This is a genomic window from Thalassotalea marina, from assembly GCF_014656435.1.
GTDB lineage: Bacteria > Pseudomonadota > Gammaproteobacteria > Enterobacterales > Alteromonadaceae > Thalassotalea_C > Thalassotalea_C marina.
The window spans coordinates 173,015-288,357 of sequence record NZ_BNCK01000001.1 but is presented as its reverse complement, the minus strand read 5'-3'; the positions used below and the strand labels follow the sequence as shown (position 1 = coordinate 288,357).

Annotated in this window: 117 protein-coding genes and 1 riboswitch (2 of these 118 running past the window's edge); of the genes, 57 read left to right on the top strand and 60 right to left on the bottom strand. The window is 39.1% G+C overall.

What is annotated here, in order from left to right:
• Both IE199_RS01280 and IE199_RS01275 read left to right on the top strand, forming a co-directional pair.
• Nucleotides 1-363, top strand: the 3' portion of a protein-coding gene (locus tag IE199_RS01280) for a hypothetical protein (RefSeq protein WP_189766908.1). It extends 141 nt beyond the left edge of the window; the window shows 363 of its 504 coding nt (coding positions 142-504); its start codon lies beyond the left edge, outside the window; its stop codon occupies nt 361-363.
• Nucleotides 364-551: 188 nt separating this feature from the next.
• Nucleotides 552-1,247 carry an aspartate/glutamate racemase family protein gene (locus IE199_RS01275; protein WP_189766907.1) on the top strand — a complete coding sequence of 232 codons (696 nt, stop codon included), beginning with the start codon at nt 552-554 and terminating at the stop codon, nt 1,245-1,247.
• A gap of 104 nt (nt 1,248-1,351) precedes the next feature.
• Here IE199_RS01275 and IE199_RS01270 read toward each other — a convergent pair whose 3' ends face one another.
• The gene (locus tag IE199_RS01270) at nt 1,352-2,320 is read right to left on the bottom strand and encodes a dihydrodipicolinate synthase family protein (protein ID WP_189766906.1); all 969 of its coding nucleotides are present in this window, start codon (nt 2,318-2,320) and stop codon (nt 1,352-1,354) included.
• Nucleotides 2,321-2,608: 288 nt separating this feature from the next.
• On the opposite strand from IE199_RS01270, the gene IE199_RS01265 reads away from it, so the two are divergent.
• Nucleotides 2,609-2,827: a DUF6500 family protein gene (locus IE199_RS01265; RefSeq protein ID WP_189766905.1), complete on the top strand. Its 219-nt coding sequence runs from the start codon at nt 2,609-2,611 to the stop codon at nt 2,825-2,827.
• 431 nt (nt 2,828-3,258) lie between these two features.
• A complete protein-coding gene (gene fliB / locus IE199_RS01260) occupies nt 3,259-4,524 on the top strand; it encodes a flagellin lysine-N-methylase (RefSeq protein WP_189766904.1) in 1,266 nt (421 codons plus the stop codon).
• Nucleotides 4,525-4,636: 112 nt separating this feature from the next.
• On the opposite strand, the gene IE199_RS01255 is transcribed toward fliB, so the two are convergent.
• Genes IE199_RS01255 through IE199_RS01230 form a run of 6 tightly spaced genes read right to left on the bottom strand, consistent with a single transcriptional unit; the run spans nt 4,637 to nt 11,354 of the window.
• The gene (locus IE199_RS01255; RefSeq protein ID WP_189766903.1) at nt 4,637-5,491 is read right to left on the bottom strand and encodes a sugar phosphate isomerase/epimerase family protein; all 855 of its coding nucleotides are present in this window, start codon (nt 5,489-5,491) and stop codon (nt 4,637-4,639) included.
• A 29-nt stretch (nt 5,492-5,520) separates the two neighbouring features.
• On the bottom strand, nt 5,521-7,260 hold the full coding sequence (locus IE199_RS01250; protein WP_189766902.1) for a GMC oxidoreductase: 1,740 nt from the start codon (nt 7,258-7,260) through the stop codon (nt 5,521-5,523).
• Nucleotides 7,261-7,271: 11 nt separating this feature from the next.
• Nucleotides 7,272-7,889, bottom strand: a complete 618-nt coding sequence (locus IE199_RS01245; protein ID WP_189766901.1) for a gluconate 2-dehydrogenase subunit 3 family protein — start codon at nt 7,887-7,889, stop codon at nt 7,272-7,274.
• A gap of 21 nt (nt 7,890-7,910) precedes the next feature.
• The gene (locus tag IE199_RS01240; RefSeq protein ID WP_189766900.1) at nt 7,911-9,119 is read right to left on the bottom strand and encodes an MFS transporter; all 1,209 of its coding nucleotides are present in this window, start codon (nt 9,117-9,119) and stop codon (nt 7,911-7,913) included.
• A gap of 9 nt (nt 9,120-9,128) precedes the next feature.
• Nucleotides 9,129-10,181 carry a sugar phosphate isomerase/epimerase family protein gene (locus IE199_RS01235; protein WP_189766899.1) on the bottom strand — a complete coding sequence of 351 codons (1,053 nt, stop codon included), beginning with the start codon at nt 10,179-10,181 and terminating at the stop codon, nt 9,129-9,131.
• A 12-nt stretch (nt 10,182-10,193) separates the two neighbouring features.
• Nucleotides 10,194-11,354 (bottom strand): Gfo/Idh/MocA family protein, encoded by a 1,161-nt coding sequence (locus tag IE199_RS01230; RefSeq protein ID WP_229854459.1) that lies wholly within the window; start codon nt 11,352-11,354, stop codon nt 10,194-10,196.
• A gap of 125 nt (nt 11,355-11,479) precedes the next feature.
• Between IE199_RS01230 and IE199_RS01225 the strand changes: the two genes are divergently transcribed.
• From IE199_RS01225 to IE199_RS01200, 6 genes are all read left to right on the top strand, one after another.
• The gene (locus IE199_RS01225) at nt 11,480-12,205 is read left to right on the top strand and encodes an AraC family transcriptional regulator (RefSeq protein ID WP_189766898.1); all 726 of its coding nucleotides are present in this window, start codon (nt 11,480-11,482) and stop codon (nt 12,203-12,205) included.
• Between the two features lie 58 nt (nt 12,206-12,263).
• Nucleotides 12,264-12,695 carry a GNAT family N-acetyltransferase gene (locus tag IE199_RS01220; protein ID WP_189766897.1) on the top strand — a complete coding sequence of 144 codons (432 nt, stop codon included), beginning with the start codon at nt 12,264-12,266 and terminating at the stop codon, nt 12,693-12,695.
• Between the two features lie 296 nt (nt 12,696-12,991).
• On the top strand, nt 12,992-14,248 hold the full coding sequence (locus tag IE199_RS01215) for a beta-barrel domain-containing protein (protein ID WP_189766896.1): 1,257 nt from the start codon (nt 12,992-12,994) through the stop codon (nt 14,246-14,248).
• Nucleotides 14,249-14,439: 191 nt separating this feature from the next.
• Nucleotides 14,440-14,601 (top strand): hypothetical protein, encoded by a 162-nt coding sequence (locus IE199_RS01210; protein WP_189766895.1) that lies wholly within the window; start codon nt 14,440-14,442, stop codon nt 14,599-14,601.
• Nucleotides 14,602-14,724: 123 nt separating this feature from the next.
• Nucleotides 14,725-15,579, top strand: coding sequence for a CPBP family intramembrane glutamic endopeptidase (locus IE199_RS01205; protein ID WP_189766894.1), 855 nt, complete (start codon nt 14,725-14,727; stop codon nt 15,577-15,579).
• Between the two features lie 205 nt (nt 15,580-15,784).
• Complete coding sequence (locus tag IE199_RS01200) at nt 15,785-17,863, top strand: peptidase domain-containing ABC transporter (protein WP_229854508.1); 2,079 nt, start codon at nt 15,785-15,787, stop codon at nt 17,861-17,863.
• Nucleotides 17,864-18,024: 161 nt separating this feature from the next.
• Here IE199_RS01200 and IE199_RS01195 read toward each other — a convergent pair whose 3' ends face one another.
• Together IE199_RS01195 and IE199_RS01190 are read right to left on the bottom strand one after the other, a co-directional pair.
• Nucleotides 18,025-18,351, bottom strand: coding sequence for a hypothetical protein (locus IE199_RS01195; protein WP_229854457.1), 327 nt, complete (start codon nt 18,349-18,351; stop codon nt 18,025-18,027).
• A gap of 88 nt (nt 18,352-18,439) precedes the next feature.
• A complete protein-coding gene (locus IE199_RS01190; RefSeq protein ID WP_189766892.1) occupies nt 18,440-18,748 on the bottom strand; it encodes an EF-hand domain-containing protein in 309 nt (102 codons plus the stop codon).
• A gap of 366 nt (nt 18,749-19,114) precedes the next feature.
• On the opposite strand from IE199_RS01190, the gene IE199_RS01185 reads away from it, so the two are divergent.
• The 3 genes from IE199_RS01185 to IE199_RS01175 are packed head-to-tail and all read left to right on the top strand — an operon-like array spanning nt 19,115 to nt 22,459.
• The gene (locus IE199_RS01185; RefSeq protein ID WP_189766891.1) at nt 19,115-20,572 is read left to right on the top strand and encodes a HAMP domain-containing sensor histidine kinase; all 1,458 of its coding nucleotides are present in this window, start codon (nt 19,115-19,117) and stop codon (nt 20,570-20,572) included.
• Nucleotides 20,573-20,582: 10 nt separating this feature from the next.
• Nucleotides 20,583-21,086: a hypothetical protein gene (locus tag IE199_RS01180; RefSeq protein ID WP_189766890.1), complete on the top strand. Its 504-nt coding sequence runs from the start codon at nt 20,583-20,585 to the stop codon at nt 21,084-21,086.
• The gene (locus IE199_RS01175; protein WP_189766889.1) at nt 21,083-22,459 is read left to right on the top strand and encodes a sigma 54-interacting transcriptional regulator; all 1,377 of its coding nucleotides are present in this window, start codon (nt 21,083-21,085) and stop codon (nt 22,457-22,459) included. Before IE199_RS01180 ends, IE199_RS01175 begins: the two co-directional genes overlap by 4 nt.
• A gap of 77 nt (nt 22,460-22,536) precedes the next feature.
• On the opposite strand, the gene IE199_RS01170 is transcribed toward IE199_RS01175, so the two are convergent.
• The gene (locus IE199_RS01170) at nt 22,537-23,856 is read right to left on the bottom strand and encodes an amidohydrolase (RefSeq protein ID WP_189766888.1); all 1,320 of its coding nucleotides are present in this window, start codon (nt 23,854-23,856) and stop codon (nt 22,537-22,539) included.
• Between the two features lie 113 nt (nt 23,857-23,969).
• On the bottom strand, nt 23,970-25,085 hold the full coding sequence (gene zapE / locus IE199_RS01165; RefSeq protein WP_189766887.1) for a cell division protein ZapE: 1,116 nt from the start codon (nt 25,083-25,085) through the stop codon (nt 23,970-23,972).
• Between the two features lie 160 nt (nt 25,086-25,245).
• Here zapE and IE199_RS01160 point away from each other — a divergent pair, with 160 nt between their 5' ends.
• The 3 genes from IE199_RS01160 to IE199_RS01150 all read left to right on the top strand — a co-directional run bounded on the left by IE199_RS01160 (nt 25,246) and on the right by IE199_RS01150 (nt 28,326).
• On the top strand, nt 25,246-25,710 hold the full coding sequence (locus IE199_RS01160) for a Z-ring associated ZapG family protein (RefSeq protein WP_189766886.1): 465 nt from the start codon (nt 25,246-25,248) through the stop codon (nt 25,708-25,710).
• 41 nt (nt 25,711-25,751) lie between these two features.
• Complete coding sequence (locus IE199_RS01155; RefSeq protein WP_308436232.1) at nt 25,752-27,128, top strand: Do family serine endopeptidase; 1,377 nt, start codon at nt 25,752-25,754, stop codon at nt 27,126-27,128.
• 184 nt (nt 27,129-27,312) lie between these two features.
• The gene (locus IE199_RS01150) at nt 27,313-28,326 is read left to right on the top strand and encodes a trypsin-like peptidase domain-containing protein (protein ID WP_229854455.1); all 1,014 of its coding nucleotides are present in this window, start codon (nt 27,313-27,315) and stop codon (nt 28,324-28,326) included.
• A gap of 96 nt (nt 28,327-28,422) precedes the next feature.
• On the opposite strand, the gene murA is transcribed toward IE199_RS01150, so the two are convergent.
• Genes murA through mlaF form a run of 7 tightly spaced genes read right to left on the bottom strand, consistent with a single transcriptional unit; the run spans nt 28,423 to nt 33,137 of the window.
• Nucleotides 28,423-29,685 carry a UDP-N-acetylglucosamine 1-carboxyvinyltransferase gene (gene murA, locus IE199_RS01145; RefSeq protein WP_189766885.1) on the bottom strand — a complete coding sequence of 421 codons (1,263 nt, stop codon included), beginning with the start codon at nt 29,683-29,685 and terminating at the stop codon, nt 28,423-28,425.
• 23 nt (nt 29,686-29,708) lie between these two features.
• Nucleotides 29,709-29,966, bottom strand: coding sequence for a BolA family protein (locus tag IE199_RS01140; RefSeq protein WP_189766884.1), 258 nt, complete (start codon nt 29,964-29,966; stop codon nt 29,709-29,711).
• A 39-nt stretch (nt 29,967-30,005) separates the two neighbouring features.
• The gene (locus IE199_RS01135; RefSeq protein WP_189766883.1) at nt 30,006-30,302 is read right to left on the bottom strand and encodes an STAS domain-containing protein; all 297 of its coding nucleotides are present in this window, start codon (nt 30,300-30,302) and stop codon (nt 30,006-30,008) included.
• Between the two features lie 9 nt (nt 30,303-30,311).
• Nucleotides 30,312-31,001 carry an ABC transporter substrate-binding protein gene (locus tag IE199_RS01130; protein ID WP_189766882.1) on the bottom strand — a complete coding sequence of 230 codons (690 nt, stop codon included), beginning with the start codon at nt 30,999-31,001 and terminating at the stop codon, nt 30,312-30,314.
• 23 nt (nt 31,002-31,024) lie between these two features.
• A complete protein-coding gene (mlaD, locus tag IE199_RS01125; RefSeq protein ID WP_189766881.1) occupies nt 31,025-31,495 on the bottom strand; it encodes an outer membrane lipid asymmetry maintenance protein MlaD in 471 nt (156 codons plus the stop codon).
• Between the two features lie 59 nt (nt 31,496-31,554).
• Nucleotides 31,555-32,331 carry a lipid asymmetry maintenance ABC transporter permease subunit MlaE gene (mlaE, locus tag IE199_RS01120; protein ID WP_189766880.1) on the bottom strand — a complete coding sequence of 259 codons (777 nt, stop codon included), beginning with the start codon at nt 32,329-32,331 and terminating at the stop codon, nt 31,555-31,557.
• A complete protein-coding gene (mlaF, locus tag IE199_RS01115; RefSeq protein ID WP_189766879.1) occupies nt 32,328-33,137 on the bottom strand; it encodes a phospholipid ABC transporter ATP-binding protein MlaF in 810 nt (269 codons plus the stop codon). The genes mlaE and mlaF overlap by 4 nt, the downstream gene beginning before the upstream one ends.
• Before the next feature lie 420 nt (nt 33,138-33,557).
• Here mlaF and IE199_RS01110 point away from each other — a divergent pair, with 420 nt between their 5' ends.
• From IE199_RS01110 to mgtE, 12 genes are all read left to right on the top strand, one after another.
• Complete coding sequence (locus IE199_RS01110) at nt 33,558-34,541, top strand: calcium/sodium antiporter (RefSeq protein ID WP_189766878.1); 984 nt, start codon at nt 33,558-33,560, stop codon at nt 34,539-34,541.
• A gap of 7 nt (nt 34,542-34,548) precedes the next feature.
• Nucleotides 34,549-35,514 (top strand): KpsF/GutQ family sugar-phosphate isomerase, encoded by a 966-nt coding sequence (locus tag IE199_RS01105; protein WP_189766877.1) that lies wholly within the window; start codon nt 34,549-34,551, stop codon nt 35,512-35,514.
• Nucleotides 35,514-36,062 (top strand): 3-deoxy-manno-octulosonate-8-phosphatase KdsC, encoded by a 549-nt coding sequence (kdsC, locus tag IE199_RS01100; protein ID WP_189766876.1) that lies wholly within the window; start codon nt 35,514-35,516, stop codon nt 36,060-36,062. The genes IE199_RS01105 and kdsC overlap by 1 nt, the downstream gene beginning before the upstream one ends.
• A complete protein-coding gene (gene lptC / locus IE199_RS01095) occupies nt 36,059-36,634 on the top strand; it encodes an LPS export ABC transporter periplasmic protein LptC (RefSeq protein WP_189766875.1) in 576 nt (191 codons plus the stop codon). Before kdsC ends, lptC begins: the two co-directional genes overlap by 4 nt.
• Nucleotides 36,603-37,139, top strand: a complete 537-nt coding sequence (lptA, locus tag IE199_RS01090; protein WP_189766874.1) for a lipopolysaccharide transport periplasmic protein LptA — start codon at nt 36,603-36,605, stop codon at nt 37,137-37,139. Before lptC ends, lptA begins: the two co-directional genes overlap by 32 nt.
• Nucleotides 37,140-37,871 (top strand): LPS export ABC transporter ATP-binding protein, encoded by a 732-nt coding sequence (gene lptB / locus IE199_RS01085; protein ID WP_189766873.1) that lies wholly within the window; start codon nt 37,140-37,142, stop codon nt 37,869-37,871.
• A 58-nt stretch (nt 37,872-37,929) separates the two neighbouring features.
• The gene (locus IE199_RS01080; RefSeq protein WP_189766872.1) at nt 37,930-39,429 is read left to right on the top strand and encodes an RNA polymerase factor sigma-54; all 1,500 of its coding nucleotides are present in this window, start codon (nt 37,930-37,932) and stop codon (nt 39,427-39,429) included.
• A gap of 24 nt (nt 39,430-39,453) precedes the next feature.
• Nucleotides 39,454-39,741: a ribosome hibernation promoting factor gene (gene hpf / locus IE199_RS01075; RefSeq protein WP_189766871.1), complete on the top strand. Its 288-nt coding sequence runs from the start codon at nt 39,454-39,456 to the stop codon at nt 39,739-39,741.
• Nucleotides 39,742-39,765: 24 nt separating this feature from the next.
• Nucleotides 39,766-40,221: a PTS IIA-like nitrogen regulatory protein PtsN gene (gene ptsN, locus IE199_RS01070; protein WP_189766870.1), complete on the top strand. Its 456-nt coding sequence runs from the start codon at nt 39,766-39,768 to the stop codon at nt 40,219-40,221.
• A gap of 13 nt (nt 40,222-40,234) precedes the next feature.
• On the top strand, nt 40,235-41,089 hold the full coding sequence (gene rapZ, locus IE199_RS01065; protein ID WP_189766869.1) for an RNase adapter RapZ: 855 nt from the start codon (nt 40,235-40,237) through the stop codon (nt 41,087-41,089).
• Between the two features lies 1 nt (nt 41,090).
• Nucleotides 41,091-41,366 carry an HPr family phosphocarrier protein gene (locus IE199_RS01060; RefSeq protein ID WP_189766868.1) on the top strand — a complete coding sequence of 92 codons (276 nt, stop codon included), beginning with the start codon at nt 41,091-41,093 and terminating at the stop codon, nt 41,364-41,366.
• Nucleotides 41,367-41,589: 223 nt separating this feature from the next.
• Complete coding sequence (mgtE, locus tag IE199_RS01055) at nt 41,590-42,951, top strand: magnesium transporter (RefSeq protein WP_189766867.1); 1,362 nt, start codon at nt 41,590-41,592, stop codon at nt 42,949-42,951.
• Nucleotides 42,952-43,023: 72 nt separating this feature from the next.
• Here the strand turns inward: mgtE and pmbA are convergent, their stop codons facing one another.
• Nucleotides 43,024-44,367, bottom strand: coding sequence for a metalloprotease PmbA (gene pmbA, locus IE199_RS01050; RefSeq protein ID WP_189766866.1), 1,344 nt, complete (start codon nt 44,365-44,367; stop codon nt 43,024-43,026).
• A gap of 38 nt (nt 44,368-44,405) precedes the next feature.
• On the opposite strand from pmbA, the gene yjgA reads away from it, so the two are divergent.
• Complete coding sequence (gene yjgA / locus IE199_RS01045) at nt 44,406-44,987, top strand: ribosome biogenesis factor YjgA (RefSeq protein ID WP_229854453.1); 582 nt, start codon at nt 44,406-44,408, stop codon at nt 44,985-44,987.
• 44 nt (nt 44,988-45,031) lie between these two features.
• On the opposite strand, the gene IE199_RS01040 is transcribed toward yjgA, so the two are convergent.
• The 4 genes from IE199_RS01040 to IE199_RS01025 all read right to left on the bottom strand — a co-directional run bounded on the left by IE199_RS01040 (nt 45,032) and on the right by IE199_RS01025 (nt 49,881).
• Nucleotides 45,032-46,159: a succinylglutamate desuccinylase/aspartoacylase family protein gene (locus IE199_RS01040; RefSeq protein WP_189766865.1), complete on the bottom strand. Its 1,128-nt coding sequence runs from the start codon at nt 46,157-46,159 to the stop codon at nt 45,032-45,034.
• Between the two features lie 15 nt (nt 46,160-46,174).
• Nucleotides 46,175-47,419 (bottom strand): PLP-dependent decarboxylase, encoded by a 1,245-nt coding sequence (locus tag IE199_RS01035; protein ID WP_189766864.1) that lies wholly within the window; start codon nt 47,417-47,419, stop codon nt 46,175-46,177.
• A 12-nt stretch (nt 47,420-47,431) separates the two neighbouring features.
• Complete coding sequence (locus IE199_RS01030; RefSeq protein ID WP_189767287.1) at nt 47,432-48,181, bottom strand: 2,3,4,5-tetrahydropyridine-2,6-dicarboxylate N-succinyltransferase; 750 nt, start codon at nt 48,179-48,181, stop codon at nt 47,432-47,434.
• A gap of 151 nt (nt 48,182-48,332) precedes the next feature.
• Nucleotides 48,333-48,505: riboswitch (Lysine riboswitch) on the bottom strand.
• 128 nt (nt 48,506-48,633) lie between these two features.
• The gene (locus IE199_RS01025; RefSeq protein WP_189766863.1) at nt 48,634-49,881 is read right to left on the bottom strand and encodes a DsbA family protein; all 1,248 of its coding nucleotides are present in this window, start codon (nt 49,879-49,881) and stop codon (nt 48,634-48,636) included.
• 199 nt (nt 49,882-50,080) lie between these two features.
• Between IE199_RS01025 and IE199_RS01020 the strand changes: the two genes are divergently transcribed.
• The 3 genes from IE199_RS01020 to arcA all read left to right on the top strand — a co-directional run bounded on the left by IE199_RS01020 (nt 50,081) and on the right by arcA (nt 53,722).
• Complete coding sequence (locus IE199_RS01020) at nt 50,081-51,112, top strand: methyltransferase (protein ID WP_189766862.1); 1,032 nt, start codon at nt 50,081-50,083, stop codon at nt 51,110-51,112.
• Between the two features lie 76 nt (nt 51,113-51,188).
• Nucleotides 51,189-52,820: a sensor histidine kinase gene (locus tag IE199_RS01015; protein WP_189766861.1), complete on the top strand. Its 1,632-nt coding sequence runs from the start codon at nt 51,189-51,191 to the stop codon at nt 52,818-52,820.
• 197 nt (nt 52,821-53,017) lie between these two features.
• Nucleotides 53,018-53,722, top strand: coding sequence for a two-component system response regulator ArcA (arcA, locus tag IE199_RS01010; protein WP_189766860.1), 705 nt, complete (start codon nt 53,018-53,020; stop codon nt 53,720-53,722).
• A 101-nt stretch (nt 53,723-53,823) separates the two neighbouring features.
• On the opposite strand, the gene IE199_RS01005 is transcribed toward arcA, so the two are convergent.
• Entirely contained in the window at nt 53,824-54,165 is a 342-nt protein-coding gene (locus IE199_RS01005; RefSeq protein ID WP_189766859.1) for an Hpt domain-containing protein, read from the bottom strand.
• A 465-nt stretch (nt 54,166-54,630) separates the two neighbouring features.
• Between IE199_RS01005 and folE2 the strand changes: the two genes are divergently transcribed.
• From folE2 to IE199_RS00985, 4 genes are all read left to right on the top strand, one after another.
• The gene (gene folE2, locus IE199_RS01000; RefSeq protein WP_189766858.1) at nt 54,631-55,554 is read left to right on the top strand and encodes a GTP cyclohydrolase FolE2; all 924 of its coding nucleotides are present in this window, start codon (nt 54,631-54,633) and stop codon (nt 55,552-55,554) included.
• 475 nt (nt 55,555-56,029) lie between these two features.
• Nucleotides 56,030-60,490 (top strand): glutamate synthase large subunit, encoded by a 4,461-nt coding sequence (gene gltB / locus IE199_RS00995; protein WP_189766857.1) that lies wholly within the window; start codon nt 56,030-56,032, stop codon nt 60,488-60,490.
• 23 nt (nt 60,491-60,513) lie between these two features.
• The gene (locus IE199_RS00990) at nt 60,514-61,929 is read left to right on the top strand and encodes a glutamate synthase small subunit GltD family protein (protein ID WP_189766856.1); all 1,416 of its coding nucleotides are present in this window, start codon (nt 60,514-60,516) and stop codon (nt 61,927-61,929) included.
• Nucleotides 61,930-62,274: 345 nt separating this feature from the next.
• The gene (locus IE199_RS00985) at nt 62,275-63,057 is read left to right on the top strand and encodes a substrate-binding periplasmic protein (protein WP_189766855.1); all 783 of its coding nucleotides are present in this window, start codon (nt 62,275-62,277) and stop codon (nt 63,055-63,057) included.
• Nucleotides 63,058-63,062: 5 nt separating this feature from the next.
• Here the strand turns inward: IE199_RS00985 and IE199_RS00980 are convergent, their stop codons facing one another.
• The 3 genes from IE199_RS00980 to IE199_RS00970 all read right to left on the bottom strand — a co-directional run bounded on the left by IE199_RS00980 (nt 63,063) and on the right by IE199_RS00970 (nt 66,739).
• On the bottom strand, nt 63,063-63,590 hold the full coding sequence (locus IE199_RS00980) for an NADPH-dependent FMN reductase (protein WP_189766854.1): 528 nt from the start codon (nt 63,588-63,590) through the stop codon (nt 63,063-63,065).
• A 189-nt stretch (nt 63,591-63,779) separates the two neighbouring features.
• Entirely contained in the window at nt 63,780-66,359 is a 2,580-nt protein-coding gene (locus IE199_RS00975; protein ID WP_229854451.1) for a sensor domain-containing phosphodiesterase, read from the bottom strand.
• Nucleotides 66,360-66,436: 77 nt separating this feature from the next.
• The gene (locus tag IE199_RS00970; RefSeq protein ID WP_189766853.1) at nt 66,437-66,739 is read right to left on the bottom strand and encodes a hypothetical protein; all 303 of its coding nucleotides are present in this window, start codon (nt 66,737-66,739) and stop codon (nt 66,437-66,439) included.
• A gap of 176 nt (nt 66,740-66,915) precedes the next feature.
• On the opposite strand from IE199_RS00970, the gene IE199_RS00965 reads away from it, so the two are divergent.
• From IE199_RS00965 to IE199_RS00950, 4 genes are all read left to right on the top strand, one after another.
• Complete coding sequence (locus tag IE199_RS00965) at nt 66,916-67,755, top strand: isopenicillin N synthase family dioxygenase (RefSeq protein WP_189766852.1); 840 nt, start codon at nt 66,916-66,918, stop codon at nt 67,753-67,755.
• Between the two features lie 103 nt (nt 67,756-67,858).
• A complete protein-coding gene (gene rapA, locus IE199_RS00960; RefSeq protein WP_189766851.1) occupies nt 67,859-70,780 on the top strand; it encodes an RNA polymerase-associated protein RapA in 2,922 nt (973 codons plus the stop codon).
• Nucleotide 70,781: 1 nt separating this feature from the next.
• Complete coding sequence (gene rluA, locus IE199_RS00955) at nt 70,782-71,456, top strand: bifunctional tRNA pseudouridine(32) synthase/23S rRNA pseudouridine(746) synthase RluA (RefSeq protein ID WP_189766850.1); 675 nt, start codon at nt 70,782-70,784, stop codon at nt 71,454-71,456.
• Between the two features lie 85 nt (nt 71,457-71,541).
• Nucleotides 71,542-72,492 (top strand): DUF3530 family protein, encoded by a 951-nt coding sequence (locus IE199_RS00950; protein WP_189766849.1) that lies wholly within the window; start codon nt 71,542-71,544, stop codon nt 72,490-72,492.
• A gap of 17 nt (nt 72,493-72,509) precedes the next feature.
• On the opposite strand, the gene djlA is transcribed toward IE199_RS00950, so the two are convergent.
• Genes djlA through IE199_RS00935 form a run of 3 tightly spaced genes read right to left on the bottom strand, consistent with a single transcriptional unit; the run spans nt 72,510 to nt 74,982 of the window.
• The gene (gene djlA / locus IE199_RS00945; protein ID WP_189766848.1) at nt 72,510-73,301 is read right to left on the bottom strand and encodes a co-chaperone DjlA; all 792 of its coding nucleotides are present in this window, start codon (nt 73,299-73,301) and stop codon (nt 72,510-72,512) included.
• A complete protein-coding gene (gene murU / locus IE199_RS00940; RefSeq protein WP_189766847.1) occupies nt 73,298-73,987 on the bottom strand; it encodes an N-acetylmuramate alpha-1-phosphate uridylyltransferase MurU in 690 nt (229 codons plus the stop codon). Before murU ends, djlA begins: the two co-directional genes overlap by 4 nt.
• Nucleotides 73,984-74,982, bottom strand: coding sequence for an aminoglycoside phosphotransferase family protein (locus IE199_RS00935; protein WP_189766846.1), 999 nt, complete (start codon nt 74,980-74,982; stop codon nt 73,984-73,986). The genes murU and IE199_RS00935 overlap by 4 nt, the downstream gene beginning before the upstream one ends.
• Nucleotides 74,983-75,124: 142 nt before the next feature.
• Between IE199_RS00935 and lptD the strand changes: the two genes are divergently transcribed.
• The 7 genes from lptD (at nt 75,125) to IE199_RS00900 (ending at nt 83,886) form a co-directional block, all read left to right on the top strand.
• Complete coding sequence (lptD, locus tag IE199_RS00930) at nt 75,125-77,404, top strand: LPS assembly protein LptD (protein ID WP_189766845.1); 2,280 nt, start codon at nt 75,125-75,127, stop codon at nt 77,402-77,404.
• Between the two features lie 16 nt (nt 77,405-77,420).
• The gene (surA, locus tag IE199_RS00925; protein WP_189766844.1) at nt 77,421-78,701 is read left to right on the top strand and encodes a peptidylprolyl isomerase SurA; all 1,281 of its coding nucleotides are present in this window, start codon (nt 77,421-77,423) and stop codon (nt 78,699-78,701) included.
• A gap of 8 nt (nt 78,702-78,709) precedes the next feature.
• A complete protein-coding gene (gene pdxA, locus IE199_RS00920; RefSeq protein WP_189766843.1) occupies nt 78,710-79,702 on the top strand; it encodes a 4-hydroxythreonine-4-phosphate dehydrogenase PdxA in 993 nt (330 codons plus the stop codon).
• A gap of 14 nt (nt 79,703-79,716) precedes the next feature.
• On the top strand, nt 79,717-80,529 hold the full coding sequence (rsmA, locus tag IE199_RS00915; protein ID WP_189766842.1) for a 16S rRNA (adenine(1518)-N(6)/adenine(1519)-N(6))-dimethyltransferase RsmA: 813 nt from the start codon (nt 79,717-79,719) through the stop codon (nt 80,527-80,529).
• On the top strand, nt 80,522-80,902 hold the full coding sequence (apaG, locus tag IE199_RS00910) for a Co2+/Mg2+ efflux facilitator ApaG/CorD (protein WP_189766841.1): 381 nt from the start codon (nt 80,522-80,524) through the stop codon (nt 80,900-80,902). Before rsmA ends, apaG begins: the two co-directional genes overlap by 8 nt.
• A 7-nt stretch (nt 80,903-80,909) precedes the next feature.
• Nucleotides 80,910-81,731, top strand: a complete 822-nt coding sequence (locus IE199_RS00905) for a symmetrical bis(5'-nucleosyl)-tetraphosphatase (protein ID WP_189766840.1) — start codon at nt 80,910-80,912, stop codon at nt 81,729-81,731.
• A 136-nt stretch (nt 81,732-81,867) separates the two neighbouring features.
• Nucleotides 81,868-83,886: a methyl-accepting chemotaxis protein gene (locus IE199_RS00900; protein ID WP_189766839.1), complete on the top strand. Its 2,019-nt coding sequence runs from the start codon at nt 81,868-81,870 to the stop codon at nt 83,884-83,886.
• A gap of 329 nt (nt 83,887-84,215) precedes the next feature.
• Here the strand turns inward: IE199_RS00900 and ccoG are convergent, their stop codons facing one another.
• The 5 genes from ccoG to IE199_RS00875 form a co-directional block, all read right to left on the bottom strand.
• A complete protein-coding gene (ccoG, locus tag IE199_RS00895; RefSeq protein ID WP_189766838.1) occupies nt 84,216-85,595 on the bottom strand; it encodes a cytochrome c oxidase accessory protein CcoG in 1,380 nt (459 codons plus the stop codon).
• Between the two features lie 170 nt (nt 85,596-85,765).
• Nucleotides 85,766-87,184: a sigma-54 interaction domain-containing protein gene (locus IE199_RS00890; protein WP_189766837.1), complete on the bottom strand. Its 1,419-nt coding sequence runs from the start codon at nt 87,182-87,184 to the stop codon at nt 85,766-85,768.
• 66 nt (nt 87,185-87,250) lie between these two features.
• Entirely contained in the window at nt 87,251-88,141 is an 891-nt protein-coding gene (locus IE199_RS00885; protein WP_189766836.1) for a radical SAM protein, read from the bottom strand.
• Nucleotides 88,142-88,148: 7 nt separating this feature from the next.
• The gene (folA, locus tag IE199_RS00880) at nt 88,149-88,637 is read right to left on the bottom strand and encodes a type 3 dihydrofolate reductase (RefSeq protein WP_189766835.1); all 489 of its coding nucleotides are present in this window, start codon (nt 88,635-88,637) and stop codon (nt 88,149-88,151) included.
• Between the two features lie 246 nt (nt 88,638-88,883).
• Nucleotides 88,884-89,345, bottom strand: coding sequence for a hypothetical protein (locus tag IE199_RS00875; RefSeq protein WP_189766834.1), 462 nt, complete (start codon nt 89,343-89,345; stop codon nt 88,884-88,886).
• Nucleotides 89,346-89,790: 445 nt separating this feature from the next.
• Between IE199_RS00875 and IE199_RS00870 the strand changes: the two genes are divergently transcribed.
• Nucleotides 89,791-90,894, top strand: a complete 1,104-nt coding sequence (locus IE199_RS00870; protein ID WP_189766833.1) for a hypothetical protein — start codon at nt 89,791-89,793, stop codon at nt 90,892-90,894.
• Between the two features lie 195 nt (nt 90,895-91,089).
• The gene (locus IE199_RS22135) at nt 91,090-91,599 is read left to right on the top strand and encodes a type II secretion system protein (RefSeq protein WP_189766832.1); all 510 of its coding nucleotides are present in this window, start codon (nt 91,090-91,092) and stop codon (nt 91,597-91,599) included.
• 51 nt (nt 91,600-91,650) lie between these two features.
• Here the strand turns inward: IE199_RS22135 and cgtA are convergent, their stop codons facing one another.
• The 3 genes from cgtA to rplU all read right to left on the bottom strand — a co-directional run bounded on the left by cgtA (nt 91,651) and on the right by rplU (nt 93,524).
• Nucleotides 91,651-92,808, bottom strand: coding sequence for an Obg family GTPase CgtA (gene cgtA / locus IE199_RS00860; RefSeq protein ID WP_189766831.1), 1,158 nt, complete (start codon nt 92,806-92,808; stop codon nt 91,651-91,653).
• Nucleotides 92,809-92,936: 128 nt separating this feature from the next.
• Entirely contained in the window at nt 92,937-93,194 is a 258-nt protein-coding gene (gene rpmA, locus IE199_RS00855) for a 50S ribosomal protein L27 (RefSeq protein WP_189766830.1), read from the bottom strand.
• 18 nt (nt 93,195-93,212) lie between these two features.
• Complete coding sequence (gene rplU / locus IE199_RS00850) at nt 93,213-93,524, bottom strand: 50S ribosomal protein L21 (RefSeq protein WP_189766829.1); 312 nt, start codon at nt 93,522-93,524, stop codon at nt 93,213-93,215.
• A 233-nt stretch (nt 93,525-93,757) separates the two neighbouring features.
• On the opposite strand from rplU, the gene ispB reads away from it, so the two are divergent.
• A complete protein-coding gene (ispB, locus tag IE199_RS00845; RefSeq protein WP_189766828.1) occupies nt 93,758-94,729 on the top strand; it encodes an octaprenyl diphosphate synthase in 972 nt (323 codons plus the stop codon).
• Between the two features lie 6 nt (nt 94,730-94,735).
• On the opposite strand, the gene IE199_RS00840 is transcribed toward ispB, so the two are convergent.
• Together IE199_RS00840 and mdh are read right to left on the bottom strand one after the other, a co-directional pair.
• The gene (locus IE199_RS00840; RefSeq protein ID WP_189766827.1) at nt 94,736-95,431 is read right to left on the bottom strand and encodes a transporter substrate-binding domain-containing protein; all 696 of its coding nucleotides are present in this window, start codon (nt 95,429-95,431) and stop codon (nt 94,736-94,738) included.
• 94 nt (nt 95,432-95,525) lie between these two features.
• A complete protein-coding gene (mdh, locus tag IE199_RS00835) occupies nt 95,526-96,461 on the bottom strand; it encodes a malate dehydrogenase (RefSeq protein ID WP_189766826.1) in 936 nt (311 codons plus the stop codon).
• Between the two features lie 354 nt (nt 96,462-96,815).
• On the opposite strand from mdh, the gene argR reads away from it, so the two are divergent.
• Together argR and IE199_RS00825 are read left to right on the top strand one after the other, a co-directional pair.
• Complete coding sequence (gene argR / locus IE199_RS00830) at nt 96,816-97,292, top strand: transcriptional regulator ArgR (RefSeq protein ID WP_189766825.1); 477 nt, start codon at nt 96,816-96,818, stop codon at nt 97,290-97,292.
• A 385-nt stretch (nt 97,293-97,677) separates the two neighbouring features.
• Nucleotides 97,678-97,902 carry a hypothetical protein gene (locus IE199_RS00825; RefSeq protein WP_189766824.1) on the top strand — a complete coding sequence of 75 codons (225 nt, stop codon included), beginning with the start codon at nt 97,678-97,680 and terminating at the stop codon, nt 97,900-97,902.
• Nucleotides 97,903-97,951: 49 nt separating this feature from the next.
• On the opposite strand, the gene IE199_RS00820 is transcribed toward IE199_RS00825, so the two are convergent.
• From IE199_RS00820 to glnK, 3 genes are all read right to left on the bottom strand, one after another.
• Nucleotides 97,952-98,887, bottom strand: a complete 936-nt coding sequence (locus IE199_RS00820) for a Dyp-type peroxidase (RefSeq protein WP_189766823.1) — start codon at nt 98,885-98,887, stop codon at nt 97,952-97,954.
• A gap of 164 nt (nt 98,888-99,051) precedes the next feature.
• A complete protein-coding gene (amtB, locus tag IE199_RS00815) occupies nt 99,052-100,317 on the bottom strand; it encodes an ammonium transporter AmtB (RefSeq protein ID WP_189766822.1) in 1,266 nt (421 codons plus the stop codon).
• A gap of 10 nt (nt 100,318-100,327) precedes the next feature.
• The gene (gene glnK / locus IE199_RS00810) at nt 100,328-100,666 is read right to left on the bottom strand and encodes a P-II family nitrogen regulator (RefSeq protein ID WP_189766821.1); all 339 of its coding nucleotides are present in this window, start codon (nt 100,664-100,666) and stop codon (nt 100,328-100,330) included.
• Between the two features lie 210 nt (nt 100,667-100,876).
• On the opposite strand from glnK, the gene IE199_RS00805 reads away from it, so the two are divergent.
• Nucleotides 100,877-101,578: a potassium channel family protein gene (locus tag IE199_RS00805; protein ID WP_189766820.1), complete on the top strand. Its 702-nt coding sequence runs from the start codon at nt 100,877-100,879 to the stop codon at nt 101,576-101,578.
• 68 nt (nt 101,579-101,646) lie between these two features.
• On the opposite strand, the gene IE199_RS00800 is transcribed toward IE199_RS00805, so the two are convergent.
• Together IE199_RS00800 and IE199_RS00795 are read right to left on the bottom strand one after the other, a co-directional pair.
• The gene (locus tag IE199_RS00800) at nt 101,647-102,489 is read right to left on the bottom strand and encodes an HDOD domain-containing protein (protein ID WP_189766819.1); all 843 of its coding nucleotides are present in this window, start codon (nt 102,487-102,489) and stop codon (nt 101,647-101,649) included.
• Nucleotides 102,490-102,638: 149 nt separating this feature from the next.
• Nucleotides 102,639-103,466 carry a DUF2797 domain-containing protein gene (locus IE199_RS00795; protein ID WP_189766818.1) on the bottom strand — a complete coding sequence of 276 codons (828 nt, stop codon included), beginning with the start codon at nt 103,464-103,466 and terminating at the stop codon, nt 102,639-102,641.
• A 168-nt stretch (nt 103,467-103,634) separates the two neighbouring features.
• On the opposite strand from IE199_RS00795, the gene IE199_RS00790 reads away from it, so the two are divergent.
• Nucleotides 103,635-103,913 carry a GIY-YIG nuclease family protein gene (locus tag IE199_RS00790; protein ID WP_189766817.1) on the top strand — a complete coding sequence of 93 codons (279 nt, stop codon included), beginning with the start codon at nt 103,635-103,637 and terminating at the stop codon, nt 103,911-103,913.
• 118 nt (nt 103,914-104,031) lie between these two features.
• Nucleotides 104,032-104,742, top strand: coding sequence for a DUF3581 family protein (locus tag IE199_RS00785; RefSeq protein ID WP_189766816.1), 711 nt, complete (start codon nt 104,032-104,034; stop codon nt 104,740-104,742).
• 52 nt (nt 104,743-104,794) lie between these two features.
• On the opposite strand, the gene IE199_RS00780 is transcribed toward IE199_RS00785, so the two are convergent.
• Nucleotides 104,795-105,019 (bottom strand): PGPGW domain-containing protein, encoded by a 225-nt coding sequence (locus IE199_RS00780; RefSeq protein ID WP_229854449.1) that lies wholly within the window; start codon nt 105,017-105,019, stop codon nt 104,795-104,797.
• Between the two features lie 143 nt (nt 105,020-105,162).
• The gene (locus IE199_RS00775) at nt 105,163-105,648 is read right to left on the bottom strand and encodes a hypothetical protein (protein ID WP_189766814.1); all 486 of its coding nucleotides are present in this window, start codon (nt 105,646-105,648) and stop codon (nt 105,163-105,165) included.
• 206 nt (nt 105,649-105,854) lie between these two features.
• Between IE199_RS00775 and IE199_RS00770 the strand changes: the two genes are divergently transcribed.
• The gene (locus IE199_RS00770) at nt 105,855-106,691 is read left to right on the top strand and encodes a DNA ligase (protein ID WP_189766813.1); all 837 of its coding nucleotides are present in this window, start codon (nt 105,855-105,857) and stop codon (nt 106,689-106,691) included.
• A 6-nt stretch (nt 106,692-106,697) separates the two neighbouring features.
• Nucleotides 106,698-107,321, top strand: coding sequence for a LysE family translocator (locus IE199_RS00765; protein WP_189766812.1), 624 nt, complete (start codon nt 106,698-106,700; stop codon nt 107,319-107,321).
• Here the strand turns inward: IE199_RS00765 and IE199_RS00760 are convergent.
• The 13 genes from IE199_RS00760 to IE199_RS00700 all read right to left on the bottom strand — a co-directional run.
• Nucleotides 107,318-108,220: a class I SAM-dependent methyltransferase gene (locus IE199_RS00760; protein WP_189766811.1), complete on the bottom strand. Its 903-nt coding sequence runs from the start codon at nt 108,218-108,220 to the stop codon at nt 107,318-107,320. The genes IE199_RS00765 and IE199_RS00760 overlap by 4 nt on opposite strands.
• 71 nt (nt 108,221-108,291) lie before the next feature.
• Entirely contained in the window at nt 108,292-109,716 is a 1,425-nt protein-coding gene (locus IE199_RS00755; RefSeq protein WP_189766810.1) for a sodium-dependent transporter, read from the bottom strand.
• A gap of 329 nt (nt 109,717-110,045) precedes the next feature.
• Nucleotides 110,046-110,441: a hypothetical protein gene (locus IE199_RS00750; RefSeq protein WP_189766809.1), complete on the bottom strand. Its 396-nt coding sequence runs from the start codon at nt 110,439-110,441 to the stop codon at nt 110,046-110,048.
• A 24-nt stretch (nt 110,442-110,465) separates the two neighbouring features.
• The gene (locus IE199_RS00745) at nt 110,466-110,735 is read right to left on the bottom strand and encodes a hypothetical protein (protein WP_189766808.1); all 270 of its coding nucleotides are present in this window, start codon (nt 110,733-110,735) and stop codon (nt 110,466-110,468) included.
• A gap of 183 nt (nt 110,736-110,918) precedes the next feature.
• The gene (locus tag IE199_RS00740) at nt 110,919-111,332 is read right to left on the bottom strand and encodes a hypothetical protein (RefSeq protein WP_189766807.1); all 414 of its coding nucleotides are present in this window, start codon (nt 111,330-111,332) and stop codon (nt 110,919-110,921) included.
• 67 nt (nt 111,333-111,399) lie between these two features.
• Nucleotides 111,400-112,116, bottom strand: coding sequence for a hypothetical protein (locus IE199_RS00735; RefSeq protein ID WP_189766806.1), 717 nt, complete (start codon nt 112,114-112,116; stop codon nt 111,400-111,402).
• A gap of 93 nt (nt 112,117-112,209) precedes the next feature.
• On the bottom strand, nt 112,210-112,665 hold the full coding sequence (locus IE199_RS00730; RefSeq protein ID WP_189766805.1) for a hypothetical protein: 456 nt from the start codon (nt 112,663-112,665) through the stop codon (nt 112,210-112,212).
• A gap of 33 nt (nt 112,666-112,698) precedes the next feature.
• Complete coding sequence (locus IE199_RS00725) at nt 112,699-112,911, bottom strand: hypothetical protein (protein ID WP_189766804.1); 213 nt, start codon at nt 112,909-112,911, stop codon at nt 112,699-112,701.
• 84 nt (nt 112,912-112,995) lie between these two features.
• A complete protein-coding gene (locus tag IE199_RS00720; protein WP_189766803.1) occupies nt 112,996-113,205 on the bottom strand; it encodes a helix-turn-helix domain-containing protein in 210 nt (69 codons plus the stop codon).
• Nucleotides 113,206-113,242: 37 nt separating this feature from the next.
• Nucleotides 113,243-113,635 (bottom strand): hypothetical protein, encoded by a 393-nt coding sequence (locus tag IE199_RS00715; RefSeq protein ID WP_189766802.1) that lies wholly within the window; start codon nt 113,633-113,635, stop codon nt 113,243-113,245.
• A 6-nt stretch (nt 113,636-113,641) separates the two neighbouring features.
• The gene (locus tag IE199_RS00710) at nt 113,642-114,166 is read right to left on the bottom strand and encodes a hypothetical protein (protein ID WP_189766801.1); all 525 of its coding nucleotides are present in this window, start codon (nt 114,164-114,166) and stop codon (nt 113,642-113,644) included.
• Nucleotides 114,167-114,217: 51 nt separating this feature from the next.
• Nucleotides 114,218-115,060, bottom strand: a complete 843-nt coding sequence (locus IE199_RS00705; RefSeq protein WP_189766800.1) for an HDOD domain-containing protein — start codon at nt 115,058-115,060, stop codon at nt 114,218-114,220.
• A 152-nt stretch (nt 115,061-115,212) separates the two neighbouring features.
• Nucleotides 115,213-115,343, bottom strand: partial view of a M28 family metallopeptidase gene (locus IE199_RS00700; RefSeq protein WP_189766799.1) — the 3' end only. The gene runs 1,546 nt beyond the window's last position; 131 of the gene's 1,677 nt are visible here — the last part of the coding sequence; its start codon lies off the right edge, out of view; the stop codon is at nt 115,213-115,215.

Here is a 115,343-nt window from a genome sequence, read left to right as displayed (position 1 = left end):
CAACTAAACCAAACCGTTGAATTTAAAACCCCTTTCACCAGTATTTTTGTCACAAAAACAGCTAAAGAAGCATCATCACTTGTAGTGCACTACATTCCCAAACGAGATGGCTATTATCTTCTTCCGGAGTTTGACTGGTCAAAACCCATTGCAGAATGCACGTCATTTAAGTTTAAAGAGGTATATCAATGTGTGGAGATAGAAAACACTGAGCATTGTGAAGAAAATTATCAATGCATAATGAAATGGGATAAAAATGGCAAGTATATTGGCGACCCAATAGTCAAGAACAAACCTGTTTCTGATTTAAAGTCTCCTAGATATCAAATCAAAGGCGATGATTTAATATTGTTACAAATGTAGGTACCCGCAGAAAATCTAGAAACAACATAAATGAGTGTTCTATACCAAATTAGCGGGTACTATTAACCCTAATACTTGGGTATTCTCGGTGTAGTTAAATGCTCTTGAGCAACATATCAAGGCAAGTTAGGCTTCAATATGTAGCGATTTGTCATAATATTTATTGCAGTCAGTTTATGGAGATTCTAATGAAGACAATTGGCATGCTGGGTGGAATGAGCTGGGAGTCAACAGTTAGCTATTACAAAGCAATAAATGAATCAGTCAAAAATCGCTTAGGTAGCTTGCACTCAGCTAAAATATGTATGTATAGCGTAGACTTTGATGAAATTGAAAAGCTGCAACATCAAGGAAAATGGACTGAAACTGCAGAAATTTTATCAAAAGCAGCACAAAATATAGAAGCGGGTGGCGCAGATTTTCTACTGATATGCACCAACACTATGCATAAGGTTGCTGCACAAATTGAATCATCTATTTCAATTCCCATTCTTCATATTGCAGATGCTACTGCCAAAACGCTGGTATTGGACAATATCAAAAAAGTTGGCTTGCTTGGCACCCGTTTCACAATGGAACAAGATTTTTATAAACAACGAATTATCGACAAATTTGCTATAGATGTTGTTGTACCAAGTGCCGATGAGCAAACCATTATTCACGACATTATTTATAAAGAGTTGTGTTTGGGTAAGATTAAAGGAAGCTCGAGACAAGAGTATTTAAAGGTTATTAACAATTTACATTCTCAGGGAGCTCAAGCGATTATCTTAGGTTGTACCGAAATCGCCTTATTGGTAAAACAATCGGATACTGATATTCGTTTGTACGACACTACAGCAATCCACGCTGAGGCTGCTGTAAAACTAGCGTTAAGCCAGTAATTTCAAATCACACTCAATAACAAAGGTTATAGATCCGTTGATCAGAACCCTATAATAAAAACCCCGTAAAATAACGGGGTTTTAACATTAAAAACTTCAATGAATTAGTCAATTAAATCCAAAAGCTCAAGTCTTTCTTTTGCGAGCAAATATCTTGCTCGAACGTCATCAATTTGCTGTTGAGTTAATGCCTTACCCAAAGTGCGGAGCCCACCATTCGCATCATTGTGATGAAGACCAAAAGCAAACTTCAGATATTCTAATAGCAAAGGTTGAGCATCTAGATATGAAATGGAGTTCATCGCCTGAGATATTTTATTTGCCTCTGCCCATTCGCCATTATTAACGTACTCTTGCATGGTTACACTAGCTTTTGGAAAGATACAACCAACACCAGTAATGCCGCCGCATGCACCAGCGAGCCCTGCATGTACAGTTACTGTATCAACACCGGCCAAAATTTTTGTCTCTTTATTCTCTAACACTAGTGTCTCAATAACTGAAACATCGGTTGTCGATATTTTAAGCGCAGTGACTTCAGGCAAGGCTGCAAGCTTTTTAAGTAGGTCAGTTGAGAGCGCATGGTACCCTGCTGCATCAGGGTTGTTATAAGGCATGATGGTGATGCCTGCCTCTTTTGCCGCGGCTGCAGATTGCGCATAGTACGCATACATTTCTTCATCAGTTGGTGTTTCTTTCGTTTTTGGTGGCATCACCATGACAGTATTCACACCAACCGTCGCTAAATCTTTAACTATTACGGCAAGCTCTTCTTTAGTTTCTGCTGCAGCGCCGCTAATTAATGGCACGTTAAACTCTTTAGCAACTTCGGCAAGGGCTTTAAGTAGAGAAAGACGTTGTTCAGTGCTTAGGTAGCTATTTTCACCTAGCGTACCAGAGCCAACGAGCCCTCCCATTCTTGTGCCACCTTTCCCTTGAACTTTTAAAATATCTGCGGCGTATTTTTGTGTGGCTGTAAAATCAATTTCTAACGAACCCGACGCTGACTCTTTTAACCATGTAAATACCGCTGGCATAACCGTATTTCGCCAATCTGTGCTATTTGTTTTCATCTTAATTTCTCTAATTACCAAACAAAATTGTATACATTATACCACTAGATTTATATTAGTTAAATCACCTTTAGTAATTCCTGCGCTTTAAAGGGTTTTGAATGAGTTCCCTTAAGCCTGTTTTTTAAATGTTATCAGTAACTCTGAAGTTACAACTTCGGGGAGAGTAAAAGATTATGCAATGCTTTTGTCATAGTGAGCTCAATACTATATGCTCCGCTATTTTATTTATCTAAATAGAATTACATCATTTGCAATTTGATGCTAAATCAATAAAGGAATAACAGGTTGAGAGCAGCGCTTAGAAAAAAGATCATCGAAGTATGTGAGCAGAAAATTGAGAAAAAAGGACAAGATGTCGGCCTTTCCTTTTATGCATTTTTTAAGAATAAGAATGACCAGCCAGAAGTGCTGATGGAGGCTGCACGTTGGTGGATTGAAACTCATCAATTAGACCATTTTGAAAAAGCGAGAAAAATTAAAGCCATGGTAGAGTCGGGTGATTAACCTTTATTGAGTTAACTACAATTTCGCCTGTCACTTTTCGTTATCTAGCTTCAATAAACCTGACTGTTGCTTTGTGCCATATTAAGTCAATCGACTAAAGCTGTATTTGGTGAAATTAAATATGTCAGCAAACGTTCAATTGCTCATTATTGGCCACAAATAAGTTACAGGCTTGGCTAAATTTGTATTTTCGGATAACAGGAAGGAATGTGAAGCGACTAATCTATACGAGCGGAAAATTTTTATCATCCACGTCAAACCGAATAGACTAGAACTTTGTCAGCTATTTGAAAGTTAGTGCTCCCCATGACTCAACATCAAACAGATTAAAGCCTTCTTTCGTGAATTTAAGCGATGTTTGCTAAATTTGTAGTTTAACTTTGGTTTAACTTTTGCTTATGATGTTATACCAAGCCCAAAAAGTTGACACTATGAAATCGAATCCCATTGATGTTATTACCCCTGCCTTTTACAAAGAGTTTGAGTGTGCAGCGGACCAATGCCCAGATCATTGCTGTCATAGCTGGTCAGTTGATGTCGATAAAAAAACATTTAAAAACTTAAAAAAAAGTAACGTTATCGTCATTAAAAATCTAGCCAACGAACATCTTAAATTAACTCGAAAGTCTCTTGAGAACTGGGGGAGTATACAAATGCTTTCCGACGGCAATTGCCCCTTTTTAGACGAGAGCAAATTATGTCAGATTCACAAACATAGTGGTCATCAAGCGCTATCAAACATTTGCAAGAGTTATCCTAGAGCCTTATTTTGGTTTGGGGATCATGTGGAAGCAAGCTTAAGTCTGTCGTGTCCTAGTGCCGCAAAAAATATCTTATTTAATAACTCAGCCATGATGTTCGAAGCGGTACAACAGCCTGAACATAAAATTAGTAATGATATTTTGGGCGGCTATTTACATAATGCTCTACCTGCTTGGATGCCGATTTTACGAGATTCTTGTTTTAATATATTACTGTTCGACGCTATTTCTATAGAAGAACGTTTGTTTTCGATCGGTATGTTGTTGAAACAATCTGAGCAGCACCTTGAAACGCCTGCTCGTTTAGAACAGTTAATAAGTACTGTAGAAGAAATGATTACTGATGGTTCACTCAGTAAAATGTATCTCGACCTACCAAACAATGACGAATTAAAATGGCGTGTTTTTATTCATCAAGATAAAAAGCTTGAGCAAGAAACCGCGATGTTTGGCGATACAATAGAGAACTTAACGTTATCAACCTCTGGCCAGCGTTTTGATGTTTGCAGGCAAGCGGTTATTGAACAATTTAACCAACGAATGAAGGCAGAGAAAGAGAATTCGGCGCAAAACCAAATATTTGCCAACATGCTAAAAGAAGCAAAGCCAATTTTAGATGATTATTTTAGTAACAAACCGCAAGTTCTAACTAATTATTTATTGTATTACTTTTATCATAATCAATTTTTATATAGTTCAGGAAAAACACCGTTTCAATTTTTCCGAATACTCTGTGTTGACTTGTTTAATTTAAAAGCCTATCTGAGTGCAATGGCTTTAAAAGATAATCGTTTAACTGATGATTCAGTGTTACTGCTATTTCAATCGTATGCTCGTCGTCGGCAACACGAAGCAAATTTTATTGAAAATATGGAACACCAGCTGGAAACAACTGGTACTCAAAGTGCGGGTGCCATTTTTGGATTGTTAAAGTGACAATAAAAGCTTGATATATGCTCAACTAGGTTAGCTAAGATAACTGAGTGTCATTCTCAGTTATCTCTAGAATTTAACCCGTTGCAGGATAAATCATACTATTAGCATTACGTTATAACTGCTTTAATACCTTATCTAAGCCTTTTTTAGACTCCGCCACTGCCTGCAATGGTGTCAAACCATTGGGGTATTCTTCTTGTTCTACCACCAACCATAATGTACCACCTACAGCAATATTGGCTTTGGTTAAATTCAACCAATCGATGGTATCTTTGCCAATAATCGGTAGTTTACCTTCAGTGCCCTCTGGAAGTCTCACTTTATAGTGAGTTGTTAATGTTCTACCTGGGTAGCGCTTTACGTACTCTATTGGGTCTTTGCCGGCATAAGTTGTCCAACCTACATCTTGCTGCAAAACAACATCTGACGTAGTATTTTTTGCAATATAATCCCAATAGGTTGTTCCTTGAAAGTCGTTAAACTCTTGGTCATGGTTGTGAAAACCAATGCGCATATGATGTGGCTTTAACTTTTTAGCCAGTTTGTTTAACTCAGCCACTACCTCTTTCACGCCCTCTGGGTGCCATGCTCTTTCATCCCATGGCACAATTAACATTGTGGTACCAATGGCTTTATAAAAAGCGACAGTTGCGTCGAATTTCTCTTCTGACAGTTGGTCAAAGCCCATATGCGCACCGCTCACTTCAAGATCAAGCGAATTTAAGTAGCTTTTAAGTTGCTCAGGTTGCGTTTTAAAAGGTCCAAATTCCCCCGCAAATTCAACACCTTCAAACCCCATTTGCGCAAGCTGCGCCAACGTCGGTTTAAAGTCATCTTTTACGTCATTCTTAACAGACCAAAGTTGCACACTGATTTTTGGCAATATAGCTTTATCACTTTTGTCTGCATATGCATTGGCACTTAATAGCGTTATGCAGCCTAACAATGGCATAAGTAATTTTTTCATTATCTTTCCTAATTGAATTCGGTAAATAGTTATATTCTGCCAGCTTTCATTTCTTTAACGGCATAATCGACTGCTCTAGCCGTCAAGGCCATAAAGGTCAGTGACGGGTTAACAACCGCGGATGAACAGAAGCTTGAACCATCGGTAACAAATAAATTGGCGATGTCATGACTTTGGTTAAATTGATTTAACACAGAGTCTTTGGCGTTGTGCCCCATGCGTGCCGTACCTACTTCATGAATCGCAAGACCTGGAGGCCCGCCTTCAATGGAGTTGTAACTGCTAACATTTTCTAAACCCGCCTTAATCAACATATCTTTTGCCGTAGCCTCTGCATCAGCCATCATTGCCTTTTCATTATCAGACCATTGGCAATTGATGTGTAGTTGTGGGATGCCCCACTTATCTTTTTTCGTCGGATGTAAGCTGACCTGATTTTCATAACGAGGCAACATCTCACCTTGTGCTTGCAGGTTAAAAAACCACGTACCAGCTTGCGTTAGCTGATGTTTAAAGTCAGCACCTATGCCCTTGCCACGAGACATTTGCTGCCAGTTTGCTCGGCCAGAACCACCGGCCAATGCGTAGCCTCGCTGATATCCTTTTTTGTATCGCTTAGGCTCAAACTGAAAGTTAGGAATGTAAATACCCGTTGGACGTCTGCCTGAATAAAATTCATCTTCAAAGCCTTTAACAAAACCAAATGCTCCAGCATTGTAGTTATGATCCATTAAATAATGGCCTAACACGCCCGAGCTATTTGCCAAGCCATTTGGGAAACTTTTTGAGGTGGAATTTAGCAAGATCTGCGTTGAACCTAGGGTAGAAGCACACAAAAATACCATTTTTGCGTAGTACTCTCGTGGTTTAAGGGTTTCATTGTCGATAACACGAACCCCTGTAACACGTTTGCTGCTCTCATCGTAAATTAAACTATGCACAACACTGTTAGCTGCTATGTGCAAATTACCCGTTTTAGCCGCTGCGGGTAACGTAGAACTTTGAGTAGAAAAATAAGCGCCAAAAGAGCAACCTTTTTGACACTCATTTCGTGCCTGACACGTTACGCGCCCTTGTGATAAATGAAGTTCCGTTGCCTTTGATAAGTGTGCGGTTCGCCCCATTACCATAGGTCTATCAGGAAAAAGTTCAGCAAACTTTTTCTGAATACTTAATTCTGGTTTAGTAAAATCAAACGGTGGTAAAAACTCACTGTCAGGTAGTTGGTCCAAACCATCGTAGTTACCTGAAATACCTGCATGTTTTTCCACATGAGAATACCATGGCGCAATATCTTTGTAGCGAATCGGCCAGTCATTACCATGACCATCAAGTTTATTGGCTTCAAAGTCATAATTGCTAAAACGATACGACTGACGATGCCACAATAATGATTTACCACCTAATTGATTAGCGCGGATCCAGCTAAATTTAGTCCCTTCTTCTGTTGAATAAGGTAAGTCTTTATCATTCCCAAAAAAGTGTTTAGTACCATCATGAAATGCATAGCATTGCTGTTGAATTTTATACTGTTCTTCTAACAGTAAATTATCTACTTTCATGCGATTTGGGTATTGCCAAACGCCCTTTCCTTCCGTGTGATAATCTTTTTGATGTTCAACGACACGCCCACGTTCTAGCATTAACGTTTTTAAGCCGCGTTCACACAACTCTTTTGCTGCCCAACCGCCACTAACACCTGAGCCAACGACTAGTGCATCATAAACTTCATTTGACTCTTCAATATATAAATCAGCTTGTTTGTTCATTACATTCACCCTTAATAGTAAGCCAAAGAGCCATAAGACTTACCAACCGATGCATAAGGAATCGAGCCCTTAAATCCACCTGGCACCGCTTGATATGCAAGTACCTGAGTTGCACCAATTTCAGTAGTGAAATAGCCATAAACAATTAACGACTTCAAAAGTGAAAATGCAGCACCATCTTGCTCATCAAAGCCCGCTTGTTGTGCTTCTATTTGTTGCAGCAATAGTATTTGCTGTTTTGCGGTCAGTTCAACATAGCTTTTTTGCCAATGTGACATTGCCATTTGCTTTATTTTTTCAACGATTGCAATAGCTTGTTGCTGTTGTTCTTTACTAAAACAAACACTCAATTGATGGTCGATAAAACCATGTACGCCAAGTTGGGCGGCACTTGGTGTATCTGTTTGTGGCAATACTTGTGCACAAATATCATGTAAACATTGCATCTGTTTTTCAGTAAACAGTGTTAATGCCTGATTGGTACTGTCACTTTCAGCTTGATAGCTTAGTGCACTGGCTAAAGCTTGACCTGACATTAACTGTGCGCTTACACCAGCTCCCATCAGCACGGCTAAGCCTTGCATAAACTGCCGTTTATTCACGGCAGTATCTAATATATGTTTTTTCATCTTCCCCCCAGAAAATCCCGTTTATGTTGGCTGCTGGTGTTTGTTCTTCATATACCAAGTAAGCACAGCAAAGGTGACAATTAACACCACTGGGAACAAGGCTAGATTTGCTAACGCAGCTTGACCAGCAGCTAACTCGGCCATTTGTGGATCTGAATTGGCCAATAGTGCTTGTTGGCGTGCATCATCAATCCACTGGCCAATAATAGGGTTCCACATACTCACAGCAAACATACCTACTCCACCCATAATAGACATTCCTAAAGCCCCTGTTTGCGGGATATTTTCTGCAACAAAACCTATCATGGTGGGCCAGAAATAAGTGACACCAATGGCGAAGATCAGTGCCGATACATAAACCATTGGCCCTGTTGCCATACTCATGGAGAAAATACCCAAAGCGGTAAATATCGCTGAGGCAAATAACACCCCGGAAGGATTAAGCCTGTGCACTAAAGGTCCAGCAAAATAACGCCCCACAGCCATAACGCCAGTGATCATTGCCATGATCAACATAGGTGAAGCACCCGAAGCTCCTAAAATACGCTCAATCCATTGTTGTGTGCCTAATTCACTTGTCGCCGTTAAGGTCATACAAAACGCCATGAATAAAAATAACGGTGAAAGTAAACCACGAATGTTTTTACTGGTGGAGGTTTCAATATTGTCGGTTTCAGGGAACTGTTGAGATAAAATCAGGTAGCCGTAGACAATAGTTGGCAATAACATGATCGCAATTTGTAATTGCCACCCCATCGACATATCTGTCATAAATTTAGATAACAATGCGCCAATAACAATGCCGCCAGGGAACCAAACGTGGAAACGGTTAAGCATAGTCGTTTGGTTTTTATGATACATGTCAGCAATCAATGGATTACAACCAGCTTCTACCGCACCATTGGCAAAGCCAATACAAAAAGTAGAAATTAACAAGCTCCAGAAACCACCGGCCTGAATCGTTAGTATTAAGCCAACGATATGCCCGACCAATGCAATGATGATCAGTTTTTTAGCGCCTAAGTAGTTATACAGTAGACCACCTAACATGGTTGCAACTGGAAAACCCAAAAACGCCATAGCATTGATCCAGCCTAATTGAGTATCTGATAATGCAAAATCTTGGCTCAATTGACTTAATATTCCCGCTCTGATGGCAAAGGTCATCGCCGTAACGGTTAGTGCTAAGCAACTCGCAATAAAGAGTTTATTTTTATTAATTGTTGTCATTTATTACTCCTATAACCCTAAAATTTGGCGATTTAATGCATCATCTTTACCACTGGATGCAAAATCGTCAAACGCATGTTCTGGTGTTCTAATTAAGTGGCTAGCAATAAATGGAGCCCCCTCTCTTGCGCCATCTTCAGGGTGTTTCAAACAACATTCCCATTCAAGCACTGCCCAACCTTGATAGCCATACTGGGTTAATTTGCTAAAGATTTGTTTAAAATCGATTTGCCCATCACCAAGCGAGCGAAAACGGCCTGGTCTATTTTGCCAGTCTTGATAACCCCCATAGACACCACTTCTACCATTGGCACGAAACTCAGCATCTTTCACGTGAAATGCTTTAATGCGCTCATGATAAATATCAATAAAAGCCAAATAATCAAGCTGTTGTAATACAAAGTGACTTGGGTCATATAAGATATTGGCACGGCTATGATGATTTGTCGCGTCTAAAAAGCGTTCAAACGTCACCCCATCGTGTAAATCTTCACCAGGATGAAGCTCAAAACAAGCATCAACACCAGCATCTTCAAACGCATCGAGAATAGGTAACCAGCGCTTGGCTAATTCAGCAAAACCTTCTTCAACTAAGCCTGCAGGTCGCTGTGGCCATGGATAAACAGTTTGCCATAACAGCGCACCAGAAAATGTCGCATGTGCAGTTAAACCAAGTTTTTGGCTAACTTTAGCGGCCATTTTAACTTGCTCAATCGCCCACTCCGTGCGCGCTTGAGGATTGTTTTTAACTGACGCGTCGGCAAACCCATCAAACTGAGCGTTATAAGCGGGATGCACGGCAACAAGTTGGCCTTGTAAATGTGTAGACAACTCACTGATTTCCAGCCCTGCACTTTTAACTATGCCTTTAATTTCATCACAATAAACATCACTGCTATATGCTTTTTCCAAGTCAAATAAACGTTTATCCCATGTCGGTATTTGTACCGCTTTGTAGCCTAAACTAGCGACCCATTGGCAAATATCAGCGAGCGAGTTGTAAGGCGCTTCATCTTGGCAAAACTGTGCGAGAAAAATGCCTGGCCCTTTAAATTGTGTCATTTTTTATCCCTCTTAACTTTCACTGATGTTCATCGCATGCCACTTAGTATTTGACTTACTTGCGATAACCGTTTGTTCAATAAATGCCATACCACGAATCGCCTGTTCAATACCCGGTACATCATGTGTTTCATTGCTACTATCTTCACCAGCGTGAAATGCTCTAATTTGCTTGGCAAAGTTCAGGTATAAATTAGCAAAGGCTTCAATGTATCCTTCGGGGTGACCAGCAGGCGTGCGCATTGCAGTCATAGCACTAGAACATAAGTCACCAACGCCAGCCCTTAACATTTGTGTTGGTTGGTTATTTGATCTAAGCCACAAAGTATTTGGCTCCATTTGTGACCAATCTATGCTCTTGTTCTCGCCATAAATTCGAAGACGTAAGTTGTTTTCTTCACCGATACATATTTGGCTGGCCATTAATACACCTTTAGCGCCATTGGTCAGTTTTAACAAAACCGTACCGTCGTCATCGAGCTGACGATCTTCTACTGTGGTATTTAAGTCGGCACAAAGGTATTCAATGTTTAGTCCTGCAACGTATTCAAGTAAATTAGCAGCATGTACGCCAATATCTCCCATACAGCAACTGATGCCAGATAACTTAGGATCTAAACGCCAACTTGCTTGTTTACTGGTTTCATCCGCTTTAGATGCCAACCAACCTTGAGAATATTCAACAACGACTTTGCGAATTTGACCTAGTTCACCACAAGCCACCATATGTTTAGCTTGTTTGATCATTGGATAACCATTATAGGTATGTGTTAATCCATAGAGGACATCATGATTTTCAAGCAGTGTTTTTAGCGCAATCGCTTCGTTTAAGTTAAAGGTGGCCGGTTTGTCCGACATCACATGAAAACCATATTCAATCGCCATTTTTGCAACCGGAAAGTGCAAATGGTTAGGCGTTACGATGGCAACGAAGTCCATGCGTTTATCAGCACTTAGTTGTGATTCTTGCTCAAACATTTGTTGATAACTGTCATAACAGCGATCAGCAGGTAAATACATGGCTTGGCCCGAGCTTTTACTTCTTTGTGCATCAGAGCTAAACGCACCACATACTAGTTCTATTTCACCATCAAGTGCAGCGGCCATGCGATGAAGTGCACCAATAAATGCACCACTACCACCACCAACCATGCCCATGCGAATTTTTCTCATCAGCGAGTTGCCTGTTTTCTGTTCATCATGCATTAAATATAGAATTATCTGTTGATGAGGTGTTACTATGAAATCGGTTTTTAATGCAACGAAATCGGCGTTATATAAATTATTGAGAGCCTCATATGCCAGTCAATAACAGCTTGTTAGACAATATAAACTGCATCGAACTTATTAAAATGTTTGATCTTTTACCCGACATACTTTTTTGGATAAAAGACGAAAAACATCAATTTATCTACGCAAATAAAGCGTTCATCAAACACCAAGGTGTTAAATCAATTGAACAGGTTATTGGTAAAACAGATCACCATTTTGCCCCTGCACATATTGCACAACAATTTGTGCAAGATGATGAAAAAATACTCGCTGGTGGCAGTGTTACTGAACGTTTAGAGATGAATATTGGTGTTGATGGCAACTTTGCTTGGTACAGCACCAGCAAGCGTCCATTAAAAGATATTAACGGAAATATTGTTGGCTCTTATGGCGTTACCCGTCACTTGGAGAAACTGGCTAAAGCGTTAACTGGCTTAGAAGCGGTTAAAGCTCCCGTAGACTTTATTAAAGAAAACTACCACAGACCTTTTACCATAGAAGAATTGGCGGAAGTTGCCCACTTGTCGGTAAGCGCACTAGAAAGGCGATTTAAAAAACACCTGAAAAAAACACCCAAGCAATTTATCACGCAACTTCGCCTTGAAAAAGCGAGACGCTTGCTAGTGGAAACCAACATTGCGATTGCTGATGTGGGCGAACGAGCAGGTTTTGCCGATCACAGTTATTTCAGTAAACAATTTAAGCTCATGTTTGGCAAACTGCCTTCAGAGTTTCGTGACAACTATAGATAACCCTGTTAAATTCTGCACGCGGCTGCACAAATTCTGTTTTCAATTCAAGGAAATTTTTATGAAAATTGAACAAGTGCTTCCTAGCGACTATCCAGAGTTATTAGCCGTTTGGGAAGATTCAGTCCGAGCAACTCACAGCTTTATTAGTGAAGATGATATAGCGTTTTTTAAACCTATTATTGTTGAGCAAGCATTTCCTGCCGTTGAGTTAAGGTGCATTAAAGATGACCAAGGAAAAATTTTGGCATTTATTGGTGTGCATGAACACAAGGTAGAAATGTTATTTGTCCTCAATGCAAAGCGAGGGCAAGGTATAGGCAAAGAGCTTATGCAATATGCTTTAACACGTTTTCAGGTAAATAGCGTGGATGTGAATGAACAAAACCCGCAAGCCGTTGGTTTTTACCAAGCACTAGGGTTTAACATTAAATCTCGCTCACCTGTTGATGATATGGGGAAACCTTTTCCGATCCTTCATTTAGCGCTGTAATCCTCGGTTGTGTTCCATCAACCTGGCAGAAGAGGCACGACAAGCTAAAAACTTAAGTGCTTCCGACTACTTAATTATCATAGAAGTATCAAAGTTATAAAATACAATTAGTTGAATAGATTTAACCCTTTTTATCAAAAGACACTTGCAAACAAAAAGCTAAAATAATTATCACTTAATTGTTGCTTAATTGTTGCTTAATTGTTGCTTAATTGTTGCTTAATTGTTGACATTGTAACTTTGGGTGAATTAGAATCCACACCACTAAATATTTAAAGGATTAAATATATTCTTCTATGTCGTTATTTAGAAAGGAAGCAGTTTCCCACCAAAGTGAGCGTTTAACAGGTGCTATTACCTTAGCTCAACCCTTATCTATCAAACTCACTGTTTTAATATTAGTGGCTATTGCTATTGCTATTGTCGCATTTTTATTGACCGCCGAATATTCACGTAAAGAAACCGTGCGTGGCTTTTTAATGCCTAATAAAGGGGTAATTAAAAGTTTTGCTACTCAAGGCGGCACCATCGAACATTTATTGGTTAAAGAAGGCGATAACGTTAAAAAGGGCCAAGCTATAGCGACTATCGTTATACATCAAAACAGCGCTGACGGTTTAAGCTTAAGTAGCAAGTTGGAAAAACAACTAACGTCACAATTAACCTTACTTGATGAAGAAATAAGGCAATACCAGTCCATTGAAGTAAAAGAACGTCAAAACCTCGAAAATAAAGCATCAGCGTTAAACAGCGAAAAAATTGCTCTAGAAAGCCAATTTACACTGGCTAACGAAAAGCTAAAATTGTTATTGGCACAACAAAAAGATGTTGAACAACTTAATAACAGCGGTTTTATTTCAACATTTGAAAAAGAAAGTAGACAACAAGCGTTGCTGGAAGCAAAACAAGATAAACAAAATATCGCTCGACTACTGCTGCAACAAAACAATCAAATTAATCAAGTAGCTTTTGATAAAGCGAATTTACCACAACAATATACGCTGCGTATTAATAGCTTATTACGTGAAAAAGCAGACATTGAGAACCAATTGGCGCAAGTAAAAAATAGCCATAGTTACACCATTACAGCGAGTCACGCTGGAACAGTGACTAGCATTCAAGTGGTTGAAGGTGAAACATTGTCGCCTTCAGCAGCACAATCAAAGCCGCTGTTACATGTTCTGCCACAAGGCTCTGAACTTGTCGCAGAGTTACTATTACCCACTCGAAGTGCAGGCTTTATCGCCAAAGGTCAAACATCGCGCCTACGTTTTGATGCATTTCCTTATCAGCGCTTTGGTTTTATTGAAAGTGAAATTACTCGAATTGACCGAGCACTCACTACTCCCAATGAAGTGCAACTGCCAATAGCATTAAAAGAGCCTGTTTATCGTCTACGTGCGAGGTTAAGTAAACAACAAATGCAAGCATACGGACAAAGCTTTGAACTAAAAAGCGGTATGTTATTTGAGGCCGATATCATGCTTGAACAGCGAACTTTGATTGAATGGTTATTAGAGCCGCTATATAGCTTAAAAGGCAGAGTAAGCTAAGTGGCATGTAAAAAAGTTAAAATAATTTTTCTGGTAAGGTAAAAGCAAAAACCTTATCAGAAAATAAAGCGGCTGACTTTAGTCAACTTTAGCGAGAACAACTAAAGCCAGCCTAACTAACTGCTCATTATCATAAGGTAATGAGCAAATTAATCACTCGACAAAAGTCGAGATATTTGGAGTATAACATTATGCGTGAGCTAAACGTAAATGAATTAGAGTTAGTAAATGGCGGTGATCTAATTGACAACCCGGAATCAGAGTTAGGTAAAACAATTAACGATTTACATGATCTAACTCAGAGTGCCGGTAAAGCGCTTGGTGGCTGGTTATATGAACTCATAAATGAGTAATTTTCTACCCCAATAGGGCTTTCTTTTTTATTTTAAAGCTCTTATATACGCCTATATTTTATTTATGTGGTTAATATATAGGCGTATTCATTGTAGTTACATTGATTACTCAAGGTATTCAGAATGAAAAGCTCAGGCTTAGCGGTTTTTATTATTCTAATCATAGGTACTATTGCACAAGACACTTTTCTTGCTCAATTTTTCAACCTGTTCATATCTTCTACATTCTATTCGAATCAATTGGCTTTTTGTCTATTTTCAATATTTATGTCAGCCTTTTTAATAAAGTTTGTTATAGAAAAAAGAGAAGATACAAAGGAACTTATTAAACTTGATGGCGTGAGTTACCAAGGAGCTTTGGTGGCATTAGTTATAGGAGTTTTAATGGTTCCCGTTTCTTTCGGCCTACACTCTATTGAAGTGCTTACTGTAGCTCAGTTTTCACCAGATTTTGCAAACTCCTTATGGGACTTTGAAAACTCCAAGGTAACATTTGAAAAAAATGATAAGCTTGGTAGTAGTCTCGCTACTTTTTTTACTTTTGCTATTGTTCATTCAGTAATAGGGCCATTTATGGAGGAGTTAACATTTCGAGGAGCAATATTATCAATCTGGAACACGAAGTATTCTAAAATTTCTGCCTTGATTCTTACTTCGTTGTTATTTACGGTCATCCACCCAGTAAAGAGTTATTTAGACATTTTTGTTTTTAGTTTCTTCGTTGGTTGGTTAACTTTGCAAACACGTAAATTGATTTATGCATATTTAATCCATGCAACCTATAATTTGTTTTCTTGGTTATTAGAGGGGTACAATCTGCTGGAAGTTTTTCGAAATAAATCTCCACTGTTATTGTCTTCTGCTAAAACATGGACTTCTGAATTAACAATTTCATTTTTAGCAGCGATCGTTATCGCTTTTCTGGTTACTTCCTTAAATTTTCATAAAATACAGTATCTTAAAGCAGATAAATATTAATATTTTTTAAAAATGATTTAAGTATTTATAATCTATATAAAAGTAGAAAACTTCCAATGTTTAAAAGTCCTAAATTTGATTTAATGAGCTGTGAATTTTAGTGCAATATTTAAAAAATAAAGCTCCTTTAAATTTTACTTTGCGTAAGCAGATTCCACTAATACTACAAACTGAAATAGCTGAATGTGGTTTAGCTTCTTTGGCAATGATTGCTAGCTATTATGGTCACCAACTCGATATGCCAGCAATGCGCAAACGTTATTCTGCTGATTTAAAGGGGATGAACCTTCAGCAGCTTATTGACTTAGGCGATAGTTTAGGCCTAGCCAGTCGCGCCTTACAATGCCCGATTGATGAAGTACATAAACTACAAACGCCTTGTATTTTGCACTGGGATATGAATCACTTTGTGGTTTTAACGAAAGTTTCAGGTAAAGGCATCAACGCGAAATATTCGGTTAATGATCCTGCTGTGGGTAAACGCACCTTAACAACTGAAGATTTTAGTAAACACTTTACGGGCGTTTGTTTAGAGCTTACACCGACCAGTAAATTTGAAGTAAAAGAAGAAAAAGCCAAAATGAAGTTCACCCAGCTGTGGAGTTCAATGTCGGGTTTAAAGTCAGGGTTAGTCAAACTCATCGGCTTGTCTTTGGTGCTGCAGCTATTTGCTTTAATGACACCTTATTATATGCAGTGGGTGGTTGATGAAGTATTGATTAGTTTTGATAAACCTTTATTAACAGTACTGGCGATTGGCTTTGCCTTAATTGCGGTGATTTCAGTTGTCACCAATGCAGTACGAAGTTGGTTAATATTACGGCTTTCAAGTCTGTTAAATATGCAAATGGGGGTAAATCTACTCAGGCATTTATTGCGTTTGCCGATGAACTATTTTGAGTCTCGGCATGTTGGTGATATTGTTTCCCGTTTTGGTTCATTGGCGCATATTCGTGAACGTATAACTACAGGTTTTGTTGAAACCTTAGTAGATGGTGTGATGGCAATTACGGTACTAGTGATGATGGCACTTTATTCTTTAAAATTAACTGCTGTGGTGTTGGGCGCTATAGCACTTTACACCCTAGTGCGATTAGCACTTTATCGGCCACTGCACCAAGCAACCGAAGAAATGATCCAAGCATCCGCCAAAGAGCAATCAAATTTTTTAGAAAATATTCGTGGCATGCAAACCATTAAGTTGTTTGGCAACGAATCTCAACGCCAAGGCATTTGGCAAAATCGCTATGCAGAAGTGATTAATAGTGAAATTCGTCTGGGTCGATTAAATATCAGTTTCGATTCGTTCAATAAACTACTGTTTGGTTTAGAAAATGTTTTGGTCATTTATTTTGCTGCTATTATGGTAATGGCAAATAGCTTAACCGTTGGTATGGTGCTCGCTTTTATTGCCTATAAAGGACAATTGACTACCCGATTTACCAACCTGATTGAGCAAATTATTCAATTTAAAATGATGCGACTACACCTTGATCGTATTTCAGATATCGCACTCACTGAACAAGAAGCAAACCGTGATGGTGAAGCGGTATATTTAGCAAGTGGTATAGAAAATAAAGACTCGCCTGATGGAAAACCACTTAAAGGCCAATTAACATTAGAAAATATTTGTTTTAGTTATGGCGAAGAAGCTGCCATTTTAAATAACGTTAGTCTGACGCTAAGCGCTGGTAAATCCATTGCAATTACCGGAGCGTCAGGTGCGGGTAAAACGACGTTAATGAAAATTATGCTTGGGTTATTGCAGCCAACCTCAGGTAAAGTGCTGCTTGATGGTAAAGACATCACTCAACTTGGCCTTAAAAATTATCGTAAACAAATTGCCGCGGTCATGCAAAATGATACTTTATTGGCTGGTTCTATCGCAGATAATATTAGCTTTTTTGACCCACAGCCTAACTATTTAAAAATAGAACAATGTGCTCATTTAGCAGCTATTCATGATGACGTCACCAAAATGACCATGGGTTACAATTCTTTGGTTGGTGATATGGGCTCGAACTTATCTGGCGGTCAAGTTCAGCGATTGTTATTGGCTCGTGCTTTGTACCAAACACCATGTGTATTGTTTATGGATGAAGCAACAAGTCACCTAGATAAAGACAATGAAGCTAAGATCAGTGAACAGATCCAGCATTTACCGATGACGCGAATTATGATTGCTCACCGACAAGAGACGATTAATATGGCGGGGCAAGTTTTTCATTTAGAAAATGGTACGCTAACAAATATTAATGAAATTTGTTCTAAAACGGCTAGCTGAGTCATTTTAAGTATATGCATATTCGCGTGAAATATTGATTTTCGACTTAGTATTTCACCCTTTTGGTTTCAGCTTTATACGTCCTAACCCGCTTTTTTTTTAAAACCCTGTGTATTATTTTTCATATACTAAAAGAGCGTTAAATCGTAGATCAGCTGATATCATTTCACTAATTGCAAAATATTCACATCAGCAAGCTTTTCGATATCAACAGATTCTTTAAACATGATTTGGTTTTTAAAGCGATCAAAATTGGCTCGCCCTACTTCCAACTGTGAACAAAATTGTTTAAACGTTTCAAAGTCTGCTCGAGTAAACACTTCATTTTCACGTGTTAACAAGCCATCAAAATACGCCGTATCTCCGTTAACACTCACAGAAGCAATCGCACTATACGGGTCACCATAATCTTCCACACGCAACGCGCGTACTGCTTTTACTTCAAATATCCAGTTGTTTAATTTTACATACCGAGGCATTGTCGACATTAGCATAACCTTCAAACGAAAAAAGTCGGCTGATAGTTGGGAATGCAGCCGACATAAAATAGGGGTGTTTGCGCTAGAGCATTTCAGGCTAGATTTTTGCAGTGTTTCCTACGTAAGCAGTAAACTCTTCTTCGTTAATTGATTTGTCACCATTGGTGTCAATTTCGTTGAAGGCTGATAATAATTGCGACTCCATTGCGCCTTCTAATTCATCTTTGCTTAACTCGCCATTTTTGTTAGCATCAGCTTTTTTCAATAACTGAGAGAAAGTACTTTTTGCCTTGTCAGCAGCGTTTGACTTTGCTAATTCAACTGGCTCTTTAGCGTTTACTAAAAACGTACCAGCAAAACATGCTAATGCAACTACACTTACTTTTTTTAAGCTTACAGGTTTCATACTTTTTTTCCTTATATAGAGTGTTAAGTATTCAGTTGTTTCAAATATTAGGAATGTCTCCTGACTAGACTAAAGCATCTAACGTGCCAAAGTTTATTAATTCATATTTTACAACAACTTAACCTAAGCAACTTAATTTTCCCCCTGTAAAACCACCATCAAAGTGTTGCCAAATGGCGACAGGTTTTTTAATTAATAAATAAATCCATCACTTTCACATACAACAAAAAACTTTTTATACCTAATATTCAACAACTTAAGTTACAACCTGTAGAGTAACACCTTTTGTTGCCATTTGGCGACAGCATTGTAAAGTCACCTAAATAGCGTAAAAATACGCACAGATATTTGTGATAGGACAAGCCTTTGTTTTCAACTCCTAAGGATAAACAGACGCAAAGCGTACGAAATTCCATTTCGATTAAAACGTTAACCTTTATTGGATTAAGTGCCGCGATACTACCGTTAATATTTGTGTTGCTTTATGGCAGTAACCAAATTAACGCTCTTGCCAGTAAAAGCGCGGAAAGCATCGTTGATGTTGCCTGGATAACAGATAAAGACAGAGCGCTATATCAGTCACTGATCCAGCTGCAGCGGACAAATAGTCAGTATTTGATCTTGCAAGAAAAAGACATTCTCGATCGATTTATGGTGCAAAAAGATGAATTACTGCAATTGCTCTTCGATATAGGTAATGAGCTATCACACCAATTATTAAATGAAAAAGTTGAACAGTTAACCCAACATTTAACCACGTTGAGCCATGTATTGACTGAAAGCCCTCTACCTAGTGTTGAGCAAGTGCAAATAAATTATGCACAAATTAATCAATTGCAGCAGGAAATTAGTCAGCTCAATGCAGAATTAATTGATAATAAGGTAACTCAGGTTCAAGAAACAGCAACCAATACACAAGGCACCTTACTCAATACTTTGATCATTATTCCTTTTTCCTTAGTAGCTGCAGCAATATTCACTTTAATCATTGCTAAACCTCTAGAAGCGTTATCCCTCCAGATTGGCCGGTTGGAACAAGGTAAGTTTGATCAAGCCATTCATTATTCCGGTGCACAAGAAGTGCTAGCCATTGGCCATGCATTAGAGCAAATGCGAGTGCAGTTACAACAGCTGGAAATGCAAAAGTCGAGTTTTATCCGTCATATTTCTCATGAATTAAAAACGCCATTAGCGGCTATTCGAGAGGGAACAGAGCTGCTATACGATAATAGTGTTGGAGAGTTAAACGAGGCACAGCAAGAGGTCACCAATATTATTCGCAGCAATGTGTCTCGTTTACAAATGTTAATAGAGGACTTACTCGATTTTAATATTGTGCTCGACTCAACAAGTTTGTCGCAGTTGCAATCAATAGAAATAACCTCAGTTTATCAAGAATGCTTAGAGCAACGTAAACTAGACTGTCAGGCGAAAAAACTTATCACCACGATCTCGGGTGAAACCTGCCAAATTGAAACAAACTATAAACAATTGTCTGTCATCTTTGATAACCTGTTATCAAACGCGATAAAATACTCACCGGAATCAGGCGAGATTACATTAACCATAAAAAAACACAGTGATAAAGTGGTGATGTTGTTATCAGATCAAGGGCCTGGTATTTCTGAACATAACCAAAGCAAAGTATTCGACGCATTTTATCAGGGCCCAGCACCAGATAATTCAGCAATAAAAAGTAGCGGCTTAGGGTTAACCATAGTAAAAGAGTTAGTTAGACGCTTGCAAGGAAGCATAGAACTACTCAATGAACCAAGAGTTCGAGGGTTAACTGTCAAGTTAACCTTGCCTTTAAAAAAGGATTAGACAAATCTATATGAATAAGCACACATTAAAACTGGCTCTGATCAGTTTATTGCTCATGTTAACCTCGGGTTGTCAGTCAACAGACAATCAATTAAAGCGCATCCCAATAGGTGATTATTATCTTGCGGTAAAGGGATATACCAGCGAACAATTTTCTCAAGAGTTAACATGGCAAAAACAACAACTCGCTATTACTCCTCATGAATCTGCAATTAAGTTAGCGGTATTGCATACCATGAGTAATAAGCCAGAATACAACCCATACACAGCTAAAAGCTATTTAAATCAGGTAGCTGAATACCAAATCAATGTTGAAGATCTTGCCTTTGTGACCTCATTAAGAGAACAGCTAAACGGCTTAATCATTCAGCTCAATCAAAATCATCAGTCTAAATCGCGCATCAAAGACTTAACACAGGCGTTGGATAAACAAACGCAAGAAAATATACGGTTAAACGATAAAATTGAGCAATTAAAGCGCATTGAACAAACCATACAGCAGCAGAGCCTATGACCACTGAAGAAACTAAAAAAGACCATATATTAGTTGTTGACGATGACCCAAGTTTACTTCGTTTGATCAGCATTCGATTAACTGCCGCAGGGTACCAAGTTCATTCTGCTGAACATGCCAAACAAGCATTGAGTATTTTGGCCAGCCAAACGGTTCAATTGGTTATTAGTGATTTGCGCATGGAAGGCATGGATGGCATGGCATTGTTTGAAAAAATACGCGCTACGCAGCCTAATCTTCCAGTGATAATTATGACGGCTCATGGCACAATTCCCGATGCTATTCACGCAACTAAGCAAGGGGTTTTTAGCTTTCTCACTAAGCCTTTTGAAAGCCAAGAGTTACTGGATACGGTACAACAGGCGATTCAATTGCAGCCACAATCACCCGACTTTGATCAAGCTGAAGGTACAAATACTTGGCGACAGCAAATTATTAGTCGAAGTGCGGTCATGACATCTTTGTTGCAACAAGCTCAACAAGTGGCACAAAGCGACTTCAGTGTTTTGATCAACAGCCAAAGTGGTACCGGTAAAGAGCTACTGGCGAAAGCAATTCATTTAGCTAGTGAACGACACGACCACCCTTTTACCGCCATTAACTGCGCAGCCATTCCAGAACAATTGCTTGAGTCAGAACTTTTTGGCCATAAAAAAGGCGCTTTTACCGGCGCAGAACAAAATCATGTTGGGTTATTTGAAGCATCAGATGGCGGGACCTTGTTTCTCGATGAAATTGGCGATATGCCAATGAACTTCCAAGTTAAGCTACTAAGGGCACTGCAGGAAAGAGAAATTCGCCCAGTTGGCAGTACTAGCTCGATTCCGGTAGATGTGAGGATCATTGCTGCGACTCACCAAAACTTACAAAAAGCGATAGCGAATAACGAGTTTCGAGAAGATTTATATTACCGCTTAAACGTTGTGGAATTGTCATTGCCACCCCTTAGCGACAGACGTGAAGACATTCCGCTGTTAGCAAACCATTTTTTACAGCTTTGTAATCAAAATACTAAGCGCCCCATTAATGGATTTACCAAAGAAGCCATGGAACAACTAATCAGTGCTCCTTGGCCTGGCAATATTCGTCAATTGCAAAATGTGATTGAACACAGTGTCGCCTTGTCAACTGAACCGCTGATCAGCGAAACCTTAGTACGCAATGCACTGAGGGATAGGACGTCTCAATTACCTTCCTTCCAAGAAGCGCGTGATCACTTTGAACATGAATATTTATCTAAGCTTTTAAAAATTACCGCAGGTAACGTGTCGCAAGCAGCGCGCATTGCTCAACGAAATCGTACTGAATTTTATAAGCTATTAAACAAACATCATTTAGATGCCAGTAAGTTTAGGGAAACTGAAGAAGAATAAGAGATATATTGGCCAGTAATGATTTTGCTCAGTGGCATTGTGGAGCTAAAAAATAACTTAGCTCCACTTTATACGTGCTATTTTTGCAGTAAATCTAACAATATATGCACGGTTGCTTCTACACCTTTGGTCACCGAAGGCTCTGGCGATATTTTAAATAATGGGCTGTGATGGCTTGGCACCGCAGGGCCACCATTTTTAGCACGCTCGAAGTCTTGTGCAGGTGTCCCACCAACTGAAAAATAAACACTAGGAATGTATGGTTCAGTGGTAAAAAAGCCAAAGTCTTCCGCCCCCATACCTAAGCGATTTGGTGGTACTAACGCTTCAGTGCCCATTTTGCTGGTTAAAACACCTTTTACACGTTGCGCTAACTTTTTATCGTTAAATGTTGGCGGGAATGAAAATTCACTCACTTTCACCTCGGGCAATTTATCTTCAGGCATACCAGCAGTTCTTGCTGTACCTTTTGCAACTCTGTCAATTGCAGTAAGTAACTGCTCACGCACTCGAGGATTTAGGCTTCTAACGGTTAGCTGTAAATGAGCTTGATCGGAAATAATGTTGTGTTTAGTACCAGAGTGAAAAGCGCCAACAGTAATAACACCAGCATCACGCGGTGCAAGCTCTCGGCTAACGATGGTTTGCAGGTTATTCACTATTTGTGAAGCAATAACGATAGGGTCTTTGCCTTTGTGAGGGTAAGCCCCGTGTGCCCCAATACCATGAACAATAATATCTACCGTATCTGCACCTGCATAAGGAGAGCCTTCATCAACGGTGATTTTTCCTGCTTCTGAGCCGGCATCAACATGAAAAGCAAAGGCATAATCAGGTTGCCCAAATGTTTGCCAAATATTGTCATCCATCATGGCAGATGCACCGGGACCACGCTCTTCGGCAGGTTGGCCAATTAACATTAATGTACCTGACCATTTATCCTTGTGTTTTGCCATGTAACGCGCAGTACCAACTAAACTGGTGATATGTACATCGTGACCACAAGCATGCATGACACCAACTTCGTTGCCATCCCAGTCGGTCATTTTAGCGGTAGAAGCGTTGGCTAATCCTGACTGTTCCACCACAGGTAAACCATCCATATCGGCACGCATCATCACCATAGGGCCGTCACCATTTTTCATCATGGCGACAATACCCGTACCACCTATATTTTCGGTAACGTCAAATCCAGCGTTTTTTAATTCCTTTGCTAAACGTTTAGCGGTTTGAAATTCCATCAATGAAAGTTCAGGATGACGATGAAAGTGATCCCACAGCGCGCCCAGATGTTTGTTGTAATCTGCTGATACTTCATTTGAAATATTATCAGCTGCTGCACTTACCGAACCTAAGCTTAAGGCAATACTTAGGGCTAGAGGTAGTAACTTGGTCATTATTATTCCTTTTTGTCGCTTTGTTGTACTACTTTTACCGATTATATGTACTAACGTCTAGCCCAATACTTTTTTTACTAGATAAAAAACGACAAAAAATATTTACAAGCTCACTAAGGCAAGTGCTCAAGCGCTAAATAGTCGTGCGATTGCATTTCTTGTAAACGACTTAAGCAACGCTTAAATTCAAATTCTAACCCGCCATGACTATATAAATTCTCCATTGGCACTTGTGCCGATATGATAAGTTTTACATGACGTTCATAGAACTCATCAACAAGGGCGATAAAACGTCTTGCGGCGTCATCACAGTCAACATTCATCTGTTTTACATTAGCCAACAATATGGTGTGATACTCTTTGCTGAGTTCCATATAGTCACCTTGACTTCTTGCTGACTCACATAACACCGTAAAATCAAAATGTGCCACACCATCGGCAGCTTCAATGCTTTGTAATGGTCGATGATTAATTTCAATCACCGCATTAGGACAGCCTTCTTCAACGGACAGTTGTTTAAAGTATTTGTGTAAATTCAACGATGCTTGTTCATCAAGGGGATGATGATAAATCTCAGCTTGCTCTAATGTTCTTAAACGATAGTCAACGCCGCTATCTACGTTGACCACTTCACAGTTTTCATTGATCAGTTTAATCGCAGGTAAAAATCGCGCTCGTTGTAAACCATTGCGATATAGCTCGTCAGGAATAATATTTGACGTGGCTACCAGCGTAACATTATGTGCAAACAACTCTTGAAAAAGTGTTCCTAAAATCATCGCATCTGTGATGTCAGAAACAAAAAACTCGTCAAAACATATGATGCAAGTTTCATCAGCAAAACGTTTGGCGATAATTTTTAATGGATCTGATTGTCCTGATAAGGTTTTCATTTCTTCATGAACTCGGTGCATAAAGCGATGAAAGTGCACCCGCATTTTATTTTCAAATGGTAGACATTCGTAAAAGGTATCGACTAAGTAGGTTTTACCACGGCCAACACCGCCCCAAAAATAAAGACCTTTTAATTGTTTAACCTCAGCGCTGCCAACAACACGTTTCCAGCGGTTTAGTACCTTTTTAAATCCGGTAACGGGTAGTGGTTTATTCTGCAAATCTTCATACAAGCGCTGTAAGTGTTTAACCGCGTTTTCTTGCGCTTGGTCATATTGAAAGTCATCTCTTTCGAGATCTTGTTTATACTTGTCTAATGGAGATAACTGAATCATTTTGGTTTCAAGTGTTGGAGAAAATAAAAATAAGCTTGAAAAACATGATCAATATACCTATTTAGTTTTCATGTATTTTAAGCTTAGTGTGATACTCTCTATTTTCACCAATTTTTTCCGCGAATACAATTTTGCGCAGTAATTTAAGAAGGTAAATGTTATGGATATAGTGGTCGGAATTATTATTTTTGCCGTAGGTGCTACTATTGGTTATGTTGCTAATGCACTTTTTTCAGCATCAAGCAAAGAAAATAAAAGTTTGGCGGAAAAAGCTAATTCAGCTCAGGCTTCTCTAGAACAATACAAGGTTGACGTTGCAGAACACTTAGACAACTCAACAAAATTGCTAGATCAAATGAATGAAACCTGTCAAAAAGCTATGAAACAAATGGAGCAAAGTACTAAATTGCTGCAGCGTGCTACTCCTTCAGAAGAAAACATCATGCCGTTTTTCTCAAAAGAAACACAAGAGCAATTAGCGCAAACAGTGGCATTACGTCATGCCAAAGAAGTGCGTAAAAAAGATGAAAGCATTACAGAAGCACCACTTGATTATTCAGGACAAGCAAGCGGTTTGTTTGCTGATAATACACAAGCTGTTACAAATAACGAAAAACAAAACTAGGAACTAAACCCACAGTTCACAGTCAGTTATTGGGTATCTATATGAAAGTAGGAGAAATCTCTAATATGAAGAAAATGTCTGTTTTGATGAGTAGCGTTTTACTTTCCAGCTCACTTGCGATGACAACGCTGCCGGCTTACGCTAATTTACCGTTCTCGGTTGATGGTAAACAGTTACCTAGCCTAGCACCAATGTTGGAAAATGTGACACCAGCGGTAGTACTCATTTCAGTCAAAGGAACACAGGAAGTGCAAAGTGTCCCTGATGCGTTCAGATTTTTCTTTGGCAATCCTCGCCAAAACGCACCAAGAGAACGACCATTTCAAGGATTGGGCTCAGGAGTCATTATTGACGCTGAAAAAGGCTATATAGTTACAAACCATCACGTCGTTAAAGAAGCCGATGAAATCCAGATCACGTTAAAAGATGGGCGTCAGATTTCTGCTAAAAAAATTGGTGCTGACGAAAATAGCGACATTGCGTTGCTTCAAGTAGAAGCTGATGGTTTAACTCAAGTAAAAATAGCTGACTCAGACAAGTTGCGTGTTGGTGACTTTACTGTTGCGATTGGTAGTCCATTTGGATTAGGTCAAACAGTAACTTCAGGTATTGTCAGTGCTTTAGGTCGAAGTGGCCTAAACGTTGAGAACATTGAAGATTTTATCCAAACTGATGCAGCAATTAACAGCGGTAATTCTGGTGGTGCCTTAATTAACTTACGTGGTGAACTGATTGGTATTAATACCGCGATTATTGGGCCTAATGGTGGCAACGTAGGTATAGGTTTTGCCATTCCAAGTAACATGGTGCAAAGCCTAGTTAAGCAAATCATCGAATTTGGTGAAGTTCGCCGTGGTGTTTTAGGTGTTTCAGGGCGCAGTGTTACTGGCGAGTTTGCTAAAGCCATGGAGCTAGAAGAAGCGCAAGGTGCTTTCATTGAAGAAGTAACCAAAGACTCTGCCGCTGAGGAAGCAGGTATTGTTGCCGGCGATGTGATTACCCAAGTAAACGGTAAAAAAATCAAATCTTTTGCTGAACTTAGAGGCAAAATCGGTGCGATTGGTGCAGGGAGCGAAGTTGAGCTAACAGTATTAAAGTCCAACGGTAAGAAAAAAGTTTACAAAGTTGTACTGAAAAAAGCTGACAGTGCCAACATTGAACCATCAAGCATTCATCGCGCGCTTGAAGGAGCGACTTTAGAAAACAACAGTCAGGGCTTTGGTGTCAATGTGACAGATGTTGAAGCAGGTACTCCGGCAGCACTGATTGGTTTACGTAAAGGTGACATCATTAGAGGTGTTAACAGAAAACGGGTCGCTAATATTGGTGAACTTCGAGAGTTGTTACAAGACGAAAGCAGCGTTTCACTGTTAAACATTGCTCGCGGAAACTCTAACTTGTTTATCCGTATTAAGTAACTTAGTACAAATGAAGAAAAGCGGCTTTTTAGCCGCTTTTCTTGTTTTATTGCCTAGCTTTTGTCTTGGTTGAATAATAAAACCTGTGCTAATCTTGCAAAAAAATAATTAATTAAAAACACTTACTTTGAAAATTCTCGATTCTGTAAAATATGTTTTAAACGCTGTCAGTTATGGCGTTATTTTGGCTGTTGTCATTTTAGTTGTTTTTCCCGATATACAAGACAGTGATACCAATTGGTGGGACTGGTTTAAGGCTAAAGAGTCTTATCCTGCTCCACTAACATATGCCAAAGCAGTACAACGAGCAGGTCCTGCCGTCGTTAATATTTATTCTGAAGAAATTCAAAACAACTTAACCTATTTAAGAGCACCAAGGCGCGTTACCCGTTTAGGTTCAGGTGTCATTATGGACGCTGATGGGTACATGTTAACGAACTATCATGTAGTACAAAATGCAGCCCAGATTAAAGTAGATTTACAAAATGGTCAGGAATTTCCAGCCGTAGTGATTGGATTTGACGTTCACACAGATTTAGCCGTCTTAAAAATAGATGCCACTAATCTTCCTGTTATTCCTCAAATAGCAGATCAAGAATCATTTGCTGGTGATGTTGTATTGGCCATAGGCAACCCGTTAAATTTAGGACAAACCATCACGCAAGGCATTATCAGTGCAACGGGTAGAACAGGTTTAAGCAGTACTAATCACTTACAGTTTTTACAGATGGACGCAGCAATTAATGAAGGTAATTCAGGTGGTGCTTTAGTCGACACAAACGGTGTTTTAGTAGGCATTAACTCAAGACAATTTAAAGGGGTAAATCCACAACTGGATATTCAAGGGATATTTTTTGCTGTGCCATATCAAATGGCCTATAAAGTGATGCGTCAAATCATTGAAAATGGCAAAGTAACCCGAGGTTGGTTAGGTGTAGGCGGTAACAGTGAAAGTATTAGCCGAGATCCTAAAGGGTTTGTAATTACAGAGATAACTCCTGAAGGACCTGCAGATTTAGCTGGCTTAAGGATCAATGATATTGTCACACAAATTGCCGATCAGCCGTTTACCACTATCGTTAATGCGCTTGATTTAGTGGCTGAAACACGCCCTGGTACAGTATTAAACTTTAAGGTTTATCGCAATAACAAGCTGATAGACATACCAGTGACCATTCAAGAAAAACGTGAAGACTAATAAGGGAGCATTTTGCTCCCTTATTAATTATTTAACCTCAGCTTCGCATAAGCAATGCGTTTCTAGGTGCTATTTCTCATACAAACCTGAGGTTACTTAATTTCCTTGGATACGCACGATATCGGCGCCAAGTTTTTGTAGTTTATCTTCTATGCGCTGATAACCACGATCGATATGGTAAATGCGATCTACTTGTGTTTCTGTTGTCGCAATTAAACCTGCAATCACTAAACTGGCAGAGGCGCGTAAATCGGTCGCCATCACCTGTGCACCTGTTAGATTTTCAACCCCTTTAGTTACCGCTGTGTTACCTTCAAGATCAATATCAGCCCCCATGCGTCTAAGTTCAGGCACATGCATAAAGCGATTTTCAAAAATTGTTTCTTTAATGGTTGCCGTACCCTCAGCAATGGCATTTAATGCGACAAATTGCGCCTGCATATCGGTTGGAAATGCTGGGTGTGGCGCAGTGCGAATATTAACGGCTTTAGGACGCTTATCCATTTTAAGCGCAATCCAGTCGTCACCACATGTTACTTCAGCTCCAGCTTCTTGCAGTTTGCTGATAACCGCATCCATCGCTTTAGGGTCGGCGTGAGTACATTTAACATTACCACGAGTTACCGCTGCAGCGACTAGATAAGTACCAGTTTCAATTCTGTCAGGCATAACACGGTAGTGAGAGCCTTCTAGTTTCTCAACACCTTCAATAGTTAATGTATTAGAGCCAGCGCCAGACACTTTAGCTCCCATAGCATTTAAACAATTTGCTAGGTCAACAATTTCGGGTTCACGTGCAGCATTTTCAATGACTGTTGTGCCCTGTGCTAAAGCCGCGGCCATCATCAAGTTTTCAGTGCCTGTAACACTCACTGTATCCATAAATATGGTAGCACCTTTAAGCCTACCTTCATTGCGAGCATGGATATAGCCATTTTCAACGTCTATATCAGCCCCCATCAATTTAAGTCCTTGGATATGTAAGTTCACAGGACGAGCACCGATAGCACAACCTCCAGGCAGTGACACCTCAGCGTGACCAAACCTAGCTAACAAAGGTCCAAGTACCAAAATTGAAGCGCGCATTGTTTTGACTAAGTCATAAGCCGCTTTTTGATTATTGATATTTGACGCATCTATCACAACAGCATCGTCACCTTGCCAATGGATATTGGCACCCAACTGAGTCAACAATTTCAATGTAGTATTGATATCGTTAAGGCGTGGTACGTTTTCTATCGTGATCGGCGTTTCAGATAACAAGGTTGCCATTAAGATCGGCAATGCAGCGTTTTTTGCGCCAGATATTGCGACTTCTCCGTTAAGCGGGTTACCGCCATTAATTTTAAATGCGTCCAAGGTACTCTTCTTTTTTAGCTGGGTTACAGGGGCAGGTTAAACATTTTTTCACGTTTCCAATCTGATGTGGTAAACGTTTTAATCGTTACTGCATGAATGTGACCTTGTTTGATCACGTCAGAAAGTGGGGCATAAATTGCCTGCTGACGTTTAACTCTTGATAAATCACCCAAGAAGTCAGCAACAGCGATAATTGCACACTGAGAGCCGTCAAACTTCACGTGAAGTTCATCAAGTTCCAGTGCTTCGTTGATCAATTGTTCAATCTCAGAAACTTCCACTAGTATCTCCAAATAGTAAAATTAACGAGATTATAGGGGTTATTTAGCAGGCAAGAAACCCGCGACGCCACTTAATTTTGCTAAATTCTCTAACTTCGCAGGAATTTCAGTAAATTGAAGGTTAATGTTTTGTTTACTTGCGTGTTCTAACATAGCTAGCAACCAAGCGAGCCCTGCAGTATCAACTAAAGAAACCCCGGCTAAATTAATAACAGGATTTTTCGCATTAATTAATTGGTAAGAACTTTTTTCAAAATCGCGTGATACCTGGTCTCGGGTTAATTCTCCCGAGACCAGTAATTGCGAATCGCTTGCTTTAATAGATAATTGGGTCAAAAGAATTTCCTATTTAAACACGATATCTTTGTTTGCTTTTTCACGAAGCATTTCTGTAACGTGTGGTAATCCTTTTTGTCGAATTAAACCACTTAATTCAGCTTGTTTGCTGTCTAACAAACTAATGCCTTCCGCAACCATATCGTAAGCTTTCCACTCACCCGTTTTTTTCTCTTTTCTAACGCGAAAAGATATATCAATTGGGTCGCGTCCGGGCTCGATAACCGTCGTTCTAACCGCTACCACCTTTTCATCGGCAAAATCTCTTTCTGGCTCAAATTCTACCTTTTGATTGTTATACAAAGTAAAAACTTGTGCATAAGACGTTACCAAATAGTCTCTAAATACAGGGACAAATTCGTCACGCTCTTCTTCTGTGGTACTTCTAAAATTACTACCACCAATGACTTTAAAAGCTGCATATTTGTAGTTTATGTAAGGTACTAATTCTTCACGAACAATATCTTTTAATAAGTTTGGATTTTTTCTAATCTCTGCTTGTTCATTGGCAAAACGTTTAAACGTAATGTCAGCAACTGTGCGAATCATTGAATATGGATTAGTTTCATCAACCTTGACAGAAGAGCCAGCAGCCATGGGTGCAAAATGTTGCGTGCTGCTGATATCACTGGCAACACTGCCCATAGATGCGCTAGCCAAACATCCTGTAATTAGCAGTTTTGTTATCAATGCTTTCATTTTGTTTGTCTCCATTTTCATCACTAATCACCGTTTCCTTGGCCAAATAAAAATTGTCCTATAAGTTCTTCTAATACTAACGCAGGTTTAGTATCCAAGATAAAATCACCTGGCTCTAACGTGTCGACAGACTCGTCCATAAAACCAGGTAACAAGCCGATATATTGCTCACCTAACAAACCTGCCGTTAATATTGAAACGGAAGTTGCTTCCGAAAAACCTTTATACTCAGCGTATATTTCTAATGTCACAACCGGCGTATAATCTTTTGGATCTAAACTGATATCACTTACTCGACCAACAACAACGCCGCCGACTTTAATTGGCGAGCGTACTTTCAAGCCACCAATATTATCAAATTTGGCATATAGCTTATATGTTTCGCCATTGCCTGAAATACCACTGTCGGCCACTTTTAGCGATAACATTAAAAGCGCTGCAATACCAAGAGCAGCAAATAAACCAACCATTAATTCAACTTTTTTTGACACCATGTCATCCACCAATTTAAAACTCAGACAATTAACCAATACTGAACAACTTTTTAGTTTAGTTATTTAGTAAACATTAACGCTGTTAAAATAAAATCTAACCCTAAAACTAACAATGAAGATTGCACAACTGTCGCCGTAGTCGCGCGACTAATACCTTCAGATGTTGGTTCACAGTCATAACCTTTGTACACCGCAATCCAAGTAACAACAAAGGCAAACACCACACTTTTAATAATGCCGTTCAATATGTCTTTTTCAAAAGATACTTGCGCCTGCATGACAGACCAAAACGTACCACTATCAACACCTAACCAGTCAACACCTACTAAATGTGCGCCAAGTATACCGACAGCTGAAAATATTGCGGCCAACAACGGTAAAGATATAAAGCCTGCCCAAAAGCGCGGTGCTATTACCCTTCTTAGTGGATCGACAGCCATCATTTCTAAACTCGACAACTGCTCTGTCGCTTTCATTAAACCAATTTCAGCAGTTAGTGCAGAACCTGCACGACCAGCAAATAATAAAGCAGCAACAACTGGGCCTAATTCACGTAATAGTGATAGTGCAACCATAGGGCCTAAGCTCGCTTCGGCTCCATAACCAACAAGGATAGTATAGCCTTGTAATGCCAACACCATGCCGATAAATAAACCTGAAACAACCACAATAATCAGCGACAGTACACCGACGGTATACAACTGAGCAAGCAACAACGGGAAGCCTTTTCTAGGGTTAGGAACATGCATTAATGCAGAAGTAAGCATCAATATTGCACGGCCTAAGGCACCAATTCGCTCAATAACTTTACGTCCTAGCGCTTGAATCCAGTTCACTTTGACAACTCCTTCCCAATAAGCTCTTGTTGATAAGAAGCAGCTTTGAAATGAAATGGCACAGGACCATCTGATTCACCTTTAACAAACTGTTGTACCAAAGGTGACGTTTGCTGACGAATTTCTTCAGGTGTACCGTGACCAATGATTTTTTGTTCAGCGATAATATAAATGTAATCAGCAATACTCATCACTTCTGGAACGTCATGAGACACAACGACTGATGTTAATCCTAACGCATCGTTTAACGATTTAATCAAGCGGACGATAACGCCCATTGAAATAGGATCTTGCCCAGCAAAAGGCTCATCATACAAAATTAATTCAGGATCTAGGGCTATAGCGCGTGCAAGTGCAGCACGTCTTGCCATCCCGCCAGACAGTTCACTTGGTTTAAGATGTCTAGCACCTCGAAGCCCGACAGCTTCAAGTTTCATTAATACCATTTTTTCAATGAGGTGTTCTGACAAATTAGTATGTTCGCGCATAGGAAAAGCGACATTGTCATAAACACTCATATCGGTAAATAACGCACCACTTTGAAATAACATACTCATGCGTTTACGTACGTTGTATAGTTGACTACGAGAAAGTGCTGGAATGTCTTGGCCGTCAAAATATATATGACCCGACTCTGGCCTTAGCTGACCACCTATAAGGCGTAAAAGAGTTGTTTTACCAATACCACTTGGCCCCATGATGGCCGTGACTTTTCCTTTTGGTATTTTCAAACTTATATCATTGTATATGACTCGCTCTTCGCGCTTAAAAGTCATACCTTGAATATCGACGAGAGTATCTGTCATTATTTGAACTTGAGAGTGATTATCCATCTTATTAAGTGCTGGCAATTCTACCTGACTGCAATAAATACTTCATCTGAAATTAACAAATTAATCTGTCTATATTTAGTAAGAATTCGTGTGCAAACGTAAAAAAGTGTAAGCATTACTTAATAACCTATTTGGATTTTTTAAAGTGTCTATTAGAACAAACCAAGCAGCATTTTATTTCAACATTGCATTGAACCATTGATGAATCCTTGAATCTTGATCTTATGTAAATAAACAAAATTTGCGGTAAAAAGTCACAAATCTAAACCTCAACTTGGTGAAAAAATAGTAATTCAACGATCTTTTGTCGTTTTTTCACACTCTTTTGAGTTAAAGCTCTTTTTTTTTTAGCCGCAACCAGCGACAATTTACCCATTCAAGTTGGAGTTGTTAATGTTATTACAGATATTCATTTTATTAGTTTCATTGATCACCTTAGTGTGGAGTGCAGACAAGTTCGTTTTAGGCGCTTCGTCAGTAGCACGTAATTTCGGTGTATCACCGATGATCATCGGATTAACCATAGTCGCCATGGGCTCATCAGCTCCCGAAATGATGATAGCCGCCACGGCATCATTAGAAGGTTATCCTGACACAGCGATAGGAAACGCCATTGGCTCGAATATCACTAATATTGCATTGGTATTGGGTATTACTGCCGTGATGCACCCTCTAACGGTTTCTTCTTCTACGATTAAGCGAGAGTTACCGCTGATTTTGGCTGTTACAGCCATCGCATACTGGATGTTATTTGACGAACATTTTAGCTTCACAGAAGGGCTCATTTTAATCATAGGCTTTGTTGTTTATATCGTCGCCTTGTTATTGATCACTTTAAAGCGAGCTAAAACAAATCCTATGGACGATGCAATGATCATAGAGGCTGAACAAGAAGTGCCTGACGCAATCTCCAACACTTGGGCTTTCACTTGGCTGACTATTGGTATTATCTTGCTGCCACTGAGTGCTACCTACTTAGTCGACTCTTCTGTATTTATCGCAAAATCGTTTGGCATTAGTGACTTAGTTATTGGATTAACGGTTATCGCCATTGGTACTAGCTTACCTGAATTAGCAGCCAGCATCATGAGTATCATCAAGAAAGAAGATGATTTAGCCATGGGTAATATTATAGGCTCTAACATTTTTAATATTTTAGCTGTGTTATCTTTAGCTGGTTTAATTTCTCCGGGCGACATTGACCCTGAAGCGTCTTATCGCGACGCTCCTTATATGCTTGGCATTACCGTATTGCTGTTTTTGTTATGTTTTACCAAACGATTAGGTAATTTTAAAATTACTCGCTCCAAAGGTATTTTATTACTGGTTTCATTTGTTGCTTACCAGTTATTGTTGTTTAGCCAACTAAAAGACTAATTGCCGTATGACAACTTTTGCTCACTTAGCCAAGCAAGTAATCGATATTGAAAAACAAGCTATCGATGAATTATTACAATATATTGACGAAAACTTTGAGCAGGCATGTCACGCCATGCTCGATACAAAGGGAAGAGTCATCGTCATTGGCATGGGAAAATCAGGCCATATTGGTGGCAAAATTGCCGCAACGTTAGCAAGTACAGGTACTCCGGCGTTTTTTGTACACCCTGGTGAAGCAAGTCACGGCGATCTTGGTATGATAACAGATAACGACGTTGTCTTAGCTATCTCAAATTCAGGTGAAACCAGTGAAGTATTAGCGATAATGCCCGTAATAAAGCGCATTGGCGCTAAGCTTATTGGTATGAGTGGTAATACGGAATCTACACTCGCAAAACTTAGCGATATTCATATTTGTGTAAAAGTTTCACAAGAGGCCTGCCCATTGGGACTAGCGCCAACCTCTAGCACCACAGCAACACTAGTAATGGGGGATGCACTAGCGGTAGCCCTGTTAAACGCTCGAGGTTTTACCGCTGATGATTTTGCACTTTCTCACCCAGGCGGCAGTTTAGGGAAAAAACTATTACTTCGCCTCGAAGATATTATGCACACTGGTGAACGTTTACCTATTGTTGATGAAAACGTCAAAATCAAAGATGCATTGGTTGAAATGTCGTTAAAAGGTTTGGGCATGACCGCCGTTGTCAATAAAGAACAAAAGTTGCTCGGCTTATTTACTGACGGTGACTTACGACGTGTACTAGACTCTAAAGTTGACATTCATCAAGACGCCATTTCTACTGTGATGACGATAAACCCTCGTGTTGCCGTACAAGATATGCTAGCGGCAGAAGCATTAAAAATCATGGAAGATAAAAAGATTAATGGCCTCATCATAATTGATGATAACATGCGCCCCATTGGCGCGATGAACATGCACGATTTACTTCGTTCTGGAGTATTATAATGATTTCTACCTTGTATGGTGAGGTTACAAAAGACGTTTTTAATAAAGCAAAAAACATCAAACTTTTTGTCTGTGATATTGATGGTGTCTTTTCTGACGGACGAATTTATTTAGGTAACGATGGCGAAGAACTCAAAGCTTTTCATACTAAAGATGGCTACGGTATCAAAGCTCTTGGTAAAAGTGGCGTTGATGTTGCTGTAATTACTGGCCGGCAATCTAATATCGTACAAAATAGAATGACAGCACTTAACGTAAAACACATAGTGCAAGGTGAAGAAAACAAACTACCGGCACTGAAAAATATTATGCAGTCATTGCAGTTAACTCCAGAACAAGTTGCTTACATTGGCGATGATATGCCTGATTATGAATGTTTGGATTACGTTGGTTTTAGTATTGCAGTAAACGACGCTCACCCTGCCATAGTCAAATTAGCTGACTATCAAACATTTTTGCCAGGTGGCTTCGGTGCAGTTCGAGAAGTCTGTGATTTAATGATGCTAAGTCAAAATACACTGCAACACGCAACAGGCGCTAGTGTATGACCCGCAGCCATGTTTTCTCGTTACTATTTTTTATGTTTGCTATTACCTGCTATGGCATCATTGAATGGCGAAATTCGAATTCGAATGTCGAAGAAAATATTGATCAACTTGTTTCACCGGATTTTATTGCGGAATCACTTAGCAGCGAAACCTTCGATAGCGAAGGAAAGCTAAGTTATATGATTAATGCTGGTCGCATGGAGCACTACAATAAGCTATACAACGGTACTTCGGTAACTCGCTTTGAATATCCTCAATATACCTTATTCCCAAAAAACAGTGTCTCGCCATGGAAAATAAGTGCAAACGAAGGCACACTTTACAACAGTAATCGCGTAAAATTACAAAATAAAGTATTGTTGGTATCTACTGACGAAACTAGCTTAATTCGTGAAATCCACGGCAAGTACTTGGAACTAGATTTGATTACTAACATCATAAGTTCAGAAGATAACATTGAAATCATTGGCGACAGCTTCGTGATTTATGGTTCAGGCCTTATTGTGGATTTAAACACTAAACAACTAACGTTAACTAATCATGAAAAAACGATTTATCAACAAACTAAGTAAAAGCATCGTGGCTATGGGTCTTATTTTCAGCACCTCTTTTATCGCTAATGCCGCTAAAATAGACGCTCAGAAAGAGGTAAATATTGCCTCTTCGAGAACCCACGCTGATATCAAAAATAAAATTATCAGTTACATAGAGAACGTCACTATTACTCAAGGCTCTTTATCAATAAAAGCCGAACTGGTACAGGTACTTACCGATAGTAAAACGCAATTTAAAACCTATATTGCTAAAGGCAAACCAGCGACTTTTAAGCAAACATTAGACGACGGCACACCTATTTATTTACAAGCTGAAGAAATAAAGTACGAACCAGAGAAGCACATTGTGGTTATTTCCGGTAATGCCGAGTTACGTCAAGAAGGCAGTAAAATGAATGGCAGTGTCATTACCTATAATTTCTTAACTGAGGAAGTATTAGCAGACAGTATTGACGATGAACAAGTCAAATCGGTTATTCAACCTAAACAGTTAGAAAAGATCAAATCAAAAGACAAAAATTAAATGAACTCTTCGATTCTAAAAGCGGCAAATTTGGCCAAGGCCTATAAAGGTCGTAAGGTTGTAAAAAACGTTGGCCTAGAGGTTAAAGCCGGACAAATTGTCGGATTGTTAGGGCCAAACGGCGCAGGCAAAACGACTTCATTTTATATGATCGTTGGCCTAGTCAATAATGATGCTGGGCATATCAGTTTAAATGACGAAGACATCACCTTGTTGCCAATGCATGAACGTGCACGCAAGGGTATTGGTTATTTACCTCAGGAAGCATCAATTTTTCGTAAACTTACAGTATACGAAAACATTATGGCCATACTTGAAACCCGAAAAGATCTAACGTCAGTACAGCGTGAAGAAAAACTAGAAAGTTTAGTTGAAGAATTTAATATTGGTCATATAACTGATAATACAGGCATGAGTTTATCGGGTGGTGAACGCCGTCGTGTAGAAATTGCACGAGCGTTAGCAGCCGATCCAAAATTTATTTTGTTAGATGAACCATTTGCTGGTGTAGACCCGATTTCCGTAGGTGATATCAAAAAAATTATTCTACACTTAAAAAATAAAGGGATAGGTATTTTAATTACGGATCACAATGTTCGAGAGACATTAGATGTATGTGAACATGCCTATATTGTTAGTCATGGCGAACTTATCGCCGAAGGCGATGCAGATCAAATTCTTGCCAACCAGCAAGTAAGAGATGTATACCTTGGAGAGCAATTCACGTTATAGTAGTGAAAGTAATGGTCTAAGCAAATGACTATATCGGAAAAGGATAAGAATTATATAAATGCGCCCTAGTCTGCAGCTCCGTATTGGACAACAACTTACAATGACACCACAATTGCAACAAGCGATAAAGCTGTTGCAATTGTCGACGTTAGACCTTCAACAAGAAATTCAGGAAGCGCTTGAAAGCAACCCTTTACTTGAAGTTGATGAATCAGCTTCATCTCAAGAAAATCAGCCAGACCAATTGGAAGAAGCCTTTTCAGGCAGTAATGAACAAAACAATACCGTTTCAGATGGCAGTGAAGAAGCTGCTCCAACCATAGACGAGATTTCGACTACCGAGGCGATGGATAAATCCGATATTCCTGAAGATCTCAATATGGATACAACATGGGATGATAGCTTTAGTGCTGGTGTCTCAAATACGGGAGCTGTTGCTCCTTCTGACGACTTCGTTTACCAAGGCGAAACCACTGACAGCATTCAAGATCACTTGCGCTGGCAAATGCAATTAACCCCTTTTACTGACACTGATGCCGCTATTGCTACAGCGATTATTGATGCCATTGACGATGCGGGATATTTGACGGTAACCACAGAAGACATTTTAGAGTCTGTTGGCATTGAAGACGTAGAGCTTGATGAAGTAGAAGCGGTGTTAAAGCGCATCAATGTCTTTGATCCAGTTGGCGTTGGTGCTCGCTCTATCGCTGAGTGTTTGTTAATTCAGTTAAATCAGTTTGACAAAAGCACACCTTGGCTAGAAGAAAGTAAAAAAGTCATCTCAGAGCATATCGATTTACTTGGTAACCGTGATTATCGCCAAATTATGCGTAAAACACGTTTAAAAGAAGACCAGTTACGTGAAGTAATTCGTCTGATCCAATCACTCGATCCTCGTCCTGGTGACTCGGTTATTCAAGGTGAAGAGCAATACATAGTGCCAGACGTGTCTGTTGAAAAGCGCAATGGACGCTGGGTTGTTGAGCTAAACCCAGATACAGCTCCTAAATTATCGGTAAATCAACAATATGCGTCTATGGCTCGTTCAATGAAGAATGCTACTGACAGCCAATTTATTCGTTCTAATCTTCAAGAAGCTAAATGGTTTATCAAAAGTTTAGAAAGTAGAAATGATACTTTACTCAAAGTTTCAAACTGCATTGTACAGCGCCAACAAGGCTTTTTTGAACATGGCCCTGAGGCTATGCGTCCTATGGTGCTAAACGATATTGCTGAAGCAGTAGATATGCATGAGTCGACCATCTCTAGGGTCACAACACAAAAATACATGCACACACCACGAGGCATTTTTGAATTAAAATATTTCTTCTCCAGCCATGTTAGTACTGAAAATGGTGGAGAATGCTCCTCAACAGCAATTCGCGCTTTAATTAAAAAGTTAGTTGCTGCTGAAACCCCTGCGAAACCGCTAAGTGACAGTAAAATGGCTGAGCTTTTGGCCGAGCAGGGAATTAATGTTGCTAGACGTACGATTGCAAAATATCGGGAATCATTAAATATTCCACCGTCAAATCAACGTAAAAGTCTACTTTAACTTCCAATAGAAGGATAACAGCTTATGCAAATCAATCTTGCCGGACACCATGTTGAAATTACTGAACCAATGCGCGAAAGCGTAAATGCTAAGTTTGCAAAGCTAGAACGACATTTTGACCATATTAATAATGTTTATGTCGTTCTCACCGTAGAAAAACTAAACCAAATTGCCGAGGCAACCGTTCACCTTAATGGTACCGAATTACATGCGCGAGCAGAAAATGGTGATATGTACGCTTCTATTGATGCCTTGGTGAATAAGCTTGATAAGCAAATTCTCAAATACAAAGGCAAAATTTCTCAACACTAACCCCTTTAAATTTTAATCATTTCCATGAAGTTAACTGATATTTTAAATGAGGACTGCACATTATGTGCAGTCCAAGCTACGAGCAAAAAAAGAATTCTTGAAATACTATCAAGTAAAGCCGCAGAAATGTCTGACGACCTTAACACCTATACTCTGCTCGAAAGCTTAATTCAGCGGGAAAAAATGGGTTCTACAGGCATTGGCAACGGTATTGCAATTCCACATGGCAAGTTAACTTCAACAGACAAGGCATTAGTAGTAGTTGCGACGACTGAAGAAGCCATTGATTTTGATGCCATAGATAACCGCCCTGTCGACATTTTTATTGCATTGTTTGTACCTGAAGATCAGTGTCAAGCACACCTAACAACACTACAAAGCATCGCTAAAATATTCAGTAATAAACAAATTTGTAAACAAGCACGCCGCTGCGATAGCAGCAAAGCACTCTACCAGCTAATAAAAACAGCAGAATGTTAAACGGACATTATTAATGAAACTCACCATAGTAAGTGGCCGTTCAGGCTCGGGAAAAACTGTTGCATTAAGAGTATTGGAAGATCTAGGCTACTATTGTGTAGACAATATTCCAGTCAACCTATTGCCTGCACTTACGCATACCGTCATTAATGATTACGAAACCGTAGCAGTGAGCTTAGACGTTCGTAACTTACCAGCGGAACCTACAGACGTTTCTGAAATACTTGATTATCTGCCATCAGCCGTTGAATTAAGTATTGTTTATTTAGATGCTGACGATAGTGATCTGATAAGACGCTTTAGCGAAACGCGACGTTTGCATCCTCTGATAAAACAAAATATTGCATTAGATCAAGCGATGACGTTAGAGAAAAAATTACTCGAACCAATTTCATCGCGCGCGAACTTATATATTAATACTAGCCAGCTAACCCCACATCAACTTGCCGACCTTATTCGTGAACGTATACTCGGTAAAAAAACAGGTACTATGGTGGTGGTATTTGAATCTTTTGGCTTTAAACACGGTTTACCTAAAGATGCTGACTTTGTATTTGACGCTAGGTTCTTACCGAACCCTTTTTGGGAGAAGGAGCTTAAGCCGTTTACAGGTTTAGACCAACCCGTTAAAGACTTCTTAGCCAGTCAAGCTATCGTGACGAAGTTTATATGGCAAATCAACAGCTTTATGATGACATGGTTGCCGCATTTAGAGCGAAATAACCGTAGTTACATCACCATTGCAATAGGTTGTACAGGCGGCAAACACCGCTCGGTTTATATTGCTGAAATCTTAGCTGCAAATCTTAAAAAAGAGCGACCTGAAGTTCAAGCAAGACATAGAGACCTCACGGTAGCGAGCACCTAATATGAACGAATTTACTCGCGAAGTGCTTATCTCTAATAAACTTGGTTTACATGCAAGAGCTGCCACCAAACTTGCCCAGTTAACGCAAAAGTTTGATGCGCAGGTAACGGTTAAATTAGGTGATAAAGAAGCTGATGCAAGCAGCATTATGGGCTTAATGTTATTGGCCGGTGGCAAAGGAAAGGTTGTTACCGTCATTACAAAAGGACAAGAAGCAGAGCAAGCACTTACTCAAGTTTGCCAGTTATTTACCGATAAATTTGAAGAGGATGAATGATTGGTTAACCGACCAGTTCACCTCTAGTTTTATTTACTCCCTCCTAACTCAAACACGTTTTCAAATTTAATCTTAAGTTATCTCAGAAAAAAGCTGATAAAACCAGATAGTTGAGATAAACTTATAAGCCATGCACTAGAAAATAATAAACGCATACTCTCAGCGTCTTCTATTTTCGAATTTCATTTTCAAGTTTTGTGTGGTAACGGCACAGGGTAGCAATATGCCGGAAATTTCAGATCAAGATTACAGCCAATTACGACTGCAACAAGTTAATGAAGCACTTGGTAGCGGTATGTTTGTGCATGTTAGAAAACTGCTACAAGACCTTCCTGCTTATGATTTAGCACTACTACTTGAGTCCTCCCCTACAAAAACCCGTACTGTGTTGTGGCAGCTTATCGACACAGATCATCACGGTGACGTACTTGAAGAACTAAACGAAGAAGTACGTAAAGGCATTCTCAAAACCATGCGCCCGGAAAAGCTGGCAGAAGTTACGGAAGGCATGGATGTTGACGATATTGCAGAAGTATTACGTGCCTTGCCCGATAGCGTCTATCGCCAAGTACTTAATTCGATGGACTCACAAGACAGAGGCCGGGTAGAGCAAGCACTATCTTACGAAGAAGACACCGCTGGTGGTATCATGAATACCGATACCATCACGATACGCGCCGATGTCACGGTCGATGTTGTTTTAAGATACTTGCGCCTTAAGGGGGAGTTGCCAGAATCTACGGACTCATTTTATGTTGTTGATAGGCAAGACCATTTTATAGGCTCTGTTGCACTTGCTAAATTAGTGACGGCAAAGCCTGAGGTTGGTATCTCCGCCTTGATTGACGAAGATATCCAAGCGGTTAATGCCAAGTTACCCGAAACCGAAGTAGCGCAACTATTTGAACGCTACGACTGGTTTTCTGCGCCTGTCGTTGATGATGACGGCCGACTACTCGGTCGTATCACTGTAGATGACGTTGTTGATATTATTCGTGAAGAAGCAGAGCACTCCATGATGAGTATGGCGGGTTTAGATGATGAAGCCGATACCTTTGCTCCTATCCTTAAAAGTACACAACAACGTTCAGTTTGGTTAGGCGTAAACTTAATCACGGCCATTTTTGCCGTGGTTGTTTCAAACATGTTCGAGGATATATTAAGCCAGCTAACCATTTTGGCGATTTTAAATACCCTAGTTCCTTCGATGGGAGGCGTAGCAGGTAATCAAACGTTAACCTTAGTCATTCGTGGTTTAGCACTAGGTCACGTTGGTGATAGTAACGCCAAGGCGCTGTTATACAAAGAGCTCGCCGTGGGCTTTTTAAACGGCGTTATTTGGGCATTACTCATCGCCGCTGTTGTAGGTGTTTGGAAGCAAGACATGACGCTAGCAGGGATAATTGCCTTTGCCATGTTGATGAATATGACGGCGGCTGGGATTGCCGGCGTAACCATTCCACTTATGTTAAAGCGCATGAAAATTGATCCAGCGCTTGCAGGTAGCGTTATTCTTACAACGGTCACTGATGTTGTTGGAATTTTTGCCTTCCTAGGCACTGCAACCTTACTTATCGGATATTAACGATTAACAGCGAAAAGTCATCCAATTAAAAAAGGGCCTCTATGGCCCTTTTTTAATTTTAGTATTGGCAGCTTAACTGCCTGCAACTTGCATTTGTTCAACTAAAATAGAACCAGTGCGAATAGCGCCGCGCACATCAAAGTCGCTACCGACTGATACTATATTTTTAAACATATCGGCTAAATTGCCGGCGATAGTTACCTCAGATACAGGGTATTGAATCTGACCATTTTCAACCCAGAAGCCTGCAGCACCACGTGAATAGTCGCCGTTAACAACATTAACGCCCTGCCCCATTAGCTCTGTTACCAATAAACCAGTTCCTAACGCTTTTAACATTTGCTCAAAGTCACCGCCATTAGCAGAAACAACCCAGTTGTGAATTCCACCGGCATGACCTGTTGTTTGTAAACCTAACTTACGAGCAGAATAACTGGTAAGTAGGTAGGTCTCTAGGCAACCATTAACAATAATATCTCTGTCTTTTGTTGCGACACCTTCACTATCAAATGCACTACTGGCTAGCCCTTTCTTGATATGTGGTAACTCGTTGATGGTTAAAAACTCAGGGAAGATTTGCTGACCAATTGCATCAAGTAAAAATGATGATTTTCGATACAAATTGCCACCGCTTATCGCTGCTATCAAATGCCCCCAAAAAGTATTGGCGATATCGGAATGAAACATCACGGGTACTTTACAAGTATTAATTTTTCGAGCATTTAATCGCGATAAAACTTCACGAGCTGCCTTTTGACCAATCTCAACAGGTGCTTTTAACAACTCAAAATCACGATTTACGGCATAGTCGTAATCGCGCTGCATGTCGTCGCCTTCTTGAGCAATCATCACACAACTTAGGCTGTGCCTAGAACTCGGATAGCCGACAAGTTGTCCGTGGGTATTACCATATACTTTAAAGCCTTCAAAGCTTGCCAATGTTGCGCCGTCTGAGTTTGTGATGCGAGCATCAGCTTTAAGCCCCGCTTCTTCACATTCAGTGGCAATAGCGATTGCTTGGTCAGTAGAAAGTGCCTTGGGGTGGTATAGATCTAAATCAGGTGGATTTTTTGCTAATAGTTCTGCATCAGCTAAACCAGAACATTGATCAACAGAGGTATATTTAGCGATATTTATCGCCGCCTGAACCGCTTGGTGCAAAGCCTTTTCCGATAGATCAGCTGTCGACGCGCTGCCTTTTCTACCTTGCTGATAAACGGTAATTCCTAAAGCACCGTCACTGGTAAACTCAACGGTTTCTACTTCACCTAACCGTGTTGAGACGCTTAATCCTTGTTGACGACTCATGGCAACCTCTGCACCATCAGCCCCTATCGACTTAGCCAGTGTTAATACCTCACTGACTCGTTGTTCTACCTGCTTCATTTGTTCAGGAATACTATTCGTTTCACTCATCCAGTAAAATACTCTATTTATTGCGACAACAACCGCACATGGACGCTAGTGGCCTGTTAGTGCTTGTTGTATACTATACACAAATTGATGTTAATTTAGTTATTATGCCTGACTATAACCACGATATCGACGAATTCGATGAAGATTATAAAAGTAAATCTGAAATAAAGCGTGAAATGCTTGCGCTACAAGATTTTGCTTACAAATTAGTTAAATTGTCAAAAGCTGAGCGTGCCAAAGTTCCGTTTACTGAAGAACTACTAGAGGCACTCGTATTAGCTGACAAAATTAAAAATAAGCCTGAAGCATTGCGTCGTCATGTACGCTTTATGTCAAAGGTACTATTAGAAACTGACATGGATCCTATAAACCATGCATTAGATGTAATGGCAAACAAGCACCAGCAAGATACAACTAAGTTTCATCTATTAGAAGTAAAACGCGATGCTTTAATTGCCAACGGTAATGCTGAAATAGAATCCACACTTGATGAATATCCTGCTATGGAACGTCAAAAGCTAAGACAACTTGTTAGACAAGCAAGTAAAGAAGTAAAAGCCGATGCCAAAGGCAAATACTACAAAGAGTTGTTTGCTTACATCAAGCAGTTCGCTCAATAAAGGTCAATTTATACAATAAATAAACGCCCTAATGGGCGTTTTTTTTACAGCGTAAAGTAATTGGCAAAGACTTTATAGAGCTCAGTTCCCTGATTTACACTAGCCGAAGCAAAGTGCAGTATTGGGATCACGGGTTCTTCAAGCGATAAATAGTGTAGCGGTTCACCGTCACCATAATTATCCATGCGCAGAATTCTTGCCAATGGCTCACCTGGTGCTAACGGTTCACCAAATTCTGCTAAATAATCTACCATGCCGCCCATCGGGGAGTAATACGCTTTATAGTCTTTTAAATAACACGCGTATCGAGTCATTGACTGTGGTTGAAAATCATTTGAGTCAATCACCCCTTTATAAGATAAGTAACTTAAAATACTTTTTGCATCTTCTAATGCCACATCTAAGTCAATCTGCTCTTGAGAGCCCAATTCTACCGTAAAGCTTTCTTTATTTAGGTGTTCAGCACTAATCGAAAAATTAATGCCTAATTCAGCAAACGCTTCTTGTAATTGCCACCAAGGACAAAAGGTCGCTTCATCTAAAGCACCAGCAAAATCATTCGGTATTAATAAAGTATGTGGAATATCAAAATACGAAGCACTTTCTTGTGCATATTCAGGACAGTACAAGTGCTTACTTGAGATAGGCCCAGTGTGCAAATCAAGCACAATATCGGCTTGATGTGCTAAACGCTGCAACTGATAGGCAATACGTTGACCCGTTGTTAAGCCATAATTATTGTGATCAAGTTTCTTTTCGATGCTATTAATCATCAATGCCTTGAAGTTTTGCTCAATCGTTTTATCGTCTTGACCAATGCTTTTACGAACAAAAGGTTTGATAATATCTGCATCAAAATGATACATGCGATTCCAGTTAACACCGGTGATCGGATCAAATCGTCCTAAGGTATATTCACCATTTTTATGGTTGCAGCCGACAGGGTTAGCATATGGCACGAGTGTAATATCACCGTTAACTTTTATTTCTCTAAGTAGTTCAAGTAATTGAAATATTACGGCATTACCTTGTACTTCAGCACCATGCATATTTGCCTGTATATATACACTTCGACCACCCGTTTCGCCTTTAATACGGTATACAGGTACGGTTAATGCTGCGCCGCTGGCCATTTCACCAACATGCATCACTTCTTTCGTAAAATTTGTCATAAAATTCTCTTAAAATTAGGCTAAATACCAATCGGCAGATCGTGCAGGTCTTTTTTCAATCATCTGCCCTTGCTGAAAAATATACTCTGCAGGTAATTGATGGCATAAGAAAAACGGCATGCTTTCGGTAAAGCCATACGCCCCTACATAGCCAAATATCAGTTGGTCGCCAACATTAACATCCGTTGGCAAAGGTAAATGACCTAGTTTATCCATACTGGTGCACAACGGGCCGTGCAAATCAAAATGACTCTGCTCTTGAGCTGAATATCTAACCATTCGCACTGGAAAAGGTTGCTCGGTAATTGCTGGGCGGATCAGGTGATTAATACCTGCAGCAAGTACTAATTGCTGCTGAGTAAAGTTGGCTTTTTTATCTACAACATTTGTCACGTAATAACCGCATGAGGCAACAGCAAATCGGCCTAATTCGAGCCATAACTCATCAACCTTGGCTTTGGCTTTAATGTCGGCAAGATCATGCACTATGGTTTGCCAGCAAAGTGCTTGATCCTGCTCTAGATAGTCAATACCTAAACCACCACCAAGGTCTAGCACTTTTAGGGTCATTCCTATGTTGTTTGCTAAACCAACAAGAGGTTCTATCATTTGCTGCCACAAATCATACATTTTTGCATTAGACAACATATTGCCCCACTGGAAAATATGTAGGCCTATTAATTCTAAATGAGGATAATCATGAACCTTGATATCTTGCCAAGCAGATACTGACATGCCAAATGGAGTTACTTGGTTGCCCCCCAAAGGATTTTTCTCACCTTCTGGCCATTGCAATTGTACACGCAACAACACCTGAGGTTTAAAACCAAGTTCCGCTGCTGCTTGCTCTAACCAAATTAACTGGTTAGGGCTTTCAACAACAAAAGTATTTACCCCTTTAATCAAGAACTCTTTAAGTTGAGCTCTCGATTTGGCAGGGCCAGTATTTAAAATGCGTTCGGGTGCTATGCCTTGCTTCAACACCTGATTTAACTCACCACTACTGGCAACATCAAATTGTATTCCTGCATCATTAACCGTTTGAATGATAGACGATAAAGGATTGGCCTTTACCGCATACCACAGCTTAATGACACTTTGTTTTTGTAGTGCATCTAAGTGTTGTTTTAGCGCATCAAGATCATAAACAAAGTAAGCTAATTCATTTTCATTAGTAGGTTGATGTTGCTCAACCGCGTCAACTAAATGTTGATTAGCAGTAAATTGTTGATACCAGTTAGCTGGTGTATAAGCGGACATAGCGACCTCAAATTAACGTAATAGTGTTTCTAGCGTTAACGACGCATCGCTTTGTTCGTCGCGATATTTAACAATCAAAGCACACGCCATATTCAAACCATTTGCTTGTGCCCAATCACCAGAGACAGGACGAGTACCAGGTACAACAACAGCTCTTTCTGGAATATCAGCGCCTTTTTCAAGCATGACTTGGTTCACACAGTCGTATACAGGAACCGATGCTGATAAAGTAACACCTGGCGCTAACACTGCACCTTTGCGAACAACAATACCTTCAACAACAACGACGCCAGCACCTAAAAATGCATCATCTTCTATAATGACTGGGCTTGCACCAACTGGCTCCAATACACCACCAATTTGAACAGCAGCCGAAACATGGACATTTTTTCCAATTTGCGCACAAGAACCAATTAAGGCATGACTATCAACCATAGTGCCTGAATCAACATAAGCACCCACATTGATGTAAGCTGGTGGCATAATGATGACACCTGACGATACATATGCACCAGTTCGTACAGACGAGCCCCCCGGCACCATTCTGACGCCATGAGATGGTTCAAATTGTCTTGCAGGTAAATTATGTTTATCTACAAAGCCTTGGTATATACCGTCAAATGCGATATTTTCACCTGCTTTAAACGACGCTAAAATCGCTTCTTTTACTTCAACATTAGCATGCCACTGACCATTGTCGTCTCTGTTTGCCGCTCTAACGGTACCTGCTTCTAATTGTGCTAAAGTTTCTTGCCAACTCACTACTCTCATACTCCAAGATCTTGTCAACGCTTAAAAAAGCGTACAGCAATCAACCAACTATTTTGGGGTTGATGCAAATTTCATGTTGTAAGGAGAACTTAGGACTTTTGCATGACATTGACTCACCAACTTATTGGCAAGTTTGCAGACAAAGACCAGAAGCTCTCCACCTAAAAAGGTGACAATTGCAGGGATTCAACCTCTACAACCGACAATAACGTCATCAAATACATTATTGCCTCGGCGTTATACTCCCTCGTTAATGATCGTCAGAGTTTGATCTCTTCCCATTAACTACCTAGTTAACGCACCTCTTCTGGCCCTAGATCAGTTAGCAGCGCCGATTGGGCTGCTAACCTAGAATAGGGACGACAGTATTAGAACATTTATTCTAATCATCTGCAAGCATGTACATTGTTTGAAAGAAGGGTGTAGCTTGACGCCACTAAACTTTATAGGTGAGGATTTAAAGTTTGCTCGTTGACTTGCAAAGCGTTGAAATCATGTTGTGACTTAACAGCTAGATCTATTAGTGCTTTTTCAATAATAAACAGTCTATCTTGCCCCCAACAACAGGTATCGTTGAGTTTAAAACAGGGCACGCCCCAAAGGCCTAAAGCAGACAATTCTCGTAAATATTTTTCTGACCATAGTTGCCAGTCATGTGACTCTTGGTAAGTCATTGCCTTTTGGTAGTCAATCCCTACCTGCTCACATATATCTAATACAACGGATTGTCTAGCCAAGTCCAAATCTCTTACGTATATCGCCTCAAAGGCACTTTCGATTAACTCTTGTGCTTTTCCTTTAAGTTCAGCATAGGCAAAAAGTTGATAGCAATTTACAACACCTTGGCCAGTCGGCTCGTTAAAGGAGGAAAATGGTATTCCCGCCGACTTTGCTTCTCGTAAAACGTCTTTATAGGTGTAGCGCTGTTTGCTTATTGGGACTTTTAATCCTCTCATAACTAACGGAACAACAGGTTTTAGCTTTACTTTTATTTGAAATTGATTGGCCAATTTTAGTGCTTTGACCAGTCCCAAATAAGAATATGGACTACGCAATGATAAATACACTTCGAGTACAGGTAAATCATCCATATTCATGATTTGACCAGAGATATCGCCTGACTTTGTGCCGTATCTTTGTGCGAGGTTATTTTTATTTAACTTCAGCGCAGTTAATTGTTGCTCCAAATACTTCAAGCGCTCTACACCAGTGAACCATACACCAGCAAAGTGCAAAGTAGCTGGCAGATAATGACCCTTTTTTAATAATCGCTGTTGATTTTTAACTTGGAAGTTAATGACTGGAGTTGATGGCTGAATAATTTCATCAATAGCGTTGCTCCATACACGATTAAAAATATCTAACGCACCAGAAACATCTTTTACTGTTAATTGCCACAGTTGTTGACCTGCAATTAAACCATGATGGCGAGGATACTGACTTTGAGCATTTAATCCAAAATACGCTGCCAATTCTTGCGCATCTTTTAATGCCCAAAACTGCATTAATTTAGGTGATAGAGTAAAACCAGGTACTGATTCGTAAACTAGAAAAAGCTTAAAGTTGACATTGTAACGCATGGAAAGATCATTTATCGCTTGAACAAGCAAGTAACTGTGTGGATCGCGCAATGCTAGATACACGTCAACACTAGGGGCAGAGCCGACAATTCGTGAAATAGTTAAACACATAGTGTTTAAACACGACTGTCTGAAATCGCTACGCAGCCACCAGTTTTTTACTTTAACAAGCCAGTTGCTAATAACGATTCCCTCATTTGTGTGTATTGTATCGTTGGTACCGACATCAATATTCGGTAGAATACTCGCTAATTATGACACATTATCAGGGATTTTCCTTGTTCCCCGGATAACAGAGCACCCTACAGTTATGAGCCTAACCAATTTAAGCCAAGTCTTATTACGTAACGATGATTTATTAATTGCTAACTTTCCATTGTTAATTAATATGCCTGACGACAACTTTGCCAGTGAACTTAATCGTCTAAAATCTGATAATAACGTCACCTTTTTTGATACCCATTTTGGCAACCATTTACAGCGTAAAAAATTTACCTTTGCGAACGCCGTCTTTACCGCATGCTACGAAACTAAATTAAAGCATGACTTAGTGATAATGACGTTTCCAAAAAGTAAAAAAGAGTTAGCCTTCACTTTAGCTATGGTAGCCCCCAAGCTGGCTGATAACGCTCGCATATTAGTGATAGGTGAGAACAAAAGCGGCATAAAATCATTAGATAAGTTAGTCAAAGATCAAGCGACGTATGTCACTAAAATAGATTCAGCTCGTCATTGTATTTTGTTTGAAATGGCATTAAACCATCAAATGCCATTTGACCTTCAAACTTGGTTTTCAACTTACACGTTTAACCATCAGGAAATTCAATGCAAAATTGCCGCTTTACCTGGTGTATTTAGTCAAGCCAAGCTTGATAAAGGCACCGAAGTTCTTTTTGATGTTTTACCTGATGATATCAACGGAAAAGTCCTCGACTTTGGTACTGGTGCTGGTGTAATTGCAACTTTAATTGGTAAGAAGTTTCCAACGACAGAATTGCATTTGGCAGACGTCAGTGCATTAGCGTTAGCCTCAGCGGAAAAATCACTAGCGCTAAATGGGTTATCTGGAAATGTTTTCGCCACTGACAGCATGTCTAATATTCGAGGTAATTTCGACACAGTAATCACTAACCCGCCGTTTCATCAAGGCTTAAAAACCCACTATGCTGCTACAGAAACTTTTCTCAAACAAATTGCTCAGTTTGTTAATGTGAGAGGGAAAATGTTGGTAGTCGCAAACAGTTTTTTAAGCTACGAGCCTTTGATGCGTAACAATTTTTCACAAATATGCAGGCTAATTGAGAAAAAAGGTTTTACCGTCTATCGAGCTGATAAAAAATAAAAACCAAAGCAATTGTTGCAATCTAGCCAATTTTTGACAATTATCCCTTATAGACATAATAAAATTAATAGAGTTTATGCAGTCAAACGCCAATATAAAATCAATACGCAGACCGATTCTCTACACCGTAGTCGGGTTTGTATCGATATTTATTTTATTAGCGCTTTTATATATTGCACAAACCTTCATCGAAGAATCTAAACAGCAAGTTGAACAAAATACTAAACAATGGGCACAATATATTGCCACTCTTAGTATCGAAGATATCAAAGATGAACAAGATGCATTGCTGTCACAAAAGCTTCAGAAACTGCAAGTAAATCAATCTATATTAGTTATCGATGTTTACAAAAAGTTTTCAACAGACGATAGGTTTCGATTTTTTGCTGGCTATGATTATTTAAAAAATATCAGGGTGCCAACTGATGGCGATCCCAACCTAGAATTGGCCAAACATTCAATCCCCACCTTTGACGGCGATATTGTTAAGTTTGCCACCCCAATTAAAGATAATGAGCAGCAAATAGGGTTTGTTTATTTAGAAATAGATTCGCATTCAGGGTTGTCGTTTAGTAATCACCTATTGCTCATTTTTATTGTTTTATTCTTTATATTAGTTTCGGCAGTTACTTTTATTAGCCTGCGTTTAGAAAGCCTTTTTGCATCACCACTTCAAGAGCTTAGTGCCGATATATTAAAAATATCACAAACAAAAGATTACAGTTTGCGCATCCGCAGCATGCCCTATAAAGAAGCCGATCTGTTATCAAGAAATATAAACAACCTACTTACTAGAACTGAGCGTCATGTTACCCAATTAGGCTTAGCAGAGCAGCAAAGTCTAGAGTTAAATATTGAACTTGAAGATAAAGTCGCTAGTAGAACTGCCGCACTTAAAGAGTCAAATCAAGAGTTGCTTTCAACATTGGAAAAGTTACATCAGTTTCAGGACCAGCTTGTTGAAAGTGAAAAAATGGCCTCTTTGGGCGATATGGTTGCAGGGGTTGCCCATGAAGTAAATACGCCAATTGGGTTAGGTGTTACCGCTTCAACACTACTCGCTGATCGTCTAAATGAAGTTAAACAAGCATTTGAAGATAAATCGTTAAAATCGAGTCAACTTAAGCGCTTTTTAACCGAAGGTGAAGAAAATGTTGGCATTATCTATCGTAATCTTAAGCGCGCAGCAGAGCTTATTTCCAGTTTCAAAAAAGTAGCGGTAGATCAGTCTAGCGAAGATTTTAGGCGCTTTAACTTTGCAGAACTTCTCAAAGAAATTTTGTTGACCTTAGCACCACAAATTAAAAACACACCTTACCAAATCCATTTCGATTGTGATGAAGATTTGATGGTAGTGAGTAAACCTGGACCAATCAATCAAATTTTAATCAATTTAATATTAAACTCCATTATCCATGGCTTTGATAAACGCGATCATGGAACCATAGAATTAAAAGTCATGAGATTAGGTGAACAACTTAATATTATTTACAAAGATGATGGTATGGGTATACCCGCTAGCGTCAAAGATAAAGTGTTTGAACCCTTTACGACCACTAAACGTGGCGAAGGTGGCAGTGGTCTAGGCTTGCATTTAGTCTATAATTTAGTAACTCAAGCACTGGGTGGTAACATAAAGCTAGAAAGCTCTTCAGGCAAAGGCACCACGTTTGAAATTAATTTTCCAATTAGCGAGCAGTTATTGTAGCTTAGCTCTCCAGTAATTAAGGAATTGAAACAATTAGTGGTTTTGCTAATTGTCTTTTCAAACTAGGTTAAGTAACATGTTGACCATAGGCTTTATAGAATGGCTAATGTCTAAAGCGAACTGTTATAAGACACGTTAAAAAGCACAATTTTAGAATAACGATATCACGCAGAAAGCGTTAATTTGGAAACTTGAGCATGCAAAAACCTCATATACTCATTGTAGAAGACGAAGAAGTCACACGTTTTAATTTGCGAAACCTTTTTGAAGCTGAAGGTTACACTGTTTCAGAAGCAATTAATGGTGACGCAATGGAACAGCAGCTCAAAAACAACACCATTAATTTAGTGATCATGGATATCAATTTACCTGGCAAAAATGGATTATTGCTAGCAAGAGAGTTAACCAACAACAGTGATTTAGGTCTTATCTTTTTAACAGGTCGAGACAGCGACATTGACAAAATCTTAGGCTTAGAAATAGGTGCTGACGATTACTTAACTAAGCCCTTTAACCCTCGTGAATTAACTATCCGCGCTCGTAACATATTAAATAGAATCACCCAAGGCAGAACGGATCTTGATAATGCGGTTGTTAAGTTTAATGGCTGGACATTAGATGGTAACTCTAGACAAATGACATCACCTTCCAATGATGTTGTTTCTATCCCTCGCGGAGAATATCGAGCGCTTAGATTGTTAATTGCTAATGCGGGGCAGATTGTTACTCGACAACAACTAATCAAAGAAATGACCGGTCGTGACTTACGCTCAAATGATAGAACTGTAGATGTTACTATCAGAAGGTTGCGAAAACATTTTGAACTGATTGACGATAAATTAGAGCTGATTAATACCATTCATGGCGAAGGGTATCGTTTTGTTGGTTCGGTTGAATCATAACAAAACTAATGTCACTCACTTGAGTGATTTAAAAAGAATCAAACATAACAAAGGCTAGAAACTTCTAGCCTTTGTTTTTTCAGCTGTTGCAATCTTAATGTTTATCCAAGCCAAGTGTTAAAGCTCGCAATAGCTTCATTATTCAAACGTTGAAGATTGGTAAAATGCTCTTGTCGCTGTGCCCAAGGGACCTCAGACTTTTCAATATCAACAAGTAACCCGTGAACTTGTACTAATCCTACACTACCTGCAGCCCCTTTCATTTTATGACATTTATCACGCCATTCATTTTTATCTTGAGCTATTAAAGTTGATTGGATTTCAGTTAAATAAATTTCAGATTGCTGTGTATACAGAGTTAACATTTGTTGCACAACGTCACGTCCAAGATTATCGAGATACCCATTGAGTAACTGTAAATCTAACTGTATTTCATGTTCCATGATCAGACCTTCTTCCTATTTAATATTTTTGCATTGTATCACAACAATTTAATTAAAGATTTGACTTACTTAGTGTTTTATTAATGTACATAAGTACAAAAAGAATAGTTAAATCCAAATAAACACCTAAAAAATGAGCTAATTTCTTAAACACGCAAAGGTATTAAATTTAGCACTTAGAGTGACTACCTTTTACCGCTAATCCTTTCTCATGATGCTTTATGACTCTGGTTAAACTGCAAAATCTCGACGGACTGACTAACCTTTAACAGCACTAGATAAGCCCTTTACCTTGTTATTATTGATTTTGGACTAAATTTACTTCAAAATAGCCGCCCTTTCTACCTAGTGAAGTTAAGTTGCTTTGTTTTGGTAGTTAATGTTTAAAATTTAATTCAACCATGCGTTATGACTGAAGTTAGGGAAAGCCTAGCCCTTTACATAGCCGCTCATACCGGAGTTTCCATGTCACCCATAATGCCTGATATTGCCAACCATACCACTGCCCAAACTGAAGGTACGCTCGACTGGGTGGGGATGAGCAATATAGAAATGCCAATTATGATCTCATCTCAAGATGAATCACCACGCATGGTCTCAGCTTATGTCGATGCATTTGTTAATTTAAAAGAGCCACAAGCAAAAGGCATTCACATGTCTCGTTTGTATTTGCTGCTTGATGATCTTTCAACGAGCAATGAGTTAAACTATCAAAGCATTGTAAGCTTATTAGACGGCTTTATTAGTAGTCATCAAGAGTTGAGCGATAACGCCAAAGTTGTATTTAAGTTTGACTACCATTTGCGTAGAAAATCACTCATTAGTGGTAAAGAAGGCTGGAAAGCTTATCCAATTACCATCACAGGCAGAGTAAACAAAGGTGAAGTTAGTATAGAATTAGCGTTAGATATGCGTTACTCATCTACCTGTCCATGCTCAGCGGCACTTGCTAGACAACTAATACAACGCTCTTTCACAGAGAAGTTTACCCAAGAAGACGTTAACTTTGAACAAGTCCACGAATGGCTTGGTACGACCGAGGGGATTGTTGCAACACCACACAGCCAACGTTCGGTAGCAGAGATAAAAGTTAAGCTTAATGCTAATTTAACTGAATTCCCAATTAAGTACTTAGTAGATTTAACTGAAGGTGCCTTAAAAACACCAGTACAAGCTGCAGTAAAACGAGAAGATGAACAAGAGTTTGCTCGTCTAAATGGCCAAAACCTAATGTTTTGTGAAGATGCAGCAAGAAAGCTTCAACATGCAATGAATCAGGAAAATAAGTTTGACGATTTCTGGCTTAAAATAAATCATCTTGAATCTCTCCATGCTCATGATGCAGTGAGTATTACAACAAAAGGGATTGAAGGTGGTTACCAGCCTTAAAACTTTTTAAATCCCAAAACAAAAAAACCAGCTTTTAGCTGGTTTTTTTGTTTATAGGCGCACCTCGTCATTCAATTAACCACGCACTCTCAACGCCCACAGTGAATAATTAGTGAATAATAACACTTCTTATTTGAGATCACTTCGTTTTTCACAAATATGTAATAAAATTACAAATTGACTATACAACTTACCTTGAACCCGCTTAAACAAGGAACACCATCGCTCAAACAATAATCCAAAAATCATAAAAAACCTAATAAAAAACAAACATAACCCATTATTTTCAAACACTTACGTACAATGTAAAATTATTACGAGCAAAAGCTCTATTTTTATTGACCTTTAAGTTCTTTGCGTTTAATGTAATCAGTTCCCTTTGGGCAAAAACAGAGTAATTATGCAAAAAAGGCATAGTATTATTCTAAAAACAACTCTGTTTCCGGAAAGGTAGTTATTTTTAGGAGAAACAAACATGCAGCTTTATGATCCCAACTATCAAAAAGACAATTGCGGATTTGGTTTAATAGCTCACCAATACGGTGAAACCAGTCATAAGCTCGTTAAGACAGCCATTTCTGCATTAGATAGAATGCAACACCGCGGTGGTATTAATGCTGATGGCAAAACCGGCGATGGTTGTGGATTATTGATGCAAAAGCCGGACAGCTTTTTTAGAGCAGTAGCTGAAGAAAATAATTGGAAGCTTGGACGAAAATACGCTGTCGGTATGATTTTTTTAAACCCTGATCCTGTGATCGCGGCTAAATCAAAACAGATTTTAGAGCAAGAACTTGCACAAGAAACATTAACAATAGTTGGTTGGCGACAAGTTCCCACTGATCAATCTATTTTAGGGGATATTGCAGCCAGCAATATGCCGACAATAGAGCAAATTTTTGTTGATGCGCCTCCGGGCTGGAGAAATAGAGACTTAGAGCGTCGGTTATACATGGCCAGACGTCGTGCAGAAAAACACATTGAAGATGAAAAGTTTTACATCGCTAGCTTATCTTGTTTAGTGACAATCTATAAAGGCTTGATGATGCCTGCCGATCTGCCAAACTTTTATTTGGATTTAGCAGATATTCGTATGCAAACCGCTATTTGTGTATTTCATCAGCGTTTTTCGACAAACACCTCTCCACAGTGGCATTTAGCTCAACCTTTTAGATATTTAGCTCATAATGGTGAAATAAATACCATTAAAGGCAACCGACAATGGGCCAGAGCAAGAACTTACAGATTTAAATCTCCATTATTGCCTGACCTACACGATGCGGCACCATTTGTTAACGAAAGTGGCTCAGATTCATCGTCACTAGATAATATGCTGGAATTATTCTTAGCAGGTGGTATGGACTTGTTTCGTGCGATGCGATTACTCGTGCCTCCTGCTTGGCAAAACAGTCCATTAATGGATGATGATCTAAAAGCATTTTATGAGTTTAACTCGATGCATATGGAGCCTTGGGATGGTCCAGCGGGCATAGTAATGACAAACGGTCGTCATGTTGCATGTAACTTAGATAGAAACGGTTTGCGCCCTGCTCGTTATGTCATCACCCGAGATGGCTTTATAACACTAGCCTCTGAAGTTGGTATTTGGGATTACGGCGAAGATGAAGTTGTCGAAAAAGGACGTGTTGGTCCTGGAGAGATGTTAGCCATTGATACCTACAATGGTAAAGTATTTAGCTCTACAGATATTGATAATGACCTAAAAGTTAGACACCCATACCGCGAATGGTTAAATACCAACATTCGTCGTTTGGTTCCTTTTGATAAATTACCAGCTGAGTTAATTGGCCAACGGGTATTTAACGATAAAGAAATGGCGCAATACCACAAGCTATTTAATTATAGCTATGAAGAGATTCAACAAGTGGTTAAAACCCTAGCCGAAAATGGACAGGAAGCTACAGGCTCTATGGGAGATGATACCCCAATGGCCGTGTTGTCTAGTCAGCCAAGAACCTTGTATGACTACTTCCGACAACAGTTTGCCCAAGTTACTAACCCACCTATCGATCCTTTGCGTGAACGCTATGTAATGTCACTGGGGACGTGTATAGGACGTGAACATAACGTATTTAATGAAACAACTGGGCACGCCGATCGAATTTTGTTTGAAACACCAATTTTAATGTATACGGGGTTAAAACAGTTAAGAGAGCTCGATCCAGATCACTATCGCAGTGCAACCCTATCGCTCAATTATCTACCAGAAGAAGGCTTGCAAGCGGCAATTGTACGCTTATGTGATGAAGCAGTAGATCAAGTCCGCAATAAAAATACCGTAATCTTGGTGCTTTCTGATCGTAAAGTTAGCAAAGAACTATTACCTATTCCTGCCGCGATGGCTGTAGGTGCTGTTCAAAAACGTTTAGTTGACGAACAGCTGAGATGTGATTCAAATATTATCGTTGAAACTGCCTCGGCGCGTGATTCTCACCAATTTGCTGTATTACTTGGCCTAGGTGCAACAGCAATTTATCCTTATTTAGCATTTGAAACTATTGAACAACTCGTTGAACAAGGACAAATTGAGTTAAGTGCAAGAGAAGCGGTCACTAATTATCGCAATGGTATCAACAAAGGTTTACTGAAAATCTTGTCTAAAATGGGTATTTCAACCATTGCTAGTTACCGATGTGCTGGACTTTTTGAAGTCATAGGCTTGCATGAAAACATCATGAAATTGTGTTTTCCAGATCTTCCTAGCCGCATCCAAGGCGCCGACTTTGAAGACATAGAGCAAGATAATATTAATTTAGCTAGAAAAGCTTTTTTACCACATCAGAAACTCAATCACGGCGGTTTATTAAAATATGTTCATGGTGGTGAATACCATGCATATAACCCTGATGTAGTTAGTACGTTACAACAAGCAGTGCGTAGTGGTGACTACGGCGAATATCGCGTATTTGCCGACACGGTAAATAACCGCCCTGTTGCCACTTTGCGTGATTTGCTAGCACTAAAATCTGGAAACAATGCAATTTCTATTGATCAAGTTGAAACTGAAGCTGATTTGTTTAAACGCTTCGATAGTGCAGCGATGTCAATTGGCGCATTGAGCCCTGAAGCGCACGAAGCGCTTGCTATTGCCATGAACCGGTTAGGTGGTTTTTCTAACTCAGGTGAAGGTGGTGAAGATGAACGTCGTTTTGGTACAGTGAAAAACTCACGAATCAAACAAATTGCCTCTGGGCGATTTGGCGTAACACCTCACTATTTGGTTAATGCAGACGTTCTGCAAATTAAAGTAGCGCAAGGTGCAAAACCCGGTGAAGGTGGTCAGTTACCTGGCGATAAGGTTACCCCATTAATTGCCAAGTTACGTTTTTCTGTCCCTGGCGTGACCTTAATTTCACCTCCGCCACATCACGATATCTATTCTATTGAAGATTTGGCGCAGCTAATTTTCGACTTAAAGCAAGTTAATCCAACTGCAGTCATTTCTGTCAAATTAGTATCGGGCCCAGGTGTAGGTACTATTGCATCAGGCGTAGCTAAAGCATATGCCGACTTTATTACTATTTCAGGTTACGACGGCGGTACCGGTGCGAGTCCATTAACCTCGGTAAAATACGCAGGTTGTCCGTGGGAGTTAGGTCTTGCTGAAGCGCATCAGTCACTAGTGAGTAACGGGCTGCGTCATAAAGTAAGACTACAAGTTGATGGTGGTTTGAAAACAGGTCTCGATATTGTCAAAGCAGCAATTTTAGGTGCTGAAAGTTTTGGTTTTGGTACAGCCCCTATGGTGACTTTAGGTTGTAAATTCTTACGTATATGTCACTTAAATAACTGTGCAACAGGTGTTGCTACACAAGATGATGTGTTGAGAGAGCAATTTTTTAAAGGCTTGCCAGAGCAGGTAATGAACTACTTTAAGTTTATTGCACAAGATGTTAGAGAAATACTTGCAGAGTTAGGTGTTGAAAGCCTTACCGCGATTATTGGTAGAACAGATCTGCTAGAACCACTTGCAGGTATAAGTGCCAAACAGCAAAAGCTCGATTTAAGTCCAATTATAGCTCCTGTTAAAGCTCCACAAGGATCAGCTTTATATCAAACTCAAGCAAACAATCCTTTTGACGAAGGTAAATTAAACCAACAAATACTAGCAGCAGCCAAAAACGCAGTTGCACTAAGTACTGGTGGTGAATTTAGATTCAACATTAAAAACGTTGATCGCTCTGTTGGCGCTACCCTATCAGGAGAAATTGCACGCCATCATGGTGACCAAGGCATGGCAAGTCAGCCAATTAAAATTAATCTAACAGGTACGGCAGGCCAAAGTTTTGGTGTATGGAATGCTGGCGGCTTAGAGTTAACCTTAACCGGTGATGCCAATGACTATGTCGGTAAAGGAATGACCGGCGGTAGAATCACCATCAAGCCACCTAAGGGTACAGCTTACAAAAGCCATGAAACAATGATTGCTGGCAACACGTGTTTATACGGTGCAACCGGTGGGCATTTGTATGCATGTGGTCGCGCGGGTGAACGTTTTGCCGTGCGCAACTCAGGTTGCCAAGCCGTTGTTGAAGGCACCGGTGATCATGCCTGTGAATACATGACTGGCGGTATTGTCACTATTCTTGGACAGGTTGGCGTAAACTTTGGTGCAGGTATGACTGGCGGCTTTGCTTATGTACTGGATGAAGCTGACGATTTTAACGTCCGTATGAATGACGAATCTATCGAAATGTTATCGGTTACCGAATATAACATTCATATGGAGCATTTACGCGGCATCATTAGCCAGCATTTTGAACAAACTGGCAGCTTGAGAGCTCAAGACATTCTCAATAATTTTGAGTATTACGCACCAATGTTCAAACTAGTTAAACCTAAAGCGACAGACGTAAAAACACTACTTGGCCACCGTAGTCGCTCATCTGCTGAACTTCGCGTTCAAGCGCAATAACGAACGCGAGAGGAAGATTTATTATGAGTAAAAACGTATATCAATTTATCGATGTGAAACGAATTGATCCGCCTAAAAAACCAATTGAAGAAAGAAAAATAGATTTTGTTGAAATCTATAATCCACTTGGAGCGGAGCAAAGTGCGGGTCAAGCAGATAGATGTCTTGATTGTGGCAACCCTTATTGTGAGTGGAAGTGCCCTGTTCACAATTATATTCCTCAGTGGCTCGAGTTGGTTACAGAAGGGAAAATATTTGAAGCCGCTGACTTATGTCATCAAACTAATAGTTTGCCAGAAATGTGCGGCCGCGTATGTCCACAAGATAGATTATGTGAATCAGTTTGTACCTTAAATGATGAGTTTGGCGCAGTCACTATCGGAAATATTGAAAAATACATAACCGATACTGCATTTGCTCAAGGTTGGAAACCAGATTTATCTGATGTTACACCAACAGGTAAAAAAGTCGCCATTGTCGGTGCAGGCCCTGCGGGATTAGCTTGTGCGGATGTATTAACTCGTCATGGTGTTGACTGTGTTGTTTATGACAAGCATCAGGAAATTGGTGGTTTATTAACTTTTGGTATTCCATCATTTAAGCTTGAAAAAGAGGTGATCAAAACACGACGAGCCATTTTTGAAGACATGGGAATAGAATTTAGGCTCAATACTAATGTCGGTGTCGATATAGAATTTTCAGCACTGACCAGCGACTACGATGCGGTATTTCTAGCCATGGGCACCTATACCGATATGGCAGGCGGTTTTGAGCATGAGTCAGCCCCTGGTGTATACAATGCTCTCGACTTTTTAATTGGTAATAAACAACACATCATGGGCATTAGCGATGGTGCAAAACCGTATGTAAGTTTTGCCGGCAAAAAGGTCGTTGTTTTAGGTGGTGGCGATACCGCGATGGACTGTGTTAGAACATCTATTCGTCAAGGAGCCTCCCATGTTACCTGTGCGTATCGACGCGATGAAGCTAATATGCCAGGGTCACCTCGTGAAGTGCAAAACGCCAAAGAAGAAGGTGTCAACTTTGCGTTCAACATTCAGCCACTTGATATCGTTGTTAATAACAATGGCCAAGCGACTGGCGTTAGGTTTGTAAAAACACAGCTAGGTGCTGCAGATTCTGCTGGACGCCGTCGCCCAGAGCCAATTGAAGGCAGTGAGTTTGTTATGGAAGCGGATGCCGTCGTGATAGCTTTTGGTTTTCTACCAAGCCCGCCAAAATGGATGCAAGATGCCGGTGTCGAACTTGACGAGAAAGGTCGTGTACTCGCTTCTGCTAACAGCGAGTTTGCATTACAAACTACTGCAAGTAACGTCTTTGCAGGTGGTGATATGGTATTGGGTTCAGACTTAGTTGTTACCGCGATCGATCAAGGAAGAAAAGCTGCCTTAGGTATTTTAGATTACGTATTAAGTTAACCTCAGCTTCGCATAAACAATGCGTTTCTAGGTGCTATTTTTACTGACTTCTGCGTTATTTTGAAGCGAAATAGCTAGCTATTCCTGCTGCTAAATGCCTTGAATTCAGACAAAAATATCGACCTAGAAAATTAAGAGACAGCTAACTTATTGTTTTCTTAGATTTAGCACTATTTCTTATACAAACCTGAGGATAAGTTATTCTAATTTCAATTCCAAAAAGTATGAAGGTGGCAATAGGCAATTGCCACCTTTTTTGTTAAATTCATCTGTAATAAATCTTCAATTAACGCTTATTGAACTCGATTGATGTTCTGACATTTAATTTAACAATACTAATTACGTATGCTTAAAAATTTTTATCTACACTGCTTGATGTTAGTCACAGGGCTATGCTCCTTTCATAGCCTTGCATCACATAAATTTGAAAACATTAGCAACGTATCCCATTTTCAAATTGAAGTGGTAACTGAGCTATTAGAGCCATATCAAATCGAAAATCCTGACGGAACATTAAGTGGCTTTTCAACTGAAGTTGTTCATGCCTTATTTAAAAAAGCGCAAAGCCGAGCTAATATTCGCGTATTACCTTGGGCGCGAGCCTATGAAATAGCTCGCTCTACTCCCAATATAATGATCTACTCTATTGCTCATACTGAAGTAAGAGATCCTTTATTTCATTGGGTCGGAAGTTTAAAAAAAGAAAAGTTATATTTTTGGGGGTTAAAATCTAAATTCCCTGACAACATCGACGATATTGAAAAGTTAAAAGCTGAAAAAATTGCTGCCTCTCGCTTTTCTAATGTGGCTCAATACCTTCAAGCAAACAACTTTAAAAATATCTATGAATTAATCAAAGAAGACCAGAATATGCTGATGTTGTATCGTGGCCGAGTTGATCTCATCGTCGCCACAGAACTAACGTTAAAAACCCGCGCCCAAAAGCTCGGTTTAGATTTTAATAAAATGAAAAAAATTAAAGAAGTGACTGAGCTGAATAACGACTTAAGTATTGCATTTAGCAAAGAAACCAAGCCCAATGTTGTTAGCCATTTTAGACAGGCGTTTGACGCCATCAAGCGTGATGGCGTCATCGAGCAAATCAAAAATAAATGGAATATCCAATAACCCAATTACGATGTAAGTTTACTTACAATGGCGGCTAATTCTTGGTTAAGTTCTTGATTTACCAATTTTGCTTCATCTGAATTAAAGTTGTCATAAAAGCTTGGTACTGATAAAGAGCCCTTTACCTCACCATCGAAATACGGTGCTGAATTTACTGCTGACGCTAGAACACTCGCAGCACCGCCAGGTCCTGGAGACGTAGCCAACATAATCATAGGCTTATTCTGAAAAACTTTTGTATTAATTCTTGAAGCCCAATCAAAGACATTTTTATAAGCAACAGTATAAGAACCATTGTGTTCAGCAAATGAAATTATTATCGCGTCTGCTTGTTCAATGCGAGCTAAAAAGTCTTTTGCTAACTGCGGATGGCCTATTGCCTCCTCTTTATCTTGACTAAATAAAGGCATTTCAAATTCGTTTAAATCAAGCACATCTACGTCGGCTTGAGGTACCAAATTAGCAGCATACACGGCCAGTTGTTTGTTAATGGATTTGCTACTGCTTGTTGCGCCAAATGCTAAAATTTTCATGTCTGACTCCAAATAGTGTTTGACTTGATGTGTTCATAGTACTGACAAACGCCCTTTAAATTAAGCCATAATTTATCACAACATTATTTCCATTTGACGCACAATAAAAAGAAAACCTCAGCAATTAATACTTATATGCAAACAATAAAAATAAACTACAAGCTGTACTAGACTATCAATTTAAATATTTTAACTCTGGATACAAGGAGTTAATTGACGACTTATTTCGTGTGCAGGAGCTGGTTTGTGAAAGTAATATCCTTGACCATACATACAATCCATTTGTTCTAATAGTTTAGCGTCTGAAGCATTTTCAATGCCTTCCCCTACCGTGCCCATTTGCAAATTAGTTGCTAAGTCAATGATGGTTTTAATTATTGCCTGATGATTATTGTGTTCATGGATATTGTTAATAAAAGAGCGGTCAATTTTTAACACATCGAGTGGAAATCTATGCAAATAACTTAAACTTGAATACCCTGTACCAAAGTCATCAAGTAATATTTTTACACCAAGCTGCTTTAATGCTGTCATATTCGCTAGCACAATATCGCTATTTTCCAATAACGCTCTTTCAGTTAACTCGACTCTTAAGTGTTTTGCTGGAAGTCCTACTCTTTCAAGCATGTTTTCAATTTCTTGAGGCAGGCTAGCGTCAAAGAAGTGATTACTATATAAGTTACAGCTGACATAAAGTGATGAATGCCCAAACTCAGCTAACCAGTGTTTTAATTGGCGGCAAGACTTTTCTATAATTTGCATGTCTATCGCCATGATCAAGTTAGTTTCTTCCGCCAAAGAAATAAAATTATTGGGCATCACAAAGCCACGTTTGTCACTTTTCCATCGAGCAAGTGCTTCGAAGCCAACGATTTCCTGATCGGATAAACGAACAATCGGCTGAAAATAAGGGACAAACTCTTGCTTAGCAATCGCCTCTCGGATATCCGCTTCGAGGATCATCGCACTTTGCACTTTTTTATGCATGCTCGAATCAAACACCTCATAGCGCCCCTTACCCATATCTTTGGCGTGATACATTGCAATATCAGCATCTCGCAACATAACTTCAGCGCTGGTGTACCTTTCATCATTAAATAATACGCCAATACTGGTACCAATAAACACGGGCTGATTTTCTATACTAAAAGGTCGGCTTAAAAAGTCGGTAATACGCTGGGCAATATCATAGGCTTCTTGCTGACTCTCTAGATCTTCAATTAAAATCACAAATTCATCACCGCCCAACCTAGCCACAGTGTCTTTTGAACGTACAAGTTGTTCTAAGCCAATCGCAACCTGTTTAAGCAGTTCATCACCAGCATGATGACCTAAGCTGTCGTTAACAACTTTAAAGCGATCTAAGTCGAGGAATAACACAGCAAATTGGAATTCTGGTTTACGTGTAAAGCAAGCAATTGCATGATTTAATAAATCCAAGAACACCGAACGATTAGGCAACCCTGTCAGCGCATCATGAGAAGCTGCATGTTTAAGCTTTTCCTGCATTGCCTTACGTTGTTTAATCTCTTCTTCTAATTCTGCAGTGCGCAACTTGACCTGTTGCTCTAAAAGCTCTTGTGTTTGCTTTTCAAATAGCGCTAAATCACGCCTTTTTATTGCCGTAGAAACATGCTGTGAAACGAAGTTTAATAGTTCAGCATCTTGCTGGCTAAAAATTACATTGGCTTGGTAACTCTGGATAACCATGGCACCAATAACTTCGCCTGCATGCACCAAAGGAACACCGAGCCAAGATTTGGTCTGTGTCTGAGGCTTAAGAGTAAGTCCTTGTTGATATAAGTCATTCATCTTTTGAGGATCAAGAAGCAAAGTCTTTTTATTACTGATGACTAACTCAGTAAATCCTTTACCGAATTTCCTCGGCTGGTATTTTTGCGCTACATTTTCCGATTCTCTTTCAGAGTAATAGGAAAAATACAGCATATTGTCTGCACGGTTGTGGCGAGCAATAAAAAAGTTCTCTGCGTTAATCAGTTGACCAACAATGTTGTGTACCATTTCATAGAACTTGTTGATATCAATATTTGTGTCGCTGGTAAGCTCAGAAATACGAAAGAGTGATTCTTGTAATAACTCGGATTTTTCACGTTCACGAATCTGTTGCATTAACTCGCGAGTTCTTGCATCAACTGCTTTTTGCAAACGATCTCTATCTTGCAATCTGGCCATCGCTGTGACGATATGCTGCGCGGTAAAAGTGAGCATTTCTAAGTCGTCGTCGATATAGCGAGTGGTTTCGCTGTAGCTTTGTACCGCCATAATACCAATTACAAAGCCATCGCTTATCAAAGGTACCCCTAACCAGTCAGTCCCCGCAGTACCTTTTTGTTTTATAATGCCTTCGTCTTTCAATGCTTGCATTTTCTCTGGCGTAACAAGCAAAGGTTTGCCCTGCTCAATGACATGACAGGTCATTGTGCCTTTAAAATCTTCGTAGGGAAAAGGCGTGCTCGGCATCGTATCGTTTTCATCAACGTGATAAACGAACTCAAGCGTATTAAAAGTTTGATCATGTAAAACAACATAAAAGTTGTTTGCATTCATAATTGAAGCAATAGCTTGATGAACTTGCCCATAGAAAGTATTCAAGTCTGCGCAATCATGGGATAGTTGATTTAACGTAAAAAGCGCAGTATAGCGAGCTTCAAGCTTGCGATACTTTTCCAGTAACTGTAAAGACTGCTTAGCAAGTTCACTATCCATATGAGACATTTTTCCTGTGTCACTCGAAAACTTCTTAGTCATATCACCACAAATCGTCAGCGAAAAAATCGATTAATAAAGTAACACTAATGTAACAAATTTTACTAAGGAAAAAAGCATTATTGCTTTTGTTCTTTGATGGCTTCTTTTGTCAATGCTTCAATCTTTTCCTTATTGCCACAAACCGCAGGTTGATGTTGTTCGCGATAGTAGCGCATCTCTACACATTCATTTTGATATCTACGTTCTAATTCAGTACGAATAATTGGTTTATCTTTGGCAGCAGTAATTTGTTTTTGCAATTGTTGACATTGTTGTAATTGTTCTTTGGCAACAACGACATCTTCACAGGCAGGCTGTTGATTAGCGCAACCAACAGTTAAAAATAGTACGATAGAAGAAGACACAACGGATACTTTCATATTATTTTTCTCTTGTTTTCCTTACAACATGTCAAATCATTATAAACAGGCTTCTGATTTAACGGTAGTTTTTTAACCAGTTGATTAATTTGTTGACAAACCCGCCAAGATTCCTGACCATTTAGACAACTTTTGATATACTACACTTATCTTTATTTACAACGGGAAGCGATAAAATGCAGGTTCAAGTTGTCGACTACAATCACCCTGACGCACCACAACGGTTTGTGCAAAGCTTACATGAAACCGGGTTTGGTGTATTAACAAATCACCCTATTCAACAAGCATTTGTTGAGACCATTTACCAACAATGGTATGAATTTTTTACCCAAGGTTCACCGCAAGACTTTGCATTTGATCCTGAAACTCAAGATGGGTATTTTGCACCTGAGATCTCGGAAACAGCAAAAGGCCATCAAAAAAAGGATATTAAAGAATATTATCATATCTATCCTTGGGGCAGAGTTCCTGAGTCTTTAAAAGACAACATAATGAAGTATTATCAATCTGCTTCAGCACTTGCTGCTGAGCTCCTAGACTGGATTGAAAAATACAGCCCAGCAGATGTTGCAGCAAAGTATTCAGAGCCTTTATCTTCGATGATAAAAGATACACCAAATACTCTATTGCGTGTATTGCATTACCCACCGCTATCTGGTGATGAAGAGCCTGGCGCGGTAAGAGCTGCAGCACATGAAGATATTAACTTGATCACTATTTTACCAGCGGCAAATGAACCCGGCTTACAAGTGCAACAAAAAGATGGGCAATGGTTAGACATTCCTGCTGACTTTGGCCAACTCATCATTAATATTGGCGATATGTTACAAGAAGCCTCAGGCGGGTACTTTCCATCAACAAGTCACCGAGTTATTAATCCATCAGGAGAAAATGCTAAAAAGTCGCGTATTTCTTTACCACTATTTTTACACCCTAGAGATGAAGTGGTTTTATCCGAACGTCATACTCAAAAAAGCTACTTGCTTGAGCGTTTAAAAGAATTAGGCGTCAAATAACTTCAGCTTAGGTAAATTTTCAGAATTAATTGATGATCAGCGCTATGATTAACGGTAACATAGCGCCCCTTTTTTTCATCGTATAATTTTGGAGCTAATATTTATGTCATTTAAACCGGGCCAACGTTGGATTAGTGATGGCGAATCAGATCAAGGACTAGGAACGGTAACAGCCGTTGAAAACCGCTTTGTTTCCATCATGTTTACTGCGACCGGCGACATAAGAACTTATGCGATAGACAATGCCCCTCTAACTCGTGTTCTGTTCAATACTGGTGATAAAATTCCAAGCCACGAAGGTTGGCAGCTAGAAGTAAAAAACGTATCAGAAGACAACGGCATCATGACCTATCACGGTACTCGCCTTGATACCTCAGAAGATGCTTCATTAAAAGAAGTGATGATTGATCACTTTATTAAATTCAACAAACCGCACGATCGCCTGCTTAACGGGCAAGTCGACAGATTAGACTGGTTTGCTTTGCGCAAAAGTTGTTTGCAACATCAATTTGAGCAGCAACAATCTCACTTATCCGGTTTAACGGGTGGTCGCGTTAGTTTAATTCCACACCAATTATATATTGCTGATGAAGTTGGTAGCCGATTTGCCCCTCGTGTACTTTTAGCTGACGAAGTGGGTTTGGGTAAAACCATCGAAGCAGGGTTGATCATTCATCAACAATTAGTCACCGGCAGAGCTCAACGTGTATTAATTATTGTACCTGAAAGCTTAATGCACCAATGGTTAGTCGAAATGTTACGTCGCTTTAATTTACGCTTTAGTATTTTTGACGAAACACGTTGCCAAGAAATAGCTAATTCTGGCGATGAAGGTGAAAAAATCAATCCGTTCAGCGCAGAGCAATTGGTATTGGTCAACCTAGATTTCATCACTGACAATCCAGAGTGGTATGAAGAACTTATTGCCGAACAATGGGACTTAATGGTCGTCGATGAAGCTCACCATTTAGATTGGCAAGTTGATGCAGCCAGCATTGAATATTTATGTGTTGAACAGCTTGCACAAACAATTCCAGGGGTTTTACTTTTAACTGCAACCCCAGACCAGCTTGGTCACGAAAGCCACTTTGCTCGCTTGAGACTGTTAGACCCTGACCGCTTTTACGATTACCAAAAATTTATTGAAGAAGAAAGCCACTATACTGAGGTCGCCAGTGCCGCCAACGCATTAGTATCAGAAGTAAACCTGACTGATGAACAACAATCGGTATTGCGCGATTTATTAAAAGAAACCGATATTAACGAACTGTTGGTTCAGCTTACGGACACCGATGCAAGCGTAGCTGCTGAAGCGAGAAAAACGCTATTAAGCCAGTTGCTCGATCGCCACGGTACTGGCCGTATACTGTTCAGAAATAGTCGTAACACCATAAAAGGCTTTCCTGAAAGAAAACTTAATGCGGCACCACAAACGATGCCAGAGGCCTATCAAGAAAAGCTTGAAGACTTTTTACTGTCTGACAATATCGACAACATTAAAACCCAAAAACAGGCCGCTTTTACCTTAACACCTGAGCGCTTATTTAGCTTAGATGCGCGTGAAAATTGGTTTGATATCGATCCTCGTGTCGACTTTCTAATTGATTTGTTAAAAGATTTGCAAAAAGAGAAAGTGCTAGTTATTTGTGCTCATGCAGAAACCGCAATTGAGTTAGAGCAGGCACTTCGGACCAAAGAAGGCATTCGCGCGGCTGTGTTCCACGAAGGGTTGAGCATTTTTGAACGCGACAAAGCCGCCGCTTACTTTGCTCAAGAAGAAGATAGCGCACAAGTACTACTTTGTTCAGAAATAGGCAGTGAAGGCAGAAACTTTCAGTTTGCACATCACTTAGTACTATTTGATTTACCTGCAAATCCCGACTTACTAGAACAACGTATCGGTCGATTAGACCGCATTGGTCAAACTCAAACCATCAAACTGCATGTGCCTTATTTTGAGCACAGCGCACAAAGTGCCTTGTTTAATTGGTACCACCAAGCACTTAATGCATTTGAGCATACCTGTGTTACTGGCAGAGCCGTATATGAAGCACATATTGACACATTAAATGACATCAGATTATCGGCGGCCGTTGATGACAAGAAAGTTGCAGCACTAATCGAATCTAGTAGTAAGTTGCATCAAACGCTAAAAGCAGAGCTTGAAACGGGTCGCGATAAGTTACTTGAATTAAATTCTTCAGGTCAAGGGCGTGCACAAGAGATTGTCAGTGAAATTGAACAGCAAGATGGTCAAATTCACCTACCTCAGTTTATGTTTCAAGTATTTGATGTATTTGGCATTGCTCAAGATGATAAATCAGATTTTGCCATTGCATTACAGCCAACAGAGCACATGCTAAGTGGCAGCTTCCCATGTTTGCCTGAAGATGGCACCACAGTCACCTTTAATCGAGACACCGCATTAGCTTGTGAAGATTATCATTTGTTAACTTGGGATCATCCAATGGTGACTGGCGCTATGGATCTTGTGCTATCAGATGAAGTTGGTAATTCAAGCATTGGTTTATTGAAAAACCCAGCGTTACCTGCGGGCACTTTCTTTGTAGAATGTTTGTTTACTATTGAAGCCATAGCGCCAAGCAAATTGCAACTCAACCGATATTTACCTGTGACACCAGTTCGAGTATTACTCGATAAAGGTGGCAATAACCTTGCAGACAAAGTACCGGGAGCAGTATTAGACAAACAGCTTTCCCCTGTGAAAAAGCAAATGGCACTTCAATTAGTCAAAGCGCTGAAAACTCAAGTATCACCACTAGTTGAAAAAGCTGAGCAGCATGCAAAAACTGAGGTCGATGCCATTTTAACGTCAGCTAAACAGTCGATGAATAAAAAGCTTGATAATGAATGGCAACGCATGACCGCGTTAAAAGCTATCAACCCAAGTGTTCGTCAAGAAGAGTTAGATTTTATTAAAACGCAACAAGCAAAGCTAACAGAGTACATTGATAAAGCACAGCTTAAGTTTGAAGCAATTCGTTTAGTCGTAGTTACACACTAAAATGGCCGCCAACCCTGATTTTGTTTATCAACCACCGATGTCGCCATATCTTGATATAATTTATCAAGATAACGACATCGTCGTGCTTAACAAACCCAGCGGTCTGTTAACTGTGCCGGGCAGATTGCCCGAACACCAAGATTGTTTGCAACATAGAGTGCAGTCGGTGCTGCCCTCTGCAACCATAGTGCATCGATTAGACATGGCCACATCAGGTGTCATCATAATGGCACTGAATAGAAACGCTCATGTTGAAATAAGCCGTCAATTTGAGAAGCGATTAACCCAAAAGCGCTACATTGCTCGTATTTTTGGTCACCTAGCATCAAACACAGGCTCGGTTGATGCCCCGTTAATTTGTGACTGGCCAAACCGCCCGAAACAAAAAATTGATCATGAGCTTGGTAAAAAGGCACTTACACATTACCAATTACTACTTAAGGAAGAGCAAAGCACAATTGTAGAGCTCACACCGGTTACAGGGCGCTCTCATCAGCTACGAGTACATATGTTAAGTCTTGGTCATCCTATATTGGGCGACAAACTCTATGCTCATGAACAAGCGCGCACCATGGCGACTCGTTTACAGCTCCATGCTCAGCAACTAAGAATTGCACATCCAGTGTCAAAATTAGCCATGCAGTTCAATGCTTCATGTGAGTTTTATCAGGATTGATAATGCGACTTTAACGGTAAATTAAGTTACAGAAATATATAATTCTGCCGATAATTAACAACAGTACTGGTTAACTCTCTTTATCATGATTAAATACACTTTTTTGTTTTCACTGTTGCTATTAACAAACGTCTGTTTGGCTCAAGAACAAGGCCAACAGGAAGAAAATAAGCAACAACAAGAAAGTACTCAATCAACGCCAGCCAATGTAGACACCAACAATTCAGCCGATACGGCCAATAAAGATACCGCGGCTACAACTTCTTCAACAAATGTAGTGATTGAGCACCCCATACCACAGACAACACTTTATCAATCCGACCTCAAGCACTACTTACCAAGTGATGTCATTGAACAAGTGATGGTTGGACCTGATAACCACACATCTATTATTAAACCTCATTTATCAGCGAATCAAAAAGGTGTGATGATACTCTTGCCGGAATGGCAGCAGTCAGCGATGAGCCCACAAGCAGTTAACTTTTTACAAGAAACACTGCCGGAACAAGGTTGGGTTACTATTGCTGTACAACCCTTAGCTAAACCTCCCAATTACCCATCAACAGCAATATCAGTCACAGAGCAAGTAGAACAAAATAAGCAAACTATAGAGAACTATCAGCAAAACCTGAAAGGTTTACTTACCGCTGTTATGGAAAAGGCGCAAAACTACCCAGGTATTATCGTCTTTGTTACACAGGGACATAACGCGATGTTTGTCGGTGAATTGTTAGCAGCAAAAGAAATACCTCAGCCTCAAGCGCTAGTGCTACTTAGCGCTCAAATGAGCTCAACAAATGCCATGGAGCAAAGTGCTGAAAAACTAGCAAGTTTACAGTTGCCCGTTTTAGATCTGTATCTAAGAATGGATTCGCCGGTGGCTAAACAGCACGCTAAGATAAGACAAAAACACGTTTATTATTTGGCCAAATCTCAGTTTAGGCAAAAGAAATTACACAATATATATTCGGGGTATTATCAAGGTGAGCCGCTGATTAAAGAAATCAACGGCTGGCTCAAATCAATCGGCTGGTAATTAACGCAGATAGCGAGTTATTTACGCTCTTTTTGCACAAGCTCGTAAGCTGCTTGAATATCTTGCGCTTTTTGTTTTGCGGACTCCATCATTTCAGGTGGCAGCCCCTTGGCAACTAATTTATCTGGATGATGTTGCGACATTAACTTACGGTATGCTTTTTTAAGTTCTTGATCAGAGGCGCTTTCTTCTACACCTAAAATTTTATAAGCATGTGATAGCTGCTCTTTACTTGAAGGCGCATTTTGGCCACCTTGATGAAACTGAGCACCTGCCATGATCATTTCTAACAACCGATCTAAATCTCGGTTAGAGAAGCCAAGATTACTGGCGATCTTGTGAAGCGCTTCTCGCTCAGCTGGATCTAATGAACCATCAGCAAAAGCGACTTGGATCTGAATTTCCATAAACACCATTAATAAATCATGGCGATTAATACAACTTCGCTTCAACTTCCTGAGTGTTGATTCCAATGGAAAACCAGCATTTTTACCATCTCTAAAGGCTTCTTGAGCTTCACTGCGCATTTGAGCATTCAGCCCCAAGGTATTCATATAGGAAGTAGCAAAGTTAATTTCATGTTCGGTGACTCTGCCTTTAGCTTTGGCAACATAGCCCATCGAACTAAACGCACTATAGAAAAAGGTTTGCTGCCTACTCTGTTCATTTTTTTGTGCTAGGCCATCAAAGTCAAACCCCATGCCTTTATCAAATCTATGACCAAGCCACATGCCCAGCAAGCCACCTAAAATGTTTTTACTCAGCATAAAACCAAATAAAAAACCTAATACCTTGCCCCATATTTTCATTGAGTTTCTGCCTTGTGATCTGTCTGTAAACTTGCTAAACGCTCTGGTGTGCCAACATCGGTCCAGAGCCCCTGCCATAGTTGCCCTGCTATTTGGTTTTTCCCAAGATGGCGCTTAAGCAAAGGACCAAGTGCCGCTTTATGGTGTGGTTGACACGAATCAAAAAAGCTAGGCCTAAAAATTGAAACACCTGAATAGGTGTAACTCGCCATATTATCAGTGTTAGCGCATACCCATTCTTTTGATAAACAAAAATCCCCATTAGGATTATGTTCAGGGTTAGGGACCAAAAACAAGTGAGCCAACACTTGAGGAGCAAGCTTAGGCAAATGGCAAAAATCGATATCGGTAAAAACATCACCGTTAACCAATAAAAATGGCTCATCGTTAGTCGCAAATAGTGGTAATGCGGTTGCAATGCCACCTGCTGTTTCTAGTGCACCTTCACGTTCATGGCTATATGTTATCGACACGCCAAAAGCACTACCGTCTTGTAGGTAGTTCTCTATGCTTTGTGCTTGCCATGCGGTATTAATCACTAACTCCGTAATACCCGCATGTTTTAAGCGTCTTATGTGATGTTCAATTAACGGAATACCGTTAACCGTTAACATAGGTTTTGGCTTATCGTCGGTTAAAGGGCGCATTCGCTCGCCTCGCCCAGCAGCTAAAATCATAGCCTTCATTGCTTGTTACTTCGCGCCTCTAAAGCTGGCACAACAGTAGTTTTAACAAGGTGATGTAAGTACTCAAGTTCAGGATAGTGCGATGACACATCTATTATGTATGCAAGTGTTAACGGAATATCTTTAAGGTAACCGTCTTTTCCATCTCGGTGTTTTAATCTAGCAAAAATTCCAGCCGCTTTGACGTGGCGCTGCAAGCCAGTCAATTCAAACCACCGCCACCAAGTTGCTCGATCGATTTGCTCATCAATTAAATAAGCGCCATAAGTTGAAACAAAGTAATCAAATAACTCTACGACTTGTTCGTTCGGCCATTTGACATAACAGTCACGTAATAATGAAACAATATCGTAGGTAACAGGACCATGCACAGCATCTTGAAAGTCAATCACTGCTATGCCTTGCTCTAACCACATTAAATTTCTACTGTGAAAGTCACGATGCATAAATACTTTTGGTTGTGCACTAATATTTTGTTTTAAAACATCAAAGCACTGTTGCAATTGATGTAGCTCTTGTTCATTTAATGTGATTGCCAAATGCTCACCTAACAACCATTCAACAAAAATATTGAGCTCCATTTGCACAAAGTCATCATCAAATGCCGCCAAATTAGCAACATTTAATGACGCTAACTGAGGGATCAAAGCCATTGCTTGTTGATAACAATACTTCATTGAACTCAACGACAGCTTATCAGCTAACATGGTATCACCAAGATCGGACAAACAAAAAAAGCCATTTTGATTATCAACATATTTCAGTTCAGGAACTAAAATCCCCGCTTGTTTAATGTTGGCTTGAATATCAATAAAAGCTTGGTTATTGCAGTAAGTTGATGGAGCATCCACAGCAATGTAAGAGTTTTTTTTATGTTCAAATCGGAAATATCGCCTAAATCCGGCATCACCTGTTAAAGGTTTTAATGCAATATGACTATTATTAAATTGTTCAGATAGCCATCTATTTAAAGCTATCTCCCTTGTTTGCAACAAGTTATTTTCCCCGTATATTACTAACATTCTTCAGGCAAATTGGCCTATCTCAGAAAATTGCTATATTATTAGCTAGTTTGGCGTTAAAATGACAGCCAAAATGTTAATGTTATCTAGCTATCTTTTCTAATTCGGATAATTAATGTCTCGTTTCCGCACATTGTTGATACTTTTTTCCGCTCAACAAGTCTCAAGTTTTGCTTATGGCCAAACGGCCGACAATACTCAACCACCTATTTTAACCTGTCCAGTGCCAAGTTATGAACGTTTAAAGCTTATCGATAATGATACTAGTCCCGACGCTATTAATATCATATCGCAAACAGGTAAAATTCGTCAGGGTCAATATGCACAATTTTCCGGTGGCGTGACTTTATATAAAGATGGACAAGTTATTTTAGCTGACAATGTTGCAGTCAATAGACAAACCGCATCGGTTAATGCTTCAGGTAATATTCACTTTCAAGGTAAAAATGTTGATATTTTTGCCGAGCAACTCAAAGCAAGTCGCGCCGCAAATAGTACCGAACTAGCAGGTAGCTCTTATCAATTATTAGGCAATCCAGGTCATGGTGGTGCCGCTAATATCAAAGTAACTGCTGACGGCACATTAACATTAACAGACTCCAGTTTTACTACTTGTTATGGCGAAGTACCTGACTGGCAGTTAAATGCCAGCGAAATTAGCTTGTCGGTGGCAGATAATCACGGCGAAGCATACAACGCTCGTTTTTCATTATTTGGCGTACCGATTTTATATATTCCTTATTTTTCTTTTCCAGTAACTAATGAGCGAAAATCAGGCTTTTTATATCCTAAAATTGGCTCATCTGGCCGTTCAGGTTTTCAAGTTGAAGTTCCCTATTATTGGAACATTGCACCAAACATGGATGCGACAATTACCCCAAGGTATATGTCTAAACGAGGTACGCAACTTTTAACTGAATTCCGCTATTTATCAGGGCTACAATCAGGAAGCATAAACCTAGAATACTTAAATAGTGACAAAGAGCTTACCGATAAAAGCCAAGAAAGATACTTAGCACGCATTCAACATGTAGGCACTTTTTCTGACAATTTTAGAGCATATGTTGATTACACCACGATTAGCGATGACAACTATTTGGTTGATATAAAAAGTGATCAGTACAACTCTAATGATGCTTACTTGTATCAAATTGGAGAGTTGGCTTATTTTGGTGAGAATTGGTCAACAAAAGTGCTGTTGCAGGATTTTGAAGTATTAGGCCAACATAAAACGAGTTATAAAACTCTGCCTCATATCGAATTTAACCAGTTTACATACTTACCTTTTTGGGACGGTGAATTTGATATTGCGTCTGAGATTACGCAGTTCACCACACAAAACAGAGATCTACCTGAAGCAGAACGATATCACATTGAAGCAGGGGTAACGTTTCCAATATCCACTCCAGCTTGGTTTTTAAATTCTGAATTTAGAATTTTACAAACCAATTACGTACAAACACGATTACAAAATAGCCCTGAGCTTGAAAAACACGTCAATAGAACACTACCTAAAGTGCGCTTTCACGGCGGTATTAACCTAGATCGCAACGTTGAATTTTTAAATACAAGTTTTACTCAAACGCTAGAGCCACAAATTCAATATTTGTATATCCCCGATGAAGATCAATCCAACATTGGTGTGTACGATACAACTAGCTTACAAGATGATTTTGGCGGTTTATTTCGTGACCGACGTTTTAGTGGGCTTGACAGAATCGCACAAGCAAATCAGTATTCATGGGGTATAACGAGCCGTTTGCTTGATCATGAAAATGCAGAACGTTTCAGGTTAAGTTTAGGCCGAATTGTATATTTAAATGAAACTAATTTATCGGCTTCGCGCAATGAAAGTTCAACGGATAAATCTGCATATGCCGGTGAAATTGCTATTCGGTTTAATCGCGACTGGCAATTTAGTAGCGATATACAATACGATACAGAATTAGATAAAACCAGCAAAAGCCAGAGCTCGCTGGATTATCGCTTTGCCAACAATAATACAATTCAATTGAACCATAGGTATAGCAATAATGTCTCAGGTACTAAGCTGGAGCAAGTCTCGCTGTTATCAACCGTTGCTATAAATAAAAATTGGCAATTTGTTGGACGAGTAACACAAGATTTGAAAAATAAACGCAGCTTAGAAAGTTATGCAGGATTTCAATATGAGAGCTGTTGCTGGGCAATTCGATTTGCCTTCCATCGCCATATTAACTCCTACATTGAAGATCAGAATAATTATCATGAAAACCGCGATGAATTTGATAGTGGATTCATGATAGAGTTTGTAATAAAAGGATTAGGCGGTAGCAAACAAAGTAGAATTGATACGACCGAAATGTTCAATTCAAGCATCTTTGGTTATAAGCGCCCCTACTTTCTCAACAATTAAAAATGAATGAAACTGAATGAAAAATTTACTTAAATCTTTTGCTTTAACTTGCGCAATTGCTACTTCATTAGCTTCTGCTAAAGAAGTTGAGTTAGATCGTGTCGCTGTTGTCGTTAATAATGGCGTTGTATTAGAGTCAGAAATCCAAGACCTATTAACTAAAATTAAACTACAGGCCGAAAAAAGTGGTCAAACACTCCCTTCCGATAAAGCGTTAAGGGTACAAGTAACAGATAAACTCATTGACGATGTACTTATTGCTCAGCTTGGTGAGCGTATGGGAGTGCAAGTAAGTGATGCTCAATTAGACGACACCATTTTAAACATTGCCAAAAATAACAATATGAGTTTAGAGGAGTTTCGAAAGTCTATTGAAGCTGAAGGCTTAGAGTATGATAAATATCGTGAAAATGCACGCTCTGAGTTAATTAGAGGTGAAGTGACGCGAAACTCTGTAAGACGTCGCATTTATATTTCACCACAAGAAGTTGAAAATCTTCTTAATATGATGAAAGAGCAAACAGATGCTAATGTAGAGTACCGTTTAGGACATATACTCATTGAGTTTCCTACAGAAGCAACACAAAAAGATATTAATGATGCCAAAGATCGTGCCGAGCGCGTTATCAAGTTGTTAGAAGAAGGTTCTGACTTCGCTCGAATTGCGATTGCTTCATCTGGTGGCGCTAATGCCCTTGAAGGTGGTGATCTGGGTTGGAGAAACATCAACGAATTACCTACACTTTTCTCAGAAATCGTTGACGGAAAAGAAAAAGGCACCGTATTGGGCCCAATCAGAACAGGCCTAGGCTTCAGCATTGTAAAAATTAACGATATTCGCGGCCAACAAGTCGTGGAAATTGAGGAAGTTAAATCTCGTCATATTCTAATTACCCCAACTATTATTTTAAGCGAAGCTAAAGCTGAAAATATGTTGAAAGGGTTTAGAGAACAAATACTCGCTGGCGAAGCTGATTTTGCTGAACTTGCCAAAGAACATTCAGACGGCCCAACTTCTGTTAAAGGTGGTGACCTTGGCTGGGCAGAGCCTAAAGTATATGACCCAGCATTTGCCGACGCGCTGGCAAAGCTTGAGGTTAACGAGCTATCTCAACCATTTCGCTCATCTTTTGGCTGGCATTTAGCTGAATTAACAGGTCGTAGAACTATAGATGCGACAAAACAAATGAATGAAAATAGAGCTTATCAGTTATTGTTTAAACGTAAATATGACATGGAAAGTGTAAGCTGGATCAAAGAAATGCGTGACGAAGCTTACATTAACGCAGTGGAGTAATGATCTAAATGGTAAAACGTATTGCTGTTACCCCTGGTGAACCAGCTGGTATTGGACCTGATCTAGTACTTGCTATCGCACAATACGACTGGCCAGTACAGATAGTTGTTGTAGGCTCGTTAGAAATGATGCAAGAGCGGGCTCAACAACTAGGTGTAAATGTTCAATTTTCTACATATCAAGCATCTGATCCTATTACTCCTCAAAAGGCAGGCACCTTATCAATTATTCCCGTCGCGCTTGAGGAGCCATGTGTTGCAGGTGAATTGAATCCTGCCAATGGACGTTATGTTGTAGAAACTTTGCGAATAGCAAGTGAAAAAAACATCTCTGGTGAATTTGATGCCGTTGTAACAGGTCCTGTGCATAAAGGCTTGATCAATCAAGCTGGCATTGCATTTAGTGGCCATACAGAATATTTTGCCAATCAGGCAAATTGTACCGATGTTGTAATGATGTTGGCGACAGAAGGCTTGCGTGTTGCGTTAGTAACTACACACATTCCGCTAGCATACGTGTCAAAAGCGATTACTCGTGAACGGCTGCAAAAAGTAACACAAATACTGCATCAAGACCTGATAACAAAGTTTGGTATTGAACAACCTAAAATCTATGTATGCGGAATCAATCCACATGCTGGAGAAGGCGGCCATTTAGGTCGTGAAGAAATAGAAGTGATGAACCCAGCGCTTGACGAGTTGCGTGAAAACGGTATGCAGTTAATCGGTCCATTACCCGCTGATACGATTTTTCATCATAAATATTTACAAGATGCTGACGCAATATTAGCTATGTATCACGATCAAGGCTTACCAGTAATTAAATACAAAGGGTTTGGCAACTCAGTGAATATTACTCTAGGCTTACCTTTTATCAGGACGTCGGTTGATCATGGTACTGCTGTAGATTTAGCTGGTTCTAATCAAGCCGATCCTGGTAGCTTTATTCAGGCGATAAAATCTGCAATAGAGCTCGCAAATAACCAATCAAGTAATAAATAGGCAAACTAATTTTTATGGGTAACAAAACTCATTTGGGCCATCAAGCGAGAAAACGTTTTGGTCAAAACTTCCTGCACGATCAGGCTGTAATCAGCCAAATTGTAGATGCAATCAATCCTGAACCAGGTGAAAACTTAGTTGAAATAGGTCCGGGACTTGGCGCACTGACCGAGCCAGTAGTTGAGCGTGCTGGTGACATATCAGTAGTAGAACTTGACAGAGATTTAGCCCATAGACTTCGCCATCACCCGTTTTTGGCTAAACACTTAACCATTTTTGAACACGATGCGTTAAAGTTTGATTTTGCTCAGTTATGTAAAGAAGGAAAGCCACTTAAAATATTTGGCAACTTACCCTATAACATATCAACGCCACTAATTTTTCATCTATTATCGTTTAGAGATAAAGTGCAAAACATGCACTTCATGCTACAAAAAGAAGTGGTTGAGCGCATGGCTGCAGGACCAAATTCTAAAGCCTACGGACGTTTATCTATCATGACCCAATATCAGTGTCAGGTAATGCCAGTGATGGAAATTGGTCCAGAGGCATTTCAGCCGCCACCTAAGGTAGATTCAGCTATTGTTAGGCTGATACCACACGCTGAAATTAAAAACCCAGTCAAAGATCTTGCGTTATTGAATCAAGTTTGTGCTACTGCATTTAACCAGCGTAGAAAAACCCTACGTAACAGTTTTAAAAAATTGATTTCTGTAGAGGGTATTGAATCATTAAATATTGATCCAAGTCTTAGACCTGAAAATATATCTATTGATCAGTATATTAGTCTTGCCAACTACTTGTTTGATAACCCTGTCGATGAATAACATTAGCGATCAAATAAGTGTCAGTGTAGCAACAGCATTCTTGCCTGAGCACTCAAGCGAAAAAGAACATCAGTTCGTTTTTACTTATACCATCACTATTACTAACAATAGTGACACTACTGTTAAACTGCTATCGAGATATTGGTTAATTACCGACGCTAATGGCGATACATCAACGGTAGTTGGTGAAGGAGTTGTAGGTGAACAGCCAATTATTGAACCCAATAACAGTTACACTTACAGCAGCGGTAGTGTATTTAAAACACCAGTAGGTACCATGCAAGGGCACTACCAAATGCTGGATAACAATAACACGCCTATCAAAGTAGACATTCCAGTATTTAGATTGTCTACTCCTAATATTTTAAATTAAACTAGTTATGGCAGTTTATTTTGTTGGCGACATACAGGGATGTTACAAGGAATTAAAACTTTTACTTCAACAAGTTAACTTCTCTGCCGACAATGATGAGTTATGGGTAGCTGGTGACATGGTGGCCAGAGGTCCAGACTCATATAAAACTGTCAAATACCTGATGTCGCTAGGAGACAGTGTCAAAGCAGTCCTTGGCAATCATGATCTTCATTTTCTTGCGACTTATGCGGGTATAAAAAAGCCCAAAGCAAACGATTTTCTTGACGAGCTTCTTGCTGCGCCGGAAATTGACGAGATAATTTCTTGGTTAGCAAATACTCCTCTATTGAGAAAACTTCCTGAAGAGAAAGTCTATATGTCTCACGCAGGCCTGAGTCCACAATGGTCTTTAAAAGAAGCAAAAGACTGTGCAGAATTTGCACATAAAAAGCTAAAAGGTAAAAAGCGTGAGCAATGGTTATCCATTATGTATGGCGAACGTCCCAATAGCTGGTCACAAGTAAACAACAAAGAAGAAAAATTTCGTTTTACCATTAATGCATTAACCCGAATGCGCTATTGCTTCGCTGACGGCTCACTCGAGTTTTTGTGTAAATACCCTCCAGCAAAAGCACCAACTAATCTTGTACCTTGGTTTAACGTACCAAACAAAGCCCTGTCAAAGTGCCATTGGATATTTGGTCATTGGGCAGCTTTAGAGGGGAAAGCTAAGAAAAAAAATGTCTACCCATTGGACACTGGATGCGTATGGGGCGGGCATTTAACACTTTTACGATGGCACGATAAACAATACTTTAAACAACCGGCTTTTAAAAATTGCCCCTAAAGCAATAACTAAAGGTGAAATTACTTTTAAGGTTGTTATACTAAATGCTAAGGAACGCTGGCCATAAGCCGATAAAGCTAACAACAAAAACAAACTTACTTTTTACAACACCCTGACAATATTACTGGTGGTTTCAATGAACCTGACTGTTGCAATGAAAATTATAGGTGGCTTCGCCATCATAGTCGTCTTGTTAGTATTAACAAGTATAATCTCTCTCAACAACTTAAGTACCATTAATGATGCTACGTTAAAACAGAGTAAGTTGGCTATTCCGACACTAAGTGGCAGCATAACCCTCGCAAATCAATTGACTAAAATTGGTAACTTAACACTTCGTGGTTACTATCAGACAGACTTGGCACCGTTAGATGAAAATTTAACAGACTACAATGCTCTTCATGAAAGATTCAATAAAGAGTTCAAAGAACTAAAAGCAACAGTTAGAACGGAAAATTCACTTCTATCAAACTTGAATAAAGTAGACAGCGTTTATGACTCATTAAGCTCTAGCATTAACCATGTTTTTACCAACCGTAAAGCAGCCATTGAAAATTATGCCTTATTAGCTGAAAAAACCGATTCGTTAGAAGAAAAAGCAGATGATGCCGCAACCCTAATGTTAGATTTGGGTGACCATGAATTAGCGGATACTAAATTACAGCGAGCAGTGTCTTTGGGCGAACGTTTAGAGTCATTGTTAAATGGTATTGTTGCTTCTAGCTTAGAGTTTAGAGATTTACGAGATGCTCAAGCAACAGAACTTGTTGGTAATGAAATCACCAATAACTTTCAAGAAGCCAAACGTATTATTCGTGAAATTAACAACGAATTAACGGCGAATGATGTCAACGATATTGCAGAAGAATTAACTAATACCGAAAAAGGGTTAGACCAGCTGATCCTTGAAGGCCAAAGTATATTTAATTTGAAAAATTCACAGTTATCGGCAAAAACTCATGCAACAGAACAGTTAGCAGCAGCAGAGAAACACATTGAAGATGCAACAGAGATTTTAAATACTCAAGTAAAACTGGCAAATCAAACAACAGATGAAACAGGGCAACAAGTCGATAACTCAGTATCAACAGGTAACACCATTACCATTGCTATCATGGTAGGTTCTATTCTAGTCGCTGCCGGTATTGCATGGGCTGTACTTGTTAGTATTACTCGTCCGCTAGGGCGTGTTAATGACATGCTAAATATTGTCGCCTCGGGTGATCTTTCACACAAACTTGACGATTCAGGTAAAGACGAATTTGCCCAGCTTGCGAAAAACTGTAACACCTTAATAGAGAGCTTACGTAATCTAATTACAGGCATTGTCAGCCGCTCAACACAATTAGCTACAGCTGCAGAGCAGACCTCTGCTGTTACATCACAAAGTACTACAGCAATTGAAGAGCAGCGCACGCAAGTAGAACAAGCAGCGTCTGCTACCACTGAAATGAGCAGCACATCACAAAGTGTACTTTCCAGTGCAAATGATGCTCTAGGTGAGATTAAACAGGCTGATGATGAAGCTGAGCGTGTCAAAGGTATTTCAAATCGCAACAAACACACTATTGAGTTGTTAGCTAAAGAAGTTGAAGATGCATCTCAAGTAATAAATAAACTTCAGCAAGACAGCGCTTCAATTGGCGGCATCTTAGATGTTATTCGAGGTATTGCAGAGCAAACTAACCTACTTGCTTTAAACGCTGCGATAGAGGCTGCTCGTGCAGGTGAACAAGGCAGAGGTTTCGCAGTTGTAGCTGATGAAGTTAGAACACTAGCCAGCCGCACACAAGAGTCAACCCAAGAAATTCAAAATATGATTGAAGTATTACAATCAGGAGCGCAACAAGCAGTATCTGTAATGGAAACAGGCAAAAAGCAAGCTGCGGAATGTGTTGTACAAAGTGAAGAAGCAGATAAAGCATTAGAAACTATTACTCATGCCGTTCACGAAGCTTTTGATCGTAGTTCACAAATTGCCAGTGCTGCAGAAGAGCAAAGTGCAGTGGCCCATGAAATTAGTGAAAACCTTGAGTCTATTGTTGCTATTGCTGAACAAACATCTTCTGGCTCCAAACAAACGGCAGAATCTAGCAGTGAGGTTGCTCGTTTAGCGGAAGAACTACAATTATCAGTTAGAGAATTCAAATTGTAATTCACCAAGCCTATTAATAGAAAGACGGCACTTAGGTGCCGTTTTTTTTATGCTTAGTTTTTAAAAACAATCCTTTACCCCAAATAAAAATTAAGCGGGATAATACCAATTGAATTTAATATTTAATCAACATGGAATTTTTAGCTTACCTAGAACTAGCTAAACAATTTAAGCGAAATCATTCTATGGCTAGGTTAGTTAGAGAAACTATCAGTGCGCTACTGGTCACTCAAATGGCAAATTTTATAAGACAGGGAACTTATATAAAGAGAGGATGTTTATATAAAAAAGGGCTGTTATGCAATAACAGCCCTAAGTAAATAGAAAGGTTAACCGGAATAAAACCTTGTGGGTTTATGCACTGATACTTCCTGATTTTTATTTTCAATGATCAGCTCAAGTTCTGATATTTTTTTACTGATCGCTTCTTCTGGCACTGTGATGGTAAATGGCACTACAACCATTTCATGTGCCCCTGCGGCAATCGGTTTAGTTAAGTTGAGTGACGCATTTTCCATTCCTGCAACACGAATGGTGTATTCGTCTGCAAACTGTTGTTTATTGGTAAGCTTAAGCTGATAACTATTTTCAACAGATCCATCGAAGTTAGTGCGATAGAGCACGGTTCTGTCACGCAAAATGTTTGCTTCAATCGGCACCCTTGTCGCTACAAAAAATGCCATTAAACACACCATCACGGTTGTTATTGATGCATACGCTAAAATTTTTGGTCTAAACACTGAGACCTTGTTACCGGCTAAAGCGTTTTCGCTGGTAAAACTGATCAAGCCTTTGTTGTAATTGAAACGCTCCATGGTTTGATCACAAGCATCAACACAAGCAGCACAACTAATACACTCATATTGCAAGCCATTGCGAATATCTATCCCAGCAGGACAAACCTCTACACATAAGTTGCAATCGACACAGTCACCCAAACTTAACGCTTTAGGATCATCATTTCTTTTACGTCTACCACGACTTTCTCCTCTGTCAGCATCATAGGCGATAAGCATAGTATTTTTGTCAAACATAGCAGACTGGAATCGAGAATAAGGGCACATATAAATGCACATTTTTTCCCTCAAAAAACCCGCATTTCCATAAGTACACATTGCGAATAGTGCTACCCAGAAGGTAACAATACTGCTCCACTCTAGTGAAAATAGATCTACATAAAGCGACTTGGCAGGAATAAAATACGACATAAAGGTTAAAGATGTCAGTAATGACATAAACAACCAAATGCTGTGTTTAGTGGCTTTTTTCTTAAACTTGTTCCATGACATTGGTGAGTTATCGAGTTTGATCCGCTGATTACGGCTTCCTTCAACTTTCTCTTCCACCCAAATGTACATAAACATCCACACAGTTTGCGGACATAAAAATCCACACCATATTCGCCCAAGCCAGGTAGTAATAAAAAATAGTGCAAATGCCCCCACCATAAATAATGCAGCTAATGCCGTTAAATCTTGCGGGAAAAAGGTGATAGAAAAAATATGGAATTGCTGAGCACCAAAATCTAGCAGCACAGCCTGTCTACCGTGATAAGGGATCCAAGGAATTAACACAAAAAGGAGCATTAAAAACCAACCAGCATTCCTTCGCATTCGTTGAAAGCGACCCTTTTGCTCTCGAACGTAAGTGGCTTTCTCATTTTTGTAGGGTTTAATAATTAAGTTTTCGCTTTGTACATCAAATTTCATTACGTGTTCTCATTGCCCTTGATAAACACGTAAGGCAATTAAGATGCCAACACTAAATTATTTTAATTACCTTATATTACAATGCGTTACAAATACCATATGGTTAATAAAAAACCATAAAAGAACGACATATCGTGCCTAACTCGACATACCGTGCTTTTTTACTTTACTTAAGGTCGTTTTATGCCTAATTTTTGCATTTTGGAGCGCAAAGTACTCGGTGGTAAATCTAACAATTTAGCTGCTCCAAAAGCACCACCAATCTTCCATTGCGTTTGCTCTAACATGTTTAAAATATGCTGTTTTTCAGCATCCACTAAAGTTTCTAACTTTAGTTCTGCAACATCTTTTAAACTAAATGACTGCAAGGTTAACGTGCGGCTGGTCGACAGTATCATTTCGCGCTCTAGTACATTTTGCAGTTCACGCACATTGCCTGGCCACTGATAGCGTTTAAGCATGGCCAAGCTTTTGTTATTTATCTTGTCTACCGCTTTACCTAGCTTATCATTTAAACGACTGATAATACTTTGACAAAGTAGAGGTAAATCTTCAATTCTGTCTTTTAACGGAGGAACTTCAATAGGAAATACATTTAGTCGATAGAACAAATCCATACGAAATAAGCCTTGGTCAACCATCGCCTTCAAATCTCGGTTAGTAGCAGCAATTACACGAATATTCACCTTGATCACCTTACTACCACCAACCCGCTCGAATTCTTGTTCTTGCAACACCCTTAACAATTTACTCTGAGCTTCTACCGACAATTCACCTATTTCATCTAAAAATAACGTGCCACCATCAGCCAGTTCAAACTTACCTTTTCTACGCTCTGTCGCTCCCGTAAAAGCACCTTTTTCATGGCCAAACAATTCAGACTCTAACAAGGAAGCGGTAAATGCAGCGCAATTAACTTTCACCATGGGAGAATCTTTTCTATTACTCATCTGATGTAGATTTCGAGCAACTAATTCTTTGCCTGTCCCGTTTTCACCGAGTATCAGCACAGTGCTGTCTGTTGCGGCCACTAATTCAATTTGCGATAACACTCGTTGAAAAGTTTGGCTATTACCCACTAAACCTGTTGCATGCCATTCTTGATTAAGCTCTTTTTTCAAATAGGTATTTTGCTCGGCAAGTTGTTCTGAAAGTTCTTTTACTTGTGCCAACGCACTTTCTAACGCATGTTGCTGACGCTTTTGTTCACTAACATCACGAAAAACGGCAACTGCACCAATCAATTTTTTATCGCGAAAAACCGCTGTTGACGTGTATTCAACCGGAAAGCTTGTGCCATCTTTTCGCCAAAACACCTCGTTTGTGACATGTCGCGAAATACCATCTTGCATGGTAGCGTATATTTTACAGTCACAAGCTGGATATTCACTGCCATCAGCATGACTATGATGATGGTATTGGTGAATATTTTTACCAATAAGATCTGAAGATTTCCATCCTGTCATCCGCTCAGCGGCAGGATTAATAAAAATGGCTTTACCTTCAAGGTCAAAGCCATAAATCCCTTCACCTACGGCATTAAGTAAAAGTGCAGGGTCGGAAATAAAGTCAGTAAGTTCAATAGCCATAAAAACACAAAAGACACGAAATATCGTGCCATTATCAAGTAAATTTTATAACTTTTCGAGCGAAAGTTATAAACCTCGCTGCCATTCTTGACGTAAATCAATGGCATGAGGATTGTTCATGGCCGTTTCGACTTGAGAAATTAAACTTTGTTTGTCTTTTCCTAATGTCCCTTTAAGCACTAAATAATTCGAAGCATGATCAGATCTAAATATTGTTTTTTCAAGGCAAAGACTTGTTAATAAGGTATGCATTTCTGCAAACAGCTGCTGCTGGTTTAACATGGTAAATTGACCATTAAACCCCTGGGTAAATCTTTCCATACCTAATGGAAAAGATACAACTAACGTTGATAAGTACTCAGGCTGTGCCTCGTTCATTAATTTAGCTGATTGTATAGCATGTTGCTCTGACAGATGAACACCACCTAGCCCATTGAGTATCATGACTGAGCTCTTAATTCCTGCAGATTTAATCTTTTTAAGAGCGGTCAGCGAAGATTGATATGATTCGCCTTTTTGAATATAGGTAAGTACTTCATCGTCACCACTTTCACAACCAACGTAAAGTAAATTTAGCCCCAAGGCTTGCAGCTCTTTGAGCTGTTCTACCGTTTTGTTTTTTAAGTTTCTCGGTAAACAGTAGCTAGAAATACGCGATACACTGGGAAAGTAACGTCGAATTAAAGTCAATATCGCGTGAAGTTGCCTAAATGGTAACATCATGGCATCGCCATCTGCCAAAAACACACGATATACCGGTAGACCAGATTGTTGAATAGCGATAAGTTCTTGCTCAATGTCATCCAGCTTTTTCGCTTTAAACTTTTTAGCTTCACTGGTGTACATTTCACAGAAAGTGCACTTATTCCAAGAACAACCATTAGTTACTTGTAAAATTAAGCTTTTCCATTCACTTGGTGGCCTAAATACCGGCTCGGTATACGCTAACGGATACATGACTTACTTATTTGCGCTCGTAGACACAAAAGTCCAAGTCATATAAGTTTTTGTCATCTGCAGGACGTAGTTCACTACTTACTTTATTCCAAAATTGAAGGTCGTAGGCAGGAAATGTAGTATCACCATCAACTTTTGCTTTGATATGTGTAATGTACAATCGGTCGGCTTTATCTAAACAGTGGGCATAAATAGCGCCACCTCCAATGACCATAATTTCTTCTACATCACCAGCAACTTCAAGCGCTTTATCGACAGATAAAACCGTTGTAACCCCTTCTGCCTGGTATGAAGCATCTCTTGAGATCACAATATTTAATCTACCAGGTAATGGACGCCCAATAGATTCATAGGTTTTACGCCCCATGATGACAGGTTTACCCAATGTTGTTTTTTTGAAATAAGCCAGATCAGCAGGCAAGTGCCACGGCATATCATTGTCTTTGCCAATAACCCTGTCATCGGCATGTGCAACTATCATGGAAAGAATGGTCATATAAACACTTAGTTAACTAACATCATGGTCGGTGATTTTAATCCAGTTAAGGGGGCGATGCTATGATTAACAGTGAGTTTTATGTGCTAACTCACATTCAATTGTGTATTTTGAAGCAATTAACAAGAGTTAGGTAAAACAGCTCAAGTTATGTCATTAAACAACCAATGCTGTGTAAAAGTTGAAAGCATCCGCAAAGAATAATGCTCGCCATCCTCTCGTATACGCTAACTTATCGAATAATAATTATATTGCCAGTAAAAATGTCACAAAGTGAATGAATATGTTTAGCATTAATATGACAAAAACAGCATGTGCCCTAGAGTGTTCATCCCAGTATTGATAGACCAAAGAAAGAAGAAAACATAGCGCAAAAATTGCCCCTACATACCCTGGAATTATCGCTATATGTGATACAGCGCCAAACAAAGCCGTAATTAGTGCAAGATAATAGATTTGTTTAACAAAGTAACTAAGTGCAACAAATACAATGACCAAACAACAGGTATAAAGTAGCGGCGCTAATACTAACCTTTCTAATAGATGTGATAATGACAACTCAACACTTGGTTTATCAAGCATTGGGAACAAAGTTAACGTTAACCAAGTGAATGAAATAATGATTAAAAAACAGTAAAAATTAGCTTTTAAAAGATAAATCCCTAAAGGTTGGTGAGTATAAGATAATGACAAAGTATTGCTATCCATAGCTTTGTTCCTTGTTAGCATTGTTTAAGATTTAATAAACGGTTTGTTCGGCATTTCCATTACCGCCCGCTTGGTTTAAATTAATTTAGCTAAAAACAAAGATATTTTTTCATTTAAATCTCACTACAAACCAAAAATTAGTACAAGTGTTTGAACTTAACTGATTAACAGGACATTGTTTTTATATTGTAAATTTATCGCCTTAATATAATTACCTTAAAAATGCTCTGTATTTATCAAAACAGCCTCGAGCTGACATTGATTTAACTTTTACTGTTCGTGCATATCTCCTCCATTAAACTGTCAGCTTTTTTTACACATAATCAAATATTCTAGCGCGTGTAACAATGAACATTTTTTAACCACATAAAAACTAAACAAAGTTTTTTTAAGGCCTAGTTAATGCATATAAAAGGCAATACTAGTTTTTATCTTAGGAGCCAGTATGACATCAAAACAACTTTTCATAGGGGTATTATTAGTATCTCTATGCCTATCTAAAGTTGCCAAAGCCGACGTTATTCTTCCAGACCCAAATTGTGGAGTCTCTGGTGGTGATAATTGTTTAGTTTTTGACGACTTCACAGTCTACTCAATGTCTTTCCTCGAATTTAACAATTCAGGCTCATTACAACCTGTTGCAGGTGACATGTTTTACATAGATTCAAGCCCAGGAAAAATTAAAGACGATATTGTTATAGGTTCGTCACCAGCTTCCGCTGTAAATAACGCTGACATTGGACCAGGAATAGATAATGCTTTTAAAACACCAAACTCTGGAGGCTCTGATCTATTTGCCATGTTGGCTGGAAATGAACCAACCCCAGTATTGACCCACGATAATATTGCTGCAGGTTCAGCACTTCTACCCAACCCAGATGGATTGGATATAGACGGTGATGGTCTTGTTGACGGTGATGGTAATCCTGGTGGTGGCTTATCACTTTGGGATATTGAAACATCTGCACTAACTCAGTTTCTAAATGGTGGAGATTTGATGTTCTTTTTCAATTTGAATGAAACTGGAACAGAAGACCAATTAGATTCAGGTCAAGATATGCTTGGTTGGATGCGTGTCTATTTAACCGACTCGACAACAGGCGACTCAATATCATTTACGCTCTCTGGTGCCAATACTTTATTACCTGGTGTACAAAGCCATGCTCAATCTGCAACTGATAGTATTTTACCCACTGCAGACGACTTATGGGCGTATATTCACGGTAAAATTTGTGTTAATGAGCTAGACGGTAGTGTTATTGCACTAAGCTCTTGTAGCGCCGCAGGCAACCCAGCAAATGGCAAGACGGTAAATCAAAACCTTGGAGCAAACGCTGCTGCATTTGGTTTATGGAATGAAGATCTCAACAATGCATTATACAGTGGTATGTATGACATGATGTCTGTCGACATGCGCATGTCACATATTGAAAATGGCTATGAACAATTATTTATTCGAGCTGCACAAGTTGGTAGAGACATTCCTGAACCATCTATATTGTTCCTATTTTCTGGAGCTCTGATGTTACTTATTCGTTTAAAAAGGTAATATCTCGTAAATCACCATTATTGAATGGCTAGGCCAAAAAGTTATTGAGCCTAGCCATTCATCTTTTCAAGTTCAGTTAATAGCTATAATCAAATTCCACCAACATTAATTCAAGCAGACTCATACACTTACATTTTAAACTTACCTGTGTAAAAATAGTAACAGTACAAAATACAATCAGGTTTAAATAGCGTTATGCCCGCAATAAAAATAAAAACGTCTGGTTTCACCCTTATCGAGCTTGTCGTTGTCATTGTTATATTAGGTATTCTTGCCGCTACTGCAGCACCTAAGTTTTTAGATGTTTCAGATGAGGCTGAGCGAGCAGTTTTTAGCGGCATAGCAGCAGCGTTTCGTGGCGGCGTGGAGCAAGTCCACCTAAAGTGGCGTATAAAAGGCAATGGTGTTGCCCAGCTTAATTTCATTCCAATTAGCGATCCAAGTGTAGGTGGAGATTTAAGTGTAAATCAATTTGGCTATCCAGCAGATACACGTGGCACTAGCTTAACAATGAACAGCGAAAATGATTGCCTTGATGTGTGGCGAGCAGTTCTTATCTCACAAGATGCTATAGTGGCAGGTAATAACTCACAAGATTTTGAAGCAAGCTACAGTGGTGACACTTGTACTTATGTTTATAACAAACAACCTACATTAACCGTCGTTTATAACTCTACCACTGGTGAGATAATTATTAATGATTAAAAACTAAAAAAGCCAATGATTTATCATTGGCTTTTTTGTATCTGCTGAACGTTATTTACGATATTCTACTTCAACATCGTATTCATCTTCATCCCAATCGTCGTCCCAGTCATCATCTGCATCATCCATTGCTTCACGATGATAAGTATCCCACTTAAACTCCACAGCTTTTTCTTCAGGAGTTTCTTCTTCAATATCTCCTGGTAGGGTTTCTATAAAGCTCATTAACTCTTGGCACAATGACTCTGTACCTTGTTTATTAAAAGCAGAAATTTCAAAGACTTTATCTTGCCAATTTAAACCTTCTTTAATGCGAGCAGTAACTTCCTGTGCTTCTTCTTCTAACATTAAATCAAGCTTATTGAACACTAACCATCTTGGTTTGCTGGCAAGTTTATCTGAGTGATTTTCTAACTCGTTGATAATAGTCTTGGCATTTTCTAGCGGATCTGAGCCGTCTACAGGCATTACATCTATAACATGCAATAAAATACGGCAACGCTCAAGGTGCTTTAAGAACTGAGTTCCTAAACCTGCGCCATCAGCGGCTCCTTCAATCAAGCCAGGAATATCAGCGATAACAAAACTGCGCTGAGAATCTAATCTAACAACACCTAAGTTAGGTACTAATGTTGTAAAAGGGTAATCGGCAACTTTTGGTTTGGCTGCAGAAACACTGCGAATTAATGTAGATTTACCAGCATTTGGTAAGCCTAACAACCCAACATCAGCCAATAACATCAGCTCTAACTTAAGCGTTCTGATTTCACCCGGAGTTCCATCAGTTTTTTGTCTAGGTGCGCGGTTAGTACTGCTTTTAAAACGTGTATTACCTAAACCATGCCAGCCACCTTTGGCTACCATCAACTTTTGTTTATGCTTGGTTAAGTCACCTAATTGTTCTTCGGTATCAACGTCTATGGCACGAGTACCCACAGGGACCTTCAAGACCAGATCTTGACCACGTTTACCTGTCATATCACGACTTTTGCCGTTTTCACCACGTTGCGCTTTATGAAAACGCTCAAAGCGATAGTCAATTAGGGTGTTTAAGTTTTCATCAGCAAGCAAATAAACATCACCGCCATCACCACCATCGCCGCCATTTGGACCACCAAATTCGACATATTTTTCGCGGCGAAAACTTACACAACCGTTGCCACCATCGCCCGCTTCAACGCGGATTTCTGCTTCATCGACAAATTTCATGAGGGACTAACTTTTCTCCAATGCTTATGCATTCAATGATAAAACTGCATTTAGTATAAACAATTTTATCACTTCCATAAAAAAAGCCCTACTATCTAAGCAGGGCTTTTTCAAATAAATAAGTTCGATTATTCTGAAACGATACTTACAAATTTGCGGTTTTTAGGACCTTTTACTTCAAACTGAACTTTACCGTCAGTTAAAGCAAATAAAGTGTGGTCTTTACCGATACCCATGTTGTCACCAGCGTGGAACTTAGTACCACGTTGACGAACAATGATGTTACCTGCTAATACAGACTCACCACCGAAACGCTTAACACCTAAGCGTTTACTTTCTGAATCACGACCGTTCTTGGTACTACCTGCTGCCTTCTTATGTGCCATTTTTAAATGCTCCTAAAATTAGCCGTTAATACCAGTAATTTTCACTTCAGTGAACCATTGGCGATGGCCCTGCTGCTTACGTGAATGCTTACGACGTTTGAACTTAACAATCTTAACTTTATCGCCACGGCCTTGAGCAACAATCTCAGCTGTTACTTTACCGCCAGAAATGTAAGGTGCACCTACATTTACGTTTTCGCCATCAGCGATCATTAAAACGTTATCGAATTCTACAGAAGCGCCAACTTCTAGCTCTAGCTTTTCTAAGCGAACTGTTTGCCCTTCAGTAACACGGTGTTGCTTACCACCGCTTTGGAATACCGCGTACATTTGCTACTCCGTACTGCGCCTGTTCAGTAAATAGACGCATAAATTTAAAAATATAGGGCGCGAATTCTACGCGAAGCGTAAAATGATCGCAAGCACAATTATTAACGAAAATAGAATTTTTTGTTTAATTGCATGGAAGTCGATATATCACCTTCTTTATTAGGCAATTTAGTGTACACTTGGCAGCATCAAATTTACGTAACTGTTAGATGCAACGCCTCTTAGCTTTTCCTATGGATCTTCAACAAATTCAATCGCTAGCTCAAGCCGACATGAACAGCGTTAATGAGCTTATTTATCAACAACTTCAATCTGATGTCGCCTTAATTAATCAACTAGGGATTTACATTGTAAATGCTGGTGGAAAGAGAATGCGACCTATGCTGTCAGTGCTAGCAGCAAGAGCAATGAATTATCAAGGTGATAAACACATAGATATCGCCGCGATAATCGAGTTTATTCACACTGCTACATTACTACATGATGACGTTGTTGATGAATCTGAAATGCGCAGAGGTCGAGAGACGGCAAATGCACTTTTTGGCAACAGTGCTAGTGTACTTGTTGGCGACTTCTTATACACACGTTCATTTCAAATGATGACGAAACTCAACAATATGAAAGTCATGGATATTTTATCCGATGCCACCAATATTGTTGCAGAAGGTGAAGTATTGCAATTAATGAATTGTAATGACCCCGACACCACAGAAGAAAGCTATATGCAGGTAATCTACTGCAAAACAGCAAAGTTATTTGAAGCAGCAACACGTTTAGCAGCAGTTATCTCTGAACAATCTGAAGAAATAGAGTTAGCTATGCAGGAATATGGTAAATATTTAGGCACGGCATTCCAACTCGTTGATGATATTATGGATTACACTGCAGACGCCAAAGAAATGGGCAAAAATGTTGGTGATGATCTAGCCGAAGGTAAACCCACACTGCCACTTCTATATGCTATGAATAATGGGAATGAAGCTCAAAAAATGCTTATCCGAGATGCTATAGAAAACTGCACAGGTATGGACAACCTAGAAGCCATATTAACAGCAATGAAAGACACCGGTGCTTTAGAGTACACTCAACAAATTGCAGAACAAGAAGCAGATAAAGCTATTGCGGCACTCACTATATTGCCTAACACCCCTTACAAAGAAGCGTTAATCGCGCTAGCTCATATTGCAGCTAATAGAAGTCACTAGTGTGAGTTATTTATTTTCGAGCGCCTGTCTTAATAGGCGCTCCAAACGTTTAGCTTTAGCTTCTCCATTTGGATAATAACCAACAAATTGCGGCTCAATGTAAACATCGTCTGGAGAAATTCTCAGCGGTAAACCGAGGTGTTTTATTTTGTATTCAGCCCATGCTCTATCGACAAGCATGGCGTCAACACGCTTCAAAACAAGATGCTGAAAAAGCAAGCGTGTACTTTTATCATCCTTAGCATAATACTTCGTTTTCACTAATCTGGCATCATTGCTAAGTAAGTACTGCAAGACTTCATCTGGATATTGATAATCCCAAGATAGCATCACTTTGGTATTAGGAAGTAAATTATTATTTAGTTTGCTGTCTTGATGAAAAACTAACGTTATTTTCCAATCATTAATCGGCACAGGTACAAAAGGTAAGGCTTCATTTTTATCAGAATGCAGCACAAAATCGAATTGCCCTGCCGTCACCGCAGCGATGCAACGCGCAAAAGGTAGCTCTTTGAAAGAGACCGTTATATTTGATTGCTCAATCGCTCTTTTAACAAGGTCGATACTTTCACCAACATACTGCCCCTGGTCATTAAGATACGAAAAAGGTTTCCATCTTTCATAGCAAAACCTGAATGTTTCAGCCGACAATGCATTGCTGAATGTAAGTGCGACAAATGAGACGACAAAATATTTCAACATACTGATATTAAAAAAGCTGCCTACTTAAAATCAGTATAGCGTAAGATACAAAAAAGCCGCCAAAAGGCGGCTTTTTTATTAAAAATCAATAAGCTTAACCATTGATAAAGTCGATACCTTCTTGGATATCTTTATTTAAGGTTTCAAGCATATCTTCTTTGGCTTTTTGTTCAAATGCGCTTAATTCGCCATAAGATAAGATTTCTTCTACGCCATTTTTACCTAAACGTACTGGGTGTGCAAAATATTCAGCATCGCCATTTTCAACGTTTACATATGCATAATCTACAACGTCTTCACCTTGTAAGCCTTTAATTAAAGACATAGTGAAACGTGCTGCAGCAGCGCCCATAGATAAAGTAGCAGAACCACCGCCCGCCTTAGCGTTAACAACTTCAGTACCTGCGTTTTGAATACGAGGAGTTAAAGCTGCCACTTCTTCGTCAGTAAATGTTACACCTTCTACTTGTGAAAGTAGTGGAAGAATTGTTGTACCTGAATGACCACCAATAACTGGTACTTTCACGTTAGCAACATCTAAACCTTTTAATTCAGCAACAAATGCTTCTGAACGAATTACGTCAAGTGTTGTAACACCAAATACACGATTAGCGTCATAAGTACCTGCTTTTTTGAATACTTCTGCCACAATTGGAACTGTGCCATTTACAGGGTTAGTGATAACACCAACCAAAGCTTTTGGACAGTTAGCAACAATACCTTCCGCCAATGTTTTGATGATACCAGCATTCACATTGAAAAGGTCGGCACGATCCATACCTGGCTTACGTGGCATTCCAGCAGGAATAATTACAATGTCAGCACTGTCAAGAGCAGATGCTAAATCGTCTGCACCGTAACCTTTAACATTTACTGCCGTTGGGATGTGGCTTAAATCAACAGCAACACCTGGTACAACTGGTGCAACGTCGTACAAGGCTAAATCAGAACCTGCTGGTAATTGTGTTTTTAGAAGTAATGATAACGCTTGGCCGATACCGCCAGCTGCGCCTAGAACAGCTACTTTCATTGGAATTCTCCGAAATTTGAGTATTTACGTAAAATTTGGTCGCCAAAAGATAAAACATTAGCCACCAAAAGACAATGATTAATAACGTGAAGCTATCTAGAATTAATCGCTAATTTTGCTTTGTTCAATATAGTTTAAGCTGATGCACAGATTGCCATTTATTACATTTTATCCTGACATTCAGACAAGCGAGCGAATAAATTCTTTTAATAGCCCCAAATTTTTGATAGAAACAACAAAGCACTGACCATTGAATTGATACGCTTTTTTACTATCTTGTATAATGCCCTTCAAGGATAGCGTATAATTTCAACAACGAAATAATACTTAGGTATAAAGATCACCAATTATCACATGACTACAGTCCAACAAAAGCAAGAAGCATTAGTAAATGCGTTTAAAGAATTACTCAAACAAGAGCAGTTTGGCTCACAGGGCGATATTGTCGACGCTTTGAAGTCTCAAGGCTTTGATAACATTAGCCAGTCAAAAGTATCTAGAATGTTAAGTAAGTTTGGCGCTGTGCGCACCCGCAACGCGCGTCAAGATATGGTGTATTGTTTACCGGCTGAACTAGGTGTACCCACAGCAAAAAGCCCTTTAAAACAGCTTGTACTTGATATCGAACATAATGAAATGATGATCATTATTCGCACTAGCCCCGGTGCTGCTCAGCTTATCGCTAGGTTACTAGACAGTTTAAGCCAAGCTGACGGTGTATTAGGTACTATCGCTGGTGACGATACTATTTTTATCGCTCCTACCAGCGTAAAAGACATTCAAACTACTATTAACAGTTTAGAAAAACTCTTTTCAAAAAGCTCTCTATAAGAGAGCAATAAACCAAATAAAGCTTCTTCTTTAAGCCGCTAGAAATCAACAAAACTGTCGTGTTTGAATATTTATACATGTCGATAAAAAATGGTGAATTAATTGCTAATAAGTCACTGTTTTCAAAATTACTTCCTAGCTAAACAACAAACTTCTTATGGTTTAAGCGCATTTATAACCTAAGTGCATAGCATGTTTAAAAAACCAGCAATACAATGAAATATCTCAGGAAAAATAGGTATATAGCTCTTCATTGACACACAACTTAGGGAATGAAATGCTGTTGGTGGTACTTGGGAGTCACCATGACTTTGCTCCCATTATGGCAAGATGCCAGTTGTTAAGTTATGTACCATGACAATTAATTTAGTTTAAGGAATAAACAATGAAAAAATTATTAAGCAGAAAATCCACTTTGTTTTCACTTTCTCTACTGTTAGGGGCTGGCGCTTCTTATGCGACAACATGTGAAGAAGATTGTGAGAGAATCGCAAGGCAAGAACAAGCTGTTATGTGTGCTGGTCAAGCGGGGGCTTCAGCATGCGCTTCGAGCGAACCATTATTTAATTATCTTTATAATCAATGTTTACAAAACTACTGTTCAAATTAATTCACATTTGCAATAGATAGTTGTAAAACCAATAACTGTTTTGATGCAGTTATTGGTTTTCTGTTATAGCTAACTCAGCTAGGATATTTAGGCTAGGAGCAAAAAAGGAAGCACCTGTTTCTGCCTGTGTAAACTTAAGCATGTGATCAAAGTTACCTAGTTCGTCTTCTTCGACCATGCTTTTCAGCATATTTTCAAACGGCTCAGGTGAGTGGCAATAAGAGACAAAAAATAACCCCTGAATTTTCATATCACCGTAAGGCATGCTTTGCCTTAATATCTCTATACTGTTACCTTCAGCGTCTTTTAAATTAGTGCGTTTAATATGAGACGTTTCTGGTTTATTTTCTGCAGTATATTCTTCGTTATCGATTTTTGTTCGCCCAATTACATCTTCTTGCTCTTTAACTTTTAAGCGATTCCAAAGGTTTAAGTTATGTCTATATCGCTGAATATGTAAATAACTTCCAGCGGCAAACTGTTCGTCTTGCTCTGGCGTCAATAAAGCGACTTCACGTCGGTGTCTACCTTTGGGGTTTTCTGTACCATCTACAAAGCCTGTTAAATCTCGACCATCAAGAAACCTAAACCCTCGAACTTGCTCAACTAACTCTACTCCGCCGGACAATAACTCACACACCTTTCCTGCAACAATATGATTTACGTCAGCTCTATCACTGCGCACTTCAATATAAAGATCATAATTTACTGAAGGTGCAATGCGGTCATCACATTTTATTTCTGAGAAAGCGCGTAATGATTTTGGTCTGGCCTTGGGGTAAAACTCATCCCAATAGTTTGCACCAATAGCGATAACCCCTGTTAGATTGGCTTCCGAAAACCGATCAGCATACTTTTCAAACATCGCGGGTAGTCTAGATAACGCCTGCCTAATCAATGCATTTTTATCGTCTAATACATTGAACAACAAATAATAACCATGAAGACTCGGTTCCGCACACACACCGAATTGCTCTCTTGCCATCGCCCTATTCCAAATCCAAGCTAATCTATTAATACTACACAACTTTATACAATTTGTACTAATGAAATATGCAATTGCACAGTCAGTTCTTTAGACAATTAAAATGTGCAGATTAAAAAAGGGAAGCACTTGGCTTCCCTTAAGAGCATAACTATTGTCTTATGTTATCCTCGAGTGAACTCAGGATAGGCTTCCAAACCACAATCTGATTTGTCTACACCTTCATACTCTTCTTCTTCACTTACTCTAATACCAATAGTTACTTTTAATAAAAACCATACCACTAAACTGGTGATAAAAACCCAAGCAAATATCGTCGTTGCGCCAATTAACTGCCCTGAAAAACTTGCATTTCCATTAGTGATAGGCACTAATAACAATCCTAGAAAACCAACGACACCATGCACAGAAATAGCCCCAACAGGATCATCGATTTTTAACTTATCAAGTGAAACGATAGCTAATACCACTAACAAACCTCCCAAGACGCCAAACACTGTCGCTTGCAGCGCTGTTGGAGTTGATGGTTCAGCGGTAATTGCCACAAGTCCTGCAAGCGCCCCATTTAACGCCATAGTTAAATCTGCTTTTTTAAATAAGATTTTAGCTAAAATTAATGCTGCTACCGCTCCTCCGGCTGCTGCGGCATTGGTATTTAAAAACACCATAGCGACTGAGTGTGAATTATTGATATCACCTAGCTTTAACACAGAGCCACCATTAAAGCCAAACCAACCCATCCACAATACAAAGGTTCCTAATGTGGCTAGTGGTAAGTTTGCTCCAGGAATAGCATTGATACGGCCATTTGCCCCATATTTCCCTTTTCTAGGACCTAACAGTAATACACCTGCAAGGGCTGCTGATGCACCTGCCAAGTGAACAATACCTGAACCGGCGAAATCAGAAAAACCCATATCGGCTAAAGTAAACCAACCAAAAACCGCTTCACCGCCCCAAGTCCAACTACCTTCCATCGGGTAAATAAATGCAGTCAACACTACGGTAAAAGCGAGAAATGACCATAGTTTCATACGTTCAGCTACAGCTCCCGACACAATTGACATCGCAGTGGCGACAAAGACCACCTGAAAGAAAAAATCAGATGCTTTCGAATAGATAGCACCACCAGTAAAACCCTCTTCTCGATTAGCAAATTCTGATAAAACAGCATTGGCATCTACCGTTTCAATACCCGATAAGAAATAGCCACCGCCGTACATTATTTGATAACCACACGCTAAGTAGGTGATACAAGATATTGAATACAAAGCGATATTCTTTGTTAATATTTCAGTGGTGTTTTTTGCACGAACTAAACCAGCCTCTAACATAGAAAAGCCAGCTGCCATCCACATGACTAAAGCACCACAAATTAGAAAATAAAAAGTATCTAAAGCGTATTGTAAATGAAATATATTTTGTTCCATGACTTTCTCCTTACAATGCTTCTAGGTCAGTTTCACCAGTACGAATTCGTACCGCGTGTTCAAGGTCATAAACGAATATTTTTCCATCACCAATTTTACCTGTGTGAGCTGCTTGGGTTATTGCCTCGATCAAGCGTTCTACCAATTCGTCATTTACTGCAATATCCAGCTTAACTTTTGGTAGAAAATCTACTTGGTATTCAGCACCACGATACAATTCGGTATGGCCTTTTTGCCTGCCAAACCCTTTAACCTCACTGACCGTAAGTCCTTCAATCCCCACCTCAGAAATAGCTTCACGTACATCATCAAGTTTGAATGGTTTAATAATGGCACTAATTAATTTCATTGCTTACCCCTAATTATCATTTTTCAATGAATATTCAATGGCTATGCCAAACAATAAAAGTTTAATATTTACAATATCTTGTTTAATATTAATGATAATACTTGCCATAGAAGCGCACCAAGACAGTGCATAGTTTTTGAGCAGGTGAAACTTTTGGTGCAATTCTTTGTATTAATGATATGTAGATTGCCATTGTTAGCAGAGCAAGATATGACAACAAAAGATAATTTTATATATTTAACGATTGCCTTAACCACTTTGTTATTGAGCACTGCACTCGCTCAACAGTTTTTTGATCCCTCTGCACAGCGGCTAGTTCAATCAACAACCGTCATTACCTTATTATCAATCGTTTGGGGAGCTAAAAACGAAAAGCTGTTTTTACGTAAAGCCTTTATATTTCCTGTCGCTATCGTTTTAACTTCCTTGGGTGGGTATTGGCTTGATAACGTCAATTTAGAATATGCACATTTATTATTGTTACTGGTGTTTTTTATTTTTACCGCCATTCAAACAACCAAGTTAGTCATGCTAGCTGGCAAGGTGGATAGCAATAAGATTCTAGGGGCGATTTGTTTGTACTTATTGCTAGGGCTTATTTGGGCGCTTATCTACACCTTAATTGAACTCAATATTCCTGGCTCTTTTAAAGGCTTAAAGTCATCTGAGCACTGGTTTGAATTGTTTCCAACATTTGTTTATTTCTCTTTTGTGACTCTTACCACATTGGGCTTTGGTGACATCGCACCAACGTTGCCGTTAAGTCAGTTTTTTGTTTATTTTCAAGCAGTATGTGGGCAGTTTTATCTGGCGATATTAGTAGCAAGTATGGTGGGCTCAAGAATTTCAGCTATCAGCAACAAACATGCGCAGAGATTTAGAGATCGCTATATGCAAGATCAAGACGACTAAAGCAAGAGAAATAAAAAAGCCTGTTCAGCTTCTATAGCGAACAGGCTCTTTTTACGGTTAACAATAAACTAATAAATGGTGACAGCACCAGGACTTAAAATAGCTAAAATTGCTAATCGTTCAAGATCGCAAAACTCGTTTACCGCTTTGATCATTTGAGTGTCTATTTGTAGCTCTTGCAGTTTGGCTTCGTCAGCTAAGTCTTCAACGTTAAAATGACTGTGGTGATTAGACAACATAATACGCTTAGCAACATATAGTAGCTTTGTTTCATCGGTACAGTGTTCAAAGTTTTCTTCATTTTGATAACGCACAGGCTCTATCAAACTGAAAGGTAATTGCCATTGCTTTAACAACTCTCCAGTGCAATCAGCAAAAGTAAAACCAAAGGTTTCTTTCTGCAATGCCCATGGTAATGATTTGTCATTGTGCTCATTAAGTTGAGTTACTTTTTCCGGTTCAAACTGTTGTACTACCAGCTCACCTAAGTTATGCAACAACCCCAAAATGAAAAGTCGCTCAGCGTTGGCCACTTTTAATTTGAACCCTAAATATTTAATGATTAGTGCACAATCAACGCTTTTTTCCCAAAAGACTTCTAGAAATTCTGCAGGCGCACTAATGGACTTAAATGCTTTAGTAGTAAAGTATGCAATAACTAGGTTATAGACTTCGGTAATACCTAGTACGAGTACCGCCTTTGAAATGGTGTCAATTTTACCGGGATAATTAAAAAATGAGCTATTGGCAAGTTTTAATATTGTTCCGGATAAAGCGGGATCCAATAGGATAACATCAGCGATATCATCAATGGTTGAAGCTTCATCATCGATCAATTCTTTTATTCGAATGAACGAATCCGACAATACAAAAATCTCGCTGGCTTTTTCAGCGTATTCAATTGCATCCATACAGGTTACTCCAAAATAAAAATATCAATAGAGTTAACACAGGTTGGCATATTCACTAATTTATACTCCCAAAATAATGAAGTCTCATATATATACTTATAGCAAATCTATTCCATCAGTATAGACACAATTTTAACCACTGCCTTATATTAACTTACTTTTACATCAACATGATAAGAGGTGAATTTTCGTATATTGATGACTCCTGTATCGAAAATCAAGTACTGACCTTTGATTCCCATCAATACACCAGCGACTATTGGCGATTTATCAAAATTAAAAGACGAAACTTTACTTGGGTATTGCTCAACAGGGTAAGTTAATTCAACTACTGGTTGATCAAGCTCTTTAACCGCAGACTCACCATATTTTAATTTAATATCAGCTAAGGCGTCAGAAATTAACGGCATCAACCTTTGTTTTTCATCAAGTAAATCAAGCTCTTTATTGTCTCCCTTTAACATAGCACGCCAGTTGGTTTTATCCGCAATTAATTTTGCTAGCTCAATTTCAACCAAGCCCGATTGCAAGCGAGTATCCACTTCAAAGATGGGGAGCGCCTGCGTAGCCCCCTGATCTATCCAACGAGTTGGTATTTGCGTTTTACGGGTAATGCCTACCTTTAAACCAGATGTATTCGCCAAATATACAATATGAGGGATAAAACAATGTTGTTCACCCCATTCAGGCTCTCTACAAGTTCCTAAATGGAAATGACAGGTTTCCGGTTTCATGATGCACATGTCAGATTGCGCCAGCTTTTGCATACATGGAAAACAAAACCCTTGTGAATAGCTTTTTTTCGTTTTTCTACCACAATGCTGGCAACTGATATGTTCATGATAATTTAGTGTCACATGTTGCCCAATCAATTCGTTCATTGGGATAACCTGCTCGCCTACAGGCAACCCGTAGCTCACCTGCCCTTGCGCTAATTCGCTTACCATTTTTTTCAATGGTCCAGTTTCTATTTGCATATTTATAGCCAATTTTATGAATATTTTATATTTTGATGGTGCCTCACCTGATGAGTATTTGCCCCAATACGTCTCAGGCTCGCTTATTACCTAGATTTAACATACTAAGCTTTTATATAATCAGCATTAGTATAACGTCGAGTAACAAATGCCTTAAGAGAAAGTTACATGAATGCAGATAAGCCTTGGTTCATATATTTACTAAGATGTGCAGATAATAGTTTATATGCAGGTGTAACCACAGATATTTCAAGACGATTGCTAGAGCATAACACCTGTAATGTAAAAGGTGCTAAGTATACACGTGTGCGCCGCCCTGTTACCTTGGCATATGCAGAGCCAGCTAACACAAGACAACAAGCCTGTCAGCGTGAATATCAAATAAGAAAGCTATCAAAAACGAAGAAAGAACAGCTTGTCAACTCCTATATAAAAACACAACTGTAAGCTGAAGTACCCATCCAGACTGGTCTGCTTTGTTAGTAACTGCTAATAAATTTTCGATTTTTCGTCAATCTGCTGGTAGAATGCGTCGTTTTTTTTGACAAGCAATGAAGTAGCCAACATGTTTTTAGAAAATTATTGCCTAACCGACAATGACAAAATAAGTTTTACCCGCCAACAAGCGAGTGATTTTGCCAAAAATGTCGCCGACGACTTTAACCCATTACACGATATTGATGCTAAGCGCTTTTGTGTGCCGGGCGATTTGTTATTTGCCTTAACGTTGGAGAACTCTGGGCTTTCTCAATACATGTCTTTTACTTTTTCAGGCATGGTAACAGATGGTATTGCACTTAATTTTCCAAAAAGCATTACGAGTACCTCAGCAATTTGTGATGATAATGGTAAAGAGTATTTATCAGTTGCTGCATCAGGAGAAACAACAAAGGATGCACAGGCAATTAATGCTTTAATCACGGCATATGTTGAGTTTTCAGGTCAAACCTTTCCTCATATTCTTGTATCCCTAATGGCCGACAATCAGGTAATGATCAATCCTACACGCCCTATGGTTATGTATGAAAGCATGAGCATCGACTTAGACACTGTTGAGTTTTCTGAACTTACATTAGAGCTTGCAGAATCTAAACTTTCCTTAGATGGAAAACGAGGCGTTGCAGATTTAATTTTCAATTTATATTCAGCGGGCAAACAAATTGGTCATGGTAAAAAGCACATGATCTTAAGTGGTTTACGCCCATTTGAACAAGCTGTGATGGACGATGTAGTACAAGGTTACATCGATAAAAAAGCCAATTACTTTGCTGCGTAAATAGCGGTTATACATGTTAGCTCATAAATAAAGCGACATTCGTCGCTTTATTTTATTTTCGTTTCAATAACCAAGCGTCCACGCGTTGTGCACTTTGCCTCATCCAATATTGGCTTTGTTTCAACCACTTCTTCGCCCAAGAAAAATGTAAACTCAACAAGGCTAACCCCAGAGGAATAAATATAACCGCAGGCCCTGGTAACAAGATAAATACTAAACCTATAGCTAAAAATACAAAGCCTAATACAATCTGCACGCTTGTTTTTAATTGATGCACTATAACTACTCCAAAATGAACACGAATAATCAACAGCAACTTACACGCCACACACATAACTCACTGATAAATAGACCTTTATCATAAAACCTCAATCTATAAGTTAGTTAGATTAGTCACTAAAGTGTAAATTTCGCCAGATTTTACTCTTTGTTTGCCAGTAGTTCTTGTTCAAATTCTTGCTGTTGCTTTTGCCTATCTTCCATGCAAAAGGCAAATATATTTAGTCGTTTAGGTTTTTCACATTGCTCTGGTTGTTGATAATAATCCAACCACATTTGCTGTTTCCTGCCTTTATACTTACTGGAAATTCTTATTGTATTAGTTAAAGGGCCTGTTGGGTGAGATAATAATGAGTTACTTTTTTCTGACGCTTGGCTAGGAGTATCTTGTTTTTTCTTTTTAACTTTACGTTTGTTTTTCGTTCGTTTATTTTGACAATTCCACCACTTTTCTCGTGCTTTCTTTTCTCGTTCAGCAAGTTTTTTGCCTTTTTCAGCACCATAGCCTAAACGTTGTTGAGCTTGTATGTTATCTAGTTTATCCGCAAGTGATTGACACTCGGGCCGAGTTGCATGCGCAGACGTAGCCAGGCTAACAAAAACGGCACAACAAAGTATTTTTTTCACGACCAAATCCTTTTGGTTAAATGATTGAATCACTAATACTAGACCATTACATCAAAAAAACTAGCGAATATTCAACACTCTCCTATACTTGAGCCCAACTAAAGTTTCTCGTTAACGCCACAAAATTAATCGGGTATATTCGAGTAAGCAGGTAAAAAGACAAAATTCATTAAACACTCTCATCTTCTTGAACAAGGACGTTCCCGATGAAATCACTTCACAACTGGCTTGTAATCAGCTTATTTATTCCTTTAATGACTAACGCCAACATGGTTAGCTTACAAAAAGGAATTAACTTTCAAACACCAGAAAATATTACTGAATATTTTGTCAGTGAAAAACTTGATGGTGTTAGAGCCTACTGGGATGGAAATAATCTGGTAACCCGCTCTGGCAAGAAAATTCACGTACCACAATGGTTTGTTTCCAAATGGCCAGAAACACCTCTAGACGGAGAACTTTGGAGTAAACGCGGCGATTTTCAAAATATCGTTTCTTGTATACGTCGCTTGCCAAAAAATCAACAAGATTGCTGGCAAAACATAAGGTTCCATGTTTTTGATTTACCAGCCGAGCAAGATAGATTTGAGCAAAGGTTTAACAAATACAACAAGCTTATACAGCAAATTGATTCACCTACTTTAATTGCAATCCCTCAAAGCCGTGTCGGCAATATAAGGCAGCTTAATGCCCTGCTTCAGCAGATAGTAACCAATGGCGCAGAAGGCCTAATGTTACATCACCAAGACGCTTATTATCAGAACGGCCGCAACGCAAAGCTGATGAAATATAAACAGTATTTTGATGCAGAGGCACAAGTAGTCAAACATATTGCAGGTAAAGGCAAATATACGGGTAAAATGGGCGCGATATTAGTCCAACTGCCCGATGGGCAACAATTTAAAATTGGTACTGGTTTTAGTGACCATGAAAGAAATAACCCACCGCCTGTTGGCAGCATAGTGACTTATCGGTATATTGGAAAAACTGATAGGGGCATCCCTAAATTTGCTAGTTACCTACGTATCAGACAAACAGAGTAAATTACGATGGAAATACATTTGTGGTTATCGCTAGTAGCGATTTGCATTATGGGGGCTTTGTCACCAGGGCCAAGCTTAGCTGTTGTTGTTAAAAACACACTATTTGGAGGTGCTAAACAAGGATATGCCACAGCAATAAGCCATGGAGCAGGTGTAGCGCTTTATGCCGCGTTAACGACGTTAGGTATCGCTGTTATTATTGTGCAATCACCATTACTATTTTCAATCATCAAATATGCAGGTGCAGCTTTTTTACTTTATCTCGGCATTAAATCGCTATTCAGTAAAAAACAGTCAATTGAAGTTGACGATACCACAAGCGAAAAGCAAAACACACAGCAAAAAATTAATGGTTGGCGAGACGGTTTTTTAATTGCCTTTTTAAACCCAAAACTTGCGATTTTCTTTTTAGCCTTGTTTAGTCAATTTGTTAGTGCCAATGCAAGTGTTCAGGAAAAGGTGGTTATGGTGGCAACCGTTGGTATTATCGACACTTTATGGTACGTCATTGTTGCCTTTTTATTTTCAAGAGGGCCCGTGCTTAAAAAGCTCAAACAAAACAGCCATATCATCGACAGGATCACTGGCACATTTTTAATTTTACTCGCAACACGGGTTGTGGTGAATTAAGCCTTGTATCTGAAATACAGAGCTTTTAAGCCTTTTCCTTTTACAGCTTCAACAAACACTTCGGGATTGTCAATTTTGTATTGAAATTGGCAATTCGGGCATTCACGGGCAACTTCTGCCAATAAAAATTCTTCATCTAAATCAGGAGAATTTAAGCAAAGTAACACATCCGCCTGCTGATCTAGCCATTGAGGTAAACGGCTAATGATTTTTTTATAATCTCGCTCGATGTTAACGCTGCCTTTTTGAAATGAAGGTGGATCACATATGAGTAGCTGATAAGGGCCATGTTTTTTTAAGCGATTATAAGACTTAAAAATATCAACGCCTTCAAAGTGCACTTTTTTCAAATCATGAGCATTTAATCGATGATTTTCCCTTCCTTTGGTCAACGTGTTTTTGGCCATATCAATATTAACAACTTTATCTGCCTTACCAGCAATTGCCGCAACAGAAAAAGCGCACGTATAAGCAAAAAGGTTTAAAACAGTTTTATGCTCAGCATTTTCTTTAACCCACTGCCGACCATTTGCCATATCCAAAAACAGGCCTGTATTTTGTGATTTACCCAATTCAATATGATACTTAAGACCATTTTCTTGACAAACGGTAGAGAAAATTTCTTCGCCCCACAACAGTGTAAATGGCGCCAACGACTGGTATCTGTGTTGTACCTGAATTGAACGACATAAAGGCAAGTGTTGAATAATAAACTGTTGAATATCTGCTAGTAGTGATGTGGTATCTTCCTTATACAAGGTTACGACCACTACAGGGGCATACCAATCGATATTAACGTGTTCAAGCCCTTCAAAAGCATGGCCACGGCCGTGAAACAACCTAAAACAGTTATCATCAACAGCATTTTTAATATTTGCACTTAACTGGTTTAACAGCATGTAAGAAACTCCTAAAACACAAAGGCCGTGTTATTTATAACACGGCCTTTAGGCATTACTCGGTTACGGTATTAAAAGCCAAATAAACTTTGACCAAAGAATTTAGTCGCAACGGTATTAATAAAAATGAACAGTACAATAGCAGGTACAAAAGTACTTAATGAGAAGTTAATGTATTTTTCCATCATTGAACCTGCGTAGCTTTCATTACCTTCACTAAGCTCTTTTGATAACTGATGTTTCTTCCATCTATAACTAACAAATATACAAAGTAAGAAACCATTTAGCGGTAAAATTGTGTCGTAAAACACATCAACAACCACATCAAAAAACGGCTTAGTTTGCCCCGCATAACTAGTGAAATTACTGAAAAAGTCAACCATACCATAAGACACAAGAGCAAAAACCGTTAATACACCTGCGGTCATTAACAGCGTCAGTAGCGCCTTTTTACGCGAATGTGATTTTTCAGTCACAAGGTAAGATACCGGTACTTCAATAATTGATACTAGTGAAGTAATTGCTGCAAAAAATACTAAGGTAAAGAAAAACACAGCAATGGCACTAGCACCTGCATAGCCAATACTACTCTCTAAGGCAAAGAAGATCTTAGGTAGTAAAACGAAAATTAGTGATACACCACTGTTGCTTAGCTCATCCGGGTTTACATTGGGATCAAATGAAAATATCGCTGGCAGAATCATTAAGCCCGCAGTAAATGCAACTGCAGTATCTGTTAGTGCAACTAACTTGGCTGACCCTGCAATATCAGTTTTACGCGTGATATAAGAACCATAGGTAATCAAAATACCCATACCTAATGATAAAGAGAAAAAGGCTTGAGAAAGTGCACTATTGACCACACTTGGCGTAATTTTACTGACATCTGGAATTAAGAAGAACTTAACGCCGGCAAAAGCATTGTCTAAGGTCAATACAAATACCACCATCATCAATAACATGACTAGTAACGCTGGCATTAATATTTTAGCCGCTCGTTCAATACCGTCTTTGACGCCTGCAACAAGAATAATATTTACAATGATGGCAACAGCGACTAAATAACCAAATAAGTAACCGTCTTTTACAAAGTTGGTGAAATAATCTGGTTGGGTTAAAGCATCAAGGTTTCCAGTGAGTATCATGACGATATAACCAAAAATCCAAACGGTGATCACCATATAAAATACCGCGATCATAAATGGTGTTAATACTCCAAGAAAGCCAGCAGCCCCCCAAAACTTGCTGTCTCCGCTTAATGACTTATAAGCCCCTACAGGCTCTTTTTGGGTTTTTCTACCCACTGCCATTTCAGCAATCATCACAGGTAAACAAATGAAAAATACAAACAAGGCGTACATTAATAAAAATGCGCCACCGCCATTTTTAGCAGCGTTTACTGGAAAGCCCACTAGGTTACCTATACCAACAGCTGAACCAGCAGCTGCTAAGATAAAGCCTAACCTTGAGCTAAAATGTTCTCTAGATGCGGTCATAAATGTCCTTCGTTATAATATTTTTTTAGGCACGAATGTTAATTGAATATACTAAATGCTTGCGCTGTACCCATTGGGCACACATTCAGTTTTTTTAGTTGACCGATGCTATCAAGGATTTATGCAAAAGTCTTCTATTTGTCACTACCAAGCTATAAACATTATTACTGTAGGAGGGCAATGAAGATTCATACTAACTGATTCTGCAAATACTAATATTGGACAGAAAAAGTCTAAGTAGGAAAATAAAATGTCATACTGAAACGAAAATAAGCTCCAAAATGGAGCTTATTTTGAGTAACAAAGTTACATACTCCCGTTTTCCAAGATTAAAAATACTTTAAATAAACAAGATCGCCATATGCCCATATAATAGTTCCAGCAATCACTGTAATAAAAATTGCCATCTTACATGACAATCTTGCATGCATTACAAAAGATACTTTTCGGTACGTCTTACCTGAAGCACAATTGTTGTTCTTATCAAGCCAGCGGTTAATCAAATTCAATACTCCGTACTCAATAAATACCGCTAGCACAACAACCAACCCACCGGCTCTTTGAAATAATGAAGAGCCAGACTCCGTTGAAAACATAGAGTGTGAAAGATACAAGCAAACAAAAAACAAAAAAGAAACAAACCAAAGAATTACTAATCCTACCATTAGTCCAGTTGCTTCTATAAAACTAAACCCATGCTTTTTGATTCTTTTATCTACTGCCACCCACTGAGCCCTTTTTTCCAATCACTAAAACTTAATGATAGTAGGGGTTAATTTTAAGTACTTAAACCCCGTTAAATTCAAAGCCACTGCCTCGCTTTTTGCATCGGCTTTATTGATAAATAAAGGCACTCCGTGTTCAATTAGCGTTGTTACAGCAAAATTATGTTCAAACAGAATTTCTGGTACATGCCCTTTGTGCTTTACAAAATAGCTGAGACCTTCTATTTCTTTTGCTGTAGTGCCTTTTAGATCAAAAAATTTTAAGTTCTTACTTGTACTAATAATCGCCCACATAACGTTATTCCAATATTAATATTTAAACTCTTTAGTAAATTTTTGGCCTAAAATAGACTCATATTCCGTAATAATGGTAATACGTTGTAAAAAGCCTTTTGCTTTGATGTATTTACTTTCATTCCTACTAGATACCGAAAACTCTATTAAGTACCCTGACTCATTAGGAGATAACGCTACAATTCAAGCTCTATGTGTATGAATATCTACGTCCTCGTTAAATATTTCTCTGTGCATTTCATCAAAAGTTATTAGGTTGCACGGCTTGCCATCAAGTGACATCGTGTGTTTCATATTAATGGCAGGAGCCATTCCATAATTCTTTATAAGTAATCCACATTTACCCTGTATTTGATCACCCATACTTGTTTTTTCTACATAAGGCATTACAGAAAGAGTGCGTTGATCGCTGTTATGCTTTACTCCTAGGTAGGCAAAACAGAAGGTTATAGCAGCAACTAAAAGTGTTAGATAGTCGCTAACGTCAAAATTCTTATTCCACGCTTCCCCAATATTTGTCATTTGAGCAATGAGATAGCCAGAAAGTACAAGCATGATGCAAAGAATGATGTAAAACCTATTCGATTGATTTTCCATTTATAAATTAATGCCCTTTAAATGTTGCAGCAAATGTCGCGAAATTTTTTAATTTTGTGCATTCCAATCACTCAATTTTACGAAAATAAAGCGCCCCTCTTATTACCTTATTGCTCGCATTTGTGCCTCTTACCTCGGAAAAACTGAAAAGCGGCATGTCGATTATTAAATATTCCCCGCTTTTAAAGGCGATCGAGTTTTGAAAAGCTCTCTCTTGCTCTATTAATTTACCATCCGAATTGACTGTCTTAATCTGTCTTTGGCGTAAGGGTTTTAAGATCAATTCTTCATTATTATTCCGAACAATGCGTTCAATATCAAAATCGAACATTTTATTTCGATAGGAAAGCGAGTGGATAGACGAGTTAACAGTTGTCCTCTCTATTGGTGGTAAATTGGTCTCAAAAAAACCGTAACTATTTCCGAAATTTACTGTTAACGAAATATTATCAAAAAAGAGTTCCCACCTTTTTTGAGCGTTACCTTTATAGACTAATAGCCCTTTTACCAATTTAGAGGATTCAGGATGCCCTTCAAAGAAAGGTTCAAGATATTCTCGTTTAAGTTCCATTTCACTAATTTGCGTTTTGAGCTCATCATTGATGCTTTGATATGACCTGTTCGGATCTAGTTGCCAGGTGCCTTCAAACCAATTTGAGTCAGAGTAATATTCATTCTTAACCGCTATTACTCCCGTAACAAATGTAATGAAAAGAACTGCAAAAATAGCGATTTGACTGGAGTTAACCTTTTCGAGTATTTTTTCTATTTTTGCAATCAACATTTTAACCTCTTTCCTTTGCTGCAATGGTCTTTGTCACCATTTCGTTTTTCAAAAACTTCTGTATTCCAACGCCATATATTTTTATACTAAATATCATTTGATTTTAACTTGTTGCTCTATTTTTGAGTTGGAAATTTTAGATATAGTCTTATGGTTTTTTTTACAAACTCTAATCAAGCATGACTTTTCATCAACTTGGACCACCTCATGGTGAACTATTAAACTATTACAGAGTGTTTTGCGTGTCGGGCTTCTAAATTTACATCTTTCTGATTTATCAAAAGAACGTTTTGCATATACAAAACTGCCCAGACCAGTTGCAGCCGACAAAGCAGCTATAATTAAATCTGGTGAAATTTCTGAGGCGCAAACAACTTCCTCAACTTTCTCATTTATATTGACTCGATGTGATTTGAGTTCAAAATTAACAAATTTATATTCAGTACTCCCGTCAGACTTAAAAATAAGTAAATGACAATTTTTGAACTTAAATCTCCGTTCAAAATAGGAATTTTTATTGCTTAGTTTTTTTTTATGGGAAAGTCGCATTCAAGTTATTTCCTTGCATTCCAATATGATTAATTAATCGCATTCAAAGTCTAAAAGCTTTCGATTTCCAACAAGCTTTTTAGCTTTATTTTCGAGAAAAACAGCTACTTTTCTGCGTTCTTCCATTAACATCTTATAAAACTCAGGATCACTCTCCAAAGTACCAGCATCATGACTTGCAATCATTGCCGCTGCATCTGTTAAAGCAGAATGTCTAGCAGTCAATCTCTTTTCACTTAAAGCCATAGTTTGTAATCCAATATTCATTTAATCTAGGGATATAAAAGCACGGCTTTGACGTACCACCGGTTGTTTTTTAACCAATTTTATTTAGCATTCCCCATTCAACAACTGCGTATTAACCACCTTTGTTTTCAAGGACAATAGACGCTCTGGTATTGCGGCTAAAGTATCTTGTGCAGTTCTTCGTGGCATACCTGTGGCTTCTTTAATTGCAGGTACAGTGTTAACCCCTGTACTAATGAGCCAAGTAACATAACCCCGCCTATATAGGCTTGTTTTGGTTTTGCTGTGTGTCATTTTATACCTTGCGACTTAAATTCGATGTTTTCAAAAATCACCTTAACTTACATAAGTTAAGGAGGTTTTCTTTAGCTTGTTTTTGCTTTTCAATGTTGCCGTTAATAACGTTTTCGTCAATTGGAGGTTGCACGTTTCCTCTATCATCATATCCACCATTATCTGTACGCAATTTCCATGCTGGCAAATATTCGTTTTCGTATGCACCTACTATTTTGTTAGCTTTATCACCTAATTTAATTTTTAAATTATCAATAATGTTTTTATTAACAAATGCACTAGTAATCAGACGTTCCCTTAAAGGTATTACCGCGTCATTGTATTCCTTGCGCTTATCTCTATTTAAAGCGAACCTGTTACCCAAAAGATAACCAAATAATAGACAGGCAAAACTCCATAAATAGGGTTGTAGTACTTTCAATTCTTCCATATTAATTTAGTGTCCTGTGACTTTGATTCTTGAATACACTTGGTTAATAGCGTCACTTAATCCAAGTAGACTTCCGTTTACTTTATCTAAAACAACTTGTCGAGAACTCAAGCCAAACGCATCGACTATTTGTCCTATATCTGCATTATTACGCGCCAGATTAACAATGAGGCTGTCATAGAACGTTTTAGGTGTAGTCCAATCTAAACTAGCCTTAGCTAAAAGTTTATTAACTTTTGTTCTTAAATTGGTAGGCTGCTTATTAATACCGTCTTTAACTTTGCGTTCACTCATTGCAAATTTATAAAGCCTATCATTTAATAACACTGGTGCTTCTTCGTTAATGCCTAGATGCGTATTTCGGTTGTGCCTGTATTCATCAGGTATTGGTTGTTTGACGTACCATTCAAGATACTTTTCTAATGCCTGACAATAAATTTCAGGTGCTTCTATAACACGTTCAACATTGTTCCTAGTGTAAGCTGCTGGAATAGTCCATTTTCTATAAACCTGACCATGCTCATTGATCACGTTGTGAAGTTTAATAAGGCTATATATTGGAATTTACTCTTGCTCAAAGTGCTATCGTGAAAATGTTTTGGCATCCATAATACTCAGAATATGTTCAGCTTCTTGGCTGGCATAATCTGCTGCTAACGCCAAATCATCACTAGATATCGCTAAGCTTTTACACATTGACTCATCAACCGTATCGTCATACTCAAATCGCTCCGGGTGAGAATCCACCAAAGAAAGTCTGGAAGCCAAATACAATACTTTAACGTCTTTGTTAATTTGAATGTTGTGTGCATCGTTATAGTGGCGAATAGGCAAAATTATTTTTTCTGGGATTTGCCAAATTTTTAATAATTCTGCCGACACATCAGTATAGGTAAAACCTAAGGTATTTTGTTGCAATGTCCAAGGTAGCGTTTCAGCACTGTACTGTTCACACTGTTTGGCTAAATCAGGGCTGATTTTTGCCACAATTAACTCGCCAAAGTCTTGCAATAAGCCAGCAACAAACAAACGTTCGATATCACGAATCCCTGCCTTTATTGACAAATTTTTCGCTGCTAAACCAGTAAAAACACTCATCCGCCAAAATCGTTTTAGATCAATAGCCTGATTCGAGAAATGCTTAAACGCCGTCGCAGCCACATCCACTAGCATCATGTTATAAATGGATTGTGTGCCTATGATAGTTATCGCTCGTGAAATGGTACTAATCTCGCCAGGAAAACTGTAAATAGCACTATTGGCAATTTGCAACAACCGAGATGTCATCGATGGATCAACACTGATCACATTGGCAAAATCTTCAATGGATGAGTTTTCATCTTCCATCAGTGATTTAATTTTAAAGCAGGCATCTGGTAGAGCAAAAGATCCATTGGCTTGCAACGCATATTCATGTGCATTCATAGTTCACGTCTCTGTGGTCGATTAATACTATTGGGAATACCCTAGGGTATTCACTATCCAAGGTTATACAAACAAAAACGCGACCACAAGGTCGCGTTTCAAATTAGTGAATAAAAACCATCAAACTACTTAGTTTGTATGGTTTACACTACTTATTGTGCAAATGTTTTACCGAAGAAATCACCTTTATTCCACGTTGGGCGTTCTGCGCCGTTTGCGATTTCAAGGCCAATCATCATATTAACTTCTGCAAAACTTGCCGCTGCATCCCAGCGGATAGGCA

Excerpts from the sequence above, each read along its gene's own strand:
- IE199_RS01060 (WP_189766868.1), top strand. The coding sequence starts at position 41,091 with ATGAACGAATTTACTCGCGAAGTGCTTATCTCTAATAAACTTGGTTTA.
- kdsC (WP_189766876.1), top strand. The coding sequence starts at position 35,514 with ATGATTTCTACCTTGTATGGTGAGGTTACAAAAGACGTTTTTAATAAA.
- rplU (WP_189766829.1), bottom strand. The coding sequence starts at position 93,524 with ATGTACGCGGTATTCCAAAGCGGTGGTAAGCAACACCGTGTTACTGAA.
- pmbA (WP_189766866.1), bottom strand. The coding sequence starts at position 44,367 with ATGAGTGAAACGAATAGTATTCCTGAACAAATGAAGCAGGTAGAACAA.
- folA (WP_189766835.1), bottom strand. The coding sequence starts at position 88,637 with ATGACCATTCTTTCCATGATAGTTGCACATGCCGATGACAGGGTTATT.
- IE199_RS00805 (WP_189766820.1), top strand. The coding sequence starts at position 100,877 with ATGACAACAAAAGATAATTTTATATATTTAACGATTGCCTTAACCACT.
- folE2 (WP_189766858.1), top strand. The coding sequence starts at position 54,631 with ATGTCACCCATAATGCCTGATATTGCCAACCATACCACTGCCCAAACT.
- IE199_RS00965 (WP_189766852.1), top strand. The coding sequence starts at position 66,916 with ATGCAGGTTCAAGTTGTCGACTACAATCACCCTGACGCACCACAACGG.
- IE199_RS01245 (WP_189766901.1), bottom strand. The coding sequence starts at position 7,889 with ATGAAAAAACATATATTAGATACTGCCGTGAATAAACGGCAGTTTATG.
- IE199_RS00730 (WP_189766805.1), bottom strand. The coding sequence starts at position 112,665 with ATGCGACTTTCCCATAAAAAAAAACTAAGCAATAAAAATTCCTATTTT.
- zapE (WP_189766887.1), bottom strand. The coding sequence starts at position 25,085 with ATGATTCAGTTATCTCCATTAGACAAGTATAAACAAGATCTCGAAAGA.
- lptC (WP_189766875.1), top strand. The coding sequence starts at position 36,059 with ATGACCCGCAGCCATGTTTTCTCGTTACTATTTTTTATGTTTGCTATT.
- mlaD (WP_189766881.1), bottom strand. The coding sequence starts at position 31,495 with ATGGTGTCAAAAAAAGTTGAATTAATGGTTGGTTTATTTGCTGCTCTT.
- gltB (WP_189766857.1), top strand. The coding sequence starts at position 56,030 with ATGCAGCTTTATGATCCCAACTATCAAAAAGACAATTGCGGATTTGGT.
- lptD (WP_189766845.1), top strand. The coding sequence starts at position 75,125 with ATGTCTCGTTTCCGCACATTGTTGATACTTTTTTCCGCTCAACAAGTC.
- IE199_RS00765 (WP_189766812.1), top strand. The coding sequence starts at position 106,698 with ATGGAAATACATTTGTGGTTATCGCTAGTAGCGATTTGCATTATGGGG.
- IE199_RS00980 (WP_189766854.1), bottom strand. The coding sequence starts at position 63,590 with ATGAAAATTTTAGCATTTGGCGCAACAAGCAGTAGCAAATCCATTAAC.
- mgtE (WP_189766867.1), top strand. The coding sequence starts at position 41,590 with ATGCCGGAAATTTCAGATCAAGATTACAGCCAATTACGACTGCAACAA.
- IE199_RS00870 (WP_189766833.1), top strand. The coding sequence starts at position 89,791 with ATGACATCAAAACAACTTTTCATAGGGGTATTATTAGTATCTCTATGC.
- IE199_RS01160 (WP_189766886.1), top strand. The coding sequence starts at position 25,246 with ATGGATATAGTGGTCGGAATTATTATTTTTGCCGTAGGTGCTACTATT.
- IE199_RS01110 (WP_189766878.1), top strand. The coding sequence starts at position 33,558 with ATGTTATTACAGATATTCATTTTATTAGTTTCATTGATCACCTTAGTG.
- apaG (WP_189766841.1), top strand. The coding sequence starts at position 80,522 with ATGAATAACATTAGCGATCAAATAAGTGTCAGTGTAGCAACAGCATTC.
- IE199_RS00885 (WP_189766836.1), bottom strand. The coding sequence starts at position 88,141 with ATGTATCCGTTAGCGTATACCGAGCCGGTATTTAGGCCACCAAGTGAA.
- IE199_RS01175 (WP_189766889.1), top strand. The coding sequence starts at position 21,083 with ATGACCACTGAAGAAACTAAAAAAGACCATATATTAGTTGTTGACGAT.
- IE199_RS01255 (WP_189766903.1), bottom strand. The coding sequence starts at position 5,491 with ATGAAAAAATTACTTATGCCATTGTTAGGCTGCATAACGCTATTAAGT.
- IE199_RS00790 (WP_189766817.1), top strand. The coding sequence starts at position 103,635 with ATGAATGCAGATAAGCCTTGGTTCATATATTTACTAAGATGTGCAGAT.
- IE199_RS22135 (WP_189766832.1), top strand. The coding sequence starts at position 91,090 with ATGCCCGCAATAAAAATAAAAACGTCTGGTTTCACCCTTATCGAGCTT.
- IE199_RS01170 (WP_189766888.1), bottom strand. The coding sequence starts at position 23,856 with ATGACCAAGTTACTACCTCTAGCCCTAAGTATTGCCTTAAGCTTAGGT.
- IE199_RS00875 (WP_189766834.1), bottom strand. The coding sequence starts at position 89,345 with ATGGATAGCAATACTTTGTCATTATCTTATACTCACCAACCTTTAGGG.
- mlaF (WP_189766879.1), bottom strand. The coding sequence starts at position 33,137 with ATGACAGATACTCTCGTCGATATTCAAGGTATGACTTTTAAGCGCGAA.
- surA (WP_189766844.1), top strand. The coding sequence starts at position 77,421 with ATGAAAAATTTACTTAAATCTTTTGCTTTAACTTGCGCAATTGCTACT.
- rluA (WP_189766850.1), top strand. The coding sequence starts at position 70,782 with ATGGCCGCCAACCCTGATTTTGTTTATCAACCACCGATGTCGCCATAT.
- IE199_RS00825 (WP_189766824.1), top strand. The coding sequence starts at position 97,678 with ATGAAAAAATTATTAAGCAGAAAATCCACTTTGTTTTCACTTTCTCTA.
- IE199_RS01250 (WP_189766902.1), bottom strand. The coding sequence starts at position 7,260 with ATGAACAAACAAGCTGATTTATATATTGAAGAGTCAAATGAAGTTTAT.
- lptA (WP_189766874.1), top strand. The coding sequence starts at position 36,603 with ATGAAAAAACGATTTATCAACAAACTAAGTAAAAGCATCGTGGCTATG.
- rsmA (WP_189766842.1), top strand. The coding sequence starts at position 79,717 with ATGGGTAACAAAACTCATTTGGGCCATCAAGCGAGAAAACGTTTTGGT.
- ptsN (WP_189766870.1), top strand. The coding sequence starts at position 39,766 with ATGAAGTTAACTGATATTTTAAATGAGGACTGCACATTATGTGCAGTC.
- IE199_RS01035 (WP_189766864.1), bottom strand. The coding sequence starts at position 47,419 with ATGTCCGCTTATACACCAGCTAACTGGTATCAACAATTTACTGCTAAT.
- IE199_RS00705 (WP_189766800.1), bottom strand. The coding sequence starts at position 115,060 with ATGAATGCACATGAATATGCGTTGCAAGCCAATGGATCTTTTGCTCTA.
- IE199_RS00820 (WP_189766823.1), bottom strand. The coding sequence starts at position 98,887 with ATGGCAAGAGAGCAATTCGGTGTGTGTGCGGAACCGAGTCTTCATGGT.
- IE199_RS00970 (WP_189766853.1), bottom strand. The coding sequence starts at position 66,739 with ATGAAAGTATCCGTTGTGTCTTCTTCTATCGTACTATTTTTAACTGTT.
- IE199_RS00975 (WP_229854451.1), bottom strand. The coding sequence starts at position 66,359 with ATGACTAAGAAGTTTTCGAGTGACACAGGAAAAATGTCTCATATGGAT.
- IE199_RS00720 (WP_189766803.1), bottom strand. The coding sequence starts at position 113,205 with ATGACACACAGCAAAACCAAAACAAGCCTATATAGGCGGGGTTATGTT.
- IE199_RS01080 (WP_189766872.1), top strand. The coding sequence starts at position 37,930 with ATGCGCCCTAGTCTGCAGCTCCGTATTGGACAACAACTTACAATGACA.
- IE199_RS01240 (WP_189766900.1), bottom strand. The coding sequence starts at position 9,119 with ATGACAACAATTAATAAAAATAAACTCTTTATTGCGAGTTGCTTAGCA.
- IE199_RS01155 (WP_308436232.1), top strand. The coding sequence starts at position 25,752 with ATGAAAGTAGGAGAAATCTCTAATATGAAGAAAATGTCTGTTTTGATG.
- hpf (WP_189766871.1), top strand. The coding sequence starts at position 39,454 with ATGCAAATCAATCTTGCCGGACACCATGTTGAAATTACTGAACCAATG.
- IE199_RS00785 (WP_189766816.1), top strand. The coding sequence starts at position 104,032 with ATGTTTTTAGAAAATTATTGCCTAACCGACAATGACAAAATAAGTTTT.
- IE199_RS00740 (WP_189766807.1), bottom strand. The coding sequence starts at position 111,332 with ATGGAAAATCAATCGAATAGGTTTTACATCATTCTTTGCATCATGCTT.
- IE199_RS00840 (WP_189766827.1), bottom strand. The coding sequence starts at position 95,431 with ATGTTGAAATATTTTGTCGTCTCATTTGTCGCACTTACATTCAGCAAT.
- mdh (WP_189766826.1), bottom strand. The coding sequence starts at position 96,461 with ATGAAAGTAGCTGTTCTAGGCGCAGCTGGCGGTATCGGCCAAGCGTTA.
- IE199_RS01225 (WP_189766898.1), top strand. The coding sequence starts at position 11,480 with ATGCCAGTCAATAACAGCTTGTTAGACAATATAAACTGCATCGAACTT.
- rapA (WP_189766851.1), top strand. The coding sequence starts at position 67,859 with ATGTCATTTAAACCGGGCCAACGTTGGATTAGTGATGGCGAATCAGAT.
- IE199_RS00985 (WP_189766855.1), top strand. The coding sequence starts at position 62,275 with ATGCTTAAAAATTTTTATCTACACTGCTTGATGTTAGTCACAGGGCTA.
- IE199_RS01220 (WP_189766897.1), top strand. The coding sequence starts at position 12,264 with ATGAAAATTGAACAAGTGCTTCCTAGCGACTATCCAGAGTTATTAGCC.
- IE199_RS01235 (WP_189766899.1), bottom strand. The coding sequence starts at position 10,181 with ATGACACAATTTAAAGGGCCAGGCATTTTTCTCGCACAGTTTTGCCAA.
- IE199_RS01230 (WP_229854459.1), bottom strand. The coding sequence starts at position 11,354 with ATGAGAAAAATTCGCATGGGCATGGTTGGTGGTGGTAGTGGTGCATTT.
- IE199_RS01190 (WP_189766892.1), bottom strand. The coding sequence starts at position 18,748 with ATGAAACCTGTAAGCTTAAAAAAAGTAAGTGTAGTTGCATTAGCATGT.
- IE199_RS00905 (WP_189766840.1), top strand. The coding sequence starts at position 80,910 with ATGGCAGTTTATTTTGTTGGCGACATACAGGGATGTTACAAGGAATTA.
- IE199_RS00760 (WP_189766811.1), bottom strand. The coding sequence starts at position 108,220 with ATGCTGTTAAACCAGTTAAGTGCAAATATTAAAAATGCTGTTGATGAT.
- ispB (WP_189766828.1), top strand. The coding sequence starts at position 93,758 with ATGGATCTTCAACAAATTCAATCGCTAGCTCAAGCCGACATGAACAGC.
- IE199_RS00715 (WP_189766802.1), bottom strand. The coding sequence starts at position 113,635 with ATGGAAGAATTGAAAGTACTACAACCCTATTTATGGAGTTTTGCCTGT.
- IE199_RS00900 (WP_189766839.1), top strand. The coding sequence starts at position 81,868 with ATGAACCTGACTGTTGCAATGAAAATTATAGGTGGCTTCGCCATCATA.
- fliB (WP_189766904.1), top strand. The coding sequence starts at position 3,259 with ATGAAATCGAATCCCATTGATGTTATTACCCCTGCCTTTTACAAAGAG.
- IE199_RS00800 (WP_189766819.1), bottom strand. The coding sequence starts at position 102,489 with ATGGATGCAATTGAATACGCTGAAAAAGCCAGCGAGATTTTTGTATTG.
- IE199_RS01040 (WP_189766865.1), bottom strand. The coding sequence starts at position 46,159 with ATGACAAATTTTACGAAAGAAGTGATGCATGTTGGTGAAATGGCCAGC.
- IE199_RS01200 (WP_229854508.1), top strand. The coding sequence starts at position 15,785 with ATGATTGCTAGCTATTATGGTCACCAACTCGATATGCCAGCAATGCGC.
- IE199_RS01180 (WP_189766890.1), top strand. The coding sequence starts at position 20,583 with ATGAATAAGCACACATTAAAACTGGCTCTGATCAGTTTATTGCTCATG.
- IE199_RS00725 (WP_189766804.1), bottom strand. The coding sequence starts at position 112,911 with ATGGCTTTAAGTGAAAAGAGATTGACTGCTAGACATTCTGCTTTAACA.
- rpmA (WP_189766830.1), bottom strand. The coding sequence starts at position 93,194 with ATGGCACATAAGAAGGCAGCAGGTAGTACCAAGAACGGTCGTGATTCA.
- IE199_RS00950 (WP_189766849.1), top strand. The coding sequence starts at position 71,542 with ATGATTAAATACACTTTTTTGTTTTCACTGTTGCTATTAACAAACGTC.
- IE199_RS00990 (WP_189766856.1), top strand. The coding sequence starts at position 60,514 with ATGAGTAAAAACGTATATCAATTTATCGATGTGAAACGAATTGATCCG.
- cgtA (WP_189766831.1), bottom strand. The coding sequence starts at position 92,808 with ATGAAATTTGTCGATGAAGCAGAAATCCGCGTTGAAGCGGGCGATGGT.
- IE199_RS00795 (WP_189766818.1), bottom strand. The coding sequence starts at position 103,466 with ATGCAAATAGAAACTGGACCATTGAAAAAAATGGTAAGCGAATTAGCG.
- IE199_RS01020 (WP_189766862.1), top strand. The coding sequence starts at position 50,081 with ATGAGCCTAACCAATTTAAGCCAAGTCTTATTACGTAACGATGATTTA.
- argR (WP_189766825.1), top strand. The coding sequence starts at position 96,816 with ATGACTACAGTCCAACAAAAGCAAGAAGCATTAGTAAATGCGTTTAAA.
- IE199_RS01130 (WP_189766882.1), bottom strand. The coding sequence starts at position 31,001 with ATGAAAGCATTGATAACAAAACTGCTAATTACAGGATGTTTGGCTAGC.
- IE199_RS01195 (WP_229854457.1), bottom strand. The coding sequence starts at position 18,351 with ATGTCGACAATGCCTCGGTATGTAAAATTAAACAACTGGATATTTGAA.
- glnK (WP_189766821.1), bottom strand. The coding sequence starts at position 100,666 with ATGAAATTAATTAGTGCCATTATTAAACCATTCAAACTTGATGATGTA.
- murU (WP_189766847.1), bottom strand. The coding sequence starts at position 73,987 with ATGAAGGCTATGATTTTAGCTGCTGGGCGAGGCGAGCGAATGCGCCCT.
- IE199_RS01210 (WP_189766895.1), top strand. The coding sequence starts at position 14,440 with ATGCGTGAGCTAAACGTAAATGAATTAGAGTTAGTAAATGGCGGTGAT.
- IE199_RS01105 (WP_189766877.1), top strand. The coding sequence starts at position 34,549 with ATGACAACTTTTGCTCACTTAGCCAAGCAAGTAATCGATATTGAAAAA.
- IE199_RS00735 (WP_189766806.1), bottom strand. The coding sequence starts at position 112,116 with ATGTTGATTGCAAAAATAGAAAAAATACTCGAAAAGGTTAACTCCAGT.
- IE199_RS01025 (WP_189766863.1), bottom strand. The coding sequence starts at position 49,881 with ATGTGTTTAACTATTTCACGAATTGTCGGCTCTGCCCCTAGTGTTGAC.
- IE199_RS01205 (WP_189766894.1), top strand. The coding sequence starts at position 14,725 with ATGAAAAGCTCAGGCTTAGCGGTTTTTATTATTCTAATCATAGGTACT.
- IE199_RS00890 (WP_189766837.1), bottom strand. The coding sequence starts at position 87,184 with ATGGCTATTGAACTTACTGACTTTATTTCCGACCCTGCACTTTTACTT.
- rapZ (WP_189766869.1), top strand. The coding sequence starts at position 40,235 with ATGAAACTCACCATAGTAAGTGGCCGTTCAGGCTCGGGAAAAACTGTT.
- IE199_RS01215 (WP_189766896.1), top strand. The coding sequence starts at position 12,992 with ATGTCGTTATTTAGAAAGGAAGCAGTTTCCCACCAAAGTGAGCGTTTA.
- IE199_RS01270 (WP_189766906.1), bottom strand. The coding sequence starts at position 2,320 with ATGAAAACAAATAGCACAGATTGGCGAAATACGGTTATGCCAGCGGTA.
- amtB (WP_189766822.1), bottom strand. The coding sequence starts at position 100,317 with ATGGAACAAAATATATTTCATTTACAATACGCTTTAGATACTTTTTAT.
- lptB (WP_189766873.1), top strand. The coding sequence starts at position 37,140 with ATGAACTCTTCGATTCTAAAAGCGGCAAATTTGGCCAAGGCCTATAAA.
- IE199_RS00755 (WP_189766810.1), bottom strand. The coding sequence starts at position 109,716 with ATGACCGCATCTAGAGAACATTTTAGCTCAAGGTTAGGCTTTATCTTA.
- djlA (WP_189766848.1), bottom strand. The coding sequence starts at position 73,301 with ATGAAAATATGGGGCAAGGTATTAGGTTTTTTATTTGGTTTTATGCTG.
- yjgA (WP_229854453.1), top strand. The coding sequence starts at position 44,406 with ATGGACGCTAGTGGCCTGTTAGTGCTTGTTGTATACTATACACAAATT.
- IE199_RS00770 (WP_189766813.1), top strand. The coding sequence starts at position 105,855 with ATGAAATCACTTCACAACTGGCTTGTAATCAGCTTATTTATTCCTTTA.
- IE199_RS01275 (WP_189766907.1), top strand. The coding sequence starts at position 552 with ATGAAGACAATTGGCATGCTGGGTGGAATGAGCTGGGAGTCAACAGTT.
- IE199_RS01015 (WP_189766861.1), top strand. The coding sequence starts at position 51,189 with ATGCAGTCAAACGCCAATATAAAATCAATACGCAGACCGATTCTCTAC.
- arcA (WP_189766860.1), top strand. The coding sequence starts at position 53,018 with ATGCAAAAACCTCATATACTCATTGTAGAAGACGAAGAAGTCACACGT.
- IE199_RS00745 (WP_189766808.1), bottom strand. The coding sequence starts at position 110,735 with ATGTGGGCGATTATTAGTACAAGTAAGAACTTAAAATTTTTTGATCTA.
- IE199_RS01005 (WP_189766859.1), bottom strand. The coding sequence starts at position 54,165 with ATGGAACATGAAATACAGTTAGATTTACAGTTACTCAATGGGTATCTC.
- ccoG (WP_189766838.1), bottom strand. The coding sequence starts at position 85,595 with ATGAAATTTGATGTACAAAGCGAAAACTTAATTATTAAACCCTACAAA.
- pdxA (WP_189766843.1), top strand. The coding sequence starts at position 78,710 with ATGGTAAAACGTATTGCTGTTACCCCTGGTGAACCAGCTGGTATTGGA.